At 38.8% G+C, this 115,343-nt stretch carries 117 protein-coding genes, 1 tRNA gene, 1 pseudogene and 1 riboswitch (2 of these 120 cut by a window edge); of the genes and pseudogenes, 15 read left to right on the forward strand and 104 right to left on the reverse strand.

Features of this window, described 5'->3' with window-relative positions; translation table 11 throughout:
- The 7 genes from NSQ14_RS10670 to NSQ14_RS10700 all read right to left on the reverse strand — a co-directional run.
- On the reverse strand, positions 1-1,122 hold the 5' portion of the coding sequence (locus NSQ14_RS10670; RefSeq protein ID WP_034770697.1) for a Glu/Leu/Phe/Val family dehydrogenase. It extends 156 nt beyond the left edge of the window; 1,122 of the gene's 1,278 nt are visible here — the first part of the coding sequence; its start codon is at positions 1,120-1,122; its stop codon lies off the left edge, out of view.
- A 140-nt stretch (positions 1,123-1,262) separates the two neighbouring features.
- Positions 1,263-1,850: an adaptor protein MecA gene (locus tag NSQ14_RS10675; protein WP_034770699.1), complete on the reverse strand. Its 588-nt coding sequence runs from the start codon at positions 1,848-1,850 to the stop codon at positions 1,263-1,265.
- A gap of 95 nt (positions 1,851-1,945) precedes the next feature.
- Positions 1,946-2,401 (reverse strand): YpbF family protein, encoded by a 456-nt coding sequence (locus NSQ14_RS10680; protein ID WP_346216319.1) that lies wholly within the window; start codon positions 2,399-2,401, stop codon positions 1,946-1,948.
- Between the two features lie 123 nt (positions 2,402-2,524).
- Positions 2,525-2,818: a hypothetical protein gene (locus NSQ14_RS10685; protein ID WP_346216320.1), complete on the reverse strand. Its 294-nt coding sequence runs from the start codon at positions 2,816-2,818 to the stop codon at positions 2,525-2,527.
- A gap of 36 nt (positions 2,819-2,854) precedes the next feature.
- Entirely contained in the window at positions 2,855-3,445 is a 591-nt protein-coding gene (locus NSQ14_RS10690; RefSeq protein WP_346216321.1) for a CPBP family intramembrane glutamic endopeptidase, read from the reverse strand.
- Position 3,446: 1 nt separating this feature from the next.
- Positions 3,447-4,937, reverse strand: a complete 1,491-nt coding sequence (locus NSQ14_RS10695) for a RecQ family ATP-dependent DNA helicase (RefSeq protein WP_034770705.1) — start codon at positions 4,935-4,937, stop codon at positions 3,447-3,449.
- A 28-nt stretch (positions 4,938-4,965) separates the two neighbouring features.
- Positions 4,966-6,033 (reverse strand): helix-turn-helix domain-containing protein, encoded by a 1,068-nt coding sequence (locus NSQ14_RS10700; protein ID WP_346216322.1) that lies wholly within the window; start codon positions 6,031-6,033, stop codon positions 4,966-4,968.
- A 213-nt stretch (positions 6,034-6,246) separates the two neighbouring features.
- On the opposite strand from NSQ14_RS10700, the gene NSQ14_RS10705 reads away from it, so the two are divergent.
- Positions 6,247-6,495 (forward strand): ferredoxin, encoded by a 249-nt coding sequence (locus NSQ14_RS10705; RefSeq protein ID WP_034770710.1) that lies wholly within the window; start codon positions 6,247-6,249, stop codon positions 6,493-6,495.
- Positions 6,496-6,550: 55 nt separating this feature from the next.
- Here NSQ14_RS10705 and NSQ14_RS10710 read toward each other — a convergent pair whose 3' ends face one another.
- The 30 genes from NSQ14_RS10710 to NSQ14_RS10855 all read right to left on the reverse strand — a co-directional run bounded on the left by NSQ14_RS10710 (position 6,551) and on the right by NSQ14_RS10855 (position 35,741).
- Positions 6,551-7,120, reverse strand: a complete 570-nt coding sequence (locus NSQ14_RS10710) for an ECF transporter S component (RefSeq protein WP_251240812.1) — start codon at positions 7,118-7,120, stop codon at positions 6,551-6,553.
- 157 nt (positions 7,121-7,277) lie between these two features.
- Positions 7,278-7,413: riboswitch (FMN riboswitch) on the reverse strand.
- Between the two features lie 128 nt (positions 7,414-7,541).
- On the reverse strand, positions 7,542-8,243 hold the full coding sequence (locus NSQ14_RS10715) for a peptidoglycan DD-metalloendopeptidase family protein (protein WP_343127859.1): 702 nt from the start codon (positions 8,241-8,243) through the stop codon (positions 7,542-7,544).
- A gap of 669 nt (positions 8,244-8,912) precedes the next feature.
- Positions 8,913-10,676, reverse strand: coding sequence for an ATP-binding protein (locus tag NSQ14_RS10720; RefSeq protein ID WP_346216324.1), 1,764 nt, complete (start codon positions 10,674-10,676; stop codon positions 8,913-8,915).
- The gene (locus NSQ14_RS10725; RefSeq protein ID WP_034770721.1) at positions 10,673-11,389 is read right to left on the reverse strand and encodes a response regulator transcription factor; all 717 of its coding nucleotides are present in this window, start codon (positions 11,387-11,389) and stop codon (positions 10,673-10,675) included. The genes NSQ14_RS10720 and NSQ14_RS10725 overlap by 4 nt, the downstream gene beginning before the upstream one ends.
- Positions 11,390-11,642: 253 nt before the next feature.
- Positions 11,643-12,833: a c-type cytochrome biogenesis protein CcsB gene (ccsB, locus tag NSQ14_RS10730; protein ID WP_034770723.1), complete on the reverse strand. Its 1,191-nt coding sequence runs from the start codon at positions 12,831-12,833 to the stop codon at positions 11,643-11,645.
- Positions 12,826-14,475 carry a cytochrome c biogenesis protein ResB gene (gene resB, locus NSQ14_RS10735; protein WP_341288101.1) on the reverse strand — a complete coding sequence of 550 codons (1,650 nt, stop codon included), beginning with the start codon at positions 14,473-14,475 and terminating at the stop codon, positions 12,826-12,828. Before resB ends, ccsB begins: the two co-directional genes overlap by 8 nt.
- Before the next feature lie 18 nt (positions 14,476-14,493).
- Positions 14,494-15,021, reverse strand: a complete 528-nt coding sequence (gene resA / locus NSQ14_RS10740) for a thiol-disulfide oxidoreductase ResA (protein WP_041846346.1) — start codon at positions 15,019-15,021, stop codon at positions 14,494-14,496.
- 213 nt (positions 15,022-15,234) lie between these two features.
- Positions 15,235-15,966 carry a 23S rRNA pseudouridine(2605) synthase RluB gene (gene rluB / locus NSQ14_RS10745; RefSeq protein WP_041846345.1) on the reverse strand — a complete coding sequence of 244 codons (732 nt, stop codon included), beginning with the start codon at positions 15,964-15,966 and terminating at the stop codon, positions 15,235-15,237.
- Positions 15,967-16,176: 210 nt separating this feature from the next.
- A complete protein-coding gene (locus NSQ14_RS10750; protein ID WP_034770733.1) occupies positions 16,177-16,713 on the reverse strand; it encodes a spore maturation protein in 537 nt (178 codons plus the stop codon).
- Positions 16,713-17,306, reverse strand: coding sequence for a nucleoside recognition domain-containing protein (locus NSQ14_RS10755; protein ID WP_034770735.1), 594 nt, complete (start codon positions 17,304-17,306; stop codon positions 16,713-16,715). The genes NSQ14_RS10750 and NSQ14_RS10755 overlap by 1 nt, the downstream gene beginning before the upstream one ends.
- Positions 17,303-18,460: a D-alanyl-D-alanine carboxypeptidase family protein gene (locus NSQ14_RS10760; protein WP_428831576.1), complete on the reverse strand. Its 1,158-nt coding sequence runs from the start codon at positions 18,458-18,460 to the stop codon at positions 17,303-17,305. The genes NSQ14_RS10755 and NSQ14_RS10760 overlap by 4 nt, the downstream gene beginning before the upstream one ends.
- Before the next feature lie 152 nt (positions 18,461-18,612).
- The gene (gene scpB, locus NSQ14_RS10765; RefSeq protein ID WP_095141215.1) at positions 18,613-19,191 is read right to left on the reverse strand and encodes an SMC-Scp complex subunit ScpB; all 579 of its coding nucleotides are present in this window, start codon (positions 19,189-19,191) and stop codon (positions 18,613-18,615) included.
- Between the two features lie 14 nt (positions 19,192-19,205).
- Positions 19,206-19,961 (reverse strand): segregation/condensation protein A, encoded by a 756-nt coding sequence (locus NSQ14_RS10770; RefSeq protein ID WP_034770833.1) that lies wholly within the window; start codon positions 19,959-19,961, stop codon positions 19,206-19,208.
- Positions 19,962-20,093: 132 nt separating this feature from the next.
- Positions 20,094-20,441 (reverse strand): GNAT family N-acetyltransferase, encoded by a 348-nt coding sequence (locus NSQ14_RS10775; RefSeq protein WP_034770742.1) that lies wholly within the window; start codon positions 20,439-20,441, stop codon positions 20,094-20,096.
- A 404-nt stretch (positions 20,442-20,845) separates the two neighbouring features.
- The gene (lysA, locus tag NSQ14_RS10780; RefSeq protein ID WP_034770745.1) at positions 20,846-22,159 is read right to left on the reverse strand and encodes a diaminopimelate decarboxylase; all 1,314 of its coding nucleotides are present in this window, start codon (positions 22,157-22,159) and stop codon (positions 20,846-20,848) included.
- Between the two features lie 154 nt (positions 22,160-22,313).
- Positions 22,314-23,792 (reverse strand): spore germination protein, encoded by a 1,479-nt coding sequence (locus NSQ14_RS10785; RefSeq protein WP_346216325.1) that lies wholly within the window; start codon positions 23,790-23,792, stop codon positions 22,314-22,316.
- Between the two features lie 68 nt (positions 23,793-23,860).
- Positions 23,861-24,283, reverse strand: coding sequence for a stage V sporulation protein AB (locus NSQ14_RS10790; RefSeq protein WP_034770751.1), 423 nt, complete (start codon positions 24,281-24,283; stop codon positions 23,861-23,863).
- Positions 24,283-24,900: a stage V sporulation protein AA gene (locus NSQ14_RS10795; RefSeq protein ID WP_041847811.1), complete on the reverse strand. Its 618-nt coding sequence runs from the start codon at positions 24,898-24,900 to the stop codon at positions 24,283-24,285. The genes NSQ14_RS10790 and NSQ14_RS10795 overlap by 1 nt, the downstream gene beginning before the upstream one ends.
- An 86-nt stretch (positions 24,901-24,986) precedes the next feature.
- A complete protein-coding gene (sigF, locus tag NSQ14_RS10800; RefSeq protein WP_034770753.1) occupies positions 24,987-25,745 on the reverse strand; it encodes an RNA polymerase sporulation sigma factor SigF in 759 nt (252 codons plus the stop codon).
- Positions 25,746-25,757: 12 nt separating this feature from the next.
- Positions 25,758-26,198, reverse strand: a complete 441-nt coding sequence (gene spoIIAB / locus NSQ14_RS10805) for an anti-sigma F factor (RefSeq protein WP_216405807.1) — start codon at positions 26,196-26,198, stop codon at positions 25,758-25,760.
- Position 26,199: 1 nt separating this feature from the next.
- Positions 26,200-26,553 carry an anti-sigma F factor antagonist gene (gene spoIIAA, locus NSQ14_RS10810; protein WP_034770760.1) on the reverse strand — a complete coding sequence of 118 codons (354 nt, stop codon included), beginning with the start codon at positions 26,551-26,553 and terminating at the stop codon, positions 26,200-26,202.
- 135 nt (positions 26,554-26,688) lie between these two features.
- A complete protein-coding gene (locus NSQ14_RS10815; RefSeq protein ID WP_041846338.1) occupies positions 26,689-27,855 on the reverse strand; it encodes a D-alanyl-D-alanine carboxypeptidase family protein in 1,167 nt (388 codons plus the stop codon).
- A gap of 177 nt (positions 27,856-28,032) precedes the next feature.
- On the reverse strand, positions 28,033-29,337 hold the full coding sequence (locus tag NSQ14_RS10820) for a pyrimidine-nucleoside phosphorylase (RefSeq protein WP_326973335.1): 1,305 nt from the start codon (positions 29,335-29,337) through the stop codon (positions 28,033-28,035).
- Positions 29,338-29,541: 204 nt separating this feature from the next.
- On the reverse strand, positions 29,542-30,726 hold the full coding sequence (gene deoB / locus NSQ14_RS10825) for a phosphopentomutase (protein ID WP_095141200.1): 1,185 nt from the start codon (positions 30,724-30,726) through the stop codon (positions 29,542-29,544).
- A gap of 489 nt (positions 30,727-31,215) precedes the next feature.
- Positions 31,216-32,109 carry a site-specific tyrosine recombinase XerD gene (gene xerD, locus NSQ14_RS10830; RefSeq protein WP_034770767.1) on the reverse strand — a complete coding sequence of 298 codons (894 nt, stop codon included), beginning with the start codon at positions 32,107-32,109 and terminating at the stop codon, positions 31,216-31,218.
- 5 nt (positions 32,110-32,114) lie between these two features.
- The gene (locus NSQ14_RS10835; RefSeq protein ID WP_034770771.1) at positions 32,115-32,339 is read right to left on the reverse strand and encodes a YqzK family protein; all 225 of its coding nucleotides are present in this window, start codon (positions 32,337-32,339) and stop codon (positions 32,115-32,117) included.
- Positions 32,340-32,518: 179 nt separating this feature from the next.
- The gene (locus tag NSQ14_RS10840; protein ID WP_034770774.1) at positions 32,519-32,968 is read right to left on the reverse strand and encodes a Fur family transcriptional regulator; all 450 of its coding nucleotides are present in this window, start codon (positions 32,966-32,968) and stop codon (positions 32,519-32,521) included.
- A 140-nt stretch (positions 32,969-33,108) separates the two neighbouring features.
- Complete coding sequence (gene spoIIM, locus NSQ14_RS10845; RefSeq protein ID WP_095141201.1) at positions 33,109-33,744, reverse strand: stage II sporulation protein M; 636 nt, start codon at positions 33,742-33,744, stop codon at positions 33,109-33,111.
- 279 nt (positions 33,745-34,023) lie between these two features.
- A complete protein-coding gene (locus NSQ14_RS10850; RefSeq protein WP_251245878.1) occupies positions 34,024-35,190 on the reverse strand; it encodes an endonuclease Q family protein in 1,167 nt (388 codons plus the stop codon).
- Between the two features lie 2 nt (positions 35,191-35,192).
- Entirely contained in the window at positions 35,193-35,741 is a 549-nt protein-coding gene (locus NSQ14_RS10855; protein ID WP_041846332.1) for an NUDIX hydrolase, read from the reverse strand.
- A gap of 103 nt (positions 35,742-35,844) precedes the next feature.
- Between NSQ14_RS10855 and mciZ the strand changes: the two genes are divergently transcribed.
- Entirely contained in the window at positions 35,845-36,039 is a 195-nt protein-coding gene (gene mciZ / locus NSQ14_RS18910) for a Z-ring formation inhibitor MciZ (RefSeq protein ID WP_041847775.1), read from the forward strand.
- A gap of 237 nt (positions 36,040-36,276) precedes the next feature.
- On the forward strand, positions 36,277-37,218 hold the full coding sequence (locus NSQ14_RS10865) for an aldo/keto reductase (protein WP_346199816.1): 942 nt from the start codon (positions 36,277-36,279) through the stop codon (positions 37,216-37,218).
- A gap of 27 nt (positions 37,219-37,245) precedes the next feature.
- Here the strand turns inward: NSQ14_RS10865 and NSQ14_RS10870 are convergent, their stop codons facing one another.
- Positions 37,246-37,473 carry a YqkE family protein gene (locus tag NSQ14_RS10870; protein ID WP_108898230.1) on the reverse strand — a complete coding sequence of 76 codons (228 nt, stop codon included), beginning with the start codon at positions 37,471-37,473 and terminating at the stop codon, positions 37,246-37,248.
- A 152-nt stretch (positions 37,474-37,625) separates the two neighbouring features.
- Between NSQ14_RS10870 and NSQ14_RS10875 the strand changes: the two genes are divergently transcribed.
- Both NSQ14_RS10875 and NSQ14_RS10880 read left to right on the forward strand, forming a co-directional pair.
- Complete coding sequence (locus NSQ14_RS10875; RefSeq protein ID WP_255601993.1) at positions 37,626-37,757, forward strand: hypothetical protein; 132 nt, start codon at positions 37,626-37,628, stop codon at positions 37,755-37,757.
- Between the two features lie 255 nt (positions 37,758-38,012).
- A complete protein-coding gene (locus tag NSQ14_RS10880; protein WP_235369843.1) occupies positions 38,013-38,930 on the forward strand; it encodes an alpha/beta hydrolase in 918 nt (305 codons plus the stop codon).
- Positions 38,931-38,990: 60 nt separating this feature from the next.
- Here the strand turns inward: NSQ14_RS10880 and NSQ14_RS10885 are convergent, their stop codons facing one another.
- On the reverse strand, positions 38,991-39,146 hold the full coding sequence (locus tag NSQ14_RS10885) for a CPCC family cysteine-rich protein (RefSeq protein ID WP_346216326.1): 156 nt from the start codon (positions 39,144-39,146) through the stop codon (positions 38,991-38,993).
- A 97-nt stretch (positions 39,147-39,243) separates the two neighbouring features.
- A tRNA-Ser gene (locus NSQ14_RS10890) sits at positions 39,244-39,332 on the reverse strand.
- A 184-nt stretch (positions 39,333-39,516) separates the two neighbouring features.
- Between NSQ14_RS10890 and NSQ14_RS10895 the strand changes: the two genes are divergently transcribed.
- On the forward strand, positions 39,517-39,669 hold the full coding sequence (locus tag NSQ14_RS10895; RefSeq protein ID WP_160289665.1) for a hypothetical protein: 153 nt from the start codon (positions 39,517-39,519) through the stop codon (positions 39,667-39,669).
- An 84-nt stretch (positions 39,670-39,753) separates the two neighbouring features.
- Here NSQ14_RS10895 and NSQ14_RS10900 read toward each other — a convergent pair whose 3' ends face one another.
- The 4 genes from NSQ14_RS10900 to NSQ14_RS10915 form a co-directional block, all read right to left on the reverse strand.
- Positions 39,754-40,095, reverse strand: coding sequence for a YolD-like family protein (locus NSQ14_RS10900; RefSeq protein WP_311316077.1), 342 nt, complete (start codon positions 40,093-40,095; stop codon positions 39,754-39,756).
- 93 nt (positions 40,096-40,188) lie between these two features.
- Positions 40,189-41,448, reverse strand: coding sequence for a DNA polymerase thumb domain-containing protein (locus NSQ14_RS10905; RefSeq protein ID WP_227090971.1), 1,260 nt, complete (start codon positions 41,446-41,448; stop codon positions 40,189-40,191).
- Between the two features lie 395 nt (positions 41,449-41,843).
- Positions 41,844-42,818, reverse strand: coding sequence for a tRNA dihydrouridine synthase (locus NSQ14_RS10910; RefSeq protein WP_043988220.1), 975 nt, complete (start codon positions 42,816-42,818; stop codon positions 41,844-41,846).
- A 357-nt stretch (positions 42,819-43,175) separates the two neighbouring features.
- Positions 43,176-43,613 carry an Rrf2 family transcriptional regulator gene (locus NSQ14_RS10915; RefSeq protein ID WP_034770851.1) on the reverse strand — a complete coding sequence of 146 codons (438 nt, stop codon included), beginning with the start codon at positions 43,611-43,613 and terminating at the stop codon, positions 43,176-43,178.
- Between the two features lie 145 nt (positions 43,614-43,758).
- Between NSQ14_RS10915 and NSQ14_RS10920 the strand changes: the two genes are divergently transcribed.
- The gene (locus NSQ14_RS10920) at positions 43,759-44,400 is read left to right on the forward strand and encodes an NAD(P)-dependent oxidoreductase (protein WP_034770853.1); all 642 of its coding nucleotides are present in this window, start codon (positions 43,759-43,761) and stop codon (positions 44,398-44,400) included.
- 83 nt (positions 44,401-44,483) lie between these two features.
- On the opposite strand, the pseudogene NSQ14_RS10925 reads toward NSQ14_RS10920, so the two are convergent.
- The 10 genes and pseudogenes from NSQ14_RS10925 to hisZ form a co-directional block, all read right to left on the reverse strand.
- Positions 44,484-44,654: pseudogene (locus tag NSQ14_RS10925) on the reverse strand (phenolic acid decarboxylase); the annotation flags it as partial.
- Between the two features lie 130 nt (positions 44,655-44,784).
- Positions 44,785-45,846: a histidinol-phosphate transaminase gene (hisC, locus tag NSQ14_RS10930; RefSeq protein ID WP_034770856.1), complete on the reverse strand. Its 1,062-nt coding sequence runs from the start codon at positions 45,844-45,846 to the stop codon at positions 44,785-44,787.
- Between the two features lie 17 nt (positions 45,847-45,863).
- Positions 45,864-46,529, reverse strand: coding sequence for a bifunctional phosphoribosyl-AMP cyclohydrolase/phosphoribosyl-ATP diphosphatase HisIE (gene hisIE, locus NSQ14_RS10935; protein ID WP_041848797.1), 666 nt, complete (start codon positions 46,527-46,529; stop codon positions 45,864-45,866).
- 1 nt (position 46,530) lies between these two features.
- Complete coding sequence (hisF, locus tag NSQ14_RS10940; protein ID WP_095141205.1) at positions 46,531-47,292, reverse strand: imidazole glycerol phosphate synthase subunit HisF; 762 nt, start codon at positions 47,290-47,292, stop codon at positions 46,531-46,533.
- Positions 47,286-48,002, reverse strand: coding sequence for a 1-(5-phosphoribosyl)-5-[(5-phosphoribosylamino)methylideneamino]imidazole-4-carboxamide isomerase (gene hisA, locus NSQ14_RS10945; protein ID WP_095141206.1), 717 nt, complete (start codon positions 48,000-48,002; stop codon positions 47,286-47,288). Before hisA ends, hisF begins: the two co-directional genes overlap by 7 nt.
- Positions 47,999-48,604 (reverse strand): imidazole glycerol phosphate synthase subunit HisH, encoded by a 606-nt coding sequence (hisH, locus tag NSQ14_RS10950; RefSeq protein ID WP_095141216.1) that lies wholly within the window; start codon positions 48,602-48,604, stop codon positions 47,999-48,001. Before hisH ends, hisA begins: the two co-directional genes overlap by 4 nt.
- Before the next feature lie 189 nt (positions 48,605-48,793).
- Positions 48,794-49,378 carry an imidazoleglycerol-phosphate dehydratase HisB gene (gene hisB / locus NSQ14_RS10955; RefSeq protein WP_034770865.1) on the reverse strand — a complete coding sequence of 195 codons (585 nt, stop codon included), beginning with the start codon at positions 49,376-49,378 and terminating at the stop codon, positions 48,794-48,796.
- A 12-nt stretch (positions 49,379-49,390) separates the two neighbouring features.
- Positions 49,391-50,671, reverse strand: coding sequence for a histidinol dehydrogenase (gene hisD, locus NSQ14_RS10960; protein WP_428831594.1), 1,281 nt, complete (start codon positions 50,669-50,671; stop codon positions 49,391-49,393).
- A complete protein-coding gene (gene hisG, locus NSQ14_RS10965; RefSeq protein ID WP_346216327.1) occupies positions 50,671-51,315 on the reverse strand; it encodes an ATP phosphoribosyltransferase in 645 nt (214 codons plus the stop codon). The genes hisD and hisG overlap by 1 nt, the downstream gene beginning before the upstream one ends.
- A complete protein-coding gene (gene hisZ, locus NSQ14_RS10970) occupies positions 51,303-52,328 on the reverse strand; it encodes an ATP phosphoribosyltransferase regulatory subunit (protein WP_346216328.1) in 1,026 nt (341 codons plus the stop codon). Before hisZ ends, hisG begins: the two co-directional genes overlap by 13 nt.
- Before the next feature lie 128 nt (positions 52,329-52,456).
- Here hisZ and NSQ14_RS10975 point away from each other — a divergent pair, with 128 nt between their 5' ends.
- Positions 52,457-53,242, forward strand: coding sequence for a histidinol-phosphatase HisJ family protein (locus NSQ14_RS10975; RefSeq protein ID WP_346216329.1), 786 nt, complete (start codon positions 52,457-52,459; stop codon positions 53,240-53,242).
- A 63-nt stretch (positions 53,243-53,305) separates the two neighbouring features.
- Here the strand turns inward: NSQ14_RS10975 and NSQ14_RS10980 are convergent, their stop codons facing one another.
- Together NSQ14_RS10980 and rnz are read right to left on the reverse strand one after the other, a co-directional pair.
- A complete protein-coding gene (locus NSQ14_RS10980; RefSeq protein WP_346216330.1) occupies positions 53,306-54,097 on the reverse strand; it encodes an SDR family oxidoreductase in 792 nt (263 codons plus the stop codon).
- Between the two features lie 62 nt (positions 54,098-54,159).
- A complete protein-coding gene (rnz, locus tag NSQ14_RS10985) occupies positions 54,160-55,077 on the reverse strand; it encodes a ribonuclease Z (RefSeq protein ID WP_346216331.1) in 918 nt (305 codons plus the stop codon).
- Positions 55,078-55,393: 316 nt separating this feature from the next.
- Between rnz and zwf the strand changes: the two genes are divergently transcribed.
- On the forward strand, positions 55,394-56,875 hold the full coding sequence (gene zwf, locus NSQ14_RS10990) for a glucose-6-phosphate dehydrogenase (RefSeq protein ID WP_041846314.1): 1,482 nt from the start codon (positions 55,394-55,396) through the stop codon (positions 56,873-56,875).
- A gap of 48 nt (positions 56,876-56,923) precedes the next feature.
- Here zwf and gndA read toward each other — a convergent pair whose 3' ends face one another.
- From gndA to mce, 6 genes are all read right to left on the reverse strand, one after another.
- Positions 56,924-58,330, reverse strand: a complete 1,407-nt coding sequence (gene gndA, locus NSQ14_RS10995) for an NADP-dependent phosphogluconate dehydrogenase (RefSeq protein ID WP_346216332.1) — start codon at positions 58,328-58,330, stop codon at positions 56,924-56,926.
- A gap of 22 nt (positions 58,331-58,352) precedes the next feature.
- A complete protein-coding gene (locus tag NSQ14_RS11000) occupies positions 58,353-59,600 on the reverse strand; it encodes a DNA polymerase IV (protein WP_340500051.1) in 1,248 nt (415 codons plus the stop codon).
- Between the two features lie 145 nt (positions 59,601-59,745).
- Positions 59,746-60,225, reverse strand: a complete 480-nt coding sequence (locus NSQ14_RS11005; protein WP_231553329.1) for a chemotaxis protein CheW — start codon at positions 60,223-60,225, stop codon at positions 59,746-59,748.
- 45 nt (positions 60,226-60,270) lie between these two features.
- Positions 60,271-61,395, reverse strand: coding sequence for a M20/M25/M40 family metallo-hydrolase (locus NSQ14_RS11010; protein ID WP_034770883.1), 1,125 nt, complete (start codon positions 61,393-61,395; stop codon positions 60,271-60,273).
- Positions 61,396-61,724: 329 nt separating this feature from the next.
- A complete protein-coding gene (locus NSQ14_RS11015; RefSeq protein ID WP_346216333.1) occupies positions 61,725-63,278 on the reverse strand; it encodes an acyl-CoA carboxylase subunit beta in 1,554 nt (517 codons plus the stop codon).
- 42 nt (positions 63,279-63,320) lie between these two features.
- Entirely contained in the window at positions 63,321-63,728 is a 408-nt protein-coding gene (gene mce, locus NSQ14_RS11020) for a methylmalonyl-CoA epimerase (RefSeq protein WP_034770886.1), read from the reverse strand.
- A 221-nt stretch (positions 63,729-63,949) separates the two neighbouring features.
- Here mce and prli42 point away from each other — a divergent pair, with 221 nt between their 5' ends.
- Positions 63,950-64,045, forward strand: a complete 96-nt coding sequence (gene prli42, locus NSQ14_RS11025; RefSeq protein WP_152032400.1) for a stressosome-associated protein Prli42 — start codon at positions 63,950-63,952, stop codon at positions 64,043-64,045.
- Positions 64,046-64,086: 41 nt separating this feature from the next.
- Here prli42 and NSQ14_RS11030 read toward each other — a convergent pair whose 3' ends face one another.
- From NSQ14_RS11030 to NSQ14_RS11080, 11 genes are all read right to left on the reverse strand, one after another.
- Positions 64,087-64,599, reverse strand: a complete 513-nt coding sequence (locus NSQ14_RS11030; RefSeq protein ID WP_034770889.1) for a L,D-transpeptidase — start codon at positions 64,597-64,599, stop codon at positions 64,087-64,089.
- 337 nt (positions 64,600-64,936) lie between these two features.
- Complete coding sequence (locus NSQ14_RS11035) at positions 64,937-65,374, reverse strand: BrxA/BrxB family bacilliredoxin (RefSeq protein ID WP_041846308.1); 438 nt, start codon at positions 65,372-65,374, stop codon at positions 64,937-64,939.
- A gap of 19 nt (positions 65,375-65,393) precedes the next feature.
- Positions 65,394-66,416 (reverse strand): methylmalonyl Co-A mutase-associated GTPase MeaB, encoded by a 1,023-nt coding sequence (gene meaB / locus NSQ14_RS11040; RefSeq protein WP_051989099.1) that lies wholly within the window; start codon positions 66,414-66,416, stop codon positions 65,394-65,396.
- Positions 66,416-68,539 (reverse strand): methylmalonyl-CoA mutase, encoded by a 2,124-nt coding sequence (gene scpA, locus NSQ14_RS11045; protein ID WP_428831595.1) that lies wholly within the window; start codon positions 68,537-68,539, stop codon positions 66,416-66,418. Before scpA ends, meaB begins: the two co-directional genes overlap by 1 nt.
- Positions 68,540-68,568: 29 nt before the next feature.
- Positions 68,569-70,506 (reverse strand): methylmalonyl-CoA mutase family protein, encoded by a 1,938-nt coding sequence (locus tag NSQ14_RS11050; RefSeq protein WP_346216334.1) that lies wholly within the window; start codon positions 70,504-70,506, stop codon positions 68,569-68,571.
- A gap of 652 nt (positions 70,507-71,158) precedes the next feature.
- Positions 71,159-72,412, reverse strand: a complete 1,254-nt coding sequence (locus NSQ14_RS11055; protein ID WP_346216335.1) for a dihydrolipoamide acetyltransferase family protein — start codon at positions 72,410-72,412, stop codon at positions 71,159-71,161.
- 20 nt (positions 72,413-72,432) lie between these two features.
- The gene (locus NSQ14_RS11060) at positions 72,433-73,416 is read right to left on the reverse strand and encodes an alpha-ketoacid dehydrogenase subunit beta (protein ID WP_034770896.1); all 984 of its coding nucleotides are present in this window, start codon (positions 73,414-73,416) and stop codon (positions 72,433-72,435) included.
- A gap of 11 nt (positions 73,417-73,427) precedes the next feature.
- Complete coding sequence (locus NSQ14_RS11065) at positions 73,428-74,420, reverse strand: thiamine pyrophosphate-dependent dehydrogenase E1 component subunit alpha (RefSeq protein WP_034770897.1); 993 nt, start codon at positions 74,418-74,420, stop codon at positions 73,428-73,430.
- A 350-nt stretch (positions 74,421-74,770) separates the two neighbouring features.
- Positions 74,771-76,189: a dihydrolipoyl dehydrogenase gene (gene lpdA / locus NSQ14_RS11070; protein WP_034770899.1), complete on the reverse strand. Its 1,419-nt coding sequence runs from the start codon at positions 76,187-76,189 to the stop codon at positions 74,771-74,773.
- Positions 76,190-76,262: 73 nt separating this feature from the next.
- On the reverse strand, positions 76,263-77,363 hold the full coding sequence (locus NSQ14_RS11075) for a Glu/Leu/Phe/Val dehydrogenase (RefSeq protein WP_346216336.1): 1,101 nt from the start codon (positions 77,361-77,363) through the stop codon (positions 76,263-76,265).
- A gap of 262 nt (positions 77,364-77,625) precedes the next feature.
- Positions 77,626-79,311: a sigma-54-dependent Fis family transcriptional regulator gene (locus NSQ14_RS11080; protein WP_346217120.1), complete on the reverse strand. Its 1,686-nt coding sequence runs from the start codon at positions 79,309-79,311 to the stop codon at positions 77,626-77,628.
- A 343-nt stretch (positions 79,312-79,654) separates the two neighbouring features.
- Between NSQ14_RS11080 and NSQ14_RS11085 the strand changes: the two genes are divergently transcribed.
- Positions 79,655-79,894, forward strand: a complete 240-nt coding sequence (locus NSQ14_RS11085; RefSeq protein WP_034770904.1) for a DUF2627 domain-containing protein — start codon at positions 79,655-79,657, stop codon at positions 79,892-79,894.
- A gap of 22 nt (positions 79,895-79,916) precedes the next feature.
- On the opposite strand, the gene NSQ14_RS11090 is transcribed toward NSQ14_RS11085, so the two are convergent.
- From NSQ14_RS11090 to NSQ14_RS11215, 26 genes are all read right to left on the reverse strand, one after another.
- Positions 79,917-80,639, reverse strand: a complete 723-nt coding sequence (locus NSQ14_RS11090; protein ID WP_251245886.1) for a glycerophosphodiester phosphodiesterase — start codon at positions 80,637-80,639, stop codon at positions 79,917-79,919.
- Positions 80,640-80,716: 77 nt separating this feature from the next.
- Positions 80,717-81,508, reverse strand: a complete 792-nt coding sequence (gene spo0A / locus NSQ14_RS11095; RefSeq protein WP_034770908.1) for a sporulation transcription factor Spo0A — start codon at positions 81,506-81,508, stop codon at positions 80,717-80,719.
- Between the two features lie 229 nt (positions 81,509-81,737).
- Entirely contained in the window at positions 81,738-83,015 is a 1,278-nt protein-coding gene (gene spoIVB / locus NSQ14_RS11100; RefSeq protein ID WP_346216337.1) for a SpoIVB peptidase, read from the reverse strand.
- A gap of 159 nt (positions 83,016-83,174) precedes the next feature.
- Positions 83,175-84,866 (reverse strand): DNA repair protein RecN, encoded by a 1,692-nt coding sequence (gene recN / locus NSQ14_RS11105; RefSeq protein WP_034770910.1) that lies wholly within the window; start codon positions 84,864-84,866, stop codon positions 83,175-83,177.
- 53 nt (positions 84,867-84,919) lie between these two features.
- Positions 84,920-85,372: a transcriptional regulator AhrC/ArgR gene (ahrC, locus tag NSQ14_RS11110; protein ID WP_034770912.1), complete on the reverse strand. Its 453-nt coding sequence runs from the start codon at positions 85,370-85,372 to the stop codon at positions 84,920-84,922.
- Positions 85,373-85,672: 300 nt separating this feature from the next.
- Positions 85,673-86,521, reverse strand: a complete 849-nt coding sequence (locus NSQ14_RS11115; RefSeq protein ID WP_034770914.1) for a TlyA family RNA methyltransferase — start codon at positions 86,519-86,521, stop codon at positions 85,673-85,675.
- On the reverse strand, positions 86,478-88,406 hold the full coding sequence (gene dxs, locus NSQ14_RS11120) for a 1-deoxy-D-xylulose-5-phosphate synthase (protein WP_346216338.1): 1,929 nt from the start codon (positions 88,404-88,406) through the stop codon (positions 86,478-86,480). Before dxs ends, NSQ14_RS11115 begins: the two co-directional genes overlap by 44 nt.
- A gap of 115 nt (positions 88,407-88,521) precedes the next feature.
- Complete coding sequence (locus NSQ14_RS11125; protein WP_043988530.1) at positions 88,522-89,382, reverse strand: polyprenyl synthetase family protein; 861 nt, start codon at positions 89,380-89,382, stop codon at positions 88,522-88,524.
- A 23-nt stretch (positions 89,383-89,405) separates the two neighbouring features.
- Positions 89,406-89,657, reverse strand: a complete 252-nt coding sequence (gene xseB, locus NSQ14_RS11130) for an exodeoxyribonuclease VII small subunit (RefSeq protein ID WP_034770917.1) — start codon at positions 89,655-89,657, stop codon at positions 89,406-89,408.
- On the reverse strand, positions 89,654-91,003 hold the full coding sequence (xseA, locus tag NSQ14_RS11135; RefSeq protein WP_034770920.1) for an exodeoxyribonuclease VII large subunit: 1,350 nt from the start codon (positions 91,001-91,003) through the stop codon (positions 89,654-89,656). Before xseA ends, xseB begins: the two co-directional genes overlap by 4 nt.
- A gap of 118 nt (positions 91,004-91,121) precedes the next feature.
- The gene (gene folD / locus NSQ14_RS11140; protein ID WP_034770921.1) at positions 91,122-91,976 is read right to left on the reverse strand and encodes a bifunctional methylenetetrahydrofolate dehydrogenase/methenyltetrahydrofolate cyclohydrolase FolD; all 855 of its coding nucleotides are present in this window, start codon (positions 91,974-91,976) and stop codon (positions 91,122-91,124) included.
- Between the two features lie 23 nt (positions 91,977-91,999).
- Positions 92,000-92,392 carry a transcription antitermination factor NusB gene (gene nusB, locus NSQ14_RS11145; protein ID WP_034770923.1) on the reverse strand — a complete coding sequence of 131 codons (393 nt, stop codon included), beginning with the start codon at positions 92,390-92,392 and terminating at the stop codon, positions 92,000-92,002.
- A gap of 237 nt (positions 92,393-92,629) precedes the next feature.
- Positions 92,630-93,031: an Asp23/Gls24 family envelope stress response protein gene (locus tag NSQ14_RS11150; RefSeq protein WP_034770924.1), complete on the reverse strand. Its 402-nt coding sequence runs from the start codon at positions 93,029-93,031 to the stop codon at positions 92,630-92,632.
- 14 nt (positions 93,032-93,045) lie between these two features.
- The gene (gene accC, locus NSQ14_RS11155) at positions 93,046-94,404 is read right to left on the reverse strand and encodes an acetyl-CoA carboxylase biotin carboxylase subunit (RefSeq protein WP_034770926.1); all 1,359 of its coding nucleotides are present in this window, start codon (positions 94,402-94,404) and stop codon (positions 93,046-93,048) included.
- A gap of 12 nt (positions 94,405-94,416) precedes the next feature.
- A complete protein-coding gene (accB, locus tag NSQ14_RS11160; protein ID WP_034770927.1) occupies positions 94,417-94,935 on the reverse strand; it encodes an acetyl-CoA carboxylase biotin carboxyl carrier protein in 519 nt (172 codons plus the stop codon).
- Between the two features lie 203 nt (positions 94,936-95,138).
- Positions 95,139-95,705, reverse strand: coding sequence for a SpoIIIAH-like family protein (locus NSQ14_RS11165; protein WP_034770928.1), 567 nt, complete (start codon positions 95,703-95,705; stop codon positions 95,139-95,141).
- 44 nt (positions 95,706-95,749) lie between these two features.
- A complete protein-coding gene (gene spoIIIAG, locus NSQ14_RS11170; RefSeq protein WP_346216339.1) occupies positions 95,750-96,397 on the reverse strand; it encodes a stage III sporulation protein AG in 648 nt (215 codons plus the stop codon).
- Positions 96,394-97,029, reverse strand: coding sequence for a stage III sporulation protein AF (gene spoIIIAF, locus NSQ14_RS11175; protein ID WP_034770933.1), 636 nt, complete (start codon positions 97,027-97,029; stop codon positions 96,394-96,396). Before spoIIIAF ends, spoIIIAG begins: the two co-directional genes overlap by 4 nt.
- A 12-nt stretch (positions 97,030-97,041) precedes the next feature.
- The gene (spoIIIAE, locus tag NSQ14_RS11180; RefSeq protein WP_034770935.1) at positions 97,042-98,250 is read right to left on the reverse strand and encodes a stage III sporulation protein AE; all 1,209 of its coding nucleotides are present in this window, start codon (positions 98,248-98,250) and stop codon (positions 97,042-97,044) included.
- 128 nt (positions 98,251-98,378) lie between these two features.
- Positions 98,379-98,762 carry a stage III sporulation protein AD gene (gene spoIIIAD / locus NSQ14_RS11185; protein ID WP_041848779.1) on the reverse strand — a complete coding sequence of 128 codons (384 nt, stop codon included), beginning with the start codon at positions 98,760-98,762 and terminating at the stop codon, positions 98,379-98,381.
- A 20-nt stretch (positions 98,763-98,782) separates the two neighbouring features.
- Positions 98,783-98,989, reverse strand: a complete 207-nt coding sequence (gene spoIIIAC / locus NSQ14_RS11190; RefSeq protein ID WP_034770939.1) for a stage III sporulation protein AC — start codon at positions 98,987-98,989, stop codon at positions 98,783-98,785.
- Positions 98,990-99,009: 20 nt separating this feature from the next.
- Complete coding sequence (gene spoIIIAB / locus NSQ14_RS11195) at positions 99,010-99,525, reverse strand: stage III sporulation protein SpoIIIAB (RefSeq protein WP_034770942.1); 516 nt, start codon at positions 99,523-99,525, stop codon at positions 99,010-99,012.
- Positions 99,519-100,448: a stage III sporulation protein AA gene (gene spoIIIAA / locus NSQ14_RS11200; RefSeq protein ID WP_034770943.1), complete on the reverse strand. Its 930-nt coding sequence runs from the start codon at positions 100,446-100,448 to the stop codon at positions 99,519-99,521. Before spoIIIAA ends, spoIIIAB begins: the two co-directional genes overlap by 7 nt.
- A gap of 495 nt (positions 100,449-100,943) precedes the next feature.
- The gene (efp, locus tag NSQ14_RS11205; RefSeq protein WP_034770965.1) at positions 100,944-101,501 is read right to left on the reverse strand and encodes an elongation factor P; all 558 of its coding nucleotides are present in this window, start codon (positions 101,499-101,501) and stop codon (positions 100,944-100,946) included.
- A gap of 18 nt (positions 101,502-101,519) precedes the next feature.
- Complete coding sequence (locus tag NSQ14_RS11210) at positions 101,520-102,581, reverse strand: M24 family metallopeptidase (RefSeq protein ID WP_034770968.1); 1,062 nt, start codon at positions 102,579-102,581, stop codon at positions 101,520-101,522.
- Between the two features lie 106 nt (positions 102,582-102,687).
- Positions 102,688-103,191: a YqhR family membrane protein gene (locus NSQ14_RS11215; RefSeq protein ID WP_034770970.1), complete on the reverse strand. Its 504-nt coding sequence runs from the start codon at positions 103,189-103,191 to the stop codon at positions 102,688-102,690.
- Between the two features lie 277 nt (positions 103,192-103,468).
- Here NSQ14_RS11215 and NSQ14_RS11220 point away from each other — a divergent pair, with 277 nt between their 5' ends.
- Entirely contained in the window at positions 103,469-103,828 is a 360-nt protein-coding gene (locus NSQ14_RS11220; protein WP_034770973.1) for an SA1362 family protein, read from the forward strand.
- An 18-nt stretch (positions 103,829-103,846) separates the two neighbouring features.
- Here NSQ14_RS11220 and NSQ14_RS11225 read toward each other — a convergent pair whose 3' ends face one another.
- The gene (locus NSQ14_RS11225; protein WP_034770975.1) at positions 103,847-104,731 is read right to left on the reverse strand and encodes a patatin-like phospholipase family protein; all 885 of its coding nucleotides are present in this window, start codon (positions 104,729-104,731) and stop codon (positions 103,847-103,849) included.
- Positions 104,732-105,184: 453 nt separating this feature from the next.
- Positions 105,185-107,737 (reverse strand): vitamin B12-dependent ribonucleotide reductase, encoded by a 2,553-nt coding sequence (locus NSQ14_RS11230; RefSeq protein WP_034770977.1) that lies wholly within the window; start codon positions 107,735-107,737, stop codon positions 105,185-105,187.
- A gap of 458 nt (positions 107,738-108,195) precedes the next feature.
- Here NSQ14_RS11230 and NSQ14_RS11235 point away from each other — a divergent pair, with 458 nt between their 5' ends.
- Complete coding sequence (locus tag NSQ14_RS11235) at positions 108,196-108,582, forward strand: rhodanese-like domain-containing protein (protein ID WP_034770983.1); 387 nt, start codon at positions 108,196-108,198, stop codon at positions 108,580-108,582.
- Between the two features lie 472 nt (positions 108,583-109,054).
- Here NSQ14_RS11235 and gcvPB read toward each other — a convergent pair whose 3' ends face one another.
- Genes gcvPB through gcvT form a run of 3 tightly spaced genes read right to left on the reverse strand, consistent with a single transcriptional unit; the run spans position 109,055 to position 112,997 of the window.
- Positions 109,055-110,515 carry an aminomethyl-transferring glycine dehydrogenase subunit GcvPB gene (gene gcvPB, locus NSQ14_RS11240; protein ID WP_034770986.1) on the reverse strand — a complete coding sequence of 487 codons (1,461 nt, stop codon included), beginning with the start codon at positions 110,513-110,515 and terminating at the stop codon, positions 109,055-109,057.
- Positions 110,508-111,857, reverse strand: a complete 1,350-nt coding sequence (gene gcvPA / locus NSQ14_RS11245; RefSeq protein ID WP_034770989.1) for an aminomethyl-transferring glycine dehydrogenase subunit GcvPA — start codon at positions 111,855-111,857, stop codon at positions 110,508-110,510. Before gcvPA ends, gcvPB begins: the two co-directional genes overlap by 8 nt.
- Positions 111,858-111,884: 27 nt before the next feature.
- Positions 111,885-112,997 carry a glycine cleavage system aminomethyltransferase GcvT gene (gene gcvT, locus NSQ14_RS11250; protein ID WP_034770991.1) on the reverse strand — a complete coding sequence of 371 codons (1,113 nt, stop codon included), beginning with the start codon at positions 112,995-112,997 and terminating at the stop codon, positions 111,885-111,887.
- A gap of 178 nt (positions 112,998-113,175) precedes the next feature.
- On the opposite strand from gcvT, the gene NSQ14_RS11255 reads away from it, so the two are divergent.
- Together NSQ14_RS11255 and NSQ14_RS11260 are read left to right on the forward strand one after the other, a co-directional pair.
- On the forward strand, positions 113,176-114,870 hold the full coding sequence (locus tag NSQ14_RS11255) for a DEAD/DEAH box helicase (RefSeq protein WP_034770994.1): 1,695 nt from the start codon (positions 113,176-113,178) through the stop codon (positions 114,868-114,870).
- Positions 114,839-115,343, forward strand: the 5' portion of a protein-coding gene (locus NSQ14_RS11260) for a YqhG family protein (protein ID WP_034770996.1). It continues 299 nt past the right edge of the window; the window shows 505 of its 804 coding nt (coding positions 1-505); it begins with the start codon at positions 114,839-114,841; its stop codon lies beyond the right edge, outside the window. The genes NSQ14_RS11255 and NSQ14_RS11260 overlap by 32 nt, the downstream gene beginning before the upstream one ends.

Genomic DNA, 115,343 nt, shown 5'->3' on the forward strand with positions numbered 1-115,343 from the left:
TTCTGACCAGTAATATCCTTGATTATTTTGTACCCACTCAAAATAGGAAACGGTCACGCCCCCCGCTGAAGCTAACACATCAGGGACGATTAATTTTCCGCGTTCCGTTAAAATTTTTGTTGCTTCTAAAGTTGTCGGACCATTTGCGGCCTCAACAATAATATTTGCTTTAATACGATGTGCATTTTCTTCGGTGATCTGATTTTCGATTGCAGCCGGAATAAGTATATCGCAATCTAATTCCAGTAATTCCTGATTGGAAATCGTATTTTTAAATAAATTCGTTACCGTTCCAAAACTGTCTCTTTTATCCAGTAAATAATCTATATCCAAACCATCCGGATCATACAACGCACCGTAAGCATCAGAAATCCCGATTACTTTGGCACCGGCGTCATGCATGAATTTTGATAAAAAGCCGCCAGCATTACCGAAACCTTGAACGACAACACGGGCTCCTTCTAAATGAAATCCCTGCTTTTTGGCTGCTTCACGGATACAAATCGTAACACCTTTAGCCGTTGCAGAATCTCGTCCATGTGAACCGCCTAAAACTAACGGTTTCCCGGTAATAAAACCCGGTGAGTTAAATTCATCAATCCGGCTATATTCATCCATCATCCACGCCATGATTTGCGAATTAGTAAAAACATCCGGTGCCGGAATATCTTTTGTCGGACCGACCAACTGACTGATCGCTCTTACATAGCCGCGACTTAAAGCTTCCAACTCTCGAAATGACATTGTCCGTGGATCACAAACAATCCCGCCCTTTCCTCCACCATAAGGCAGGTCGACAATCCCACATTTTAAACTCATCCAAATGGACAGTGCCTTGACTTCCCGCTCAGTAACATTAGGATGAAAGCGGATTCCTCCCTTTGTCGGACCGACCGCATCATTATGTTGTGCCCGATAACCGGTAAAAACTTTCGTTGTACCGTTATCCATCCGAACCGGAATCTTTACTGTAATCATCCGGAGAGGTTCTTTTAACAATTCATATACGTCTTCTGAGTAACCTAATTTATCAAGTGCTTCACGTATTATCGTTTGCGTTGATGCTAATACATCATTTTTTTCTTCAGTATCGAAATGCTCTGAACCCTTTTGGGTGGTCATTTGTAAACCTCCTAATACACCGACAAATATTTGTTATTCAAAACTAAGTATACACAGAATTTAATATAATGCAAGAAAAATGACAGGGTTTGCAGGACTAAAGCAACATGAATCGATATGAGTCTCTTTTCATAAGAGACTCATAGATTTTGGAAATGTTTCATCAAGATTTGAATGGCAGATTCATTGATTAAACATCGTCCGTATTCTTCAAGAAATGCATATGTGATGGGGGAATTGTCCCCGTATTCAGAGAGGATTGAGGAGATTTGGTCAATTTTTGTTTCATCGTTAATCAGTAAATATAAATAGTAATGATTTTTATAGGTAAAAAGCGAGCCTCCCTGCCAAACCGGATAAATCCGGTGGGCAAATTGGAGCAAATTTTCTATATCTGTAAAAAGATATAAGAACTCTGCATTTACTTGAGTTGAGTCATTCCAATCTTGAGATTGAAATAGATCATTTTCAAAACTAAAATCATCATCCTCTTTTAACGTGAACGAAATAACCAACCCTTGAGTTTGAAGAGAATATACCTCTATAATAATTGTCCCTTCCATAAATTGTTCAAATTCCTCATAGGCTTCGTTTATCATATTGAAAAAGAGTTGATGCCATTTTAAAGAATTTTTATCCACATCATCCTCTGAAAGTCCAAGTTCCACCAATTCATCATATGTCAAAAAAATTTTTATTTGGTTTCCATCAATTCGCTCTAACCGCATAAGTTCGGCCTCCTGACTGTTGCAACTCCTATTGTATCGTATGAAAAATTTAATTATTTGTTCTTGGTACAGTCATAATTTCAGGAAACCGCTCCTCATTTATTTTCATGATACAAATTTATATCATATTTATTTTTCATCATTTCAAATACAAGATGGCGTTTTTCCCATCCTTCACCTTTCCATAAATCCGCACTTTTATCAATAATTTCGCAACGCAGCGCATGATATTCCTTTTCATATTTATCCATCTGCTTTTTCAAGACATTCATATATCCAAATAATCCAAACAAGGCGAATAAATAATACCCATTCTGTGAATTTGATACAAAAGCATTGAACATCTCAGCAGCCGAGTATGAATTTGGTTGGTAAACCGATATATATAAATAAATTCCGTACATAATAAATCCAAACACTGTTAACCAAACAACAATCAGATGACGTTTTTCATATTTATCAAACTTTCTTTTTCGCTTAACAACATTTTGCAACATTTCTTTTGTTGCTTCATCGGTCCAATCTTCCAAATTTTTAATAACATCTTCCACAACACCCCAGCTCCCCCATACATAATATCTATATATTAAAAATATGGGTAAGCTGTACAACATATTCCTTGAGTTTTCCATTAAAAATCAGAGGGATGGAAAAATTCCCTCTGATTGAACTCTCTATTCAAATTCAACTTGTTCAAAATGATCATCGTCTTTAACCGGATCTTCCTCTGAATGAAGAACATGATAATAGTAGATAAGACCTATCGTAATCGGTAATAGCAAAAAAATAAACGCTAAAATTTTTATTAAAGGATTTTGGATTTTCCTTTTTTTCTTTTTCTTCTTTTTGGCAGCTTCCCGTTTTTTCTTATGATACTCGCTCCGTGCCGGCAAATGGGAAGCCATGATCGTCTCTTCTTGTTGTTGAGACAATTCTCTTAATCGTTCTGCCTGATCCTGTTGCACCATTATCAGCCACTCCCTTAATTAAACATCCCAACCTTCTTATTTCTGTTTGGGGAGGTTTTTAAAATAAATAAATAGCCCTAATAAACAATCGATAACAAAGTGCATAAAAAACGAAACGGCCAGATTTCCTGTCCACTCATATATGAAACCGATAAAAAAACTTAATACAATGACATCAAAAAATAAAAATTTATTGAATAAATAACGGAAATGAACGAGTGCAAAAATAACACTTGCCGTGACAAGACCAAATTTCGTTTGCAAGACACCGCGAAACAATAATTCTTCACAAAACGCAACGAGCAGAGTCATGAAAATAATCGGAACAACACCACGATTTGTAAATAATCGTTCATTAATTCCCCCATCATCAAAATACGCTAAGGGTAAAAATTTCATTAATAAAAAATCAATGAAGACAACAAGCGTCCCTGCTCCTCCGCCAATTTTGAGGATGGATTTGATGTTACTGAAATCGAATAATTGAAAGACGTCTAGGAAATCCGGAAAAAGGAAAAAGGCAAGGAGGACCGCAATAAAAAAAATTAGTGCTTGAGAAATGTAAAAATTTAATAAAAGTTCCTGATCGGACAATTGGTCAATCATTTGTTTTTGTCGATTTTTCACTTCATATCTCCATTTCTATCGAAAATAGTTCCGCCAGTCTATGTCGCCAATTAATCGGAAGAACCTGTTTCTTTAGTGCATTTGCTTGTTGATAACATGATAAATCGAGTCCACAATTATCGCAACAATTATCGTGTCTTTCTCTTTTTGTTTCCTGGAAGCTCATCAGCAATCGCTCTCGCCGACAACCTTCATATTCAATCCAATCTGTTATTTCTTGCAGTTTCACCTTTTTAATTGCCAGCCTTTCGTCAATAAATGAACGCAATTTCCTTTTAAAATCATTTTCGTCTTTACTATTTATATAAAACTTCCATAACAGTCGCCATTGTACTTCGGTATAACCTTCAGGGACTGCTGTTTTCTCCGGGACATTCCCGTCTATATTGTTGAGAAAATTTTTCAATCGTTGAATCCGTGAAAAATGGTCGATTTGAATATCGCTTGGATATTCGGATTCTAACAATTGTTGTTGGAGAAAGATATCGTCGTCCGCATAAAGCATAACAGCAATACTTTTTTCTCCATCTCGTCCGGCACGACCAATTTCCTGTAAATAAGATTCGAGATTGATCGGTGGATGAAAATGAATAATATAACGGACATTTTCTTTATTTACACCCATGCCAAATGCACTTGTTGCACACATTATTTTTAATTCATCATATAGAAATTGTTGTTGAAGTAATATCCGCATTTCTTGATCGATCCCGGAATGGTAAGCTGCCGCCGGGCCAAGAGAACGTTCATTCAACTCTTTTGCAACTTCATTTGCCAATTTTTTACTGGAAAAATATAAAATACCGGGGCCTGTTAATTGCTTGACCAGTTCAAACAAATGTTGTTTTTTTGTCTGATAATCTCGGACTTTGATTACTTGTAAAGCGATATTTGGCCGATCTACAGAATTAATATATTCCTCGGCATTTTCCATATGTAAGAACTTTTTAATATCATTTTGAACATCTTCCCGGGCAGTCGCTGTTAGTGCTAAGGTAACAGGATTTCCCAACTCGCGGCGAATCCGTCCCAGTTCAAGGTAATCAGGACGAAAATCATATCCCCACTGGGAAATACAGTGAGCTTCGTCAATAACTAATAAAGAAACTGGAACGGACTTTATTTTTTTAAAAATAAAATCGTTTTGGATTAATTCAGGCGAAATATATATAAATTTGTACTTGTGAACGTTCTGCAAAACCGATCGCCTTTCCTCCCTTGTTAAAAACGAATTGATGGCAACAACCCGTTTTTCACCGCGTATTTTCATCTGCTCAACTTGATCCTGCATGAGTGAAAGCAACGGGGAAATAATTAAGACCATCCCTTTCATTAAGTAACCCGGCAGTTGGTAGCATAATGATTTCCCTGTTCCGGTTGGTAAAAGCGCCAACGTATCCTTTTCGTTCAAAATGGATTGAATAATTTCCTTTTGTCCTTTTCGAAACTGAGTATAAGAAAATTTTTCATATAAAATCTTTTCTAACTCCATTTTCCCACCTATTTTTTCCTAATCATAATTAAACATCATTTTTGTCATTCATTTTGGATAAGACTAAGCGAATTGAAAAATAATCAATATCCGTCAAATAGTCTTTAATCGTTTTTAATTTTCTCGTTTGTAAAAGGTTTACCGCTTCGGTTATTCGTTTTTGTGTTTCTGGTTTTACATAAGTTTCAATTGAAAATGTCGGATCCAGTAAAGCAATTTCAATGATATGGTCTTCAATGGTACTTTTCTTTAGTTTACGAAATTTTGCGATTTCCTCAACGTTCTTTCCATATTTTAAAAATTTATATGTTTCCCAACTTGAACTGGTTAAAGTCCACGGTGACTTTCGATCAGCGAGCAATGAAGAAAGGATTGGAAATTCACCTCTTTCATGCCAAATGGTTTTGATCATAAAATGAAGGCAGCTGCGAAATGCTAATAGGTAATATGTCTCGTCTACAGCAGCTTGTTTGGCAATTTGCGTTGAGGTGTAGCCCGGTTTTTGATAGCCGGTAAATCTCGCTACGATATAATCAGGATTTTCTCGGTTCTGTTCACAAATTTCAAAAATTGTAAAAAGTTCATGATATAAACGTAGTGATAATTGTTTTTTGTTATAAATTTGCCGCTTCTCTCCAAGCCAACGTTTCACCCAGTTTTGGATCGGATAGTCTCTAACAACCGGAATAAATTTCGTTTCACTATAGGCCCAATTAGTAAGTATTTGAACGAGTAAGGTTAGCCTTTGCCAAAAAAGTTGTTCAATTTGGTGAAATTGCCAACCATTTAAGTGTTCCGGTACCGGAGATCCCGACATCAACTCGGAAAGTGCTTTTTTACCTGAATCAGTCAGCGTGACTGTTTTATTGGAAATAACTATTGACCCGGTTTTTTCTAATTTTTTCACTGTATCAATAAAAGCATCAGCGTCCATTTCCGGGTATACTGAGTAAAGATGTTGTAATGAATACCAAACTGCATCTTGTAATGTTTGTGTCGATTTTTTTCCGGTTAACAAATATTGGACAGCTTTAATTGATCGCTCACCTTTAAATTGGTATATACAGTACAAAATTAACGCATAAAAGTAGTTCACAGGTATCACCATCTTTATTTTACCATGAATTCGTTGGAAGGAATGGTTTTCTTTTCTCCAGGTAGATTTTCAACTAATTGTCAATAATCAACATGGTTGGATCATTTCCAGCTACAAATCTATTGAAAAGTCTTTGCCCGAGTTTTACAATGAAAGATGTCTTCCTTTCGTTCATGTAAAGAGAGACGAATAAATAAAGGAGGCTATAATGGAATGGGCAAATATACAATCGTTGATAAAGAAACATGTATCGCATGTGGTGCCTGTGGTGCTGCTGCTCCAGATATTTATGATTATGATGATGAAGGTATTGCATATGTAATACTTGACGATAATACCGGTACGAGTGAAGTACCTGAAATATTAGAAGACGATATGATGGATGCTTTCGAAGGCTGTCCGACTGATTCCATTCGTGTCAGTGATGAACCTTTTGATGGGGACCCGGACAAATTTGAGTAATGTATAAAAAGACCGATACTATTCGTATCGGTCCTTTTATGCTAATGTTTAATATCTATACCTGATTAAATGCAGACTGTTGTTTTTGAATCCAACTTTGCATCCTGATATATAATCCAAAGAAAACAGCGGATATTAATATTCCTTTTAGTAAATTAAACGGCAAAATCGCTTGAACAACTACTTCATTCGGCAAGTGGAAATTTAAAAAGTAGCCATACATCGGGATAAATACAAAATAATTCAGTACACTCATCACAAGTGCCGTAATCACACTGGCAGTTGCTAAAGCAATGGTTAAGCCTTTTGTCGTTTTAATTTTTAGATAAACAAAATACGTTGGCAAAATAAAACAGATTCCGGTAACAAAATTGGCAATATGACCAACCGGGACACCTGTTTCACTGCCGGTTGAAATTAAGTCCAATAAATTTTTAATTAACTCGATTAGTATTCCTGCTGCCGGTCCCATAATCATGGCCCCTATCAACGCAGGAATATCACTAAAATCAATTTTTAACCACGTTGGGAAACCCGGGAGCGGAAAGTTCAGGAGCATTAAAACATACGCGACTCCACTAAGCATTCCAATGATTACAAAAGCTTTGACATTAAATTTTTTCATTTCTACCTCTCCTTTTTTGTGATTCATCACAAAAGAAAGAAGAAGAATTGGTTTCGATTTCTTCCTCACAATAAAACCCCGAGAAAAATTCCTCGGGGAGATTGTTTAATGGCAGGTTAAATAAACGTCCTGAAATGAAAACAGAACAAACCGAAACCTCCATCTTCTCCCATCCAGACTATACTGTCGGCTTTGGAATCTCACCAAATCCTGTCTAAAAATTAGACTCGCGGGCTTAAAGGATACACCTTATTACCGCCGGTCGGGAATTTCACCCAGCCCCGAAGATGAACCATATTTTTTATTTAATATACTATATAAAAACAAAATTGTAAAGTAGAAAAACCTACATCCTGCGCATTTTTAGTAAAAAGATAAAATGGAATGGATCTAAAACCTCCGAATGGCCGGGCAAACTTTTCTACTGTTCCACCACTAATTGTTGGCCGGGTACAATGATTTCACTCTGTAAATCATTTAATTGTTTTATATCATGAACTGTTGTTTCGTACTTATTGGCAATTCCCCAAAGCGTATCACCGGATTTAACTGTGTACTTATCGGATAGCGTTTTACCCACTTCTACAGCTTTGGTAGGCATTAAACCGGCACTAACATGCTGGCCGATTTCCCCGATCCCGAAAATTTTTGTCGGGTCTATGGAGTTCTCTTTCGTTTCTGTCCATTCATTTTGATGTATTTCAAAATGCAAATGGGGGCCGGATGATTCACCGGTACTGCCCATCAATCCGATCTTCTGCCCTTTAGCAACCATTTGTCCTTCTTGAACTTCTCTTTTAGACAAATGAGCATAGACCGTTTCATAACCTGTTTCATGTTTAATAAACACAACATGACCATATGTATCAGAATAATATGATTTACTTACACGACCGACATCGACAGATAATACCGGAGTCCCTGTTACATCGGCAATATCAATTCCTTTATGTTGACCATTCCTTGTGCCAAATACATCGGTAATAACACCGTCTGCAGGCCAAATCCATGACAGTTCCATCCCCTCAGCCCTTGCGATTGATTGCTTACTTCCGATAATAAGAATGGTGATAATTACCATCATAATTATGCCAAGCAGCAGTCTTTTTATATATTCAACCATTATTTTCCTCCTAAAGTTAGTCATACTTTCGAACATTTTCAAATAGTGCTTGTCCAAAAAATGACAATAAAACCACATTACATTATTATGATTATTTCACCTAAGTTTATTCGGAAAAAATGAAAAAAATGTGAATGTCGATGGAAAAAATTGTTTTTGAATCATTTAACAATGATTAATATGGCAACTCATTTATGGTGTCACTGCATGTAAATCAATTAAATTTGGCGCAACAGGAACATCAGGCGTGCCATCAACAGAAAGCATCACGGTCTTGAAACGGTGAAAAACGTTTTTTCGGATTATTTTTCGACGATCCTTCACGACCTAATGACCCGGCTTTTTCGGTTGCCATCTCCATCTTTGAATTTGCCTAGTCATCTAGATAATCTGGATTAAATAATTTTCCAGCGAAAAAAATGACGAAAAGCAGACCGACGACCTTTGAGGTGGGGGTCTTACTTCCCGTTAAGGTAATAAAGTGAAACTTCCCGGAAATTTATACCCAAAACGTATAAAAAAAGGGCTCCCATACATTCTAACTACTTTTATGATGGGAAAGCCCTTGTATTTGAGTGTAATGCATAAAAACTGGCTGCTAACTGGCCGCCGCCGCTTTTCTATGTTCCGTATGAAACAAGATTTATCGGCAAATATTTACAACTTTCTTTAATTTTCTTGTGGTAAAACGAAAACAAATGTCGTACCTTGGCCGATTTTACTTTTTACATAAATCGTTCCTTGATGGGCATCAATAATGTTTTTAACAATGGCCAGCCCAAGACCGGTTCCGGATCTGCCTCTCGTTCTCGCTTTATCGGCTTTATAAAATCGTTCAAAGACAAACGGAAGATCTTCTTCAGGAATGCCGGACCCATTATCGGACACTTCAACTTGCAGCCCTTTTTCACTATCTTTTACAATGATTCGGACCAGACCGTCTTCATGTGTATGGCGAATTGCATTATCCACTAAATTCGTCAGTACTTGCTCGATACGATCCGGATCAAACGTATAAACTTTTTTCATTGTTTCTACTTGTATTTCTAATCGGACATTACTAACCTTTGCAACCCCCATAAACTTTTTAGAGATTCGCTCAATGAATGGTTTTATTTCAACATTTTCTTTGTACAGGCGCATTTGACCCGATTCTAACCTCGCCAAGTCGAGCAACTCATTAACTAGCCGCCCCATACGCTGAGATTCCTCATTAATAACCGTGGTAATTTCTTTTCGCTCTTGTTCACTGGCGGCAATATCATCCATCAGCGCCTCACTGTACCCTTGCAACATGGCAATAGGGGTTCTTAATTCATGAGAGACATTTGCAATAAAATCTTTCCTGAGTTTATCCAGTTTTCTTTCTTCAGTCATATCACGCAATACTGCAACTGCACCACGAATCGATTGTTCATCAAATTGAGGCGTAACAATAACTGTCCAATATTTCCCTTGAAAAGAAATTTCTCCTGTTTGTTCTGTTTCATTCGCAACCGCATCGTTAATCAGGTTGATTAATTTTTGCGGTATTTTGGAAGTATCATTATTAATTTCTTGTTCTTTTTCCCATGCTTTAATAAATTGTTGTGCCGGCGGATTCGTAACGATGATTTCCCCTGCTTTATTAAAGGTAATCACTCCGTCAGCCATACTGCTTAAAATACTTGATAATTGCTCTTTTTCCTGTTTTAATGCGGTCACATTAATCTTCAATTGTTTCCGCATTTGATTAAATGTTTTCGCCAATTCACCGATCTCATCACGTGTTAAAATCGGTACTTTTACATCAAATTTTCCTTTCGCGACTTCGGCAGCAGATTCACGCATTTTCCGAAGCGGGGCAGTAATTCTCGTTGACAAGAAAAACGCAAAAACGGTTGTTAAGATAAAGGCAATTAAAGCAGACCACATAATAATTTTATTAGTGGCTTTCATTGTATCATTCATGACATCTAATGACTGGTATATAAATACAGCACCTTTTTGATTGGAAAATTTATCCAGCGGTACGCCAATCATTAATGCTTGATCGACATTGCCCGTTTCCGAGGATAATTGTATTTCTTTTTTGACTGTTTTGTTACCAGTGAAAACTTTTTTAAATACAGGATCATTGTAAAAATAGTTTAAAGTAAATTTTTCAGCATCATCTTGTTGTGAATAGTAAATATGATCCTCATCGGTAATAATAATTGCGTTTGTTACATCATCCAACAATTCCCAGGCAACTTCCAAACCAAATTCCAAATCGTCATGCCTCTCAAGATTAACCGCAATCCTGTAAGCCGTATTCGTCAAAGAATCTGTTGCTCGTTCACCAACAAAATCATTGAAAAATTGAATGATTAAAACTAATAACACAAATAAAACAACGAAAACGAGCAATAATATCGTTGCCCAAAGTTTTAAGACAACACTATTCCATTTCATTCATGAACGACCTCGAACTTATATCCCACGCCCCAAACCGTTACAATCATTTTTGCCGCTTCTTCCGACACTTTACTTAATTTTTCCCGTAAACGCTTGACATGGGTGTCGACGGTGCGCAAGTCCCCGAAAAATTCATAATGCCAAACTTCCTTTAATAATTGCTCTCGGTCAAATACTTTATCAGGGGTTTTGGCCAAAAAATACAGCAAATCATATTCCTTAGGAGTTAAACTTACTTCTTTTCCGTTTGCCAATACACGATGCGCATCATGATCTATTGTTAAATGTGGGAATACCAGGACATTCTTTGCTGTTGTATCTGTTTGTAAAAAGCCTGTTACAGACGATCTTCTTAAAAGTGCCTTTACGCGAAGAACAACTTCTCGCGGACTAAACGGTTTGACAATGTAATCATCTGTACCGACTTCAAAGCCTTGAACCCGGTTTGCCTCCTCACCTTTTGCCGTCAACATAATGATTGGTGTTGCTTTCTTATCTCGGATTTCCCGACAAACGTCTATGCCGTCTCTTCCGGGTAGCATTAGATCAAGTATGATCAAATCATAATCATTTGCCAGTGCTTTTTCTAAAGCTTCGTTTCCTTCTTGTGCTTCATCGATCAAATAATTTTCCCGCTCTAAATACATTTTCAATAATCTTCTAATCCGTTCTTCATCATCAACAATTAAAATTTTCACTTCTTGTTCCATAAGGTGAACCCTCCTTACCAACATTGTACAAAAATCGACAACTTTTTTCTATATGTATTTCACGATTACAAAAGTGACCAAAAAACTTTTTGTCACTACTAGTATAAATGTTCCCATAAAAAAAGTCTCCAATAATGAATAATGGAGACCGCCAAAATGTGACAAATACGTCACATTTCACTTATTTCATTCAAAAAACTTTTACATATAGAATCAAAATTCACTGTTCTTATCAATAATTTTTATAGGACGATCACACATAGGCATGTAATCCGGCAATAATCAGGTTGACAAAAACAAGATTAAACATAATGATGCCAAATCCGATGACCGCAAGCCAGGCTGATTTTTCACCATGCCAACCTTTAGAAAGGCGTAAATGAAGAAAAGCAGCGTAGAAGAGCCAAGTGATCAATGCCCATACTTCTTTTGGATCCCATGCCCAAAACCTGGTCCACGCAATTTGGGCCCAAATCATCGCAAAAACGAGTCCGCCGAGTGTAAATACAGGAAATCCGATCAATACTGATCGATAGCTGATTTCATCGAGAAAATCGGCATTAATTTTTTTCACAAACGGATGAAATAGCCGGGCTGCCTTTTTCCTTGTTATTAAGCGAATCAATATATAAAGAACCGTGCCTGCAATAAAGGACCAAATAACTGTATTAAATTTTTGTGCTTCAAGGATTGCAGGCATTTCCAAGATTGGTTCCATTCTTCCTGCTGTTAACAAGTTCCATTCATTGGGTCCCAAAATTGCAGGTAAAGTATATTTTAATGTGGAGGTATTTCCTTCTTTATCCACCCATTCAAAAACAGCTTGATAGTTCATTATTGAAAAAACCAATTTAATCATGATAAATCCAATAACGGCATTGATACAGTATAAGATCATTTCCAAAAAAAATTGTTTCTTTGGAGGTGCTGATGCGTCAATCGTTTTGATTAAATAAATTAATCCGGCAATAAAACTAATCGACAAAATTGCTTGTCCGGCTGCGGTTGTCATCACATGAATGGGCAGCCAATAACTTTGTAATGCCGGGATAAGCGGCGTTACATCTTTCGTAAACATGCTGCCATAAGCGATGATGATTAAAACAATCGGCAGGGTAAACAAACCGAGAACGGTGGATCGATAAATTGAATAAATGATAATAAAGGCTCCCACCATCATAATGCTAAAAAACGTAATAAATTCAAACATATTGCTAACAGGTGCATGTCCTGCCGCAATCCACCTTGTAATAAAATAACCGAGTTGAGAAATAAATCCCAAAATCGTGAGCGTCATAGCGATTTTTCCGCTTCGAACCGGTTTATTCTGATAAGGACTGCCTTCTAACCCTTTTTTCTGTCTAATCGCTCCCCCAAAAAATAAAATTGCTACCAAATAGAAAACAAAAGCTGCAAATAATAAATTGCCGCTCAGTTCAACCAACTGACTTCCCCCCTTGTCCTTCCATGGCTTTCTTTTCTTTTAACAAAGTTTGATCAACGGGAACTGGAATTTTTGTTCCGTGAACGATCGTTTCAATCTCCTTTGCAAAACCGTACCAATTTTTATTTGTATGACCGGCTAACAAAATGACTCCGTTTTCTTGTTTCAACCAGATCCTGCGATGGTACCAGAACGAACCCTGCGCAACACCAATCAAAAATATTACGCCGCCCAACGCAATAATCGGCAAAGTTAAATCTTTTCTGACCGTCAATCCACTATAATTCACAGTATCTACTGATTTGAAAGTCATTTTATATTTATTTTCACCCATCGGTTCGATCGTCTGTTGAATGGCAGCAAAACTAACTTCTCCTTGTGGTTTGTCCGGTGTAACCATTTTAAAAGCAAAAGCCGGATTTACCGGTTTACTCGATTTTGTTGAAGGTTCACCATCTACTATTTGAAAATCAGGAAAATAGCTCATTAACTCAACCTGATAACCGTTACCTAAATCATAGTTTTCCTCAGGATTTGTTAAATCAATCGTAATGTCCCCAAATGTTTGTCCGCTTTCTTTATCGGTTAATGAAAATGTCATTTTTGCAATTTCGTTCAAGCGATAACTTGATTGATAGATAGCATATTGATCAAATTTTAATGGTTTATTCACTTGAATCTGGTAATCTTCCAATTTATGTAATTTCGGTTTCTCCCCGGGTAATGACGCTTCTGCTTTATACAACGTAATATTAGACTGGTAGTTTTTGACAACCCCACCTTTTTGGTTAAGCGCTTCCTTATATACTTCACCATCGGATTCATCATATAGTTCCAAAATAAATTGGTGATTCGTAAGATAGTATTCTTTATTTGTACCGGGGATTGCTAACGTATCGCCTTCTTTAATCCATAGCGCTTCATTCACATAAAATCCCGGTGCAAAACGAAGCATAGCTCCAATGAGAAAAATAATTAATCCAATATGATTAATATAAGGACCCCATCTGGAAAACCTGCCCTTTTCCGCCAGCAAATTCCCGTTTTCTTCCATCACGTTATAACGTTTTTTCGTTAATCTTTCTTTTACGATCGTAATATCTCCACCGGTATTATCAATCTGTTTTTCACTATATAGTCGTTGCCGTTTTAAAAACCCGGAATTGCGAGTGACTTTTTGATTTTTCAATGCTTTGTACAGAGGGATGACCCGGTCCAGACTACAAATGACTAACGAAACACCAATGGAAGCAATCAGTAATAAGTACCACCAAGATCCGTATAAATCATGGAAACCAAGCGTATAATAAATTTTCCCAAACCAGCCATATCTTTCCTCATAATATTGATTCACCGGTATTTGGATCGACAAATTTCCTTCCTGCGGTAAAACGGTTCCGATAATTGAAGCAATTAGCGTAACGACGATTAAGGTTACTCCGACTTTCACTGATGAAAAAAAATTCCACACTTTATCAATAATCGTTTTGTTATACGTTTGGGATCTTCTTGCACTCCCTTCATATCTCATATCCAGCAAGTCATTTTGATTCACCTTTTCGTCTAATATTTTTCCGCATGCTTCACAAAGAATGGTTCCATGGGGGTTGATATGACCGCATTCACACTTTACTTTTCCCATGAACTTCCCCCCCTCATTTTACGGTTTAATCCGCTCCATATAGTTTTTTATCATGTCTTCTGTTAAGGATTGTTCAATATAATCGACTATTTTACCATCAGGACTAATTAGAAAAGTCGCCGGTAAAGGATAGATGCCGTATGCTTTTTGAACTTCACCCGTGTCATCAACGACAATTGGAAATGATAATTGATATTGTTTGGCAAATGTTTCAATCGCTAAATTCGTTTCTCCTGCATTAACAGCGATAATCTCTACCCCTTGGTTCTTATATTGCTGATATTGATTTTCCATGTAGGGCATTTCTGTTTTACACGGCTTACACCAAGTTCCCCAAAAATTTAAAAATACACCTTTGCCACGATAATCAGACAAACGATGTTCATTTCCCTCTAAATCTTTTAACACAAAATCCGGTGCCTCTTCTCCTACAGCTGCCGTTTTTCGTGTATCTTTCGTTAAATTGGCATACAATGTATAAAAAATAGCTACCAATAGCACCGTTAGGATGATTGTTCTGAGAGCGAGTCTTCGCTTTTTTTTCATTTGAAACCCCTCCCATTTTTTGTATGATTATACCATTTTTGCAGAATAATATTATCCTATAAATATGAACTTTTTGTGACATGGCTAAAATAAATATTCAAAGACTATTCAACATTTCTGCCGTTTTTTACATTTTTTTGACAGGAAGACATCCTACAGGTTGGCTTCAACTTTCAGATGTCCCAATTTCGCTGGAAAATGATTCCTTCATGATTAAAAAGACGGTCCGCTTTTCGCTAAGGCAATTAATTGTTTTACTTCATGGGGCGTCAGCGGTCGATATTCGCCGGCTGTTAATCCGTGTAAAGTTAAAAAGGCGAAACTTTCCCGCTTTAACTTTAATACCGGATAGCCAATTTGCTCAAACATTCTTCTGACTTGGCGATTTCTTCCTTCATGAATGGTGATTTCAATGATTGCACTGTTCTTTTTCCGATCCCCGGATAAAAATTTTACTTTTGCTGGACGAGTTAATCCATCTTCCAACCGAACCCCTTTTTGCAGTTTTTTTAAATCTTCCCGGCTCGGTATGCCTTTTACTTTGGCAATATATGTTTTATCAATTTCGTATTTTGGATGTGTCAAAAGATTTGCAAACTCGCCATCATTGGTCAACAGTAATAAACCGGAAGTATCGTAATCAAGTCTGCCAACCGGATAAATTCGTTTATTTATCTCCGGAAAAAAATCGAGTACAGTTTTTCGGTTTTTATCGTCACTAACTGCCGAAATAACCCCTCTAGGTTTATAAAGTAAAAAGTAAACGGGTTCCTCTTGTTCAATTTTAATTCCATTTACTTCAATATAATCTTTTGAACTAACCTTTAAACCCAATTCCGTTACCACTTTCCCATTAACAGTTACTTTCCCTTGTTTTATGAGTTCTTCAGCTTTTCTTCTTGATGCAACACCTGCGTGGGCAATAACTTTTTGTAGTCTTTCCAAATAGTGGACACTCCTTTAATTTATTGTAAACATTTTGGTTTATATGGTAAAAGATAATGCATATCCATTATACCTATATATGTACAAATACGATAATATTATCCTGCCAGAATTATGCCATAAATATAATTGAAAAACAAAGAAAATACATATGGGGCCAAAAATAGAAATAAGACCGGATAATCATGATCCGGTCTCGTTCGCATCTTTTTATTGCATTCCGAAAAAAATAGTAACGACAATTATGCTGGCAATATATCCGATTAAATCTGCCATCAGTCCGATTTTTAAAGCATCGCCCATTTTCTTGATTCCCACGGCACCGAAATAAACGGTTAAAATATAAATAGTCGTATCTGTACTGCCTTGCATAACTGATGCAAGTCTGCCAATAAAAGAGTCCGGCCCATAGGTAGCAATTAAGTCACTCGTTACACCGAGAGCAGCATTTCCGGAGATCGGACGCAAAATAGCCAGCGGGATGATTTCCGGCGGGACTCCGATTCGCTCGAGAACCGGACGGAGAAGCCCGACAAAAAATTCCAATGCACCGGAGGCACGAAAAATGGAAATAGCGACCAACATGCCGACTAAAAAAGGAATGATGGAAATTGCTATTTTAATCCCTTCTTTGCCGCCTTCAACAAATGTTTCATATGTTGGCACTTTTTTCCATGTGCCGTGTATTAAAATAAAGCCAATCAAGATTGGTATCATCCATAATGAGATCGTGGAAATGATTGCCATTATTTCACCCGATTTCTCTTTTTTCGATTATACATAAACCGGTCAATAAAAATTGCACAAACTGTTGCGAAAACAGATGCAATAATAGTGGGAAGAACAATTTCTGCCGGTGATGCGGAGTCATAATTCATTCGAATCGATAATACGGTTGTCGGAATAATTGTAATACTTGCCGTATTAATGACTAAAAAAGTAATCATGGAACGGGATGCCTCGCTTTTCCCGCCATTCAATTCTTTTAGCTCCTCCATTGCTTTAATTCCCAGTGGAGTTGCGGCATTCCCCAGTCCGAACATATTCGCTATCATATTTGATAAAATATAGCCCATGACCGGGTGATCATCCGGTATATCAGGAAAAATTTTTTTAATGATTGGGCGAAAAACATTAGCAAGCTTGTCTAGTAATCCGGACGCTTGGGCAATGCGCATCAAACCGAGCCAAAATACAAGAATACTAATAAAACCAATACATAATGTTACTGCCTCCCCGGCCCCTTGAAAAATCGCTTTATTCACCTCATCCATAGTCCCGTTAAACATGGCAAAAACAATGCCAATGACAATCATCAACACCCAAATTAAGTTAATCATAATTTTACTCCTACCACAGAACTGAATAATTGTTTAAAAGAGTCAAAGAAAGACGGCTCTTGTTTGTTTTCATGTTCATAATAAATTGGCATTGTATGAATGAGTTCATCATGGAAATAAATTTCGGTTTTCCCAATAACTTCCGGAATTTTATCTGTATTCTTTTTCCATTCTTTTTTCGGTTTTATAAGACGGTAATGAACGTGAAACGACTCCTTTTCGTCCTCGTTAATCGGATAAACATATTCATGTGCGATATATGCATGTTTTTTATAGATTTTTTTTGTTATCTTATCAATCGTTCCATCCGGTACAATGACTTGATAATCATAATGATCAAATACATATTCAAACATTTGAATATGCTCGGTCCAATCCGTTTGTGATGGAGTATTTAATGTGACAGCAATCAGATCCATTCCATTTTTTGAAGCAGTGGATACTAGTGTTCTATGTGCTTTTTTTGTATACCCGGTTTTCCCGCCTGTCGAATATTTGTACAATTCAGTTAATAATCGATTTTTATTTGTCCATTTTCGCTTCCATTCACTATCCGGGTTCGGTGCGTAGTGGACTTTTGTACCGGATATTTTCCGGAATTCTTTATTTTCCATGGCATATTTTGTTAAAATAGCCATATCATAGGCACTTGAATAATGGTCTTGATCTTCTAGACCATGAGGATTGGCAAAATGCGTGTTCTCCATTCCGATTTGGGCCGCTTTTTCATTCATCATAAAAACAAATCCGTCCACACTTCCCCCCACATGTTCAGCAATTGCAACTGCAGCATCATTCCCGGAACGCAACATTAAGCCATAAACGAGGTCTCTTAATTTGATTTTTTCACCCGGTTTTAAGTAGACGGAGGATCCTTCCGCTCTTGTCGCTTTTTTACTGACAGTTACTGTTTCTCCCATTTTATTAGATTCAATTGCCAGAATAGCCGTCATGATTTTTGTAATACTGGCGATTCTCCTTTTTTCATGAGCATTCTTTTCAAAAAAGACGCGACCTGTTTTCTGGTCCATCACAATCGCACTATATGAACTGACATTTATTTCATTCGCATACGTATGTATAGGAGGAGTTACATTTACGATCATCGTGATGAAAATTACCAAAATTAGGAACCGTCTGCAGCGTACCCACATACTTGTCCATCGACTCCTTTTACGTTTTGTACAAGTTTATGGCCGAATGGTACAAGTTATGATAAAAAGTTAAAAAATGGACAAATGCTACTTTTTCTTTAAAATATAAAAGGCCGGAGCTCTTTATGCGTTCGTCCGGCCATTTACTGTTTTTAATCTTTACTCAATTTTTCAAAAAACAAATCCGCTTCCTCCTGTGTTATATCGTTTTCTTCCGTCTCAGGGAGCGGTGGAAGTTCCTTCAAGTCTTTTAAACCGAAATAATCTAAAAACTCCTTTGTCGTTCCATAGAGAATGGCTCTGCCTGTTCCTTCCGCACGTCCCACTTCTTGAATCAACCCTTTTGCCACTAATGTTTGAATAGGCCTTTCTGTTTTTACACCACGAATTTCCTCGATTTCTGCACGGGTAATCGGCTGTTTATAGGCGATAATTGTTAACGTCTCCAGTGCCGCTTGGGATAAGGTGGAAGCGTTTGGAACTTCCACTAATCGCTTTAAGTAAATGGCATATTCCTTCTTAGTTGCCAATTGATATGTACCGGCAATTTGGATAAGTGATATCCCACGATTTTCATTATGATCATAATCATTTTTTAATAACCGGATCATCTCTTCAACTTCAAATTCCGGAAGTTCCATTACTTTGGCAATTTGTTTCAAAGTTAATCCTTCGTCACCTGCTGCAAACAATAGACTTTCCAAGATTCCAAGCCAATTTTCACTGCTCAACATCGTCACCTTCTTCATACATTGCCTTTTGTAGTCAACCAAATATCGGCAAAATTATCGCGCTGCTCGATTAAAATCTGATTCCGTTTCATCAATTCGAGAATGGCCAAAAAGGTTGTCACAATATAATTTTTATCCGGGTAAGGAAACAGGTCATTAAAATTTACCCAACTAACTGAGTGCTCTAACACCTGGTAAACTTCTTCCATTCGTTTCTCAATGGAGATCTCTTCACGAGTAATTTTGGTGTGGAGCGGTTTCTGCAATCTTCTTCTGCGCATTAATTTATGGAAGGCACCCAACATATCATAGACAGTCACCGCTTTTTCGCCAGCGGTAACCGGAATCCCGGAAGAATACTCCGAGAGATCACTGGGCGGTTTCGTATAAATTAACAATCGGTCTGCCTCTTTTTCTTTTAATTTAGCCGAGGCCTCTTTATATTTTCGATATTCAATAAGTCTTAAAACCAGTTCATCCCTTGGGTCCTCACCAAAACCTTCTTCATATGGCATGTCTTCATCGATGGAGTCATTATATTTTGGCAGTAACATCTGACTTTTTATCGCCAATAATGTAGCCGCCATGACCAAGTACTCACTGGCAACATCGAGTTCCAATTCCTGCATGGTATGAATATATAACAAATATTGTTCAGTGATTTCCTGCATCGGGATATCATATATATCGACTTCCATCGTTTTGATTAAATGCAAAAGCAGGTCGAGAGGGCCCTCAAATACAGCCGTTTTAAAATTCATCAACATCATCGTATTACCCCAATAGTTTTTTTTCAATTTTATTGGCAACATAAAAGGGCTGTCCAAAAACCTGTGAGAATTCATGTCACTATCACCATTTGTGAGTTGGGACAGTTATTGGTTGGACAGCCCTAAATACTATTATTGATCACAATGTTCAAAAAAGCCGGCCAATTCTTCGTTAGGGACGATTTCCTTATCCGGAAACATGTCTTTTAAGGCCTTAACCATCCCCTTGCCAATTCCTTGACCACGATGGGAAGGGTTAACGGAGAGATGTTGTACTTCCATAATCTGATTTTCTCTCTCTAAAACTCCAATAATGGCAACAAAGTCATCATCTAACTTCCATAGAAATAAATGCCATTTGTCATTTGTTTCATACTCTTTAATGGTTTGTTGTAATTTCTTCAAATCTTTTTCCGTGGGCATAAATGATAATAAGCCCATTGCAATTTTTTCAAATGCTTTTTTATATCGAATTAACATTTTGATCCCTCATTATATTAAACTATTCCATTGTTATTTTTTCCATAATGAGATTAAGTTATACAACGACAATAAAATTGCAATTGCAGATACAGTCGGTTCAGGCAGTTTGAATATAAACGATTGATTTAGTAAAACTTTCGTCAGTACGGGTTTTCCCCGCTAATGGTAGTTGAACCAATCAGGCGCACTTGCGGTCACTGAGCTTCCACCTTTAGGAGGAGCCTTAGGGCCGGTTAATTCCGGAAAAACTCATCAATCCCTCCTATACGAATACCAAGTTTAGTATACGCGGTATTATTTTACAACATTTTAAGCTATTTTTCTATTATCTCTTTTCAAGTGCCTTTCCACGACAAAAGGAAAATCATTTAACATATTGATAAAAATTACAACAGGCTTCTCTATTTTTTTACGACTTCATATAAGGGGCGATCAAGCTTTATTATGTCTTGATAGCTTTCTCTTTCAACAACAAGTGTTGCCTGCCCGTTTTCGACAAATACAACAGCAGGTCGCGGCAGCCGATTATAATTGCTTGCCATCGAATACCCGTAAGCACCGGTACAAAAAACAGCTAAAATATCTCCCGGTTGTGTTTTTGCCAAAGGGATATTCCAGATCAACATATCACCTGATTCACAGGCTTTACCGGCAATGGAAACAACTTCTTTATCAGAATGGATTGCTTTATTGGCAACAAGGGCTTCATATTTTGCCTGATATAAAGCCGGACGAATATTGTCGCTCATCCCACCGTCGACAGCTACATATTTTCTTACACCAATGACCTCTTTTGTAGAACCAATTGAATATAATGTCGTTCCTGCATCGCCAACTAATGATCTTCCCGGCTCAATCCATACTTCGGGTAAAGTAATATGATTTTCAGCAGCCTGCTTTTTAACTTCTGTCAGTATTGCAGAAACGTAATCTTCCGGTTCAAGCGGTGCATCCGTTTCAGTATAGCGAATGCCAAATCCCCCGCCGACATTCACGACAGTCGGTTCATACTGAAATTCTTCTTTCCATTGTGTAATATGAGTAAATAATTTGTCAATAGCTAATAAGAAACCGGTTGTTTCGAATATTTGTGATCCGATATGGCAATGAATGCCCAACACGTTAAAAGAGGAGGACAATGCTGTATCCAACGCATGTTTTGCTTGACCGCTATTTAAATCAAATCCGAATTTTGAATCTTCCTGACCGGTTAAAATATAATCATGTGTATGAGCTTCAATACCCGGTGTGACCCGAAGCAAAATATTCACTTTTACATTTTTTTCCCGACAAAGCTGATCAAGGATATCCAATTCATAAAAATTATCAACAACAAAACAGCCGACCCGATAATCTAATGCCATCTCAATTTCTGCCGGGCTTTTATTATTCCCGTGAAAATGAATTTTTTCCGGGGGGAAACCGGCCATCATTGCTGTATATAATTCTCCACCGGATACAACATCCAGTGCAAGTCCTTCTTCATTTATCACTTGTAAAATTGCTAAAGACGAAAAAGCTTTACTTGCATAAGCTACTTGGCCCGGCATACCAGCTTTTTGAAAAGCACCGACAAAGCTTCTCGCCCGCTTCCGAATCAATTCTACATCATATACATAAAGCGGTGTTCCAAATTGGTTTGCCAACTCCACTGTGTCACAACCACCAATTTCCAAATGACCGTACTGATTCACACACATTGTCCCGTGTAACATTCCAACTCACCTCAGCTACATTTTGAACTCCCATTGATCCGAACTGAATCTAATCTATAATAGGAAAACTTTATCATATTCGTATTTGCATTGCAATGGATACTGTTTCATCTCAAAACATATTTTTCCGATAAATAGAAAACAGCCGTATCTATTATGACGGCTGCTTTACCCGATTTCTCGGATGGACGATACTCGGTCTGATTTTCGACCCGGGTGTGGACCTTCTTAATAAAATTTGCATGAATGCTTTCGGTTGAAACGGGATAAACGGCCATAAGTACGGGGTATTTAATGAACGAATTTGTGCTAAATATAAGATAAAAAAGGTTGTTCCTATCACAAATCCCGGTACTTTAAAAATAGCAACCAAAATTAAAATAACTAATCTGGCAATTTTATTGGCCACACTTAATTCATAACTTGGTGTAGCAAAGGTGCCAATTGCAGAAACGGCAACGTATAAAATCACTTCGGAAATAAATAATCCGACGTCCACGGCAATTTCCCCAATTAAAACAGCGGCGATAATGCCCATTGCTGTGGATAATGGTGTCGGCGTGTGAATGGCTGCCAACCTAAGAAATTCAATCCCCAAATCACAAATAAACAACTGCAAAATGACGGGAACATGTGATTTTTTATTTGGTCCAATATAATTAATAGTTTCAGGTAGTAAATCCGGTTGGATAACAAAAAGTAACCAAAGAGGCAAAAGAAATAAAGATGCAAAAATACCGATAAATCGCGTCCAGCGTATAAAGGTGCCGACTGCAGCGGATTGACGATATTCTTCGGCATGTTGGACATGATGGAAATAGGTTGTTGGCGTGATTATAACACTTGGTGAAGTATCTGCAATAATCAAAACGTGCCCCTCTAATAAGTGGGTTGCTGCAACATCCGCCCGTTCTGTGTAGCGGACAAGCGGAAAAGGATTATACCCTTGTTTGACTAAAAATTCTTCAATCGCTTTATCTGCCATTGTTAAACCGTCAATTTTAATCTGTTCAATTTCTTTTTTAATGGTTTTGACTAAACCCGGGTTCGTTACATCTTTCAAATAGACGATGGCGATATCGGTTTTTGATCGTTCCCCTACCTTAATCAGTTCCGTTCTCAGCCGTTCATCGCGAATTCGCCTTCTAATTAATGCCGTATTCATAATAATATTTTCTACAAAACCATCTCTTGAGCCACGAACAACCTTCTCGGTATCCGGTTCTTCCGGTTGTCTTCCGGGATAATCACGAGTATCAACAATAAATGCTTTGGGAAAACCTTCTACCAGAATGGCAATTAACCCTGAGAGCACTTGGTCAACAACTTCATCTAATGTTGTCACTTTTTCTACGGAATTATTATTAATCCGATTATCAACTAAGTCTCCTAATTGTTCAGAAGTGATATCCTGACGATTGTCATTCAAGTGAACCAACTCTTGCAGCGTTCGCAAAATCAATAAAGTATCCGTTAAGCCGTTTACATAATAAAGATGAATTTCTTTATCTAAAACCTTGAATTTCCTTAATCCTAAATCAAAACTGGTCCCTAAACCGACGTTATCTTTCATATACTGTTCAACTTCGGCTAATGATTTCGGAATCGGCTTCTTATTTTGTTTATTCGCCATATTTCCAACACCTTTCTTAGATGTATACAATCGGTTTTGATAAAATTTTGTTACCGGGCTCGCTATGATTATAAATTGACAAAGTAGAGCCAATGAAACAGCGAACCCAGTATTTTCCCAAGCACAAGCGCAGCCAGTAAGTATAGTAACCGATCGTCTAAATGAATTCGTTTAAAAATTAACGGTAAAACATTTATAGCCTCATAAAGAGCTGCCGCCAACATACCGACAAAGACACCGTGAAAGAGCCCGATAATCATTACGAAAAACATTGGCAATTCGAGATAAATCTTTTGTAAACCAAAAACGGTTCCAACCAAAACACCTAACGTCACAGCCCATTCATAGAATAAAATCATTTTCATTGATTTCGTTAACTGCATTAATCTCGGAATAATGCCTAAAACAGTGATAAATGCGACAAACCCTGCCCCTACCGCAAAGCCGCAAGCAAGTCCGACTCCGATCACAAAGATAATTTTAATGGCCATTACTCATCCATTCTTTTAATGCTTTCTTTATTTTCATTCATAATGACATATTGATCGAGACTTTGCTGGTAGTTAAACATTTCTACTTCCAGTGGACTAGGCTCATCGTTAATCCGCTTTTTAAAAAAATGGTTAAAAAATAAAGTCATCCCTAACCCTAAACCGATCGAATAAGGAATTTGAATGGTTAAAGGTTTTTGATCTTCTATGCCCGTTAATAAGTGAAATAACTTTTGGTGTACTGTTTGCATGCTTACATCTTCATGGAAATTCATGATTGAAACGGCGGATCCGATAAATAATAACAACCAAACAATTACAAATATCGGAATCGACATTTTTACCTTCTTCAAAATGACTTCAACAATCGTTTGTTGAGGACCCACGAGCTGTATATTAGTATCGTTTAATTGTTCTGTAATTACTTGAATTACTTTCATTCCGTCGATGATAATAATATTATTATCTTCTTTCTTCACTTGATGAACGATTAAATTTCCCAATGTATTCATCACGGTTTTGGGTCCAGTGATCAATGCAATATCTTTCAAATAAACGGTCGCACCGGTTTTTACTTGAACCCGGTGACGGAGACGGATATAGATTGTTGTATCCAATTCCATCACTTCCAATTCGATTTTCTCGTACGTTTAGTATTCGTCAAGTGAGAACATTTCATGAAAACCAAAAAAAACCAAATGGATCAAACATCCATTTGGTTCTTTATTTGCTTCAATATTTTCTTTTCCAATCTCGACACTTGCACTTGAGAAATTCCTAATCGGCCGGCAACTTCCGCCTGTGTTTGATCATTATAATACCGCAAAAAGACGATAAGTTTCTCCCGATCATCCAAACCTTCAATGGCCTCTTTTAATGCGATTTTATCAAACCATTTTCCTTCTTCTTGATCCGAGATTTGATCGAGGAGCGTGATCGGGTCTCCGTCGTTTTCATAGACGATTTCATGTATGGATGTCGGAGCCATGACAGCTTCTTGGGCCAATAATATTTCATCTACCGGAATTTCAAGATAGTCGCTTACTTCATAAATAGTCGGGGCACGTCCCAACTCTTTAGCCAGGTCATCTTTCGCCCGGCGGATTTTATTACCGACTTCCTTCAAGGATCGACTCACTTTAATTGTGCCATCGTCCCTAATGAAACGTTGGATTTCTCCAATAATCATCGGAACAGCATAGGTTGAAAATTTCACATCATAAGATAAATCAAATTTATCTACCGACTTTAACAAACCGATACATCCTATTTGGAAAAGATCATCAGGATCATAGCCCCGGTTGAGAAACCGTTGCACAACCGACCAGACGAGACGCATATTCCGTTCAACGATCTCATTCCTTGCTTCTTGATCTCCCGCCTGACTTTTCTTAATTAGTTCCTTGATTTCTCCATCCTTTGTAAAAGATTGATCGGAATCTTTTTTAACCTCCACATCCATTGGCACTACCCCTTAATTGAACACTGCTTTTGCATTGGACAATTTTTTTTTCAAACGGACAACCGTTCCGTGATTTGGATCGGATTCAATTGTCATTTCATCAACAAAATTTTCCATAATGGTAAATCCCATACCGGAACGTTCTAATTCCGGTTTTGTTGTAAACAATGGTTGTTTTGCTTCCTCAATATTCGAAATACCAATACCTTCGTCACGGATTTCAAGTTCTACCGTGTCACCATCGAGCCAGGCGGAAATATAAACATAACCTTCCCCTTTATTTTCATAGCCATGGATAATGGCATTCGTGACCGCTTCCGAGACGGCCGTTTTAATTTCCGTCAATTCATCCATGGTCGGATCCAGTTGAGCAACAAATGCTGAAACGGTTACCCGTGCAAACGATTCGTTTTGACTTATGGCACGGAACTTTAAGTGCATTTCATTATTCATATTAGGCTACCCCCAATCTATGTAAAGCTTGTTCTTCTGACGGATCAATGCGGATAATTTTATATAATCCGGACATATCCAACAGTCTTTCGATTGAAGGGGGAACAGAACAAATAATCATTTCACCATTTGCCTGTTTCATTTGTTTGTATCTGCCCAATATGACACCAAGTCCCGAGCTATCCATAAATGATAGGTTTTCAAGATTTAAAATTAAATGTCGAACTTGTTTTTCTTCTATGGCTTGAGAAACTTGTTCACGAACTTGATCAGCCGTATGATGGTCCAGTTCGCCGCTTAATCTCACTACTAAAATATACTTCTCTTTCCATTCAAAATGTACTTGCAGACTCACTATACATGCCTCCTTCTTTCGTATAGTGAGTCAATTCGATATGGATCAATGAAATTCCTTCTTGTTGACAAAACTAGTAAAAATTCGAGTTTTTCTCGTATTTTTATACAAATTTCTCCAATGCCGCTATAGCTGTTATTGCAGTTTTGTAAACATACTGAATGAACGTTTGTACAAAGTCCACCAGCTTGCCGGCTTCACATTCTCAGCAGCGATAGCAGAATTTTCAGAAAGGACTTTGCCGTTTTTTATCAAAACAATTTTACCGATTTCATCCCCTTTTTTAATAGGTGCTTGAATATGTTTATTTAACTTCAAGCTCGTTTTCACATCATCCATCTTTTCACCTTTTTTGGTTAGTAGGGAAATACTTTCACCGGCAGCTATTTTTATGTTTCGCTGCTGACCTTTTTCAACTGTAACTTTACCCAATTCATCGCCCTTTGCATAAAACTGCTTCGTTTCATATTGACTAAATGCATAATCGAACATTTCGGTAATCAGTTTATTTCTCTCTTTAGATGTCGGTGCTCCGAAAACAACAGCAATCACACGCATATCGCCTTTTTTAGCGGTAGCTGTTAAGCAATATTTCGCTTCTTTGGTGAAACCGGTTTTTAGGCCGTCAACCCCGGGATAAAATTTCACTAACCGATTGGTATTGACAAGCCAAAATTTTTTATCCGTACCTTCACGTAAATAGGATTCATATTGACTTGTATAATTTGTAATTTTTTCATGTTTTAATAATTCTTTGGCTAAAATGGCCATATCTCTCGCACTGCTGTAATGATTTTTCGCAGGCAGACCGGTGGCATTTTGAAATTTCGTGTCTTTTAAGCCCAGTTCTTTCGCCTTTTGATTCATCATTTTTACAAATTGCTTTTCTGAACCAGCGATTCTCTCAGCCATCGCAACCGAAGCATCGTTAGCGGAACTGATGGAAATTGCCCGGAGTAGCTCATCGACTGTCATTTCTTCACCTTCTTCAAGGAATACTTGTGAGCCCCCCATAGATGCTGCATATTCACTGGTTCTGACTTTCTCGTTCCATTGAATTTTCCCATCTTCCAATGCTTCCATAATTAAAAGCATCGTCATGATTTTTGTCATACTTGCAGGTGACAGTCTTTCATCGCTATTTTTTTCAAATAATACCGTTCCTGTATCTCTCTCAATAAGAATGGCCGATTTTGCGTTCTCCGCTAAATCTACTTTTACTTCTGAAGCAAAACTTGGAGTGGGAATAATAGTTGCGGATATAATTAGGGCAGTGATTATCATAACTATTGACCGTTTCATGACTTTCCCTCACTTTTAGTTATAAATACGAATCTTTTTCCCATTATTTCCAAGTTAAGGGATTTTATACAAATTTTTCTAAAAAGAAACACGAAATTGTCTTAGTTTTAAAGTTGCCGGAAGGATATACTTTCGCATATAAAGAAAACTCGGCGATTGCCGAGTTTTCTTTAAACTTTATTTTGATATGATTTCATGAATTAAAGGCGGTGGTGATATTTTGGAATGAGAGATTTTGATGCTATGATATAAAAGATTTTTTACTTCCTCGATATTTTCCGAATTCGAGTAGATTGTTAAGATTGATTCACCTTGTTCAATTGGGTCACCAACTTTTTTATTTAGAACAATTCCGACGGCTAAATCAATCTTGGATTCTTTTGTTTCTCGTCCTGCCCCTAATTGCATGGCAGCAAGTCCGATTTTATCCGCCATCATTTTTTCAATCCAGCCGGACGCCTTTGCCGGTAGTTCTATTTTATATTTTGCTTGCGGCAGTTTTTCCAGATCATCAATACATGTTGCATCCCCGCCTTGAGAAGTAATAAATGATTTCATCTTCTCTAATGCTTTTCCTGATTGAATAGCAGAGATAAGCATTTGCCTTGCTTCATCAACGGATTCCGCTTTTTTAGCTAAATAGACCATTTGACTGCCCAAAGTTAAACAGAGCTCTGTCAAATCTTGGGGCCCTATTCCTTTTAACGTCGAAATTGCCTCTTTCACTTCCAGCGCATTCCCGATTGCAAAGCCGAGCGGTTGATCCATATCTGAAATAACAGCCATTGTTTTTCTGCCTACACTGTTACCAATCTCAACCATCGTCTCAGCAAGCTCTTTTGCATCTGCGACATTTTTCATAAACGCACCGGAGCCAACTTTTACATCCAGTACGATACAATCCGCTCCGGCTGCAATTTTTTTACTCATTATCGAGCTGGCAATTAATGGAATACTATTGACGGTCCCCGTTACATCCCGCAGTGCATACAGTTTTTTATCTGCCGGTGTTAAATTTCCGCTTTGACCAACTACTGCAATTTTTTGCTCGTTAACAAGTTGAATAAATTCATCCTTCGTTAGCTCTACATGAAATCCCAGAAACGATTCCAGTTTATCAATGGTTCCGCCGGTATGACCGAGACCGCGACCGCTCATTTTCGCAACCGGGACACCGACGGAAGCGACAAGCGGCCCTAATACTAAAGTTGTTGTATCTCCTACACCGCCGGTAGAATGTTTATCTACTTTGATTCCTTCAATTTTTGACAGATCGACTTGATCACCTGAATGGACCATTGACATTGTTAAATCTTTTCGTTCACGATGATTCATCCCTTGAAAATAAATAGCCATTAATAAAGCGCTCGCTTGATAATCGGGAATTGTTCCGTCTGTGTAGCCTTTAATGAAAAACTGAATCTCTTCCGTTGTCAGTTCATAACCATCCCGCTTTTTTTCAATAATATCAATCATTCTCATCAATTTTCACCGTCCTGGCATCTTTTTTCAGCTAATAGGAAAGTATAAATTTTTCAATTTCTACTTTCCTAACGCATAAGTGCACTGAAAGACTTCGGTAGCATTACCTCGCAAGCGAAAATGTTTTTTCGCTGAACTACGGCTCTGCTCTTGCCTAAAGGCTCGGCAATCGCCGAGTTTTCTTTAAACTTACTAATAAAAAATCTAAGCTTGAACTTCTTTAAGAAAACTTTTTCCATACTCGGGTGCTTTTACTGAAAAGTTTTCGGCAATCGAAGCACCAATATCAGCAAATGTTTCCCGGACCGGTAAAGCTTTGCCTCCGTTCATTCGCGGTGAGTAAATTAATAATGGTACATATTCACGAGTATGGTCGGTCCCCGGGTGGATTGGGTCATTTCCATGATCCGCTGTTATAATTAAAAGGTCGTCATCCGTTAATTTTTCCAATACTTCCGGTAACCGAGCATCGTATTCTTCCAATGCTTTTCCGTAACCAAGCGGATCTCTGCGATGACCATAGAGCGCATCAAAATCGACTAAATTCAAGAAGCTAAGACCGGTAAAGTCCATTTCAAGGGAATCGAGTAATTTATCCATTCCGTCCATATTCGATTTTGTCCGGATGGCTTTTGTTACACCTTCTCCGGCATAAATATCCGAAATCTTTCCAAGAGCGATTACATCAAAGCCGCTGTCCTTCAATTCATTCATGACTGTCCGTCCAAACGGTTTTAATGCATAGTCGTGTCGGTTCGCTGTCCGTGTGAAATTTCCCGGTGTTCCGATAAATGGCCGGGCAATGATTCGTCCCACTTTATACTCATCAGACAAAGTGAGTTCGCGACAAATTTCACATATTTGATAAAGTTCATCTAAAGGAACAATTTCCTCATGAGCGGCGATTTGGAGTACCGGGTCTGCAGAAGTATATACAATCAATGCTCCTGTTTCCATATGTTCCTTTCCTAATTCTTTTATAATTTCGGTACCGCTTGCCGGCTTATTCCCAATGACTTTTCTTCCCGTTCGTTTTTCTATCTCATCAATTAATTCTTTAGGGAATCCATTTGGAAAAACTTTAAATGGTGTTTGAATGTTAAGGCCCATAATTTCCCAATGGCCTGTCATCGTGTCTTTTCCACGTGAAGCCTCTTTCATTTTTGTATAAAAACCTAATGGATTTTCTTGTTTGGGAACTCCTTTAATTTCCCGTATGTTACTTAAACCGAGTTTGGCCATATTCGGCATATTTAAACCGTTCATCTTTTCAGCAATATGTCCTAATGTATCCGCACCTTTATCTCCAAATTGCTCGGCATCCGGTGCTTCCCCAATCCCGACAGAATCCATGACAATAAGAAATATGCGTTTGTAGTTTTTTCCCATTTCGTTTCCTCCTTATTTGACAATACATTATTTATTCAGAAGGTAGTATATGTATTTTTAAACACTACTAATTATTATAGAACATTTTTACCGACATTAATATAATTCTCATAAAGAAAACTCGGGCGTCCGAGCCTTTAGGCGAGAGCAGAGCCGTAGTTCACCGAAAAAATATAAAATTTTTTCGGCTGCGATGTATTCCAGTGAAGTTTTCCTTATGCACTTATACTTAATTCTTAAAATTTTCAACTACGTCGAAGTCGCTTCTTTGCTGGAAATTTATACTTTCTTAACGTACAAAAAATAAGGCGCCACGTAAAAGGCATTTGAATATCAGCTTAGCCAAAAAAAGGCGCCACCTTATAACACCATTGCTCAATCGTCCCTCAAAAAAATAAGCAGCTCCTCACCGAAATTTTGCTCGATATTAATATCATCTTCAAAAAAAATAAGCCGCCTCCTTTAGCAGCTTTTCACGTTTCACATCACTTATGCACGGGGGTGAAATTGGTTATATACATCCTTTAACCTAGTTTTTGTTACATGTGTATAGATTTGTGTTGTAGATATATCGGAATGACCTAATAACTCTTGAACAGAGCGTAAATCCGCACCATTTTCTAATAAATGAGTAGCAAAAGAATGTCGTAACGTATGAGGTGTCAATTCCTTTTCAATGCCGGCTTTAACCGCCATTTGTTTTAAAATTTTCCAAAATCCTTGTCTCGATAAACGTTGACCATGGTGATTCATAAAAAGCGAATCCGTTTTATTCTTTTGATTAATTAACTTTGGTCTTGCTTTTTCTAAATATTCCTTTAAAGCCTCTGTTGCCATTTTCCCAATTGGAATAATCCGCTCCTTATTCCCTTTTCCGAGACAGCGAACAAAGCCAAGTGACAAATGGACATCGTTTATATTTAAGTTGACTAATTCACTGACGCGCATACCGGTTGCATACATTAGTTCCAACATCGCCTTATCCCGTAAGCCAAGTGTCGTTGTCAAATCCGGTGTATTTAAAAGCGTGTCAACCTCATCGGTATTCAGTACTTTCGGCAACTTTAATTCGGGATGAGGTGTCTCAATATGCACTGTCGGATCATGATCAACGATTTTATCAAGAATCAGAAAATGATGGAATGACCGGATCGAAGCAATATGTCTGGCAATTGTTCGTGCCGATTTTCCCTCGTCTTTTAAACAGCTTAAAAACTGCATAATATGTACCCGTGTCACATGATTTATATCGGTTATTTGTAATTTTGTTTCTATAAAAATAAGATAGGCTGATATATCCCGTCGGTAAGATTGAATGGTATTTTCCGCTAATCCTTTCTCAACGATTAGATAATGCAAAAAATCCTTTAAATAGTCTTTCACATACATTACTCCCCGCTCAAATAAAACATAATCAATCTGTCATACCATGAATGCTCGCTTTCAATCCCATCGGAAGCCACTTTTACCGCTTTTCCCTCCGGCTCTTCGTATCGTTGGTGATTTTGATACTCCTCACTTATCCACATAATAGCATAATAAAATAAAATCGTACATCCCGTGAATAAAATAAACACTTTTAATGTTTGAATAAATAATTTAACATATTTCATCGTTCCTCGCACCTTTATCTCCAATGTTTGTCCACTAGTACAACTTATGCCAGGAATGATGAATTTTATACACAAAAATTAATGGCGGTATGATTTTCGTCGCCAGGTTGGTTTCTTATACGAAAAAGAAAGAAAAAAACAATGAGTACATTCCCATTGTTCGACTTTATAAATATAAATTAACTTTTCCCCTTTTTTTGGCAATTTTTACATATACCGTGAAAGGTGAGACGATGATCTTTTACAATAAAATTCCACTTTTCCTCTACAATCGCTTCAACATCATCAAGTAAATCTTCCTGTATCTCTTCTACTGAACCACATTCAATACATACAAGATGATGATGGAAATGGGCTGCCCCTTCTTTTCGTAAATCATAACGGGAAACGCCATCGCCGAAATTAATCTTATCAACTACCTTTAATTCCGTTAATAATTCTAACGTACGATAAACTGTCGCAAGTCCGATCTCAGGTGACTTTTCTTTAACGAGGAGGTAAACGTCTTCTGCACTTAAGTGATCCTCTTCATTTTCCAGCAATACCCGGACAGTTGCTTCTCTTTGTGGAGTTAATTTATAGCTTGATGTGTGCAACATCTTTTTTATTTTCTCAAGGCGATTTTCCATACATATTGCCCCTCCCTCGCCAATGTATACTCATTATATCAAAAGATGAGAGAGTTGCAAACTAAAATAATTATAAATTGTAATTTATAATCATTATTAATTGATAATCAATTGATGACACCTGTTTCACTAAAAACATATTACAGGGATAATAGGCTTCTCATTAAATACGGCGTAAAATAACCCTCTACAAAAGCAGCCAAACCTAAAAGGAGAATTGCTGCGCCAAAGAACATGCAGTATTTGACTAACATTGGGGCAATCGGCTGGTAAATGGATTTTACAAATAATTTTTTTATTAATTGTAAAGCAAACGAAACGGAAATAACCGCAACAACGATAAATACCGGGATAATAATTAAATTTTGCGGCAATACGGAAACAAATGATAACAAAAATCCTTTCCAACCCATTTGCTGGACAAAAAATCCGATTGTAAAACCGATGACCATGCCTTTAAGAAATAACAGCAAAAGAATAATTGGCAGACCAATCATCGTAATACCTAAAATCCACATCAGCCCGACATATTTGCTGTTATAGCTTAATGAATGTAAAAAAATTTCTTTTGGTGCTAAAACTTCTCCTGATTTCAGCTGGGAGAAAAATTCATTGATAAAGTAAAATAAATCATCTTTTTGAGTCGTGCTCAAACTATTAACAACAATTGCACCAAAAATAACGCCCATAATGAGTAACACGGTATGAAAAATATAAAACGAGGAATATTGTTCAATATGATTTGTTATAAAATTGGACCGCCACCGCTTCTTCATTCTTCTTCCTCCTTCAAAACACTTACTAGATTGTATGAAGGAGGCAAAGGAAGTATTCAAAATTTGATAGAGTATTTTTTTCAAGTAAAATGGTGGAATATTATGAAGACCGTGACGCGGCGATGTTCGAAATATTTCAGCCGCATATTAAACGACAACTCCGGGTTCGTTAACAAATAATTTTTTCGAAACTCGGCTATTAACGGTTGAAAAAATATTTCCCCTTACTCTACTTTTATTTTTACCGTAACGAACAATCATCGGTTGAAAAAGAAGTCCTTACTCCACCTTTATTTTCCCGTAACGACCTCCGCCACCGGCATGTAAAGACAATGTTCCTTCTCTGGCTTTTAATATCAATTGAGCCGTTTTTTCCGGAAGTATTTCTCGTAATTCTTCTAAAGTTGCATCGTGAATGATAACCATTTCGGTACCAAATTTTTTCAGTAATTTTTTTAACGTTTTGGGACCAATTCCGGGTAAAAACTCCAATGGTACTTGATGTATGTACGGCGGCCGGTCGGGATAGCTCTCTGCATCAGATAATTCTTTAATCCGATCGGCCACCCCTTTTGTCACATTTTTGGAGCCGCAATTCGGGCACTGATCGATGCCGGGTTTTACCGGGGTCAGACATTTGGGGCAAGTTGTCTCATGATATTTTCCTAAGAGCGGATCCAGACCGTAATTTGCTAATATTTTTCGTCCGTCTCTAGCAGTTAATGCCTTCTCAAACTCAGAAAAACTCGGATGATCCAATAACAAGGCTTGATACTCCCTTGCGATTTTCGGCAAGGAATGTGCATCGGAATTCGTCACATATGAATAACGATGCAATTGACTTAAGTGATCGGCCATTTCCGTATCACTGCTTAATCCCAGTTCAATCGCATCGATAAGCTCAGGGTCAAATACTTGATCCAGTCGTTGTTTTACACCCTTGCCAAATAAACTTTTAAACGGTGTAAAAACATGTGCGGGAATGAACAAGCCGCCGAGTTCTTTTACTTTTTTTTGCAATTCCCGGCCCTGTGTATAAACCCGCTGTGAACTGAGATGGATATTTTTTAATTGTGTCGTTAACCAACTTGAGAAATCTTTCAATTTTTCTATACTTGGCAAAAAACAGAGCACATGGATCGGGCCATCACATGACAGATCATAGATTTCCAACTCACTGCCGGGAATTAACGTCGTTTTCCCTTGAAATAGCAGACCACCGTCTTCCATCGGTTGCAAATCCCCGATTTCAATGAGAGCTTCCATTTCTTCTATCACTTCGGGGGAGTGGCAGTCAATAACGCCGACCATATCAATTCCCTTTAAATTTTTTGCCACATATAAAATATTCGATAATGTTAAAGTTTTAGACCCGGTAATTTTGACGGCACGACCGGTTTCCGTCCTTCCGATATGAATATGCATATCAGCAAAATAACGCTTCATTCTTATCTCTCCATTGTTTTTATAAGTTGCCAATACTGAACGGCATAAATCGATTTCGCATCATAAATTTTTTGTTCCTTGATTAATTGCTGCACTTCTTCATAAGATACTTCAAGCAGGTTGACAAATTCATCATCATCTAAGTGAAGATGACTATTTTTTTTCAATCCTTTTGCCAGGAAAATATGCAGCAGTTCATCGCTGAAACCCGGTGATGTATAAAATGACGTGACATGTTCAATTTGCTCACATGTGTAGCCGGTTTCTTCTCCCAATTCTCTCTTGGCACACTCGATCGGATCTTCACCTTTTTCCAATTTCCCGGCAGGAATCTCGATAAGTGAACGTTCTAAAGGTTTCCGAAATTGCTCAACCATTATCATTTTATCTTCATCCGTAATGGCGATGACAGCTACCGCCCCCGGGTGTTCGACGATTTCCCTTGTACTTGTATTCCCATTCGGCAATTTCACTTCATCGACATGCAGGGAAATAATTTTCCCTTCAAATATCGTTTCCCGTTTTATCGTTTTTTCTTCATATGTATTCATCTTTTTTCCTCCAGTTCTTTTCAAACAGTATCTTTCATATAGTTTAGCATAGTTTTATTTCTGTGGAAGAAAAATAAACAGACAAAACTAAGAGGTGGTGCAGATGAAAAGAGTAGTTTTATCAGGAAAAATATGGGAAGTTCGTAATTTGCTAAAAGTATATGGTAAAAGATACACATATGTTACTGAATGGATTGACGGAATGGAAAGCAATGGGGAACGCCGGGATTCGGAAGTAACTTATGCGACCATTTATCCGTTTCCAAAAAAACCGATGATGGAAGGTGAAAGAATATAAGATGAACCTTCCATCCGTGGGGGTTTTCTTATCCCCGGATCGTTAGTTGAACCAATCGGATACATACGGGCAGTTCATCCCTACCTTTCTTTTTTGAAAAATTAATAAGGTGGGATAAGGTGAAACTTCCATTTCTTTTTTCACTTTTATTTGTCCTTCCGGTGGTAAAACTCTTTGGCTGTTCTTTTTTTCTCAATCATATTAAAATGGAAAAAAAGAATAGAAAGGTTGATGGGATTGGAAAAATGTTTACTAGGTAAATCTGATTTGGCTGTTTCAAGAATTGCACTTGGCTGCATGTCTTTAGGTACAGATCAAACAAAAGCTCAAGAGATTATTCAAACTGCACTTGATGCCGGCATTAATTATTTTGATACGGCCGATTTATATGATTACGGGGTAAATGAACAAATTATCGGAAAAGCACTTGCACCGGTTCGTGATCAAGTAATTATTGCAACAAAGGTTGGTAACCGGTGGAATGATGACAAAAACGGCTGGTATTGGGATGCGTCGAAAACATACATAAAAGAGGCAGTAAAACAAAGTTTACAGAGACTTGGCACCGATTATATCGATTTGTATCAATTACATGGCGGGACAATGGAAGACCGAATCGACGAAACGATTGAGGCCTTTGAAGAATTAGTAGAAGAAGGAATTATCCGTTATTACGGTATTTCTTCCATCCGGCCAACCGTGATTAAAGCGTACGCTGAACGTTCGAATATTGTCTCTTGTATGATGCAATACAGCATATTGGACCGGCGTCCGGAAGAAGAGGCATTCCCGTTATTGGAAAAGCACGGCATAAGTGTTGTAGCCCGCGGACCATTGGCACGAGGTCTGTTAAGCGATGCACTTCTTAATAAAGCTTCCGAATCAGTAAAACAAAACGGGTATGTAAATTATCGTTACCAAGAATTAAAAGAGTTGCTCCCTCTATTGAAAGAGAAATTGACGACTGGACGGGGAATGACTGCGGCAAGCTTACAATTCGTGTTAGCTCAACCGGTTGTTGCAGCCTGTGTCGTCGGGGCGAGCTCTGTCGGGCAATTGGTAGAAAACGTACGAGCTCTCGAACAACCGGCTTTGACCGAGGAAGAACTACACTTTATTAGAAAACTTACCAAATCGAACGGCTATGAACAGCATCGGTTAAGTGAGAAAACTCGGTGAGTGCCGAGTTTTCTTATTAGAAGTTCTTTATTTAAACTTCCGCCAGTCAAGATCACTTTCTTTTAGCAATTCCTCAAAGGATTTATTTTTCTCGCGTTTTTTTCTTTCTTCCCGTTTTTTCTGTTCTGCTTCTGCTTTTTGTTTTTGCTCTTGTTCCTCTAACTCTTTCTTTGTTTCTTTCAATTTTTTCAGCAAGTCTTCACCAAGCGCATCTTTTATGGTCAGTGCTTTATCTTCTTGTTGTTTCTTTTTCATCGTTTGGAACTCCCCCTGCAATTTATTTTCATTCGAAACTATTTTTTGCGTAAATTATTTACTTTGATTTTACCAAAAAATTGTCACGTTGAATAAATTTTTCGGTTTTTCCTTAAAATACGGATGAGTCTTTTTCGGAAAGGAGAATTTTGATGAGTAAGAAAAAGGATAAAGGATACAGCCAAAAAGGAAAGCCCAATGCAGATACCGTAAAACAGCAAATGGCAGCTGAAGATTTAGAAAACGCCATTCACCCGACAAAACGACAAAATACACCGCAATAATGTCTTTTACGGAGACCATCAAACAGATTCTTTTCCGGTCTCCGTTATTATTTTCGCAAAACCATCACCAAGTCCCCCCCATAATCGTCACTCATACATTCGCATAATTGAATTGAAAAATCACTTAATTTTCACTGAAAATTCCTTTTAAAATTAAAAAATGAGGCTTAAAATAGAGGGGATAATAATTTTGCCAATGAAATTGACATACGCAACTTTAAGGCGATGATGTTTACTTTCCATGGAGGGGTTAGTGTGAAAAAAAGACATATTTTAGGCCTTAGCGCCATACTAGGAACAACGGTTGCTTCTGTAGGGACCTACTTTTCGGAACGGGTACTACATATTAAGAAAAAAGACGAGCAAGCGATTATTGACCGAGATACGAAACTAAAACATATTGATCCGGACAAATTTTCATCTTTGCCGAAACAGGAAGTGAGCATTCCTTCCCCAAATGGTTATGAAATTAGTGCAATGGTGATTCGGCCGTATGATTCAAAGCGATTCGTCATTTTCAGCCACGGGGTTACGGAAAGCAAAATGAGTTCTCTCAAATATGTGAATCTTTTTCTGAACCGGGGATTTAATGCTGTGATTTATGATCAACGACGGCATGGAAAAACCGGTGGAGACACGACCAGTTACGGATACTATGAAAAATTCGATTTACAAGCAGTGGTCGATTGGCTTTTTATTGAGGAAGGGGAAGACCTTCTTTTAGGAATTCACGGAGAATCCATGGGTGCCGCAACTACTTTATTGTATGCCGGGGAACTGAACGGCCGGGCGCATTTTTATATTGTTGACTGTCCATTTTCTGACTTAGAGGAACTCCTTACCTATCAAACAAAATGTGAATTTAAGTACATGCCTTCAAAATTGATTCTTCCTATTGGAAATATGTTTGTCAAGGTTCGCGGTGGATTTTCACTGAATGATGTTTCACCGATTGCTGTCGTTAATCGTATTAAACAGCCGGTCCTTTTTATTCATAGTGAAAAAGATGACTATATTTTGCCGTATATGACGAAGGATTTATATGAGCAGAAAAAAGGAGAGAAAATGTTGTTTATGGCGAAAAACGGCGGTCATGCCCAGTCGCTCAATGAAAACCGGGAAGACTATGAAAAAGCAATCGACCAGTTTTTAGAGAAATATGTAAATTTGTAGTCTATAAAGAAAAGCACCTAACTTTTAAATAAGTTACGTGCTTTTACCAATTATTTTTTTTTATGCCTCTTTTGCCGCTTTTAATGTTATCTTATTCGGTCCTTGTGGATCAGATTCTTTCTCTCCAGGTCCACTATTTTGCCATCCGCAATGGTCACAGATATCGAAAATTTCAACCTTTTGACCACATACCGGGCAGTCAATTATCTTAATCATCCTATTTCACCTTATTTCTTAACATAGAACAAAAACGACCACAAAAGCAGTCGTATCAATTGTTTCTTTCATATTAAAAGATTTCAGGATACAAAAACGGAGAAGGTGGGATTCGAACCCACGCGACGGTCACCCGCCCTAACGCATTTCGAGTGCGTCCCCTTATAACCACTTGGGTACTTCTCCAAATAATTAACAACATATGATATTATATAGGAAAATCACTTGCTTGTCACTATTTTTCAAAAAAAAATTTTGCCAGCCGTTGTCAAAAAATAAAACAATTCATCGCAATAAAAGGGAAACAATGTTAAACTATAGTTAGATATGCTTCTTATCATATTTCTTTCTATTTACGGGAGGACTTTAGATGAAATTACTAAAATTAATACTTCTATTTTTCCTAGCCATTTTCCTTATTAAAATTATGTTTAAACTTGTTTTTGGCATGATTTCTTTTCTATTTACAGCAGTGATATTCATCGTTTTCTTATATATTGGCTGGCGGATTTTAAAAAGCTAAACGATATCTATTCAATGGTTGCCTAGCATTAAGGAGAATCGAGCACTTCCTTTGGCTCTTATCTCCTTTTTTTTGATTAACAAGTCATTCCATATATTCGATGGCAGTAATCGCCGCCAGTGGGATGGAATGGATATCTCCTTCTTCATTTACCACTTGTATATCGTTTTGGAGGGTGTCAAACGAGCGGATATTTCCGTTGATTGTCTTGTAATGATGTCCGACATAATATTGAATGGTCACCTTTCTATTCATTGCTTTGGCCACTTGTACCTTTTCATTAAATTCTTCCAATTGTTGTTCATCCAATTCCTTTGGTGATTCCCACAAATCCTCTTCTGCCCAATCACGCAACATTTTGACATGCTCCGGCAGCATCATTGCCGTCCATTTGATTCGTCCGCGATCGCGAATCATCTTCATCATCCCTTTCCCGCTTAATGATACAGTAAATACTATAAAGCAGGTCTATCCGATCTTTATAATCAGGTGTCTCGTCGGTACATTTTCCAAAAATGATTACGCTTTATGCCCGCCGACAAGTTTCGCCCTTCTCCGTGCTGTTCCCCCTTCCGTATAGGAAACTGCTCTAAGCAGGGAGGCAGAACCAAACCGTTGACGAATTCTGTCCACGGTATAACCTAATTTCTTTTTCTTCCATAAATTTGGATCAAATAAATCGAGCTGAATGCTTTCATCCGGGACAATATTGGACAAAGCAATGGAAATTTGCCGTACCGTTCGCCCGTCATAATGCTTGTTAAAAAGCTCCAAACAAACCCGGTACAGATCCATTGTAATATTCGTCGGTGTTTCAACCGTTTTCGACCGATAAAATCCGCCGCCTAATTCTTCATGACTGTAACCAATACCAAGGCTGATTGTCCGTCCCGCATATTTTCCTGTCCGCGCCCGCCTTGCTACTTCTTCGCACATTTCTAAGATGACATGCTTGATTTCGGTTATGTTTTTATAATCGCGCAACAAAATTTGACTTTTGCCGAAACTGACTTGACCGTCCATGATCGGCGCCCCGATTTCTGATAGATCGACTCCCCAGGCGTGGTAATAAAGCTGATTCCCCATAATGCCAAATTTCTTTTCTAATTTTTCCAAGTCATAATGAGCCAATTGCCCGACTGAAAAAATCCCCATATTATTTAATGTTTTTTCGAGACGGCTGCCAATTCCCCACATTTTTTTCAAGGGTGAGACAGGCCATAACTTTTTTGGTATATCTTCATATGTCCAGTGGGCAATCCCGGATGTTTTCGCATCCAAATCCAGGGCCAGTTTTGCCATGAGCATATTGGGGCCGATTCCAATCGCACAAGTCAGCTGGAATTCTCGCATCAAATCGTCTTTTATCTTTTCGGCAATCTGTCTGACTCCACCCCATAAATGTGCCGTTCCATCAACCTTAATAAAACTCTCATCGACACTGTAAACATGAATAGCTTCTTTTGGCACATAACGATTGAACAGTCGAGTGATTTCCGTTGATACCCGCAAATAAGTCGCCATTTGCGGCTCAACAATTTCTATCCGTGGATCATTTGGCACTTCAAACAAGCGGGATCCTGTTTGAATCCCAAACTCTTTTTTCATCTGCGGGGAGGCAGCCAACACAACACTTCCTTCCCGTTGTTTATCACCGACAACGACCAAATAGCATTCGAGCGGATCAAGCCCATACATCACTGCTGAACAACTGGCATAAAAACTCTTAATATCAACACACAAAATATGTTGATCCGGCAAACGGCTATAATCCACCATTTTACCATCTCCTTCAAAACCCGGGGCACAATTACAAACGTATGTTTGAAATAAGTATATGCATCATTTTATAAGAATATAAGTTCGTTTTCAATAACAATTTTTTCCAATATCCTCATTGGCAAACTAATATTAAGACAAGCGTTTGCAGGGTATTGTATGGACGAGCAGGTTCGTGAAAAGATAGAAAAAAGAGTGTACATAACAAGAGAAATCTACCCTGACTTTTGCCAAACAAATGGCCAAGAAAAGTAAAAAAAAGCCGGACCCATTCATGGACCCAGCCTTAGTTTGTACTTCTATTAAATTAGGGCGGATAGTAATCCGGATGCAGCATTTTTTTCCTGATCTGCCCCGGGCTACTGTCGGCTCGTCTTTGCCCCCCACGTCACGTTTTACTGAAACAATGGAACTCTTTCTTCCCAGGCATTAAGCAATGCGCGGACTTCCTCGGTAGATTTTGTGTTCATCAATTGATTTCTCAATTCACCGGCACCATTAAACCCTTTGACATAAATCTTAAAAAAGCGATGAAGAGGTTTGAAAGAACGCGGTTCTAATTCCGAGTATTTATCAAAGAGATCCAAATGCAACCTTAACAGATCCAACAATTCCTTACTGCTATGTTCTTTCGGCTCTTTTTCAAAAGCAAATGGGTTTTTAAAAACACCGCGGCCAATCATAACTCCGTCAACACCATATTGACCGGCAAGCTTCAAACCGGTTTGCCGGTCGGGAATATCCCCGTTGATTGTCAAAAGTGTGTCTGGTGCCACCTCATCACGAAGTTTCTTAATCTCCGGAATCAGTTCCCAATGGGCATCTACTTTGCTCATTTCCTTTCTTGTACGCAGATGAATAGAAAGATTCACAATGTCTTGTTTCAATACATGTGTCAGCCAGTCCCGCCACTCGTCCACATCAGTGTAGCCAAGCCTTGTCTTTACACTTACAGGTAATCCTCCTGCTTTTGCGGCTTGGATGATATCACTAGCGACTTCCGGACGACGAATCAGACCGCTTCCTTTCCCTTTGGATGCCACATTCGGTACCGGACAGCCCATATTAATATCCACACCACTAAACCCAAGCTTTGCCACACCGATACTCGTTTGCCGAAAATATTCCGGCTTATCCCCCCATATATGGGCCACAATCGGCTGTTCATCTTCTGTAAATGTCAAGCGCCCGCGCACACTCATGTTTCCCTCAGGGTGACAAAAACTTTCCGTGTTGGTAAACTCTGTAAAAAACACATCCGGTCTGGCGGCATTACTTATGACATGACGAAAAACAACATCCGTCACATCTTCCATTGGTGCAAGTATAAAAAATGGCCGTGGTAGTTCACGCCAAAAGTTATTTTTCATTTTTCATTTCACATCCTATCATATGAAATAACAGGTCAAACATTTATTTCAAATAAAAAACAAAAATATGCCTTTTACACTTATATCATGCTTCTGCCCTTTTTATCAAACGATAGTATATTTTGAACATTCCCATTTAAAATTGAGTTTATCTTGAATGCGAGTATACGGCTTTCTGCTTCGATTTTTGCATCACCGAGAGTATTCTATAGATAAGACAAACTTGAAAAGTATGACTAACAGGTTAATCTTCTCAATATGGCATTAAACCATTATAAATTCTTTTAATGAGAAATATCGGATACTTACAGAGCACGATGAAGAATGAAAAAAGACATTCGATTTGGAATGTCTTTTTTAACAAATAATGTTCTCTTTTTTGGAAATATCTTTTACCACATCTTCCAATGTCACGTTCTCTAAAACTTTCTCCATTGCGATCTGGGATGCTTCAAATATCGGTTCAATTGTATCTTGAATATTTCTTCCCACAGGACATTTCGGATTAGGATTCTGATGGATGCTAAATAACGCCCTGTCCTGGACAACATTCACCGCCTTATAGACATCAAGCAGTGTAATGTCGGACAGGTCTTTTGCCAGTTTTGCCCCCGCTTTTCCCGGATGCACTTCTACTAAACCGGATTTTTTCAACATTCCCATGATTTTCCGGATGACAACAGGATTTGTATTGACACTCTCGGCTAAAAATTCGGAAGAACTCACGCCATCTTTATTCATTTCAATTAAAACCAATATATGAATCCCGACAGCAAAACGGCTGCTGATTGACATTTTAGTCACTCTCCTCATGTAATTCATATGATTACAAGTATAGTATAACTTAAATCAAAAATAAATAGCATTGACATTTTCATCACTTGTAATTATAATGATTACATGTAACAAAACAAATTACATATCTTAGGAGGAATGCCATATGAAAATTGGAATCATTGGTGCCAGCGGAAAAGCAGGCAGCCTTATTCTTCAGGAGGCTGTTGAAAGAGGCCATGAAGTGACAGCAATTGTCCGGGATGCCTCGAAAATTCAAAACAAACAGGTTCATGTGGTTGAAAAAAATATTTTCGATATCAAATCCGAAGATCTTCAAAAATATGATGTTGTCGTTAATGCATTTGGTGCTGCTCCCGGTCAGGAACATCAACATGTGGAAGCCGGCCGGGTTTTAATCGAAGCTTTAAAGGCAGCTCCCAACACACGCCTTATCGTTGTTGGCGGTGCCGGCAGCCTATTTACGGATGAATCAAAAACCGTTCGTGTCATGGATACACCTGATTTTCCCGCTGCATTCCTGCCAACTGCGAAAAACCAGGGGCAGAATTTAGAAGATCTGCAGCATTCCACCGGTATCCAATGGACATTTGTAAGTCCAGCCGGGTTCTTTGATCCGGCAGGTAAACGAACCGGCTCCTACAAAAAAGGCGGAGATGTACTTACTTTGAATTCAAAAGGGGAGAGTTACATCAGCTATGCAGATTTCGCGATTGCGATCCTAGATGAAATTGAAAATCCACAGCACAAAAACGAACGTTTTTCTGTTGTCGGCGAAGCGGAATAACAGCAGCAGTCAGAAGAAAACCAACCTTTCAAAGCGAAAGGCTGGTTTTTTCCAACTTTTTTCGTGTAATTTGTTTATGTTGCTTATGAAAATTTTAGTTTTCCTGAGCGGATGTCATCGACCATTGTTGAATACGGTGCCTCTAAAATGACTTTTTCGTTATTCATCCCTTCATTCTGGATATAAGTTATATCCGCGAATTCAGGAACCACATATTTCGGGTAAGTTTCCTATTTTTCGCGGGATTCTTCCATTGGTAATGATAAACAGGCAGTAGCGGGAGCTTATAAGTCGAATTTAAAGCACTCACGGACAGCCTCTTTTACCAACAAAAAATTTGAGTTCAGTTAGCTTGGTGAACACTTAATCCCTTTGCACCATCCGTTAGGACAATATACCTGTCGCCAATTCCTCCATCAGACGATTCATCTCTTCATCCGTGCCAATCGTCACACGCAAAAACTGATCAATTCGCGATTTATTGAAGTAACGTACATAAATCCCTTTCTCTTTCAACGTTTCAAAGATTTGTTTCGCATCTACCCGTCCATGTTTCATAAAAAGGAAGTTCGCCTGTGAATCCAATACCGTGAAATTCAATTGCCTCAGCTCGCCGATTACACGATGACGAGTTTCTATAATTTTTGACCGCGTTTCTTCAAAATATGCTGTATCTTCAATGGCCGCTTTCGCCCCGACCAATGCCAGGCGATCCAATGTATAAGAATTAAATGAATTTTTAATCCGGTTCAGTCCCTCAATTAATTGCTCGTTACCGAATGCAAAGCCGACACGGAGGCCCGCAAGTGATCGGGATTTCGATAATGTTTGGATAACAAGCAAATTTTCATAACGTCGGGTTAAAGGCACAGCAGACTCTCCGCCAAAATCAATATACGCTTCATCAACCATAACCACTTTGTCAGGATTGTTTTGCAAGATTTTTTCTATTTGTTCCAACCCTAAACCAATACTTGTCGGCGCATTCGGATTGGGAAAAATGACGCCGCCTTCCGCATGAAAAAATTGCTCAACCGGAATCGTGAAATCTTCATTCAATGGTACTTCTTTATAGTCAAGACGATACAAATTTGCATAGACCGGATAAAAACTGTATGTGATATCCGGAAACAAAATTTGCTCGCCCTGATTGAAGAAAGCCAAAAAGGAAAAGGCAAGCACTTCATCGGAGCCGTTACCGATAAACACCTGACTTTTTGCCACGTCGTATGCCTTTGCAATTGCCTCACATAACTCATCAGCAGTCGGATCGGGATACAAGCGCAGATTTCCATCGACCGCTCCTTTTAACGCTGCCAGAACTTTCGGCGACGGGGGATACGGATTTTCGTTTGTATTTAATTTAATCATATTTTTCACTTTTGGTTGTTCACCCGGCACATAAGGTTCCGTCAGCCGGGTTACCTCGCTCCAAAATTTACTCAACACAAGTCCCCCTTCCCTTACATCGGCAAAATTTTGTCTTTACCCTTTTGTTGCTTTTTCGTCATCCGTTTCATTAGTTCCTTTTTCAATTCTTCTATTCGAATATCCTTTTCAATCATTAACACTAACGAATGATAGATGAGGTCGGCTAATTCAAAAATCAATTCTTCACGGTCCGGATTTTTCGCGCCTATAATCACTTCGGTTGTCTCCTCACCGATTTTCTTTAAAATCTTATCCAACCCTTTTTCAAATAAGTAGTTCGTATAAGAACCTTCAACCGGATTTAATTTACGGTCTTGCAAAAATTGGTATAGCTCCGTAACGATTTCCCGGTTGTAGTCTGCAAATGGATCTTGTGAGTAAACTTCATTATGAAAACAGCTGGCCTCTCCGGTATGACAGGCAACACCAAGTTGTTCTACTTCTACTAAAACCGCATCTCCATCACAATCATAGGACATTCTTTTAACCTGTTGAAAATGACCGGATGTTGCACCTTTATTCCAAAGTTCGTTTCGACTGCGGCTATAAAACCAAGTGGTCCCTGTCTCCAATGTTTTTTCCAATGATTGTTTATTCATATAAGCAAGCATAAGTACTTTTCCGCTGTAGCAATCTTGAACAATCGCGGGAACAAACCCTTTTTCATCAAATTTGATTTGATCGGTATTAAATTCCATCTTAAACGCTCCTAACTTCGACGTTATTTTCACGTAAATAACGTTTCAATTGTTTTATATCAATTTCACCAAAATGAAACACGGAGGCAGCCAAAGCGGCATCTGCCTTTCCCTTTGTAAATACTTCGAGGAAATGTTCCATCGTACCTGCCCCGCCGGAAGCCACGACCGGAATGTTTACCCGACCGGCAATTTCAGCGGTTATGTCCAAACTGTAACCGGTCTTAACGCCATCTGTATCAATGGCATTCAGCACAATTTCCCCGGCGCCGAGCCGCTCACCTTCTAAAGCCCATTCAACCGCATCCATTCCGGTGTCGATGCGACCTCCATTGATAAAGACTGTCCATTTTCCGTCGTCACGTTTTTTTGCATCAATCGAAAGCACGACACATTGGCTGCCAAACTTTTCAGCCGCTTCACGAATCAAATCCGGATTTTTTACCGCCGCACTGTTGACCGATACTTTATCGGCCCCGGCTTTCAATACTTTACGGAAATCCTCAATCGTCCGAATCCCGCCGCCAACGGTAAACGGGATATGCACTTGTTCAGCCGTTTTTTCAACGACATCGATAAAAATATCCCGTTCTTCATTGGACGCCGTAATATCATAGAATACTAGTTCATCGGCGCCGAGCTCACTATACTTTTCGGCAAGCAAAACCGGATCATCGACATCCATAATATTTTGGAATTTTGCCCCTTTCACGACACGACCGGCCCGGACATCTAAACAAGGGATAATTCGTTTTGCTAACATATCATCACTTCCTTTAATGCCTGTTCAAGATTGATTTTACCCGTATAAATCGCCTTTCCGATAATCGCACCATACATATTCAATGCTTTTAATTTTCGCAAGTCTTCCAAGGAACTTACCCCGCCGGATGCAATGACATCCATCGTTGTTTCCCAATTTATTTTTTCAAGTTCGGAAAAATTGGGGCCGGAAAGCATGCCGTCCTTGGCAATATCTGTATAAACAATCGTTTGACATCCTTTTTCTTCTAATTTTTTTGCAAATGCAAGGGCTTCAACTTCACTCGTCTTTGTCCATCCGTCCGTGGCGACAAAACCGTTTTTCGCATCAATCGACACAGCAATTGCCGGACCGTATGTTTCGAGGGCTTCATCTAAAAATTGTTCATCACGTAAAGCGGCACTGCCTAAAATGACGCGGCTGACCCCCATCTCCATCAGTCGTTCGACCTTTTCAAGCGAACGGATTCCCCCGCCTAATTGGATCGGAATATGGATCGTATCCAAAATTAATTGAATAGCAGACAAATTTTTTGTTTCACCAACTAAAGCACCGTCTAAATCAACGATATGTAAAAATTTGGCCCCCGCCTCTTCCCATTTTTTGGCCATTTCGACCGGATCACCAAAGGTTTGTTGCTTGCCATAATCCCCTTGAATAAGGCGGACACATTTTCCGTCACGAATATCGATTGCAGGAAATAAAATCATTTGATCATCGCTCCAAACGCTTGTAATAATGTTATCCCGGTCTCCGCACTTTTTTCCGGGTGGAATTGCATGCCGATCAGATTGCCTTTTTGAACCATAGCGGGGAATTTCACGCCGTAATCCGTCCAAAAGACAACTTCTTCCGGATGTTTTGGTACAACATAATACGAATGAACAAAGTATACATACTCATTCTCACCTAAATTATCGGTAAGCGCGCTATCCGTTCCTTTCATTAATTGATTCCAGCCCATATGCGGTACTTTGAAATCATGGTTGAAGCGGACAACTTCTCCTTCCAGTAAACCGAGACCTTCCCATTGACCATGTTCATAACTTTTTTCATAAAATAACTGCATTCCTAAGCAAATCCCTAAAATCGGTTTGCCGTTCCGCACATTTTCTTTTATCGCTTCAACTAAGTTTAATCTTTCTAATTCAATCATGGCATCACGGAAAGCACCAACCCCCGGCAAAATTAAGGCATCGGCTGAATACAACCGTTCCGGGTTACTTGTTATATCCGTTTCTAAACCAAGTCCCTTTAATGCATGATTGACGCTCTTCAAATTGCCTGCACCATAATCAATGATTGCAATCAAGCCCATCGCTCCCTTCCGTTATGGAATCGTTCATTCATTCTGGTATATAAATAATCCGTCGTTATTATCCGTTCATCGTTCCCTTGCGTTGTGCAGCCATTCATTCGATTCTTGACATACAAATGATCCGTCTTTAATATCCGCACATCGCTCCTTTATGTTGTGTCATTGGTAATTGTGCCCGAAACGCTACAGCATTCCTTTTGTCGACCGAACACCTTTAATTCTTTCGTCAATGGCGGTCGCTTCATCCAACACCCGGCCAAATCCTTTAAAAATGGATTCAATGATATGGTGGCTGTTTTTCCCGTGCAACAATTGGATATGGAGTGTAACCCCCGATTGATTAACAAAAGCCCGGAAAAATTCTTCCACTAACTCCGTATCGAATGTACCCACTTTTTCTGTTGGAATTTCGACATCAAAATATAGGAATGGACGACCGGAAATATCAATCGACACTTGGGAAAGCGACTCATCCATCGGGGTAAAGACAGAAGCATAGCGACGAATCCCTGCTTTATCACCCAATGCTTGTAAAAATGCCTGCCCGAGAACAATCCCGACATCTTCCACTGAATGATGGTCATCCACATCGGAATCACCGTCACATTTGACTGCCAAATCCATAAATCCGTGTTTCGTCATGAGTGTCAACATATGGTTAAAAAAACCAACACCGGTATCAATCGAGCTATTTCCATTTCCATCGATATTCAACTGCAATTCAACCTTTGTTTCTGCTGTTTTTCTGACTACTTCCGCACTACGCATACTATCACCTCATTATTCAAATCGGACGCGAATCGAATTGGCGTGGGCAGTTAACCCTTCTTCATTCGCAAATTGGATGATTTGATCCTTTACATTTTTTAATTCTTGTTCACTATAATAAATGACACTGGACCGTTTCAAAAAGTCATAGGTTCCAAGCGGTGACGAAAATTTCGCGGTTCCGCTCGTCGGCAAGGTATGGTTTGGACCGGCAAAATAATCCCCGAGTGGTTCCGGTGAGTAGGCACCTAAGAAAATAGCTCCGGCATTGCGCACTTTTGGCAATTGATCAAACGGATTATCGAGGAGCAACTCTAAATGTTCCGGAGCAATTTCATTTACCACTTCAAATGCGTCATCAAGTGTATCCACTACAAAAATATGGCCAAAGTTTTCAATTGACGCTCGGGTGATTTTATTTCTTTCCAGTACTTTTAACTGTTTTTCCAATTCTACTTGTACATCAACGGCCAGTTGCTCGGAATCGGTGACAAGAATCGATGCCGCCATTTCATCATGTTCCGCCTGTGATAATAAATCAGCGGCGATATACGCTGGATTCTGGGTACCGTCCGCAATTATACAAACCTCGCTTGGACCGGCAATCATATCGATATCCACTGTGCCGAACACATATTTTTTTGCGCGGGCTACATAAATATTGCCAGGACCGACAATCTTATCGACCGGACGGATTGATTTTGTTCCATAAGCAAGGGCAGCAATTGATTGAGCACCCCCGACTTTATAAATTTCGGTCACCCCGGCTATTGACGCGGCAGCGAGAACAGCCGGATTCACTTTTCCTTCTTTATTTGGCGGTGAAACGATAACAATTTCTTCCACACCTGCCACAATTGCCGGGATCACGTCCATTAAAACCGTTGACGGGTAAGCAGCCTTCCCGCCCGGCACATAAACACCAACCCGTTTCAGCGGGGTAATTTTTTGCCCAAGGATAATGCCGTTTCCTTTTTTGACAAACCATGATTTTTCAAGCTGATGTTGGTGAAATTCCCGAATATTGTCTTTAGCGTTTTTTAAAATGGTCAAAAAGCTTGGTTCAATGGTTTCAAGTGCCTCTGTTATTTCTTCTTCAGACACTTTCAAAGACGCGAGCGAGACACCATCAAAGGTTTTTGTATACGCAAGGAGCGCCTCGTCCCCATTTTGCCTGACATTTGCAATAATTGCTTTTACCGTTGCATCAATTTCTTCAAATGAATCATCACCCCGAGCCATTTTCTCATCAATGACAGCCAATTCATTTTTACTGATTTTTGTCAAGTTGATCATTGCCCAACCGCTCCTTTTTCATTTACTACGGATTGAATGTGATTAATAAAATCATCTATCCGACTATGTTTTGTTTTAAAACTTGCTTTATTGGCAATGAGACGAGCACTGATTTCAAAAATTTCCGCAAGCACCTTTAACCCGTTGTCTTGCAAAGTTCTGCCTGTTTCGACAATATCAACAATACAATCGGAAAGGCCGACAAGCGGAGCCAATTCCACCGATCCGTTTAAATGAATGGTTTCCACGGTTTGCCCTCTTTCGGTAAAAAATTGGTTGGTCACTTTCGGGTATTTTGTGGCAACAATAAATTTATGCTTTTGTAAAACGGTTGCTTCAAGCCCGGCGACAACAAAACGGCAGCGGCCAAAACCTAAATCGACGACTTCAAATACATTGGCACCGGATTCAATCAAGGAATCTTTGCCGATCACGCCTAAATCGGTTGCTCCCCGTTCGACATAGGTAGCGACATCGCTTGCTTTTACGAGAACGATGCGAATTTTTGTCACCGGGTCCTCAAAAATTAATTTCCGACTTTTTTCATGATAGTCCGGAAAATTAATGCCAATTGCATGTAATATGTCTATCGTGTGATCTACAAGCCTTCCTTTTGCTATGGCAATATTTAAATATTCCACGAACGGGTTCCTCCCTCTTGTGCTTTTAAAGCGGTAATTAAATGATCGGCATAAATGGCAAAACCAATCGCTTTTGTGTCATAACCGAATTGTTTTGTTAACCCGTCATACCGCCCGCCTAATAAAACCGGTTGCCCGTATCCGGCAATATATCCATGGAAAACAATACCGGAATAATAGTTCAAGTGGTTAATCAGCCCTAAGTCAACGGTTAAAAAGTTGCCAAAACCAGCCGCTTCCAATTCGCGGACAACCTTTTCTAAATGTTCAATTTCCATTTTCATTTCATCATTGACGGCAATCTGATTCGCCCGGGCAAATACCTTTTCCGGTTCCCCGTAAAGCGTCGGAATGGCGGCAAGGGCTTCTTTATAAGGGGCAGGTATCATCAATTCTTTAACATAGGACTCCAATTCAGGGAAATTTTTATTTTCAATTAATCGTTGAATAAATTGTATTTCGTATTCCGCTAACTCAATTTGTTCAATTAATTTTTTGTAAAAATTGGCCTTCCCGATATCGATCGTAAAGGCATCAACCCCTGCCTCGATTAAAGAAAGAATCGCCAAGGTAATAATTTCTGCATCCGCCTGTACACCATCACTGCCGAACCATTCAATCCCTGCCTGAGTAAATTCTCTGGATTGAATATTTTGCGGATCATTGTTCATTCGGAATATACTGGTAACATAGGAATATTTTTGAACCGGTTTTCCATCCTTGGTTTCCTTGGCTTCTGCGACCATCCTCGCAATGGGAATGGTGGCATCCGGTCGTAAAACTAAAATTTTTCCATCGGTGTCAATAAGTTTAATCATTCGATCCTTATCGATCGTTCCTTTAATTTCGTTAAAAAGGTCATAATATTCAAATATCGGTGTTTGAACTTGGTGGAACCCTTTTTTCTTGAAAAGTTGTTTTATTCGTGACAGGACTTCCTCTTTAACTTCAAACTCACTTGGTTCCATACCGGTCACACCTTTCGGAACAAATTGGGTAAGTTTTTGCATCATATCCATTCCCTTTTCTTTATCATATTATTAATTTAATTAATTAGTTATTTAGTAGTTTATCACTTTATTAAAATAAAGTCATGTAGTAATATTAAATTATTAAAAAATTTTTTAGTAGGTGACGCGAGATGTTTGATTTTCATGTACATAGTTCGTTCAGTGAAGATTGTGAAGTAGCAATGGAAGATATGGTCAAAGCAGCCATTGAAAAAGGAATTCAAGAGCTTTGTTTTACAGAGCATATTGATAAAGATTATCCCGATCGTGACTGGACATTTGACCTAGATTTGAATAAGTATCGTTTAAAAATACGGGAGATGCAGTCGGCTTTTGGGCATAAAATCAAAGTTCGCAAAGGGGTGGAACTCGGGGTTCAACCACATGTGCTGGATGATTATCGAAGGATTGTCGATGAAGAACCGTTTGATTTTATCATTTGTTCCATGCATGCGACAAAGGGATTCGACCTTCATTCCGGCAAATTTTTTGAAGGGAAAAGTTTGGATCAAGCTTATGAAGAATATTATTCAGAGTTACTGGCATGTATTCGTGATTTTGATCGGTTTAGCATCCTTGGTCACCTTGATTTAGTGACTCGATATAAATATGAACCCGGCGTAAAATCGCTTTTGGATATTATTGAAGAAATTTTTAAATTGATTATTCCAAACGGGCAAGGAATTGAAATCAATACATCGGGATTTTATTACGGTCTTGGACGGGTGTTGCCGAGTGTCGATATTTTGAAGTTGTATAAGGAGATGGGCGGAGAAATTTTGACGATCGGCTCGGATGCGCATAAACCCGAACGCCTCGGAGAATATTACGATCACGCTGTTGATGTATTGAAAACCATTGGCTTCCATTATGTAGCAACTTTTGAAAATCGAAAACCGATTTTTCATAAAATTTAGTATAAACATGCCGGCTTTCATTGGGAAGCCGGCATTGTTATTTTAATAAATATATATGTAAATCTACTTTTTAAAGAACGCATTTTTCCCGACTTTTTCAGCAAGACCGGGAAAAAGATTGTAAATGGTACTGCCGGCATTCATGAGCCGCGGCAAATTAATTTCACGGGTTGACGTAAACATTTTCTTAACAATTTGAGCGGCAACTTCTTCCGGTTTCAATACCCATCTGCCGACATTTTTTAAATATTCTCCTGTTTCATCGGCAATATGAAAGAAATTCGTTTCAATCGGTCCGGGATTAACAGCAGTGACAAATATACCTTCATCACGAACTTCCATTCTCAGGGCGTCAGTAAAGCCCAATACGGCCTTTTTTGTCGCTGAATAAATGCTTGATTTCGGGGTGGCAATTTTCCCTGCTTGAGAAGCGATATTGATAATATGACCGGAATTTTGCGCAACCATTTTCGGTAACACCATTTTTGTCATCGCAATTAATCCAAGGACATTGACACGAAGCATGTTTTCGGCCTCATCCATCGTTGCATCCAGCACGGTTTTAAAGATGCCGAACCCTGCATTATTAATTAACACATCAATTCTTTGCTTATCGCCGAGTTGCTCAAAAAAATTTAAAATTTCATCCGTATTTCCAACATCAAGTTTATAGACAGAGACGGAAGTGCGGTGTTTTTTTCTGATTTCTTCTTGAATCTTTGCTAATTTATCGTAGCTGCGGGCAACGAGGATGAGATGGGCACCACTTTCTGCACATTGATAGGCCAATTGTTCCCCTAACCCCCCGGAAGCACCGGTAATCAAGATGGTTTTGCCATGTAAACGTGGATTCATATTTCTGCCTCCAATATTGTTTTAACGATTCGTATGATGATCACTTACCTGTCTCTCTTAATTTAATGTTTCACTTCAATCTTTTTAAAATCCTCAGCAATAACTGTGTTTGGGAATATTTCTTGCGCCTGTTTTTCTAAAAACGGTAAATCTCCTTTTTCAAAACGCGAACTAATATGGGTAATACATAATTTTTTTACATTGGCCTGTACCGCTATTCGTGCCGCCTGATGGGTCGTTGAATGGAAATATTGGTGAGCGATATCTTCCGCATCCTTATCAAATGTTGCTTCATGAATAAGCAAGTCCGCATTCCTTGCCAACGCTACACTCACTTGGGTCGGTCTTGTGTCCCCTAAAATAGTAACGACCCTTCCCTTTTTGGCCGGTCCTAAAAAATCCGCTCCGTTAATAATCGTTCCATCCTCCAGCTGGATCGTTGCCCCGGTTTTCAATTGTTTAAAAATAGGTCCCGGTTTTACGCCGATTTTTTTTAATTCATCGGCCATTAATGAACCCGGCTTATCTTTTTCAACAATTCGGTAACCATAGGACGGGATGCCATGGTCAAGCAATTTTGCTTCAATTATAAAATCGTCTTCATCTAAATAAAGTTCATCCTCAAACTCAACATAATGAATGTCATATTTCAAATGAGACTGACTGATTGACAGGCTCATTTCAACAAAATCGCGAATGCCTTTGGGACCATAAATAGTAACCGGCTCTATCCCACCTAAAAAGGAACGACTCCCGAGTAAGCCGGGTAAGCCGAAAATATGATCACCGTGAAGATGGGTAATAAAAATCTTTTCTATCTTTCGCGGTTTTAATGATGTATGTAAAATCTGATGCTGTGTAGCTTCACCGCAGTCAAACAGCCAGATCGCTCCATCTTGTAAATGTTTCAAGGTAATCGCCGTCACATTTCTATATTTTGCAGGCATTCCTGCACCGGTTCCGAGAAAAGTAATTTCCAAAATAATTCCTCCAATATCAACAACGCTTAATCTATATATTTATTATCAGGTTTTACCAACTTTTTTTCAATATCAAACGTTTTGATAAAGAAAATGCAGGCGGCCGGGGTTAATCAATCAACCTTATCTAAAAGCTGTTTATCATTATTTTTATACTAAATGAAAGACCATTAACAAAAACTAAATAAGGTAATCAACAAATGAAAACAAGATTATGGAATTTATCGAATCAGCCGTTTTCAAAATTTGCCATTTTTTCTTGTTACGAGTAAAATTTTAATATATGTTAATAAGTACACATAAAGCGAGGGTAAAAATGAAAACAAGAGAAAATCCTTCATCATTAATTTTACTTTTTGGTGCAACCGGTGATTTGGCGAAAAGAAAATTATATCCTTCACTATATAACCTTTTTCGTAAAGGGAATTTATCGAATCGTTTTGCCGTCGTAGGTGTAGCGAGACGTTTAAAGGATGACGGCGAATTTCGTAATTGGGTGAGAGATTCCGTCACTACTTTTGGCGAAAAGGCGGACAATTTGGAAGAGTTTATCTCCCACTTCTATTATCAATCGCATGATGTCAATGATTCAGAATCGTACAAGCAATTAAAAGAACTGGTGGACCGGCTTGATCATACTTATCAACTGGAAGGAAATCGAATTTTTTATTTAGCGATGTCGCCTGAGTTCTTTGGTACGGTTGCTGAGCATTTAAGGGAAGACGGGTTGACTAATACGAACGGTTTTAAACGATTGGTCATTGAAAAACCATTTGGGCATGACTTAGCTTCAGCGATTGAACTTAATAAACGGATACGCTCGGCTTTTAAAGAAGATGAAGTTTATCGGATCGACCATTATTTAGGAAAAGAAATGGTACAAAATATCGAAGTCATCCGATTTGCCAATGCTATTTTTGAACCTTTATGGAACAATCGTTATATATCTAATATTCAAGTGACTTCCAGCGAAACTCTCGGCGTGGAAGAACGGGCAAGATACTATGATAAAAGCGGGGCCATTCGGGATATGGTACAAAACCATATGTTACAAATCGTCTCTCTTCTTGCCATGGAACCGCCAATCCGGTTGACCACCGATGAAATCCGCAGTGAAAAGGTGAAAGTGTTACGGGCATTGCGACCAGTGGAAGGAGAAGCAGTCCATGACTATTTTGTCAGGGGACAATATGGAGAAGGGATCATGAATGGCACAAAGGTTCCGGCTTATCGTGATGAACCGAATGTACCGAAAGATTCGAATACAGAAACTTTTGTTGCCGGTAAATTTCTCATTGATAATTTTCGCTGGGCAGGTGTTCCATTTTATATCCGAACCGGCAAACGGATGGCTACGAAATCCACCAACATCATCGTTCAATTTAAAGATATACCGATGAATTTATATTATAAAAACGGTTCGACTTTAAATCCAAATTTACTTGTCATCCACGTACAACCTGATGAAGGTATTACATTACATTTAAATGTGAAAAAGACCGGAGAAGTACTGGGAACTACGCCGGTGAAGCTGAATTTTTCAACCAAAAGCATTGATGGTATTAATACACCGGAAGCTTACGAAAAATTGTTGTATGACTGCTTGCGCGGAGATGCGACGAATTTTACCCATTGGGATGAAGTTGCTTTATCATGGCGGTTTGTTGATAATATTTCAGAAGTTTGGACAAATGAACAAGCTGATTTTCCAAATTATGCTGCTGGCTCCATGGGTCCAAAAGCGGCAGAGGAGCTATTAGAAAAAGACGGATTCTTCTGGTGGCCGGTTAACTTTTGAAAAACGAAAAAAGGGGTGCGAACCGAATAGGTCCGTTCCCCCTTTTCTTTATATCCATTTTGTATGGAAAATGCCTTCTTTGTCTACCCGTTCATAGGTGTGGGCACCAAAGTAGTCGCGTTGGGCTTGCAAAAGATTGGCCGGTAAGTTTTTCGTCCGGTAGCTATCATAATAAGATAATGCAGCCGAAAAGCCCGGAACCGGAATACCATTCATAACCGCCGTGGCAATCACGTTTCGTAAAGAATCTTGATAACGATCAGCAATATCTTTAAAGTATGGATCCAATAGCAAGTTTTTCAACTGTGAATCACGATCATAGGCATCTTTTATTTTTTGTAAAAATTGGGCACGGATGATGCAACCGCCACGCCAGATCATTGCAATTTCACCAAATTTTAAATCCCATCCGTATTCCTCGGAAGCCACCCGCATTTGCGCAAATCCTTGGGCATAGGAGCAAATTTTACTGAAATATAAAGCTTGACGCACTTGTTCAATAAACTTTTTACGATTTCCACTAAATGCCCCAGATGTTGGGCCTGTTAAAATCTTACTTGCTTGAACACGTTCGTCCTTCATTGCCGAAATAAAACGGGCAAATACCGATTCTGTAATAATTGGCAGTGGAACACCTAAATCTAACGCATTTTGACTGGTCCATTTTCCTGTTCCTTTTTGACCGGCTTTATCTAAAATCATATCAACCAATGGTTTTCCTGTTTCTTCATCTATTTTTGTAAAAATATCTCTTGTAATTTCAATTAAATAACTGTCCAATTCGCCTTGGTTCCAATCGGAAAATACTTGATGTAATTCATCATTGGAGAGACCTAAAATATTTTTTAATAGAAAATAGGATTCCCCAATCAATTGCATATCTCCATATTCGATGCCGTTATGAACCATTTTAACAAAATGTCCGGCACCATCCGGACCGATATATGTACAGCAAGGATCCCCGTTAACTTTCGCGGAAATAGCTTGCAAAATCGGTGCGACTAAATCATATGCTTCTTTTTGTCCCCCCGGCATAATCGACGGGCCTTTTAACGCACCTTCTTCCCCGCCGGAAACACCGGTACCGATAAAGTGAAAACCTAAATCACTCAATTCTTTATTTCGACGGATGGTATCTTGAAAAAATGTATTACCGCCGTCAATTAAAATATCACCTTTTTCCAAATGCGGCTTTAACTGTTCAATGGTCGCATCTGTTGCCGGACCGGCTTTAACCATTAACAAAATTTTACGTGGAGTTTCTAAAGATTGAACAAATTCTTCAATACTATATGTTGGCACAATATTTTTTCCAGTTGCTTCTTGCATCATGGCATCCGTTTTTTCCCGTGAACGGTTAAAAACAGAAACCGTATATCCTCTTGATTCAATATTAAATGCTAAATTTTTTCCCATAACGGCAAGGCCGACAACGCCGATTTGTTGTTTTGCCATGTTGATACACCCTTTCCTGTTATTATTCATCATCTTCTAAAAGAAAATCTTTATTAAAACTTGTATCCGTGTGTCCTTCTTTGTGAGAAGTTTTCAAACCTTTTTTAATAATATCTTCCCCAAATTTTTTGCGTAAATGATCAATCGCCTCTAGTAACAGTTCTTCTTTTGCATCCTTTTCATATGTAAATAGATCCAATTGTTTATACGCATGTTTTTCGTCAACTAGATCATTTCCTGTAATTCCTAACAGTCGAACAGGCGTCCCGTTCCAATTTTTTAAAAAAATCGATTTTGCTTGCTGATAGATGTCCATCTCTTCTTGAATAGGATTTCCCAATTTTTTGCTCCTAGTCAATGTCGTTCGGTCTTTGTAGCGAATCGTCACGGCAATATTGGTCGTATAAACTTCTTTATTTTTCAAACGGGCGGATACCGTTTTAGCCAGCTTTTGTAAAACAGTGAGCAAATTATTTTGCGAACTAATATCCCTGGGCAATGTTGTTGAATTCCCGATGCTTTTAAAGTCATAAATACTTTCGGGGTCGACACGTCTATGATCGATTCCATTGGCTCGCTCTTTTAAACGAATCCCATTAATCCCCAATAATTTTTGAAGTTGGTGTTCATCTCCTTGAGCTAAATCTCCAATCGTCTCCATACCTATCGTATGTAATTTTTCGGCCGTTTTGGCTCCGACCCCATGCATTTCACTTACCGGCATCGGCCATAAAATGTTTTGAACATCCCGCTTGCGTAAGATTGTAATACCGAGTGGCTTTTTCATATCAGAAGCCATTTTTGCCAAAAATTTATTAGGTGCAATCCCAATGCTGCACGGTAAATTCATTTCTTGTAAAAGGCGGTTTTGAATCGATTGGGCAATTTTTAGCGGGTGATCCGTGACATATTCAGTGATGTCTAAATACCCTTCGTCAATGGAGACCGGCTCAACAATACTGGTATATTCCCGCAATATTTGAAACATCCTTGTTGAAGCTTTCCGATACTGGTCAAAGTTCGGTGCTTTCACAATGAGCTCAGGACAAAGTTTTTTAGCTTGCCACAAAGGCATCGTTGTCTTGACGCCAAGCTTTCTCGCTTCATAACTGCATGTAACAATAATCCCACGCCGCTCTTTTGGGTTTCCGGCAATGGCGAGCGGCTTCCCTTTTAATGATGGATTTAAAGATATTTCAACCGAGGCGTAGAAACTGTTCATATCGACATGGAAAATAATTCTGCCTTTCTGACCTTTTTTTTCGCTCATGCTCGAAATCACCTTTTTCCACCTGCATTCAGGCCGGATATTGATATTTCGCCGTGCCGCTTGTCGCTTCAATAATCAGGAATCAATTATTTTGCCTTCGCAGCTACTCGATTTTCCAAAGCTGACATAAATGTGAAATAACCTATTAGGAATCGGTTATTTTTGCCTGTTCCTCCATATACGCTTGAATTTCTCTAATTCCGTCTAAACTGTTGATCATTCGGTTCGGATCAATTAGCGTAATGAGGCGATTATCTAAGTTGATTACACCGGTAAAATAAGAAGTTTTTTGATAGGCAAACAAGCCGACTTGTTTAATCGAATCGGTACTTACTTCCATTAATTCTTTTGCCTCACCTACAAGCAAAGCTAACTTTAATATTCCGGTTTTTAAAACAATCAATCTTGTCATTTCATGTAAAGCTTCATCGGTTCCATATAAAACATGATGCAAGTCAACAACCGGTACAAGTTCTCCTCTTACCTTTACCAAACCTTTAATAAAATTCGGCAGTTGTGGCACCGGCGTTATTTTTTCCGGTTTTTCAATGGAAATAACATGGTCGACATCAATCGCATACTCTTCATGCTTCTCTTTAAAAATAACGACTTTGACTGTGTCCAAATAACTCACCACCTTCATGATAAATCCGCTAAAACTCACTTGCTCCTAAGACTGTTTGTTTACTGTATCGACAATGGCAACAACCAGTTCAGCCAACTTATTAAGTTCTGCAATCGGCATTCTTTCTTTTGTCGTATGAATTTCTTCATAACCTACCCCAAGAACAACAGTAGGTATTCCCATGCCTGCGATTACATTGGCATCACTACCGCCGCCGCTTTTTATGAGTTTGCTGTTACGACCAATCTTTTCTGCCGCCTTACTTGCTATTTTGACAACGACATCGTCCGGTCCGTATTTGAAAGACGGATACATCACTTTTATTTCTACATCGGCTGTTGCTCCCATTTCACGAGCTGCCTCCGTAAAGGCATGTTTCATTTTGTCAAGCTGGATATTTAATTTTTCATTTGAAAGAGAGCGAGCCTCTGCAAAGACATACGCTTTTTCACAGACAATATTGGTTGCTTGCCCGCCTTCAAAACGACCGATATTTGCCGTCGTTTCTTCATCGATGCGACCCAGCGGCATTTTGGAAATTGCTTTTGCTGCAACCGTTATCGCGGAAACCCCTTTTTCCGGGGCAACACCGGCATGAGCACTCTTCCCGGTAATTGTCGCATTGATTTTTGCTTGCGTAGGTGCTGCTATTACAATTGTACCTACTTCTCCGTCACTATCAAGAGCAAATCCGTATTTTGCATGAATTTTAGAAGAATCCAGTGCTTTTGCTCCTACTAATCCGGACTCTTCACCAACTGTAATAATGAATTGAAGATCACCGTGTTCGATATTATCTTCTTTTAAAACACGGATGGCTTCAAACATTGCGGCAATGCCCGCTTTGTCATCTGCCCCGAGAATCGTTGTTCCGTCCGTGACCACATAGCCGTTTTCAATAGTAGGTTTCACTCCTTTTCCCGGAACAACGGTATCCATATGGGAAGTAAAGTAAATTGGATCGCTTGCACGGTTTGTCCCTTTTAATGTGCAAATTAAATTTCCTGCACCATGCCCGGTTTGTTCCATTGTTTGATCTTCAAAAACTTCCAAACCAAGTTTTGCAAATTTTTGTTTTAAAATCTTGGCAATTTCGCCTTCATGCTTGGTTTCAGAATCGATCCGGACAAGTTCGAGAAACTCTTCCAGCAATCTATTTTTATTGATCATTTTCAACCCTCCAGTCTACATATTTATAAGTATACTCCTATTTAACCGGTTCCTTCAATTTTTTCTTTTTCAGTTTTTTAGACTAGGAGGGACAAGTCCCGGCTTCAATGAATCTTGTCAAATAATTCTTTCCAGTCATTTTGTACTTCTAAAGAAAACTCGGCGATTGCCGAGCTTTTGGCGAGAGCAGAGCCGCAAGAGCACTTATGCGTTAGGAAAGTAGAAATTGGAAAATTTATACTTTCCTATTAGCTAAAGAAAGGACAATATTTCCGACAAGGATGAAAGCCCACTTGTCATAAATATCGTCCACTTCTATAACGGATTAATTATAATGGAATATTTCCATGTTTCTTTTTCGGTCGTTCTTCTTTTTTCGTTTGCAGCATGTCCAATGCTTGAATGAGTTTGATTCTCGTTTCACGGGGATCAATGACATCATCGACCATTCCCATTTTTGCCGCTACATATGGATTGGCGAATTTGTCTTTATATTCCTGAATTTTTTGGCTGCGAACCGCTTCCGGATCGGCACTGTTCTGAATTTCTTTGGCAAAAATAATATTTGCTGCACCCTCGGGACCCATAACAGCAATTTCCGCATTTGGCCAGGCAAAAACAAGATCGGCTCCAATCGATTTACTGTTTAAAGCAACATAAGCACCGCCATATGCTTTGCGGGTAATTATCGTTATTTTTGGTACCGTTGCTTCCGAATACGCATATAAAATTTTTGCCCCATGGCGAATAATTCCGCCGTGCTCTTGTTTGACGCCCGGGAAAAATCCGGTCACATCTTCAAAGGTGATGAGCGGTATATTGAAAGAATCACAAAAGCGGATAAAGCGGGCGGCCTTGTCGGATGAATCAATATCAAGTCCGCCAGCCATAAATTTTGGCTGATTGCATATCAGACCGACAACTTCCCCTTTAATCCGGCCAAAACCGATCACGATATTTTTAGCAAAATCTTTCTGAACTTCAAAAAATGAATCTTCATCTACCACTTGTTCAACCACTTTTTTCATATCATACGGACGAACTGTATCAAAAGGAACAATTTCCGCCAAATCCGGTCGATAGTCGTCATCCTTTTTCAATTCTCGCCGCGGCGGTTTTTCAGTATTGTTGGCCGGCAAATACGAAAGCAGTTCCCTTACCATATAAAGAGCTTCTTCCTCTGTCTTTGCCTGAAAATGGCTATTGCCGCTAATCGAACTATGTACATGTGCGCCGCCTAAATTTTCCGCAGTTATTTGCTCACCGGTTACCGTTTCAATGACTTTTGGACCGGTAATAAACATTTGACTCGTTTTTTCGACCATAATAACAAAATCCGTAATTGCCGGCGAATACACAGCACCACCTGCACATGGCCCCATAATAACCGAAATTTGCGGGATGACACCGGAGTAAATGGCATTACGATAAAAAACATGTCCATATCCGTCAAGGGAAATAACCCCTTCTTGTATTCTCGCACCACCCGAATCATTGAGTCCAATAATCGGAACACCGTTTTTGGCAGCTAAATCCATAACATTGGCAATTTTCTTGGCGTGCATCTCACCCAAAGCCCCGCCGAATACGGTAAAATCTTGGGAAAATAAATAAACCGGTCGACCGTGAATTTTTGCAAACCCGGTAACCACCCCATCTCCGGGCCCTTTCGGTAAATCCGGTGAACGATGTTCCATGAAGGGATTTATTTCAACAAAAGACCCTTCATCCACTAATATATCAATCCGCTCCCGGGCAGTCATTTTTCCTTTCTCGTGTTGCCGATCAATTTTATCTTCTCCGCCCCCAAGTTCAACTTCCCGTCTTTTATCATACAATTCATGGATCTTATCATAAATATCCAATTTTTTTGTGTCTATCATTCGTTTCTCCCCTTTGTCCACAGTTGATAGATTATAGAAATTTTACTTTTGCTTTTGCTTTTGACATAATTCATATAAAACACCAAAAGTTGTCTTTGGATGAATAAATGCAACCAGTGCTCCCCCGGCACCGATTCGCGGCGTTTCATCGATGAGCCGTACCCCTTGTGATGCCAAATTTTCCAGTTCTTGATAAATATCGTCGGTTTTAAAAGCAATATGATGAATACCTTCCCCTTTTTTATCAAGAAATTTTTTAATCGTACTGTCATCACTGGTCGGTTCGAGTAATTCAATTTTACTGTTATTCACATCAATGAATGCGACTTTCACTTTTTGTGATTCGACAACCTCTGTTTTTATATGGCTTAATTGAAATGTACCCGTATATAGCGGAAGTGCCTTCTCCAATGAATGAACCGCAATCCCGATATGGTCAATACCTTTCAAACCGTTTCCTCCCCTCAAACGTAACATATCATTGATAATGCAAACAGACCAATTTATACAGTGCAAACCGTTCAATCCCCATCGTTCAACCTTCGACTCATTGACTTTTTATAACTATGAATCTCTAATTTTTTTAACAGGAAAAAGATAGGACTTGTTTGAAAGCCATTCTCGCGATAAAATAATGTCAATGAAAATAGAGTGGAGGTTGAATGACTCCGATGGGAAATAAAAAAGTCCGGAAAATTATCGTTTACTTAATGATTATCGCCATGGTTTTGACTACGTTATTTACAGGACTTTCCATACTATTCTGATTCGATTTTAAAAAAACATTAATGGAAAAGGGAATTCCCGGTTATGGAATTGCCCTTTTTTCTTTAGCAATCTGTTCAAAGCTGGACGACTGATTAGTAATAAAAACCTTTGTACCGATTGGAACGTTATCAAATAACTTTTCGACATCCTCATTATTTAACCGGATACATCCTTCCGAAATATAAAGTCCGATCGACCACGGTTGGTTTGTACCATGAATTCCATATGTTCTCCCGTCTGTATCCAAGGCATCAAATCCAATCCAACGGGTACCGAGCGGATTATTGGGTGCTCCGCCTTGAATATCTTTTTTTCGATAATATGGATTTATTGCTTTCACTGTAACCGTAAACATTCCTTCCGGGGTTAATTCCGCATTTTTACCGGTTGCCGCCTTATACACTTCTTGGACAATCCCATCGTCAATAAAGGCAACTTCATTGGTTTGTTTATTGACGATCACAAATGGGTCACCCGGTAAAGGGTTCGGACCAATCGGCCAAACCGGTGAAATGGTTGTAAAAGCAATAAGGAAGCTTACCAATAGGTTCATCAAAACCACCCGCCTTTTCCATTAGTTTGAACAAAGTCAGGTGGTTTTATCCCCTTAACAGGTAGTCCATCCCTTATCAAAGTTTTTCGAGTTTATAAAGAAAACTCGGCGATTGCCGAGCCTTTAGGCGATGGCAAAGCCGCAAGAGCACTTATACTTAATTCTTAAAATTTCCAACTACGTCGAATTCGCTTCTTTGCTGGAAATTTATACTTTCTTAACGTACAAAAAAGTCAGGGCTGCCCGCATGCGTTAGATTGGATTAACTAACCATCAGCCCCTGATGGAAGTTTCATTTTATAATCACAAGTCTTAAACATATGAAACGCGGAAAAATTTATACTTCATCGCAATGCTGTTCAAATAATTCTTGTAATCGTTCGATGACCGAAACAGGTGAATGACCTTCAATTTCATGCCGTTCCACCATGCCGACAAGTTTGCCATCCTTTAACAAGGCAAATGATGGTGAAGAAGGCGGGTAATCATCGAAATAACTTCTTGCCTGGAGAGTGGCTTCCTTATCTTGACCGGCAAATACAGTGACTAAATAATCAGGACGTTTATCATAATCAATGGCGTATTTTGCGGCCGGACGGGCAATCCCCCCGGCACAACCGCATGTTGAATTGATCATAACCAGTGTTGTCCCTTTCCGTTGTAATGCTTCATCCACTTCTTCCGGCGTTCTTAATTCCTCATAACCGGCTGCGACAATTTCTTTCCGGGCTTGCTCAATATAATCATTCATTAAAATATTAAAATCCATACTCATGGTCAAATGTCCCTCCCATTTATTTTTCATTAAGATAAAGCTTCATCAACTGTTCAACGGCTGCGGAAACAGGCAACCGCCCATGTTCAACATCTTGTTGGATAACCGGCAGCATTTCTTTAATCACTTCATTTTGGAAAAAAGATTGCTGTAATTTCTCAACAATTGACGTCATTAACCAGTCATTTGTTTGTTTCCTTCTTCTTTCAAAAAAGATACCGGATTGTTTTGTTATCTTAACAAATTGCTGAACGACATGCCAAATATCGATAATCCCTTCTCCGGTAATTGAAGAACAAGTGTAGGCTTTCGTCTGCCATCCTTCTGTTGCCGGCCTTAAAAAGCGTAAAATTTGACTGTATTCGTTTCTCGTCCGAATGGCATTTTCCTTATTGGCACCATCAGCCTTTGTAATAATAATCCCGTCAACAAGCTCCATCATCCCTTTTTTCATCCCTTGGAGATCATCGCCGGCGCCGGTAATCGTCAGCATGAAAAACATATCAACCATCGTTCGGACAACGACTTCACTTTGTCCGACACCGATTGTTTCAACTAGTATAACATCAAACCCTGCTGCTTCACAAAGCATTATGCTCTCCCTTGTTTTTCGGTGAACACCTCCAAGCGTTCCCGAAGATGGAGAAGGTCTGATAAAGGCATTTTCTTCCCTTGACAGTGACTCCATTCGGGTTTTATCCCCCAATATACTTCCGCCCGTCATGGTTGATGAAGGATCAATAGCAAGAACGGCAACCTTTTTCCCCATTTTGCATAGTTCCGTTCCAAAGCGATCAATAAATGTACTTTTTCCTGCACCCGGAACACCGGTAATGCCGAGCCGGACGGACTTGCCGGAAAGAGGAATAATATCCTTCAATAATTGTTGCCCTGCCCGGAAGTGATCCGGATGATTGCTTTCAATTAGTGTAATGGCTTTTGCTAAAACCGTACGATCGCCTTTTTTAATTCCTTCCAAATAGTTGGAAATTGGAACGGTGCTGTTCTTTCTTCTAAACCGCCCGGAATATTCTTGTGCCATTACGATGACACTTCCTCATAGCCTAATCTTTTATAAATTTCTTCCAAAACAATTTTTGCCGCATGGGGAATAATGGTTCCAGGTCCAAATATTGCAGTTGCTCCTTGCTCTTTTAAAAATGGATAATCTTTTGGTGGAATCACGCCCCCGACGATAACAATAATATCTTCACGCCCTAATTTTTTCAATTCAGCAATTAGTTGCGGTAAAAATGTTTTATGTCCACCTGCCAATGAACTCATTCCGATAACATGAACATCATTTTCAACGGCTTGCCTGGCTGTTTCATCCGGTGTTTGAAAAAGCGGACCAATATCCACATCGAAGCCCATATCGGCAAATGCTGTTGAAATGACTTTTGCCCCGCGATCATGACCGTCTTGACCAATTTTTGCCATTAATAATCTTGGTCTTCTTCCTTCCAGCTCGTAAAATTCATCGGTCATTCTCCTGATTTCTTCTATGGTTTCATTGTCCTTAAATGCATGGCGATAAACACCGCTAATCGTACGGATTGTTGCTTGATGTCTGCCGGATGCGGCTTCGATGGCATCCGATATTTCACCTAATGTTGCCCGTTGTCTTGCCGCCGCAACAGATAATTCAAGGAGATTGCCTGTTCCTGTCTTTGCCGCCTCACGAATGGCTTCCAATGCTGTTTGTACCGCCGCTTCATCCCGATTTTCCTTTAATTCTTTTAATCTTGCAATTTGTTTTTCTCGAACTGCAGTGTTATCAATATCAAGAACTTCAATATTGGTTTCGTCATCCGTTTGGTAACAGTTCACTCCAATAATTTTTTCTTGGCCGGAGTCAATCATTGCCTGGCGTTTTGCAGCAGCTTCCTCAATTTTCAGCTTTGGTAATCCGGCTTCAATCGCCTTGGTCATACCGCCTAAGTTCTCGATTTCTTCAATATGTTGCCAAGCTTTTTCAATTAGTTGTTTCGTTAACGATTCGACATAATAAGAACCACCCCAAGGATCAATTGTATGTGTAATCCCTGTTTCTTCCTGTAAATAAATTTGTGTGTTGCGGGCAATTCGTGCTGAAAAATCGGTTGGCAGTGCAATTGCTTCATCGAGCGCATTCGTATGCAACGATTGCGTATGACCCATGGCCGCTGCATGTGCTTCAATTAGCGTACGAATAACATTGTTAAACGGGTCTTGTTCTGTCAAACTCCAACCGGAAGTTTGTGAATGGGTTCTAAGTGCCAGTGATTTCGGATTTTTCGGATTGAATTGTTTCATTAATTTTGCCCAAATGAGACGAGCTGCTCTGAGTTTAGCCACTTCCATAAAATAATTCATGCCAATTCCCCAGAAAAAGCTGAGTCGCGGAGCAAAAGAATCAATATCAATTCCTGCCGCAAGCCCCGTCCGTACATATTCCAAACCGTCAGCTAGCGTATAGGCTAATTCAATATCTGCCGGTGCTCCCGCCTCTTGAATATGGTAGCCGGATATACTAATGCTGTTGAATTTCGGCATATGTTTCGCCGTATAAGCAAAAATATCAGAAATAATACGCATGGACATACTCGGTGGATAAATATACGTATTGCGGACCATATATTCTTTTAAAATATCATTTTGAATTGTTCCTGATAATTGATCTTGAGAAACCCCCTGTTCTTCCGCTGTCACGATATAAAAAGCCATAATCGGAAGGACGGCTCCGTTCATCGTCATCGACACCGACATTTTATCAAGCGGGATCTGATCGAATAAAATTTTCATGTCAAGAACCGAATCAATTGCCACACCGGCTTTTCCGACATCACCGACAACTCTGGGATTATCTGAGTCATAGCCGCGGTGGGTGGGAAGATCAAAAGCAACAGATAACCCTTTTTGCCCCATTTTCAAGTTTCTTAAATAAAAAGCATTACTTTCTTCTGCAGTCGAAAACCCCGCGTATTGGCGAATAGTCCAGGGCCTGTTAATATACATGGTCGGATACGGTCCTCTTGTATAAGGTGGAAGACCCGGGTACGATTGAAGAGCTTCCATTCCTTGCAGATCCTCTTCTGTATAAATTGATTGAATCGGTATATTCTCATAAGTTTGAAAGATGTGCTCTTTTTGCTGCGGCTGGTTGGCCCTCTCGTCATGAAATATATTTACTTCTCTAAAATTCGGCCTCACACCTATTCCCCCTTCACGAAAAAGCGGACAATTCTCTCTAAACATTGAACTTGCTCTTCCTGCGTATTTAAGATCAATTGAACGCCAGTTTGTTTAAACTTATTGTGAATGTCCGCTTCCTTTGAACCGGCAATGATGAATCCTTTATCCGGATACTTTTGGACAATGAACTGAATATCAGAAAATGCCGCTGTTAATTCCTGGTCATTGCCGCAAAAACAATACAGTTTTTTTCCGGATTCTTTTATTATTTTGTCAAAATCATTATCTTGGCTTATTTCCGTGGCGATCCCCGCAGTATGTAACCATTCTGAAACCTCGTCAAAAATCAACTTTTTATCTTTCAAATCACCGCAGTTTATTAAAATGGCAGTCGGTTTTTCACCGGTTTCGTTCTCATATTTCGCTATCTCAAAACGGATTTTTTCATACGGCTCACTTAATCGGAAACATTGAAGCGATTGAATCCCCTCGCTCGCTTGATCTACCTTAGTGAAAAATTGATCGAGTCGTGTTCCTGCTTTTACTTTTTCAATGACTTGATAAAAATCGCTGACGGCAAGGTAACCGGAATGCGCTTGATTCTTTGCTGTTTCAAACGGGTCATGCAACTTTTCAGTCAAGTCCACATATTGGTTTGTCCCGATCAGTTTCGTTTTCCGCTGATTAACATCAGACTGTTTTACCGCTTTCATTTCAGCTACTTGGTTTTGAACTTTACCTTCAATAATCGACGAAAGCATGCCCCCTGAATCTTCAATAGTTAAAAACAACGTCCATGCTTTTTCAATCAATTGTTGCGTTAATGATTCAACAAAATACGAACCGCCGGCAGGATCACTGACAAGTGAAAGTTTTGCTTCTTCTCGGAACAGATGGTGTATGTTGCGGCTAATCCTTTGTCCCAGTGCACTAACTTCCCCAAACACTTCATCATACGGAGAAACTCGTAAAATTTGCACCTGCCCGATGGTTGCGGCAAATGCCTCCCCGCCAATTCGAAGCATATTCGTATACGGATCCAATTTTGATTTATTTCCGTTTGTCGTTTCAGCATAAATATCCATCGCTACATTCGGTACATGATAAGATTCAGCTATTTTTTTCCATAAATACCGTGCCGCCCTAAGTTTGGCAATTTCCATAAAAAAATGGGAACTAATTGAGAAACCAAAGAAAATTTTCGAAAATATTTGTTCAACATTCCATCCGGATTTTTTTATCTGCTCAATATGTTCCACAGCGGTTGCCAGTGCAAAAGCGATTTGTTGAACTGCATTACCACCGGATTTTTCATAGATGGTCCCATCGACATATATCGTTTTCAGGTTCGGAAATTGCTGGTCCATATAATGAAGACTATCTTGCCAGATTGAATAAAACGTTTTCATCATTTGCGACGAATAACGATTGCGGCAAAAAACGGCGACCGGGTCCGTTCCAATCCAACCTGTGATTTTTTCTCGCTCGGCACTACCCTTTATCCCTTCTGTCAAAAACGCATAAAACGGAATAACTTCTTCTTCCCCTTCAATGAAGAAAGGAATATTAGCAACATCAATATGATGAAATAATTTAGCAAAAGCGGTAGCATCCAAACAATCAGGTATCGTTAATGAAATACTGTTTTGACCATTCCGGATGGCGTTCAATAAGTTTGTATGTAGTTCTTCTATCGTCTTTCCCGTCACACCTTGGGCAATATACCAGCTATTGTCACTAGTTATTGCCGGGTACATTCTTTCATGTCCAACAGGCAAATCATCCTTCGTGTACAGCGGTTTAATCGTAATATTTTCATATGTTTTCCGGTAATATTCACCGATTGTTTTCCCCTTTAAGGCACGATCTGCGGCTTCAACCCATTGTTCATAGGTAACACCCGGAAATGTCGATTGAATCGCGGCCGATAATTGTTTGACCCCATTACCCTCCTTCAAAATTGTTCCCCCTTATCGGAAAATTTTTTTATTATATTTGTTATTTTATCGAAAAAAAGGGTAATTGCAAAACGAAAGAACTCATTATAGTAAATTTGATAATAAATAACGAAAACATTGGAATAATACAGAACAAATAAATCGTTATTTATTTTCCTAATAAGAAAAGCGCAGAGCGCCCGCTTAGCGACGTACAAACTGGAGCGCCCCGCAATGAGAACAGATTTGCTTCCTCGAATAGACATCGCACGAAGAAAAAGCGATTAGCTTTTTCGAGGAAAAGGAAACACGGTGAGGGACGAGCCGATGTTGACTTATCGTAGTGAAGCTACTCCTAGAGTGAACTTCATGAGTAATCTTCCTTGATATACTTCATGAAGCTTTGCGACGAGCTGAACATCCGCTTCCTCGAATAGGCTATGGCGCAGGAGCACATTAAAGGGGAGTGAAGTTTGCTAGTCGCTGGCGCTCGGAGCTAGACAATAAAACTGATCCCGAGTTATTTACCTGTATTTTTATACTTTCTTATACTACGAAAAAGGGACAGTTTTTACATGTCCCTTTACGAAAGTGAATTTCTACTCTCATTTACATCATCGGTCCGTTCCGATCTGTCAGTCTCTTTGAAGATTGGCATCACGTACTTATGAATTTAGTAAATACTAATATGATCTTTATCTATAGCTTCAAGCCGCTCTTTTACTTTTTTCATAAACTTTCCGCAAATATAACCGTCCAATATCCGATGATCGAGGGATAAGCATAAATTTACTCTGTCCCGTACAGCGATCATCCCGTTATCCATCACAACCAATTTTTTAACGATTGATTCTACTTGCAAAATCGCAGCTTGCGGGTAATTAATAATACCCATAGACTGGATAGAGCCGAAAGCACCGGTGTTATTTACCGTAAATGTTCCACCCTGTAAATCATCTGCCGTTAAAGTTCCCGTTCGGGCTTTGTTTGCCAGTTCATAAATTTCCTTGGCAATTCTCTTAATGGATTTTTCATCGGCATGTTTAATTACCGGAACAAATAGTGCATCATCCGCTGCCACCGCAATAGAAAGATGAATATCTTTTTTCCGAATAATTTTATCCCCGGCCCAGGTGGCATTCAATTCCGGAAATTCCTTTAATGTTTGAGCAACCACCTTGACGAAAAAGGCAAAATAGGTGAGCGGAAAGCCTTCCTTCGCTTCAAATTCTTTTTTAATTGCATTTCGGTAATTAACAAGATCAGTTACGTCGGCTTCGATCATCATCCAGGCATGAGGGATTTCTTGTTTCGATTTTGTTAAATTAGCTGCAATGACTTTACGTATTCCCGTAACCGGAATTTCCATATCTCCGGCAGCTGACTGGAGGGGAGAAACCGACTCCGGTTCCGCAAAAACAACCTCTCTTTTTTCGATATTTTCTTTATCTGGATTCGCATCCGATTTAGGCATGTTTGCAGTTGCAATCAGTTGTTGCAAATCTTTTCGTGTGATGCGCCCTCCTCTTCCCGTACCTTTCACCTGACTCAAGTCGATATGATGCTCTTGGGCCAGTTTCAAAACAGCCGGTGAATAACGTTGCTTTAACGGCATCTCTTGATTATGTTCAACAATCGGCGTGGATTCAACAGGTTCCGCTTGTTCTTGAACAGTTCCGGCTTGATCTTCCGTTTCAATTACACAAATAACTTCACCGACAGCATAAGTTTCTTCTTCTTTGGCAATGACTTCTTTAATCACCCCTGTAAAAGAGGAAGGAATTTCAGCAGTGACCTTATCCGTCAACACTTCGGCAAGGGGATCATATTTATTCACATGATCTCCGACAGCAACAAGCCATTTCGTGATTGTTCCTTCTGTTACACTTTCGCCTAATTTCGGCATCGTTATTTTTTCCAACCCCATGACTTTCACCTACCTGCTTTTTAAAATTCAGCCAAATCACGCATTGCTTTTTCAATTTTATCTTGATTGATTAAAAAGAACTTTTCCATTGTTGGAGAAAATGGCATTGCCGGTATATCCGGTCCGGCTAATCGCATAATCGGCGCGTCTAATTCAAACAAACAATGTTCAGCTATGATTGCGGCCACTTCACTAATAATGCTGCCTTCTTTATTATCTTCAGTAACAAGCAATACTTTTCCCGTTTTTGCCGCCGCTTGGCAAATCGCTTCCTTATCTAATGGATAAACGGTTTGCAAATCAAGAATATGGGCAGAAATCCCTTCATTTGCTAATTTTTCCGCTGCTTGCAGGGCAAAGTGCACACATAAACCATACGTAATTACCGTGATGTCGTCTCCCTCTCTTTTCACATCTGCTTTTCCAATCGGCAGGACATAATCATCGAGCGGCACTTCCCCTTTTAGGAAACGGTAGGCCCGCTTATGTTCGAAAAATAATACCGGATCATCATCACGAATCGCAGCTTTCAAAAGTCCTTTTACATCATAAGGGGTAGAAGGCATGACAATTTTCAAACCCGGTTGATTGGCAAAAATGGCTTCGACCGATTGAGAATGATACAAACCACCATGAACACCACCACCATAAGGAGCACGAATAACAAGCGGACAGTTCCAATCATTATTCGATCGGTAGCGGATTCTTGCCGCTTCGGAAATGATCTGGTTAACGGCCGGCAGGATAAAATCGGCAAACTGCATTTCTGCAATCGGGCGCATACCGTACATGGCACTACCAATCGCCACACCCGCTATAGCTGATTCGGCAAGCGGGGTATCGATTACCCTTTCTTCTCCAAATTGCTCATATAAACCTTGAGTTGCTTTAAACACGCCACCCTTTTTTCCAACATCCTCACCCAGGATAAAAACATTCTCATCCCGTTCCATCTCTTCACGGATGGCCATTGTTACCGCATCAATGTAAGATATGATTGGCATATTCTTCCCCCCTATTCCTTATAAACATATTTCAATGCATCTTCCGGTTTCGAATAAGCGGCTGCTTCGGCATAATCGGTTGCATCATTGACGATGTTTTTTACCTTGTCTTGAATTTCTCTTTCCACTTGGTCATTCAGTAAACCAACTTCTCTTAAATATGTTCCAAAAAATTGAAGCGGATCATTGTCTTTGAGATTATCTAATTCTGTGTGATCACGGTATGCCCTGTCATCATCATCACTTGAGTGAGCGGTAAAGCGATACGTAATCGTTTCAATCAACGTCGGACCACCACCGCTTCTCGCGCGATTGACTGCCTCTTTGACCACCTCATAGACCGCCAGCGGATCTTTCCCGTCTACCGTAACCCCCGGCATCCCATATCCCGCTGCTCGACTTGATACATGTTCACAACTCAGCTGCTTCGATACCGGTACAGATATAGCATATTGATTGTTTTCACACATAAATATGACCGGGAGTTTATGAACACCGGCAAAATTTAATCCTTCATGGAAATCTCCTTGGTTGGAAGAGCCTTCACCAAATGTAACGAAAGAGATAAAGTCTTGCCGTTTCATCTTTGCCGCCAGCGCAAAACCGACTGCATGCGGTACTTGCGTTGTAACCGGTGAAGAACCGGTAACGATTCGATTTTTCTTTTTCCCAAAATGACTTGGCATCTGTCTTCCACCGGAATTTGGATCCTCAGCCTTTGCAAAAGCTGATAACATAATTTCTCTTGGTGTCATGCCAAAAGAAAGCACAACTCCCAAATCACGATAATAGGGCAATATATAATCCTTTGTCCGGTCAAGCGCATAAGCAGCACCGATTTGAGCACCTTCATGCCCCTGACCGGAAATAACAAATGGAATTTTTCCGGACCGATTTAATAGCCACATGCGTTCGTCCAATTTTCTTGTCAGGACGATGGTTTCATACATTTCCAAAACGGTGTCATCGGATAAACCGAGAGAGCGATGGCGAAATTCTGCCACAAGTCAAAACCTCCTTTTGAAATCGTTTTACATATAGCAATTTTTAAGAAAAGCGCAGAGCGCCCGCTTAGCGACGTACAAACTGGAGCGCCCCGCAATGAGAACAGATTTGCTTCCTCGAATAAGCATCGCACGAAGAAAAAGCGACGGGCTTTTTCGAGGAAAAGGAAACACGGCGAGGGACGAGCCGATGTTGACTTATCGTAGTGGAGGGGAGTGAAGTTTGCTAGTCGCTGGCGCTCGTAGCTAGACAATAAAACTAATCCCAAGTTAATTGCTTGTATTTTTATACTTTCTTATACTATTAAAAAAGCAGTAGCTTATTATAAAAGACATGAAAAAATCGAAATTTATAGATGAATTGGTCTACCTTCTGCCATTAAACTTGCTTCCGAAAATATTTCAGAAAGAGTCGGGTGCGGATGAATGGTATAAGCCATTTCATCCGGAGTTGCATCAAGAACAAAAGCAAGGGAAGCTTCAGATATTAAATCGGTAACATGAGGACCGATCATATGAATCCCGAGTAAATCATTCGTTTTTGCATCAGCAATCAGTTTTACAAAGCCGGATGGATGGCCTGTAATTAGAGCTTTACCAATGGCTTTAAACGGAAATCGGCCAATTTTTAATTCAAAATTTTTGTTCTTTGCTTCTTTTTCGGTCATGCCGATACTGGCAATTTCGGGAAAGGAATACGTACATTTGGGAACATGATGATAATTTAACGGCTCCGGATCTTGATTTGCCATATGTTCGACTGCAATTGTACCTTCTCTTGCAGCAACATGAGCCAATTGCATGCCCCCGATACAGTCACCGATTGCATAAATATGCGATTCCTTTGTTTGGTAAAATTCGTTAACTTGAATAAAACCATTGTTTATGTCAATATCGGTATTTTCCAAACCAATTCCCTCAGTATTAGCTGCTCTTCCGACAGAAACAAGCATTTTTTCGGCAGTGAACTCCGTTTTCTTTCCGTTTTGCTTTACTGTTACGGTTATTTGGTTATCCTTTTCCAAACTATCAGTAATCATTGCCTTTGTTAAAATTTGTATCCCCTTCTTGCGGAAAACTTGGGTAATCTCCTTACTAATCTCATCATCCTCATGAGGGGCCAAGCGATTGGAAGCTTCTACAATGGTTACTTGAACATCAAAATCCGCTAACATTGAAGCCCACTCCAAACCAATCACTCCGCCGCCGACAATAATGATTGATTCCGGCAAATAGTCTAATTGCAACATATCATCAGAAGATAAGATATTGTTTTTGTTGAACGGCAGGCTCGGCAGTTCTCTTGGTTTTGATCCGGTCGCAAGCAAGACAAACTTTGGAATTAACATTTCGTTCTCTTGATTTGTATCAGATTCTACCGAAACCGTACCCGGTAACGGAGAAAAAATCGATGGACCCATGATTCGGCCAATTCCATTGTACACATCGATTTTATTTTTTTTGATTAACATTTGCACACCTTGATACAATTGCTCGGTAATTTCTGATTTTCGTTTTTGAACTTTGGCAAAATCCAATTTTTCCACTTTTGTTAATACGCCGTAATCACTGCTTTCTTTCATCGTCCGATAAACTTCTGCACTTTTTAATAATGTTTTTGTCGGAATGCACCCTTGATGGAGACATGTGCCACCTAACTTGTTTTTTTCAACAATTGCTGTTTTTAAACCGAGTTGGCTGGCCCGAATCGCGGCTACATATCCGCCTGTCCCGCCTCCAATAATCACTAAGTCATACTCTTTTGCCATTCATTTCACCTCTAATTATCGGATCTAAAACCAAATCATCAATATAAGAAATATGGGTAACCCTTTGTATCGTTTATTTCAGCCGCTTTTTCAAAATATGTTTTTCATTTGTCAAAAACGATTTTCTTGAACGGCTCACTTTATTGATCCGTTCTTCGGCCATTCGGTCCGCTGCCAAATATGAAGGAATCTGCTCACGCTTGGAAATTTCGAATATTTTTTTTATGTTGTTATATATTTGTTCAATTTTTTTATAAGCTCTTTCTTTATTGTAGCCGTATAATTCATCGGCCACATTGATTACACCGCCTGCATTAATAACATAATCCGGGGCATAAATAATTCCTAATTCATGCAAAAGATCACCATGCCGGTTTTCCTTTAATTGATTATTAGCTGAGCCGGCGATTACTTTCGCCTTTAACTGAAGAATTGTTTCGTCATTTAAAATGGCGCCTAAAGCACAAGGAGAAAACACATCACATTCGACAGCATAAATATCGGCAGGATCTACAGCTTCTGCCCCAAATTCATCTTGAACTCTTTTCACAGCTTCTTTATTAATATCTGTTACAATCAATCTTGCCCCTTCTTCAGAAAGAAAACGGCAAAGATGATAAGCAACATTGCCTGCTCCTTGAACAGCAACCACTTTTCCTTCCAATGAATCATTTCCAAAGTATTCTGATACAGCTGCTTTCATCCCTTTGTAAATGCCGTAAGCCGTCGCCGGTGAAGGATTTCCCGATGATCCAAAAGCAGGAGAAACACCTGTTACGAATTCCGTTTCTTGGTAAATAATATCCATATCTTCTACTGTTGTACCCACATCTTCCGCCGTTATATACCTGCCATTTAATCCTTGAATAAATCGACCGTAAGCACGGAACTTTTCTTCACTTTTATCGCTTTTCGGATCACCGATAATAACTGCTTTTCCGCCTCCTAAATTTAAACCGCTGGCGGCATTTTTGTAAGTCATTCCCTTGGCAAGTCTTAAGGCATCAATAATAGCTGCTTCTTCTGAGACGTATGTCCACATTCTTGTTCCCCCAAGAGCAGGTCCTAAGGTTGTATCATGTATGGCAATAATCGCTTTTAGACCTGAATTTTTATCTTGAACAAAATGCAATTCCTCATAATCAAACTCTTCCATATACCGAAAAATATCCATTGCTGCAACTCTCCTCCTGTTTGTAAAATTGAACTCATAGAATATACTGCAAAAACAATGCCATTATAGGTGAAAATAATAATGATTCATACCAAAAACGTTTTTCACATAAAATTTTGTCTGAACTCCATTTTATACAACACAAAATCGGGGGCTTGGACAAAAATCCGGCCTTGGATTTCAACCGATAATGATGAAAACATCTGTTGATTCTTGCAAGTATTTGCAAACCATGCAAAATTCCGCTTGCAAGAAATTGCAATTATAAGCCGTATTTTTCCATTTTATAATATAAAGTTCGAATCGAAACTCCCAGCTCTTTGGCCGTTTTTGTTTTATTTCCACGATGTTTATGTAAAATATGGCTAATAATCCTTTTCTCAAAGTTCTCCACCAAAGTATACAACGGTAAAGACGCTTCATTCGGATGATCTTGCTCTTGATTTTTTTGAAAGTTATATCCGAGTTTTGACAGATGCTTTATATCTATCCTATTTTCACTATAGTTCATAAAAATAATTGCACGACCGAGTATATTTTCCAATTCACGAACATTTCCCGGCCAAGCATAGCGTTTTAACAGTTCAGCTGCTTCATTCGTAATGCCCTCGACGTTTCTGCCGTAGTCATGATTTATTTTTTTGATTAAATGATCACAGAGCAACGGGATATCCTCTAAACGGGACCTTAAAGGTGGTATGTATATTGGAATTCGGTTAAGTCGATAGAATAAATCCTCCCGAAAATTCCCCTTGCGTACTTCTTGTTCAAGATTTTTGTTCGTAGCCGCAATAATTCTCACTTGAATCGGAATCGGCTTCGTTCCACCGACACGAATAATTTCCCGTTCTTGTAACACCCTTAACAATTTTGCTTGTGTACTCAATGATAACTCGCCAATTTCGTCAAGGAAAATACTCCCATTATTAGCTTCTTCAAAATAACCCTTTTTGCCGCCACGTTTTGCACCGGAAAAGGCTCCTTCTTCATAGCCAAACAGTTCACTTTCTAATAATGATTCAGAAATTGCCGCACAATTTACCCGAATAAAATGGTTATATTTGCGACCACTTTCATTATGGATCGCATGGGCAAATAATTCCTTTCCAGTACCTGATTCACCTCTTAGCAAAACCGTTGCCGGGGTCTTGGCCGCGATTCTTGCCTGCTCAATGGCAATAAGCATCTCTTCAGATCGTCCGACAATATCGTCAAAGTTATATTTCGCCTCCAATGTCCGAATTCGTTCTTTTGCTCTTTGTAATTCGGTTGTCAGCTCCCGAATTTCCGACATATCATGAATGATTCCGACACTGCCTTTTAGCTGACCATCCACAATAATGGGGGCAACATTAACCGCAACCTCTTTTTTCTTAGGACCGACAAGCATTTTAACCCCTCGAACCGGTTTTTTTGTTTTTAGTACATGAAAATGCATGCTCTCCCCTTTATAAATATCTGTAGTTGCAGGCTTTCCAAGTACATCTTCTTCCGTCAATCCGGTTATCCGAGTATAGGCGGGGTTAATTAAAATCCCATTTCCGTTTTCATCAACAACGGATATTGCATCATTACTGGAATGGATAATCGCCTTAAGCATGACATCGCCTTTTATTGTTTCACTTTGTAATTCTCGAATCAATTGTTCTTTTTCTTTAAAAAGGTGAACGATCATTTCGGCGATTGACCCCGGAACGATGATAAAATCCTCCTTAAACTGTTGAAGTTCTTGGTATACTTGTTCATCACCCGTCACATCAATAATGATATCAATTTCTTTATCAATAAATGTACGCCAATCGTTCCCGTACGGAATCCCTTCTTTTTTCGCAATAAGAATCCCGGGTGCCTGCAAATTTTTATCAATGATCACCCTCGTTTTTAGCGTCTTCATTTCGCTTAAAAGGTTCAAAATTGCAGTACCGCCTTTTCCGGCTCCAATTACCATGACGCTTTGCAAAACCCCACCCCCACGCTCTAGCTCTACTATAAAATTGCGTAGTCCGCAATTCTTTGTTTCCTAACATGGTTTGCCTATAGGAGTAACAAAAAAATGCGATTACATAGCCCCTGCCCGTAACGGAAATGTCGATTGAAACAAAGATAAATCCATTATGGGTATTATACCACAACGGGTCTATTTGCAAGGGTAGAAATGAAAGAATTAGGAAAATAAACACGACTTTATCTTGCAATGGAGTAAATAGTGGATGAACAAAAAGTCAGTTTTCTTGACATTCCATTCGTTTTTTATCATATTGAATGCATAATATTATTAAAGGGGGATTTCAATGGGCCGTGTTTTCGCATTTTTTCTTGCAGCAATCCCCATTAGCTTATCAGTCATCGGTGTGAAATTAATCCGGGATAGCTTGTTTCAAATCATTTATTGGCCGTTTGCTTTTCCTTGGCTACAAACGATTGTCGGGATTGTCCTGTTTTTGTTGGGTCTTTCCTTTATCGGCGGATTTATTTACCACCGTGATAAAAAAAGAAATAAAGTGACAAAACGCCGCTTTACCCGTCGGTAAAATAGTCGGCGTTTTTGTTCACTTACACGGTTTTTAATTCCTTTGCTTTTTTCGGAAAATCAGTGATTATCGCATGTGTATTACAATTCAAAAACCTCTTTATATCTTCATCTTGATTGACTGTGTATGGACGGACTTTTATTCCATGATTTTGCGATAATGTGATCAATTCATCGGGGATGACCCGATAATTCGGGTGGATCCCCTTAGCACGAATCGATTGAGCATAAATCCAAGGCATAAACAGACCTTCAGCATATAAGGGAGCCGTTTCAATTTCAGGAGCAAGACGATAACAGTAAACAAGGGAATAATGATTAAAAGAAGAAAAAATGACGCGCTCTTCCAATTTATTTTTTTTGACCATAGCCACCGTTTTCTCTTCTAATTCATAATTGAACATTGATTTCGTTTTAAACTCTATGTTTACAAATAAATTAGTGCTTTTGAACCATTCAAAAAACTCGTTCAAGGTCGGGATTTCTGCTTTAAATTGACCATTTTGAAATTTCGCTCCCGCATTCAATTTTTTAATATCTTTCAGGAACATATTTCTTATAAACCCTTTACCGTCAGTCGTTCTATCTACTTTTTCATCATGAATAATGATGACTTCTCCATCTTTTGTTAATTGAACATCCAATTCAATACCGTCTGCACCGGCCCGTTCTGCCTCTTGAAAAGAAATCATTGTATTTTCAGGGTGCGTACCTGCTGAACCGCGATGCCCAAAAATATATGTCATGCTAACACCCGCTTTGCTTGTTTTAATTTTATTTTACACAGCTCTAATTTCCTCGTAAACTTTGTCCAATACATACTTTAGGAAGCTTGGTGTTCCAGCCGCAATTTGTCTGCAACCATCGCGATGAACTCTGAATTTGTCGGCTTTGCTTTTGACATACTTACGGTATATCCAAACAAATTTGATATCGATTCAATATTGCCGCGGGACCACGCTACTTCAATGGCATGACGGATGGCCCGTTCTACCCTGCTGGCTGTCGTATTGTATTTTTTAGCAATATCCGGATATAACACTTTTGTAATTGAACCTAATAATTCGATATCATTGTACACCATCGAGATCGCATCCCTTAAATACATATATCCTTTAATATGGGCTGGTACGCCGATTTCATGAATAATATTGGTAATACTGGCATCCAGACTTTTGTTGGCACGGGGTTGAATAACCGCTTGACTCAAATTATTGTTTGCCATATTATTTTTCGGTAAAAGACCGATTCTAAAAACATTTCGGATTTGTTCAACCAACTGGTCCATATTGAACGGTTTTAAAACAAAATATGATGCACCCAATTCAAGTGCTTTTTTTGTGACATCTTCTTGACCAAATGCGGTTAGCATAATAACTTTTGGCATGTATTCTTTTTCCTTTAATCGTTCTAAAACCGCAAGACCATCCAAATGAGGCATAATAATATCCAATAATAAAACATCCGGTTTTAATTGATCAATCATTTTTAAACAATCTTGCCCATTAAATGCTATATCAACAACTTCCATCCCTTCTTGACTATTTATGTAATTTTTTAATAAATTAGTTAGTTCTTTATTGTCATCAACAATACAAACTTTAATATTTTCCACAAGACATCCTCCCTATACAAAATCTCTTTATTCATTGTAAATAAAATTTTCGACACTTCCAATAAAAATCCCTTTAATTTTTTAAAAAAATGTCCTTTTTCCTATATTTCTTACTTTTTTCTACAACATGTGACATTTTTCTTTTTTTATCGGTAAAAATTTCAATTTGGCCCACTTCGAATTTTAGGTAAAAGCGAAAAAAAAAACGAGAAGCCCGTTTGGGTCTCGTTTAACTTGCTTTTTCTTCATTCTCATATATTTTTATGCCGGCTTCATTTAACATCCACTCAATATGAACGCCGTAGCCGCTTGTCGGATCATTGACAAAAACATGGGTTACCGCCCCGATCAATTTACCGTCCTGAATGATTGGACTACCACTCATTCCTTGGACAATTCCCCCCGTTTTTTCCAATAGCTTCGGATCCGTTATTTTTAATACCATTCCTTTTGTGGCCGGAAATTTTTGTGGAATGGAACTGATGATTTCAATATCAAACAATTCCACTTTGTCATTATCAACAACAGTCAATATTTTTGCCGGTCCTTTTTTTACTTCATGGGATAATGCAATTGGAATCGGCTCATTCATAACCGGATTCGATAAAGTTTTATGGATTGTTCCATATATGCCAAACTGATTATTTTTTTCGATATTCCCAATCGTATTCCTTTGATTTAAAAATTTGGCCAATTTTTCCCCCGGTACACCATTCGCACCTTTTTGAATGGAGGTTACGGTTGAAGGAACAATATATCCATCTTTTACAACGATCGGTAATTTTGTATCCATATCTGATATGACATGTCCCAGCGCCCCATATTTTTTCGACTTTGGATCATAAAATGTTAATGTTCCAATTCCGGCGGCTGAGTCACGAATATAGAGACCTAATTTGTAATTACTATCCCCTTTTTCTTGCTGTGGTGTTAATTGGGTTTCGAATTCTTTATCTTCTCTTTGAATGCCTAGTTGCAAAGGTTCCCCTTTTTCCCCCGCTTCTTGTACGAAGGAACCCACTTCATTGATGGATTCAATGGTTTTTCCGTTAATTTTTGTAATTAAGTCACCGATTTTAATCCCTGCTTCTTCACCAGGGGAAACCTTACCTGCATCGGTCTCTACTTGATGATAACCGACGACCAAAACCCCTTTTGAATTTATTTTTACACCAATGGATTGTCCGCCGGGGATGACCTTAAAATCCTTCAACACGTTTACATGTACTTTTTTGATTGGTAAACCTGCTATATGGTAAACGACTTCACTTTCACCTTTTTGTTTTGCTTGAAGCTGTATTTCATTTTCCTTTTGAAGTTGTAGATGATCCCGGTCACCATTCGCCTCTACAAAAGTTGCAGTGGGTAAAGTGAAAGTCTGCCCTTCAAAAAACGTGATCTCATTCGGTATTTTCAGTATTCTTCCGACTGGTGAAAAAAAAGTAAGTAAAACGAAAGAAACAAGGAGAATATACCCAAATCTTTTTCTAATTTTGTCTCTGTCCATTTCCATCCACTCTCCTCGCTTCATGTCCACACAAAGGTTACATTTATAATCTTGCCGATAAAGCAAGCAATTATAATGACAGAAATAAAAAAAATACTGTAGAGAATGGATATTTTTGGACGAACTCTTATTTATACTTTTAAAAATGAACTTATCAATTTAACTGAGCGTATTTTTTAATTCCGCAGCACTTTGTAACATCTCTTTCGCATGTTGTTCGGTTGCTGTCGTAATTTGTGCACCCGAAATCATCCGGGCCAGTTCACCGATCCGTCCCTCTTCAGTTAACTTGGACAGGATGGTTTTTGTCCGATTGCCCTTTACTTCTTTTTTAATTAAGATATGATGATCGGACATCGCCGCAACTTGCGGTAAATGGGTAATGGATAGCACTTGAGAACCAACTGATATTTGGTAAATCTTTTCGCCGATTGCTTGGGCAACACGACCGCTTACACCTGTATCCACTTCATCAAAAATGATCGAAGTAATTCCTTGATGTGAAGAAAAGATGGTTTTTAATGCCAGCATGATTCGGGACAATTCACCACCCGAAGCAATTTTTGTCAACGGTTTCGGCGGTTCACCCGGGTTTGTACTCATATAAAATTCAACCTGGTCCATTCCGTTCGGATAAAACTTTTGGGACTGTTCTAAGAAGTATACATGAAAAACCGTTTTTTCCATATAAAGACTTTTTAATTGTTGATGAATAGCATGGGCAAGTTTTTTGGCAGTTTTTTTCCGTAAATCCGTTAAATTTTTTCCTTCTACTGCTAAATCTTTTTCCACAGACTTTAGTTTTTTATTCAACGATTCAATATGATTTTCTTTATTGGAAATCATTTCAATTTCTTCTTCAATTTTTGAAGCATATTCAAGAATCATTTCAATTGTTTGACCGTATTTTCTCTTCAATTGGTTAATTTCATTTAAACGAGTCTCTATTTCATTCAACCGGTTTGGATCAAATTCCATTTCATCTAATTGTGATCGGAGTGAATGAACCACATCCTCTAACTGATAAAAACTGTTGGATATAATTTGTCGAGTATCATTGTAGGCTTCATCAATGCCGGCTGCTTCTTCAATATTGGAAAGAGCTAAACTGACCCAATCCAAACCTTTTTGCTCACCTTGTAAAGCTTCATATGCGGTAAGAATGGAATGATAAAGTTTTTCAAAATTATTCAGTTTCCTTTTTTCCGTTAATAATTCTTCATCTTCGCCAATGGTAAGTTCAGCATTGGTAATTTCCTCGAGCTGAAATGTTAATAAATCTAATCGTTGGGCCATCAGTTGTTCATTTTGGGTAAGGGCAGCAATATCCTTTTTGATTTTTTCATATTCGCGATAAAGCGTTTGATATTCAGTTAATGCTTTTTGAACAGCTTGTCCACCAAATTGATCAAGTAAAGTCAGATGGTTTTTTTCATCCATAAGTTCTTGATTTTCATGTTGTCCGTGAATGTCAACTAATGTGCGGCCGATTTCCCGGAGTGTTGCAATGGTAACTAGTTTTCCGTTTATTCGACAAACACTTTTACCGGAAGCGTACATGTCCCTTTTGAGAACAATCATACCATCTTCCATTTCGATTCCAAAAACGGCTAATTTTTCAATGGAAGGATGATCATCTTCAACTAAAAATAACCCTTCTATCTCCGCTTTTTCTTCCCCGTGCCGAACAAAATCAGACGAGCCTCTCCCACCGATCAAAAGATGAATTGCATCGATAATGATTGATTTTCCTGCACCGGTTTCTCCGGTTAATACAGTGAAACCTTTTTGAAATGAAATTGAAATTGATTCAATGATCGCAAAGTTTTTTATCGCAAGTTCTGCCAACAAGTTTTTCCCTCTCCTTTATTGACTACATTTTTTGAAGTTGGATGTATTGGCCGTTAAGCAAGCATATTGATTAATCTATCTTTAATTCGTTCCCCGTCTTCCGGTGTAGCAACAATAATCAAACAAGTATCATCTCCGCAAACAGTTCCTAAAATTTCATCCCAATCAAGTTGGTCAATCAAATTCCCTACCGCATTCGCATTACCCGGTATCGTTTTTAAAATGATAAAATGATCGACCATATTTATTTTTACAAAGGCATCGACTAAAAGTTTTTGCAATTTTTCCATTGGGTTATATCTTTGATCCGATGGGAGACTATACTTATAAAGTCCGTTTTTTGATGGTATTTTCACGAGATGAAGCTCTTTGATGTCACGGGAGATTGTGGCTTGCGTTACATTAAAGCCGGCGTTTTTTAATTGTTCAACAAGTTCATCCTGTGTTTCAATATCATATTTGGCTATGATTTCCCGTATTTTTAAATGACGTTGCAGTTTACTCATCATTTCACCCGCTTAAATAATCATTATTTTATTTTCTATATCTATTTTACATAAAAATTTTGTCGGTGGAAAAATATGAAGATGAAAATTAACTGTTTCTCTATGATGTTCGCGTTATTAGCGATCCGGTAGAGCTCATCTTATTTGTTGTTGCCTTTCATTTCCCCTTACCCTGCCCCCTGCTTATCCTTATTATAAGGGAAACAAAGACATTTAAAAATGGTCTTTTTGTAAGTGCAATAGGAAATAATCATGGCCGCCGTATTTATACAGGGATTTTTGAATTTAAAAAAAGAGAGGTTATTCCTCTCTTTTTCCATGTTTCAATTGATTGTGGGCGTCAATGACAAGCTCGGCTATTGGTGTCTGAAACTGATTCTTTCCTTTTACTCCCTCATTGTAACCCGGCCATTTTAAATGGAGTAAAAATTCGATATTCCCATCTCCGCCGGTAATTGGCGAATAATCGATATTCAGGCAATCAAATCCTTCATTTAAGGAAAATTGAAGAATATCCTCTATAACCATCTCATGTACTTTCCGATCCCTGACAATACCTTTTTTACCAACCAGTTCTTTGCCCGCTTCAAATTGAGGTTTAATCAGTGCCACAATGTCACTGTCCGGAACTAATATCTTTTTTAGCGGTGGCAAAATACGTTTTAAGGAGATAAAGGAAACATCAATACAAGCAAATTCAGGCATTTCCCTTGATAAATCTTCAGGTTTTAAATAACGGAAATTTGTTCGTTCCATGACGATAACCCGTTCATCTTGACGCAGTTTCCATGCCAGCTGATTATAGCCGACATCAACAGCATAACAATATTTTGCCCCGTTTTGGAGTGCACAATCGGTAAACCCACCGGTTGAAGCTCCGATATCGATGATAATTTTACCTTTAACGGTCAGATCAAATACCTTTAATGCTTTTTCGAGCTTATACCCGCCTCTTGAAACATATGGCATTTGTTTTCCTTTAATTGATATGTCAATATCTTTTGGCACCTTGACTCCGGGCTTATCCAATCTTTGTTCATTGGAATACACGATACCTGCCATAATTGCCCTTTTTGCTTTTTCTCTTGTTTCAAAAAAGCCACGTTCATTGAGCAAAATATCCAATCTTTCTTTTTCCAAATTCCTCAAGCCCTTTTTTCTGTTTTTGCAACATCGTTCTTATAGTTTGAACAATATGATCGGAAGTTAATCCGATTTCATTCAACAGTTCATGGACTTCCCCGTGATCAATAAACTGATCCGGGATGCCCAGCCTCATGATTTGATTCGAATAGCCGTTATCATGGGCAAATTCCAAGACTGAACTGCCGAAACCACCTTGTAATACGCCTTCTTCAACAGTAAGAACAGGTAGTCCTTTTTCAAAAATGCGATTTAACAATTTTTCATCCAGCGGCTTGATAAAACGGGCATTGACGACCATTGCTTGAATTCCGGTTTTTTCTAATTTTTTCCTTGCTTCCAGCGCCATCGGGATTGTTGTCCCAAACGTTAAAATTGCGGCATCCTTACCATCTTTTAAAACTTCCCATGAACCGATCGGAATCTCTTTTAGTTCATCGTCAAGAGTAACCCCGTAACCATTGCCTCTCGGGAACCGCATGGCAATAGGTCCGTCATCATATTTAACAGCCGTATACACCATATGTCTACCCTCATTTTCATCTTTAGGCATCATCAATACCATGTTTGGAACACTTCTTAAAAAGGCAATATCGAACACACCTTGATGGGTATCGCCGTCCGCACCAACGAGTCCTGCCCGATCGATGCCAAAAAATACATTTAAATTTTGCCGACAGATATCATGGACAATTTGGTCATAAGCCCGTTGCAGAAAAGTCGAATAGATCGTTAAATAAGGTTTCATATTTTGTGTTGCCAGTCCGGCAGCCAATGTTGTGGCATGTTGCTCGGCAATCCCGACATCAATCACCCGATCCGGAAATTCAGCTTGAAACCCTTCTAATTTTGATCCAACTGTCATTGCCGGTGTAATCGCAACAATCCTTTTATCATCTCTGGCCAATTCACGAACGGTTTCACTGACAACTTTACTCCAAGCAGGTGGACTATTAACCGGTTTTATAAAATCGCCAGTTTCAATTTTATATGGACCGGTCCCATGCCAAGTTCCCACTTTATCATTTTCGGCCGGATAATATCCTTTTCCTTTTTTTGTGACAACATGAAGCAATACCGGACCATTCGTTTTTTTCGCATAGGTCAGGTTTTCGAACAAATCTTCAAAATTATGTCCGTCAATTGGTCCCAGATAGGTAAAACCTAGCTCTTCAAAGAACATCCCGGGCACAAATAAATATTTGAAGCTATCTTTTAGACGTTCTGCTTTAGATGCCACTAATCCGCCAACTGCCGGGATTCTTTTCAAGAAAGCTTCGACTTCATCTTTCGCCCAATTGTATTTCCCTGCCGTTCGGAGTCTTCCAAGCATATTGTGCACGGCCCCGACATTTGGCGCAATGGACATTTCATTATCATTTAAGATAACAATGATATTCTTCTTTTCATGTCCGATATGATTTAATGCTTCCAGTGCCATACCACCGGTTAATGCTCCATCACCAATTACCGGTACGATAAAATACTTTTCACCTTTAAGATCACGGGCAATTGCCATTCCCATTGCGGCAGAAAGACTCGTTGAACTATGACCCGTTTCCCAGATGTCATGTTCACTTTCATTTCGTTTTGGAAAACCACTTAAGCCCTTATATTTCCTTAATGTGCCAAAATCTTTCGCCCTGCCTGTTAGAATTTTATGGACATAACTTTGATGACCAACATCCCAAATAATTTTATCACGCGGACTTTCGAAAACTTTATGCAAAGCAATCGTTAACTCAACAACACCTAAGTTGGGGCCAATGTGACCACCGGTTTTAGACAAGTTTTCAATTAAAAATTTACGAATTTCTTCACTTAATTGTTTCAACTCAGCAATAGACATGTCACGGAGAAAAGAAGGACTCGTTATGGATTTTAGATCCATATTGGATCACTCACTTTCATTTCAAATTCCGGAAAAAAGTTTTAATGCTATTCTCTATATTATAACAGTATCCATTCATTCTACAAGAAGTTAACTTTTGTTTTGGACAAAAGCGTTAGCGATCTCGTTTGGCGATCAATTCCGTAATAAAGGAAAGTTGTCCGGTATCAATCGGCAAGGATTCAAGGATTCCTTCCGCTTTAGCAATATGTTCTTTTAATTTATTTTTTGCACCATTAAGAGTAAGGATCTTCGGATACGTACTTTTCTGCTTTTCTCGGTCACTTCCAACGTCTTTTCCGATCTGTTCGATTGTTCCTTCAACATCTAATATATCGTCGCGAATTTGAAAGGCGAGTCCAATATGATAGCCGAATTGCTCCAATAAATCGATTGTGGCTTTATCAGCGTCTGCTAAAATGGCACCGACTTTGACACAAAAAGTAAGTAATTTTCCGGTTTTATGGGTATGAATATATTCCAGTTCAGTCAATTGTAAATTTTGATTTTCCCCTTCCATATCTGCTATCTGACCCGCTACCATTCCTTCCGGGCCACTCGCTTTTGCCAATTCGTTAATAATTGCCAATCTCTTTTCTGCAGAAAGCTGTTTTATTTCTGAAATAATTTGGAAACTATAGGTCAATAAACCATCTCCCGCCAAAATTGCTGTTGCCTCGCCATACATTTTATGATTTGTCGGTTTGCCTCTGCGAAAATCATCATTATCCATCGCAGGGAGATCATCATGAATAAGTGAGTACGTATGAACCATCTCAACGGCACAGGCAACAGGCAAGCCGATTGCTACATCTTTTTTGAAAGCAGCAAGCGTTGAAAAAATTAGCATTGGACGGATTCTTTTTCCTCCTGCTTGTAATGAATAATCCATAGCATTTTTTAAAGTTTCTGGTGTTTTTAAGCGTTGAATCATTATTTTTAGCTCTTTATTGACCGTTTCCAAATAGTTTGCCAAGTGATCAGGATATTTTTGCAACTTTAATCCACCTCATTGATTGAGAAATTGTCAATTTCCCCGTTATCCTTTAATATTTCCGTCAATTGTTCTTCCACGTTTTTTAATTTTTGATGGCAGATTTTTGCTAATTCCATACCTTCTTTATATTTGGCAATAGCCGTTTCTAAAGGGACATCTCCACCTTCTAAAATATCGACTATCCCTTCTAATTTTTCCATTGCTTCTTCAAATGTTAAATTTTCCTTTTCTGTTTTTCCCGGAATTTCACTCATCTTGTTTCTTCCTCTCTTTCAATGATTTTTGCTTTTAACGTTCCATCAGTCAATGTCACTTTGATCGAATCACCGACTTTTACATTATTAATTGATTTAATAATGTGATCTCCACTATCATAGGCGATTGAATAGCCCCGTTCCATCACTTTCAAAGGACTAAGAACATTTAATGTTGAAACTTGGTTGAGAAATTCCTTTTCTTTTAATTTAAAAATTGCTTCAAACGATCGGCTCATACGCTTTACTTGTTGTCCGAGTTTATTATTGGCAGCATCAAACTGTCCTTGAGGATGGTTTGATTTTAGCCGCTGTTCAAGATACTTCATTTTTTGATTGGTATCAGTAATTTTCTGTTTTAGCAGCCGATTTGCCTGTTCTACCGTTCTGTCCAGATGTTCCGTTTTTTGCTCGAACAATTTTTGTGGGTAGCGAAAGGCATATGATTTTGTTAGTCGGTCGAGACGTTTAGATTCGACATTCGTTCTTTCTTTTATTGCCCGGATTAACCGGATTTTTCGATTTAATATTCTTTCAATCAAATCATCAATATTCGGCACGGCCAGTTCAGCTGCCCCGGTTGGAGTCGGTGCTCGCAGATCTGCAACAAAATCAGCGATCGTTGTATCCGTCTCGTGTCCGACAGCAGAAATGACAGGAATCTCGGAAGCGAAAATGGCCCTTGCCACCGCCTCCTCATTAAATGCCCATAATTCTTCAATTGATCCTCCTCCGCGCCCAACAATAAGGAGATCTGCTTCCTTTCTTGAATTGGCCGTTTCAATGGCGGATACAATCGAGGCTGCAGCGGCATTTCCTTGTACAAGAGCCGGATAAATGATAATTTTGGCAATCGGATACCTTCTTTTTATCGTTGTAAGAATATCGCGAATGGCGGCACCGGTAGGAGAAGTAACGACGCCTACTGTTTTTGGATAAAGAGGGAGCGGTTTTTTTCGGTCTTTATTAAATAAACCTTCTTTGCTCAACTTTTCCTTCAGTTGTTCAAACGCTAAATATAAAGCACCAATTCCTTCCGGTTCCATTTCTTTAACATAAATTTGGTATTGTCCGCTCGGTTCATAGACAGTTACTTCACCGTGCAATAACACGGTCATGCCGTTTTCAGGTTCGAAGCGTAGTTTCTTAGCTTGGGATGAAAACATAACAGCTAAAATTCTTGCTTTATTATCTTTTAAAGTGAAATACAAATGTCCGCTCGTATGTTTTTTATAATTGGATATTTCACCTTTGACAAAAACGTCTTGAAGATGGGGATCAAAATCAAATTTTCGTTTAATATATCTCGTTAAGGCCTGAACAGTTAAATATTGAACTTTTTCCATATGTAAACCCCTCAATCACAAAAAAAAACAATGTGAAATCTGAATATCATAATAATAGTTTACTAAAAATAAGAGAAGCAGTCACCGATTTCTGGCACTGCTTTTCTATTTCTTATTTTCATTTAGCGGTATATTTCATAGCCGCTTTTACAGTGTTGGCCAAAAGCATTGTTATTGTCATCGGTCCAACCCCACCGGGAACCGGCGTTATATAAGAAGCTTTATTTTTTACCTCATCATATAAAACATCGCCGCATAGTTTTCCTTCCTCATTTCGATTCATACCAACATCAATAACGACGGCACCTTCTTTTACATAATCTGCAGTAATGCGGTTCGCTTGTCCAATCGCACTTACTAATACGTCAGCTTGTCTTGTAATTGAAGGTAGGTCAACTGTTTTGGAATGGCAATAGGTAACTGTTGCATTTTCCCCCAGCAATAATTGTCCCATCGGTTTCCCGACAATATTACTTCTTCCGATAACGACAGCATGCTTTCCTGTCAAATCTATATGTATTTCCTTCAACATTTCAATGATTCCAAGTGGCGTACATGGAACAAAAGTATCTTCGCCGGTTAACAGTTTACCGACATTAAGCGGATGAAAGCCATCGACATCTTTATCCGGATGAATTGCTTCAATAACCACCTTTGGATTTATTTGATTCGGTAAAGGCAATTGAACTAAAATTCCGTGAATCTCCTTATTTTCATTCAGTTCCTTGATCCTGGCCAGCAAAAATTCTTCAGTAATATTCTCTTCATATTTAAGTAATAGAGAATAAATGCCAACTTCTTTACATGCTCTTTGTTTGTTTCTGACATAGGTTTGACTGGCCGGATCGTCTCCAACCAAAATAACAGCTAAACCGGGTGTAATCCCTTTTGCTTTTAGTTCCTCGACCGCCTGTTTCAATTCTTCTCTCTTTTTACCGGCAATTGCTTTCCCGTCAATGATTTGACCAGCCATAATTTCCCCCTCCAAAAAATTGATTATTTTCCCAATGTTTCCATGACCTTTGCTAAAACTCCGTTAATAAAGCGACTCGATTTTTCATCACCAAATCTTTTCGCAATTTCAACGGCTTCATTAATTGATACGGTATATGGAACATCTTCCATATATTTCATCTCATAAACAGCAATCCGTAATAAATTTCTGTCGATATTCGCCAAACGGTCAAGTGACCAATTTTCTAAATGGTCGGTAATGATTTGATCTAACTCATGCAAATGTTCCACCGTACCGAAAAACAATTTTTTTAAAAACACATCATCACTATCTTTTCCGAGAACATGGCGATACGCATTTTCCGGATCGGATTTCCCGACATCCACTTGAAAAACTGCTTGTAACGCTTTTTCTCTTGATGTTCTCCTATTCATTTATAAAGTACTCCTTTTCAAACATAAGTTTTGATTTTGAACCATACATTTCTCACATTATACGAATGAAACTACTCAAAATCATAGCATAAATGATTGAAAAAAGGAAAGAGTTCACAGAGGAATTTTGCAAAATAGGAGAGGAGGTTTTATTCTGTAGAAGAGAAAATTGGAACTTCGGGAGTTAAAGTGACTTTAGCATACAAAAAGCAGGAACATAAGTTCCTGCTTTTTGTATTATTCAACGACCGGATTTTGTTGTTCTTCTTTTTGCGTTTCAAAATTGACGTTTACAATATGGATATTTACTTCATCTGTTTCCAACCCGGTCATATTGTACAAAGCTTGTCGAATATTTTCTTGAATACTTTGTGCTACTTTCGGAATGGAAACACCGAAGTTCAGAATACAATACACATCAATTTTAATTTGATTGTCAGACAAATCAACACGAATCCCTTTTCCATGGTTTTTCTTCCCTAATCGTTCAACAACACCTGCGGCAAAGTTACCGCGCATCGTCGCCACCCCATCAATTTCCGATGCGGCAATTCCGGCGATCACTTCAATCACTTCAGGTGCAATTTCAATTTTTCCTAAACCATCCAGATTCATTTCCAATGCATTATTTTCGGGCATCAGCTTACACCACCTTAGGCATTATTTTTCATTACGTCATACATTTCAAGGAATTTTGTATTGAAATCCCCTGATTTAAACGCTTGATGTTCGAGCACCTTTAAATGGAATGGAATTGTCGAATAAATTCCCTCGATAACAAATTCACCCAACGCCCGTTCCATTTTCTTAATCGCTTCTTCCCTTGTAGGCGCATGGACAATCAGTTTAGCGATCATTGAATCATAGTAAGGAGGAATGGCGTATCCGGGATATGCGGCCGAGTCAACCCGAACACCGGGACCACCCGGGGCAAGATACATGTTAATCTTTCCCGGAGACGGCATGAAATTTTTCTCGGGATTTTCTGCATTAATTCTGCACTCGATTGCCCATCCATTAAAGGTGACGTCTTCTTGTTTCAATGTGAGTTCTTTTCCACTGGCAACAAAAATTTGTCCTTTTATTAAATCGACACCGGTAATCAACTCTGTAACTGGATGTTCAACTTGAATCCGGGTATTCATCTCCATAAAGTAGAATTTTTTCTCCCGGTAATCATATATAAATTCTACCGTACCTGCACCTGTATAATCAACTGCTTTTGCTGCTTTAACTGCCGCTTCTCCCATTTTATTCCGAATTTCCGGGGTTAATGCCGGAGATGGTGCTTCTTCGATCAATTTTTGCAATCTTCTTTGTACAGAGCAATCCCGTTCCCCTAAGTGAATCACATTTCCGTAATTATCTGCTAAAACTTGAATTTCAACATGGCGAAAATCTTGAATATATTTTTCCAAATAAACGCCGGGATTCCCGAATGCTGTTAGTGCCTCTTGTCTTGTGATATTGATGCCTTTAACTAATTCCTCTTCATTCATGGCAACCCGGATTCCTTTACCACCACCGCCGGCTGTAGCTTTGATTATGACAGGATAACCAATTTCGGATGCCAGTTTCAGTGCGTCGTCCATATCTTCAACAATTCCATTGGATCCGGGAACAATTGGTACGCCGGCCTTTCTCATCGTTTCCCGGGCAACATCTTTTGTCCCCATCTTGGCAATTGCATCACCGCTTGGACCAATGAAAACAAGTCCGCATTCTTTAACTAAATTAGCAAAGTTCTCATTTTCAGCCAAAAATCCATAACCCGGATGGATTGCTTCACATCCCGTTAATTTAGCAACACTTATGATGTTCGCCATATTTAAGTAACTGTCTTTGGATGGATTTGGACCAATACAATAAGCTTCATCTGCCATTTGTACATGAAGAGCTTCTTGATCAGCTTGAGAGTAGACGGCTACTGTCCGAATATCAAGTTCCCTGCAGGCTCGAATAATGCGGACAGCGATTTCCCCCCGATTGGCAATTAAAATTTTTTTTAACACGTTAACCACCTCTTAATCTACCTTAACTAAAAACAGAGGTTGGCCAAATTCGACTAGTTGACCATTTTTGACAAGGATTTCGACAATTTCCCCATCTACATCTGCCTCAATTTCATTAAATAATTTCATGGCTTCGACAATGCATACAACCGAATCACTTTTTACTTTCGAACCGACTTTCACATATGGTTCTGCATCCGGAGATGGTGACGCATAAAAGGTCCCTACCATCGGAGATGTAATTTTATGAAGGTTTTCTTCAGGTGCATTTGTTTTTTCCAATTGGGCTGCCGGATTCGCTTTTGCCGATTCCACCACTTCTTGTACCGGTTGAGCGGCTTGCGGTTGATTGGTCGGTTGATCAATGAAAGTGTTTACAGGTTCAACTTTAATAGGTTCAACCGTTTTAACTTGAACAGGTTGGTTTTTTTTCATTACTAATTTTAATCCATCATATTCATATTTAAATTCATCAATATTTGATTGATCAACAAGCCTGATCAATTCACGAATTTCTTGAACTTTTAACATGTCTACACCCCTTAAATTATGACTAGCTACTAATAGTATACATTAAAATTTTACTGTAGTACATTGGGATTGACAAGCAAATCATCATTCAGGTATGAAAATTACTTTTTAAAAAGAGAAAAGTGTTCCGGATGTTGGAACACTTTATTAAAAAATAATCCTTTTGATTTGTTCGCTTATTCGACAAGCACCATGCTGTTTTTTTATTTCGTTTCATTTTCACTCTGGAATGCAACCGTAACAGATGAATTACCCATTTCCTTTTTTACAATTTTAATAATCTCATTCGCTTTTGCTTTTGAAGGCTCTTCCCCTTTGACAGTAACTAGCACTTCAGATTCATCTGCTTGAACAAGTGCATCTTCATAACCTAATGTTTGAATAATTAAGTTTTCGATAAACGCCTCTTTTTCGGCAATTTTTTGAAGGCGATTCATTTCATCTTTTGCTTCACTTCTTTCCTCTGCTGAAAGATCAGTAGAGCCGGCCACTTCCTCCAATTGTTCTAATTTTTTGCTCCGCTCATCTTGCATTTGCAAGCGAATTTCTTCAAACACTTCATTTTTTGCATCCGTAATCGTGGTATTTTTTGTGTCACTACTCTTTTCTTTTTCAGTCACTTTTTTACTATCTGCTTTTTCTTCCTTGCTAACATCAACATTGGCAAGATTATTATTATTAGTTGGTTCCGCTGTTATATAATAAACGGATAACACAACAACCAAACTTAACATCGTTAATAACCAAACGGTTTGCTTTTTCAACATCATTTCTTCTCCTCCTCATTGGTAGATTGATTTTTTCATGGTTTTTTTCATTTCTTAGACAGAACAGAGACACGATGACTTGGGACATCTAATGTTCTCATAACCGCTTCAATGATTGATTTTTTAACTTGAACATTTTCAGCGCCTTTTGCTACGATAAGGACCCCTCGAATATCCGGCTTTTTCGTTTCAGAAATAAGCGGGACTTCCTTATCACCTTCCCGAACAATGACAATTTGTTCTTCTGCAGAATTATCTTCTACTTCCCTTTTCCCTCCATTCGAATCAGTTTCACTCGTTATTTGCTTTTTATTGATCATATTTTTCTCATAAACTACTTTTTCTGTTGAATCCACGTTAACAACAATGGAAACGTCATCTACTCCAACAATTGATTCGATTGCCTCTTTTAATTGATTTTCATAATATTCCTCATAGTCCTTCATTGTGGAGGGCTGGTTTTTGCCACTATTTCCAAATACTTCAGCGTTTTCTGCTTCCTTTGAATCCGTTGTCACGGGTACTGGGTTTGAGGACTCGTTTCTCTGCGATGAGAAAAAATTGCTAAATAACATAATCGCTATCCCGATAACGAAAACTATGATGATATAATGTTTTTTATCAAATTTTTGTGTGTCATCGTTTTTTTGAAACAATTTTTTTAGTATGGAAAAGGGGCCTTTGTCATTACTCATCTTCCCACATTCCCCCTTTCAATCGTAATTTGAACAATGTCGCGATCTACCCCCCATTTTTTTGCAAGAAAACTGGCAATCGAATTCATATCCGCCTCATGAAAATCACTTTTTTGTTCACCTAATTGCACATTTACTTCCTCTACATTCATCACCGTTTGATCGGCTTCTTGTTTGTCTATTAATGTCACATGTATACTTTCAATGTTGTCAAGGATGTCCTCTATTGAATTTGTTAATCCGATTGTGTCTGATACGTTTAACTGAATATGAGCAAATTGATAATCAAATTGTTTCATCAACTCCTTTTCCGTCATTTCTTCTAATTGGACAGCCGTTTGTTCTAAAATATATGCATGTTGATCTTTTTGTATTTCTATTTTCTGTTTTTCTATTGAATTTTCCAGTGATATTTTTTCCTCGCCCAGTTTTCCGGTTGCTCTGTTTAACAGATTGTCGATATCTACTGAAAACAGTTTAAATACAGGTGTCAGAAAAATAATGATTAATAGTAATCCGAGTACCATTTTTACATATTTTTGCAACCCGGTTTGCGGCAATAACAATTCAACAATGACGGCAAGTAAAATAAATAAAATAATATTTGTAATCCAACTTGTTAAAAATTCCATACTTCCACCAGCCTATCGAACCATCATTGTAATATTTCCGGCAACAACGATAACGGTTAAACTTAAAAAGAACATGATTGAAACAATGGCCAGGGCGGCAAATAAATAAATAACACTTTTTGAAATGATATCTAAACAAGTAATAATCGGACCACCACCAAGCGGCTGTAAAAGTGCCGCAGAAAATTTATAGACAAATGCGATGATCAAAATTTTGACTGCAGGGAACAAGGTAAGTAATAGTAAAATACCAACACCGGCAAGTCCGACCGTATTTTTCAACAGAACCGAAGCACTTATAACTGTATCTGTTGCATCGGAAACCATTCTGCCAACAACAGGAATAAAATTACTCGTAACAAATTTGGTCGTTTTGATAGCAATTCCGTCCGCCACCGCTGTTGCCGAACCTTGAATGGATACAATGCTGAGAAAGACCGTCATAAATACGCCTAATAATCCGATGCTCCAATTGCGGAGGAGTCCGGCTAATTGAGTTGCCTTATATTGACTTGTTAATGTACTGACAATGCTTAACAAGACAGATAAAAATAATAACGGGAGGACGATCCTGTCAACAAAAAGACCACTTACATTCGTTAAGAACAGGATAACCGGATGAAAGAATCCCGCCGAAATCACACCACCGCCAGTCGCAATTAACGCTAAAAGAATGGGAATGAACGCTATTGTGAAATGAATCATATTTTGAATTGCACCGGATGCGTATTGAACGGCTAAATGAAAACTGTTTAATGCGATAATCATTAACACCATAAAAACAATGGAATAAGCAATTTTAGAGACGGTTGTTGTTTCAAATGCATTTTGTAATGATTGAAGCAACATGCTGAAAATCGTCAGCATAATTAATGTACCGATTAATTTGCCGTTAACGATCATCTCATGGAAGATAAATTTTAAAATGCCGATCGCCCACTCTTTAAAGGAAAATTCATTTACCTTATCTATGTAATCAGTAAAACTTTCCTTTTCTAACTCCGGTAAAAAGCCGCCATACTCATCAACAATTTGATTCCAAAATGTTTCAACCTCACTGAAATCCATTCTTTCTATTTGTTCATTGACAAGCTCATTGGGGGTAGTCGGTTCTTCTGACGATTCCTTTTCTGCATCCGTATTGGCAAAAGAAGTGCTTGTCCAAAGGAAAAATAATCCGATTCCAAATAGCAAGGATATCCATATCGATTTTTGCTTCATCTTTTCACCTCAATGTGTGAACAAACTGTATGCTTCATATGTTTGTACAGAAATAATTCTTTGGACTAATTTTCTGATTAAATCGAGCAACATAAGCAGTGAAACTTAGACATTGCCTTTTCAGTTCTTCACGATGGAATCATTTTTAAAATCATTTCAATTAAAACGGTAAGGATCGGTACAGCCATAGCCAAAATCACAATCTTCCCGGCCATTTCAATTTTGGAAGCAAGTGAACCTTGTCCGGCATCCTTTGTTATTTGAGCTGCAAATTCAACGATATAGGCAATGCCGATAATTTTCAAAATCGTTTCAACATATACCGAATTCACTTTTGCTTGGATGGCGATCCTTTCAATCATTTGAATGATATTGAAAATTTGGTCAATCAAAAATAAGAAGATGATACAACCGGTAAAGATGATTAATAAAAAAGCAAAATTGGCTTTCTGCTCCTTGATCACTAAGGCAAGAAAAGTGGCTACCAAGCCGATTCCAATAATTTGAAGGATATCAATCGACGATCCCCCCTTTAATTGTTAAACAAAAATACGGATTTAATTTTTTGAAACAACTCATTTACAATTGTGGCAACTTGAAACAATATATAAATAAAACCAAAAAGGGTCACCCATTGGGCATATTCTTTTTTTCCAACTTGATCTAAAATCGTGACTAAAAATGCGACAACAATTCCCACTCCTGCTATTTTGAAAATTATATCTACCTCGATGCCCATCGTTTTTCCTCCCTATTTCTTTACATCAGTAAAATAATGATGAATAATCCGGATAGGAAGCCTAAATTTTTAACCATATTTCCATAAGATGCTTGTCTTTCTCTCGCTTCCACTTCTTCTCTCTCCAAATGAACAAGGGCCAATTGAATATGTTTTTGCTGCTGAACGCGATCATGTTTTCCCAGTGTTTCACCAAATTGCAATAAAATTTCTAATTCATTTTTTTTCAAGTACGTTCGGTTCCAAATCGTCTTTAAACTTATTTCCCAAGCTTCTTTTGCTGTTATATCGCCTTGTAGTAATAGACTAGAAAAGTTCTCAAAAATCGTTTCAATCGGTTTACTCATTTGATTCGCAATTCTTCTTGAGGCATCATGAAGCGGTGCATGACCATACATAATTTCTGCTTCTAAACTTTGCAGGGCAGATTTTAACATTCGCAATTGCCTTGTCCGCTCGGTAAATGCCTTTGAAGCCTCAAAGCCGATCCAACTTGTGGCAATCAAAATACAAATCGCTCCGACAATTTTCAACATAGATGGCTCACTCGCCTAATGGGGATTTGATTTCCGCTTTCATCCTTGATGGCAGCCACATAACCCGGACCCTTTCCCCTCGTCAACTCAATATATCTTTCAAAGATTTTTTCCGATAAGATCGGTTTTAATGTCGGACGATTCAATAAATCTTGATATGAATCTCCATGGGTGGTCATAATTAAACAGATTCCGGCATGGACGGCTTCCAGAATTGCCTCGGTGTCTTCTTTTCTACCGATTTCATCAACAATAAGGACATCGGGACTCATAGAACGGATCATCATCATCATCCCCTCCGCTTTCGGGCATGCATCTAATACATCAATTCTCACGCCAAAAGTAAGTTGTGGAATACCACCGACACTTCCTGCAATTTCACTACGCTCGTCAACGATTCCAACTTTTTTTGGTTCGATGTTGGCATCAGGCGACCCCATTGAAATCATTCTTGCAAAATCACGAAGCAATGTTGTTTTTCCTGTTTGTGGCGGACCAATAATCATTGTGTTCTTCCAACCAGATCGATATATGTAAGGAATCCATCTTTCTGCAACGCCAATTTTTTCTTTGGCAATTCGAATATTGAATGAAGAGACATCGCGGATGGCTTTTACTTTCCCATTTTCAAGTATCACTCTGCCTGCGAGACCAATCCGGTGCCCGCCCTCTATCGTGATATACCCTCTTTTTAATTCCTCATCTAATGTATATAAGGAATGGTGACTAATATTATTAAGCAGTTGTTCTGCATCCCCCATTTGAGTGATATAAGGTAGGAAGATCGTATTTTGGTGAGCGGTTATCTCAATGGGGCGGTTAATTCGAATCCGTATCTCCTCGATATTTTCGAATATTTCATTTTGTAAGTTTTGAAATTGCTCCTGAATGATTTTAGGAAGATATGCCATGACTTTTTCCATAAAAATTACCTCTTTCAAAATTCTATTAGCTTCCTCTTATTAAAATGTATTGCACGTCCCTTTCAAGTATGACTAATTCCTAAGTTATTTAAGAAATCAGAGCGCCGGGGATTTTAGGTGAAGATCTTCGCTGGAATTTTATATATTCTTAACGGATGAAGAAATGGTTGAGGTAACGAGGATTCCTGAGCAAATATAAAGAAAAATCGGGCGTCCGAGCCTTTAGGCGAGAGCAGAGCCGTAGTCAGCGAAAATACATTTTCGCTTGCGAGGTAATGCTACCGAAGCTTCTCTAGTTCACCGAAAAAATATAAAATTTTTTCGGCTGCGATGTATTCCAGTGAAGCTTTCCTTATGCACTTATACTTAATTCTTAAAATTTCCAACTACGTCGAATTCGCTTCTTTGCTGGAAATTTATACTTTCCTATTAGCTAAAAAAAGAACCTTGACGTTTGCCAAGATTCTTTCTTATTCATATACAATTTTTCAAGTTTTAGGCTCTGGAAACATAAGACCCGTCTGTCGTATTGATAATTAATCGATCACCAACATTAATAAAGAACGGGACTTGAACGACAAGGCCGGTTTCAAGTGTTGCCGGTTTTGAACCTCCCGAAGCCGTATCCCCTTTAATTCCGGGTTCGGTTTCAGTCACGACCAATTCTACTGTATTTGGTAATTCGACTCCAAGTGTTTCCCCCTGGAACATAATAATTTGAACTTCCATATTTTCCTTCAAAAAGTTCAATTCATATTCGATTTGTTTTGCCGGAAGCTCCACTTGTTCATAGTTTTCGGTATCCATAAATACATGGGAATCGCCACTTGCATATAAATATTGCATTCTCCGGTTATCAATCTGTGCTTTTTCCACTTTTTCCCCGGCGCGGAATGTTTTCTCCTGAATAGCACCTGTGCGCAAGTTACGTAATTTGGAACGGACAAAAGCAGCACCTTTTCCCGGTTTTACATGTTGGAAATCAAGAACGCGCCAAATTTCTCCGTCAACCTCAATGGTGAGTCCTGTTCTAAAATCGTTTACTGAAATCATTCACTTTCCTCCTGCTCATTACAAAATAATTAGTTCTTTTGTTGAATGGGTTAGGGCTTCATTCCCGTGTTCGGTAATAACTAAGTCATCCTCAATTCTTACACCGCCTAATCCCGGTACATATATCCCCGGTTCACATGTAACGACCATGCCCGATTTAAGTAAAACTTCCGAATTTTTTGAAAGGGTTGGTCCCTCGTGGATTTCCAAGCCGATACCATGTCCGGTAGAATGACCAAAATCATCTCCATGACCATGTTCTGTTATGTAGTCCCTCGTGATTGCATCTGCCTCTTTTCCGGTCATTCCAGGTCGAATTTCTTCCATTCCTTTTAATTGTGCTTGGAGGACAATATCGTATATTTTTTTCAATTGTTCGCCAGGATCTCCAACGGCAACCGTCCTAGTTATATCTGATACATAACCATCATAATAGGCACCATAGTCAAGTGTTACCATATCGCCCTTTTCAATTACTTTATTGGATGCAACCCCGTGTGGAAGAGCAGAATTCAGACCGGAGGCGACGATCGTATCGAATGAAGATGAAGTTGCCCCACATTTTCTCATGAAAAATTCTAGTTCATTGGATACGTCCAATTCTGTGATCCCGGGGCGGATAAACTCAAGAATATGCTTAAAAGCGGCGTCAGCAATATCACAAGCCACCTTAATTATCTTAATCTCTTCTTCCGTCTTAATCAACCGTAATTTTTCAATGACACCACTTACCGGTACCAATGTTCCTTTAAACTCTGACACATACGCTTGGTATAATGCATAAGTGACATCATCTTCTTCAAAGCCAAGTTTGTTTATACCTTTTTCATTACATATCCGAACCACTTCTTTCGGTATTGACCCGCTATGTTGTATGATATCATATCCGACCGCTTGCCTTTTTGCTTGTTCAATATAGCGGAAATCTGTGATAAAATAAGCATCCTCTTCCGTAATCAAGACAACACCTGTCGTTCCGGTAAAATTCGCAATATAACGGCGATTATACGGACTCGTTATCAGCAAAGCTTGAATACCGAGCTGACCAAATTCGTTACGAATACGTTCCAATTTTTTCATCCATTTTCTCTCCCTATTTAGCATTAACATACTATATTTTACCATAATATACTTCTTTACTGGGAAAAGAATCGCTCAGATTCTCCCCATTTTTTACTAAGATCATTTATGTAGAATGATTTTTCCTTTTTTCCTCGATTTTTTCATTATATTCATAAGAAATCGAATATCCGACAAAAACACCGAATAATACATATAAACACAGCATTGTAATGATCGTATTTCTATCTAATTCAGTAATCGGATCTAAGTTTGGAAACAGCGGATTTAATAGGAAAAAGACAATAGCAAACAATACAATTCCATATCCGAAACTAACCCAGATGTTTTGAAATTTTTTCAATGTGAAATAATAAAGTAATGCCGCAACAATCCCTAAAACCCCGATTAACAATAAAGAGATAACCGTACCAATCCAACTTGTTTTCCAATCTCCAACTGCCCACGGTTCCAATATGGTATTCGGACGAATCTTCGTGAAATTGAAATAATATGCCATCAAACCGACCGCACCCCAGAATACGCCGCCAAAAAAACCGGTAATTATTGAAGTTGTTATGGGTGAGAGCGGTTTTGCGTGTTGGTTTTGTTCCAATTTTGCTTTCTCCATTGTAGCACCTCCAATTATAGTATGTCCTAAGCAATTCTGTTTTTTCATAAATTATTGCCAATAATGTAGAGGTTTTGCCTATTTTTTTGTAGAATATAAGTAGAATAAGATAATTTCATTTTGTTGCGAAGAAATGATTGGAATCCACCGTATCATGTTGAAGATCTTATTGTACTTGGGGCTTAAGTTTTAGAAAAGGAGTAATTTGGAATTAATTTTGGTAAATATGTTTATTTGATATAAATTTTGCTTAAAATGCTCTTAGGAGGTGGCCCTAATGAAAGCAAATTTGGCAAAGATTTTAACAAGTTTCATTCTTGTACTCGGCATTATCGGTTTAGCTGTTACGGTTATTTTCCAACCGTTCCGTCTGGTTCGTTTCTTATTAATCAGTGCAATTATAATCGGGATTTTCTTTCTCGTCATGAGAAATTTCGGCCTACCAAATCAATCCATGAGGAAAGAACAAAGGGCATTTATTAAAGCAGCACGACAATCGAAAAAAAGGATAAAGCGGGGGCAGAAAAAAGTCGATTCAAAAAAGAAACAGGCAGTTCGGAAAAGATATACATCAAGTACCCATTTAACGGTTATTGAAGGAAAAAAAGGGAAGAAGAAAAATCGGGCTATTCATTAAATATCCTTGATTAGATATTTAATATGCCCAATTTTTCAAAAATTTTAGTGTCTTTTCTTTGCCAATTTTTATTAAATCTTCTTTTCCTTCATTCGTTATCCCAAACTCGGTCGTTAACATCCCTTCTGTCGGAATAAAAATGATGTTTTTCTCGTGTTTCCGCGATATATATCGTGTATCATGAGCATCCTTCATTGTCGAAAATAACGCTTCAAACATTTGCAATGCATTTTTTATTTCCCTCGGTGGTTGCTCGTTTATGTTTGGACTTAATTTAATACCGAGAACGGGGCGCTCTTTCATAACATTTTCACGATCAAATAACCACATAGGAAAGTTGCTGAGAACACCGCCATCAACAATAACAATTTTGCGATGATTGATTTTTAATCGTACCGGTTCAAAAAAATAAGGTAAACTGCAACTCATCCTGACGGCTTTTGCAATCGGGAAATTTTCAAACGGAATATTGTATTTGTGCAGTTCGTTGGGGAGAATAAAGATCCTGCCATTTGACAAATCCGATGCAATGATTTGCAATACGCCAGGTGGCAGGTCACCAAATGTACGAACGCCTTTTTTTTGTAAAGTTTGATCAAGCCAATTTTCCAACGCTTGTCCTTTGTACATTCCTAATCTCCAGTAAATTGGTAACCATTTAAATACCTTATAAGGTAAAATACTTTTCGGCTCATCCAGTATTGTGCGTAATTCGAGATTGCCTAATTCATTATTCAACTCCTCACTGGTAAATCCCGCTGCAATAAATGCAGCAATAATTGCTCCGGCACTTGTACCGGCTACTCTTTTAAATTGGAAACCGTGCTCTTCTAAAGCCTGGTAAGCGCCAATATAGGCTAACCCCTTTATACCTCCTCCTGAAAACACCCCGTCAATATACAAAGGAAACCGCCTCCGTTGATTTTTTTCTAATTTTAAGAGATGATCCGTCCGCACGAGGCCACTGAAAAATGCAAAAAAATCCGTACGATTACTTACTTATCATTTTTGTGAAAAATCCTGCTATATATTGTAAAAGTGAGCTAAATTGAATTGTTTTTTTAACGTCCCATTCTGTACGGTAAGACGAAAAGGATCGTTTTCTTATGATTTTTATATATTTTAAGAGAACAAACGGCTCGGACACCCCGCGCTTTTCTTAATTACTTTATGTTTAATCAAAGGACAACGAAATTAGTACAGCAGGCAAGCTGTTTTTTTTCGGGATCATTCACATTTTTCTCACCTTTCTAGGGAATCTTTTGCTCGTAATAAAAAATAGCACGGTGAATTCTATTGAATCACCATGCTATTTTTTATGTTATTTACACTTATTTATTTACTTTTAAAAGGGTATTACAGACCGCATTTTAATTGGGCACCGCAGTTATCACAAGTATTGCAGCCGCCGATTTCTTTCACTTTCCCTTTACGGCAAACCGGGCATGTGTCGCCGATTTCCGAGCCGATTGTGACATCCGTTGAACGGAGATCTTGAATGGTTTCAACAAGAACAACTTTTGTCGGATGATGATGGTGTGCATCTTCTTTATGGCTATTTTCTTCTGCCTTTAAAGTTAATACTTGTGTATCACGGCTTCCGTCAACATACACTGTACCACCTTTGGCACCGCCTTTATATAGACGCTCATATACTTTTTGAACTTGTTCAACGCTATAGCCTTGTGGTGCATTTACCGTTTTACTGATAGACGAGTCTACCCAACGTTGGATCACACATTGAACATCTGCATGGGCTTCCGGTGCTAAATCCATTGCCGTTACAAACCAATGTGGCAAGTTGTCTGGAGAAACTTCCGGATGTTTATCCAAATATTCTTGAACAATCTCTGCCTTCACTTCCATGAATTTACCGAGTCGTCCGCTGCGGTAATAAGTAAAGGAGAAGTAAGGCTCAAGGCCTGTGGAAACTCCAACCATTGTCCCAGTAGATCCAGTTGGAGCAACAGTTAGCAAGTGGGAGTTACGAATTCCGCTTTCTAAAATGGATTCTCTAATATCTTCAGGCATTTTTTTCATAAAACCTGTTTCAATAAAGGCTTTCCGCAGACGGTTTGTTTCTTCTTCCGTTTCACCGACAAGGAACGGGAAGCTCCCTTTTTCTTTCGCTAACTCAATGGAAGCCCTGTAAGCTGTTGTCGCAATTGTTTCAAAAACTTTATCGACAAGTTCATTTCCTTCTTGGGATCCATATTCTTTTTCACAGTAAATTAGTAAGTCGGCTAGACCCATTACACCAAGTCCTACTCGGCGTTCACCAAGTGCTTGTTTTTTGTTTTCTTCCAAAAAGTAAGGAGTCGCATTGATAACATTATCTTGCATTCTTACACCGGTTCTGACCGTTTGTTTTAATTTTTCAAAGTCAACTTGTTTTGTTTCTTTATTGACCATGTTTGCTAAATTTACTGCAGCTAAATTACAAACAGAATATGGTGCGAGAGGCTGTTCGCCGCACGGATTGGTCGCTACAACCTTTTGCCCGTAAGCTTTGGCGTTTGTCATGTCATTGGCGTTATCAATGAAGAAAATGCCCGGTTCTGCCGAATAGGTTGCACAAATATTAATTAAGTTCCATAGTTCTTTTGCTTTGATCTTCCGATACGTACGGACGCGATAGCCCATCTTTTCCCATTCGCGAACATCGCCGACTTCATGCCATTTTTCGTTGTATTCTTTCATTTCTTCCGGATTGTATTTTTCAACATCCGGGAAGCGTAATTCATATTCACCGTCATTTTCAACAGCTTTCATAAACTCTTTTGTTAAACAAACGGAAATATTCGCCCCGGTTAAAAATTCCGGATTATTCACATCATAGGTTCCGCCGTCACGTAATTTTTCTTCGGCTTCCTTAATCACTTCTTCTGTAAAACCACCAAAACCCGGAATATTTTTATAACGGACAATTCCTTCATACATGATCCGTTCATTTTCTTTTAACGGAATAAATTTCAATTTTTCTTTAGCAAGCTTTTTAATTTGCTCGTCTTTGGTATTTTCAATCAAGAACCGTAAAATTCTTGGGTTTTGCATTTTGGAAATAATAAATTCAATAATATCCGGATGCCAGTCCGCAAGCATAATCATTTGAGCTCCACGACGGGACCCACCTTGCTCAACAAGATGTGTAAGTTTCGCTATGTCATCTAACCATGAAACCGAACCGCTTGATTTACCGTTTACGCCTCTTGCCAGTGTGTTACGCGGTCTTAAGGTTGAACCGTTCGTCCCTACTCCACCGCCGCGACTCATGATTTCCATTACTTTCTTACGGTGCTCAGAAATTCCTTCCCGTGAGTCCTGAACAAAAGGCATCACGTAACAATTAAAATAGGTTACTTCCTTACCTGAACCTGCCCCGTAAAGCACGCGACCTGCCGGGATAAAGTTCAATTGGACAAGTTCTTGATAGAATTTTTCTGTCCACTCCTGAATTTTTTCTTCAGACTCTTCTACTTCTGCAAGGCCAGTTGCATTCCGTTTGGCAATTTGCTCATAGAAAATTTCTAATGGTTTTTCAATGACATCAAGGGAGCGAACGATTATCCCTGACTCTCTTTCTTCTTGTTGCTCAAGGACACCGCGATATTCTTCTTCCACAAGGACGGATGCTTTCTTTAATTCCCAATCAATATTGACTATGTAACCTAATCCTCTCGCCGGGAATTTCGGATCCTCTTTTACCGTCAATACAACAAAATCGCCTTCAGATAAAGTCAGTTTTTCCGTGTCTTTAAATGAATAACGGTCAATCATAACGAGCCTGGATACACCTTTAAAAGTGATCTTCATATCCTCGGTTATCGGATGAACTTGTGGAAAAAGTCGAATCGCATCATTCAACTTTTTAATATTCAGTTTTGGTGTTTCTTTAAATGCAACAGCCATACATCCATCTCCTTTATATATAAATCATAACTGCTGACAAATCTAGCTGTCTTTTATACTTTTTACATTAACATAGAAAGCCCACTAATTCAATATATAGTGGTATAAAAAATTTTTTGCAACTATATATTGTGCTTGCAAGCATATTTGTCTATTTTTGTCAATACCTCCTTAAAAAAAAGTGACCAATTACCTACTTCGTCGATATTTGTTATGTTTCAACAAAAGTAAATTCTATCAAAGGAGAATGGAAAAATAAATACTCTTTTGTTGAATTATAACTAAATTATTGAAACCGAGTGTACTAATGTTGAAGTTTTTTTCTTTTGAAAGTATGCGCGGTACTGTGACGATCACTGTTTTTGTTCAACCTTTCATAATTTACTTTGCGTTCACGGCATTTCATTTATATAATATAAATTAGTGCACAAGTTTGAGTAAGTGAAAGGGGAACCATCATGAGTTATAGTAATATTGTTTTGATTATTATTTTATTTGCACTACTCAGCTATTCGCTATTCAATTATTTTCAGCGGAAAAGAATTATAAAAGTCTTAACCCAAGAAGAGTTTATCGAAGGATATCGAAAAGCTCAATTAATTGATGTACGTGAGCCGAATGAATTTGAATCCGGTCACATTTTAGGTGCAAGAAATATTCCGTTAACACAATTGAAAATGCGGATGAAAGAAATCCGTCCAGATAAACCAGTCTATTTATATTGCCAAGGGTCGAGCCGCAGTGGAAGAGCTGCTCAAATGCTTTATAAAAAAGGTTATAAACAACTCTATCAATTAAAGGGCGGATTTAAGAAATGGACAGGCAGGATTAAGGTTGGAAAATAGGTAAGTACAATCGGACAAGTTTTTTGTCCGGTTTTTTACGTAATAAGGTACCGTAGTCAAGTTGGATTGATCTATGTAGCCTTGATGAGGACCAATTTTTTGAGATTTCCGTGTGTTTCGGTTTTCGTTATTCAGATGAATGGAAAAAAACGGCCGAAATTGGAACAATAACGACTTTATGGCACAAATCCATTAGAGTAATTAGCGGAAGTGTCCCATAGTCCCCCATGTAGTGCCAAGATACACCACAGAGGATGAAAAATGTTGTCTCCATGGTAGGAATACTCTATGATTCCCATTATCTACTGCAAAGTTATATATGAACTTAAAAAAGTCCTGATACATTCTTAAAATAGAATTGTATCAGGACGGTAATCATGTTATCGAATGAAGACTGTGACAAAATCATCCTTGAACCTTTACATATTATAAATCGATGGCTTACATTTTAGCATCTACTACTTTGTTATCTTTATTCTCTCACATATTTTAAAATCGGTTTTCTTGCCGCTTTTGTTTCGTCAAGCCTTCCTACAACCGTTGTATGCGGAGCCTCTTGGACAATTTCCGGATTTTCTTCCGCTTCCTTGGCGATTTGAATCATTGTCTCGATAAAGGCGTCCAACGTTTCCTTCGATTCCGTTTCTGTCGGTTCAATCATCATACTCTCTTCCACATTCAACGGGAAATAGATGGTCGGTGGGTGAAAACCGAAATCAAGTAACCTCTTCGCAATATCGAGTGTACGAACACCTAATTTTTTCTGCCGCCTGCCGCTGATGACAAATTCATGCTTGCAATGGCGATCATAAGGTAAATCATAATACGGGGCTAACGAGCGCATCATATAATTCGCATTAATCACTGCATTTTCCGTCACTTGCCTTAATCCATCAGGCCCCATCGTTCGAATATATGTGTAAGCCCGGACATTAATTCCGAAATTGCCGTAAAATGGTTTTACCCGGCCGATAGATTGCGGACGGTCATAATCAAAGAAAAATTCATTATTCTTCTTCACCAGTACCGGTTTCGGTAAAAATGGAATTAACTCTTTTTTCACACCGACAGGACCACTCCCCGGGCCACCGCCGCCATGAGGACCGGTAAATGTTTTATGAAGATTCAAATGCACGACATCGAAGCCCATATCTCCGGGACGTGCTTTCCCCATGATTGCATTTAAATTTGCCCCATCATAGTATAATTTCCCGCCGACTGCATGGACAATCTCTGCCATTTCCACAATATTTTCTTCAAACAGACCCAGTGTATTCGGGTTCGTCAACATGAGCGCCGCCGTATCCGAACCAACGACACGCTTCAAATCGTCGATATCGACAAGACCAAACTCATTGGACTTAACTGTTATTGTTTCAAATCCGGCGACTGTGGCCGAAGCCGGATTCGTTCCGTGAGCAGAATCCGGGATGATCACTTTTGTTTTATGGAAATCACCGTTTGCTTCATGGTACGCACGAATGAGCATTAACCCTGTCCATTCGCCATGAGCTCCTGCAGCCGGTTGCAATGTCACTTCATCCATACCGGTTATTTCTTTCAAATGTTCCATTAAATCATACATAAGTTCAAGAGCACCTTGGACTGAACTTTCATCTTGAAGCGGATGTATATGAGCAAATCCGGGAAGTCTTGCCACATCTTCATTGATTTTTGGATTATACTTCATCGTACATGAACCAAGCGGATAAAAACCGGAATCGACCCCGTGGTTTCTTTTTGAAAGAGCGGTATAATGACGGATAATGTCAAGTTCCGAAACCTCAGGAAGTTCAGGTTCTTCCGTTCGAATATAATCTTCCGGCAGCAAACGATCAATATCCGTTTCTGGAACATCTATTTCCGGTAATGAATAACCAATTCTTCCCGGCTTACTAATTTCAAAAATTAACGGAAAATTGTCCTTAACCATGATGATACGCCCTCACTTTCTCAACGAATGTGTCAATTTCCTCTTTCGTGCGAATTTCGGTAACACAAACAAGCATCTGACCGGCATATTTAGGATCCACTTTTCCTAAATCATACCCGCCAATTACTCCGCTTTGTAATAAATAAGACGTGAGCCCTTCTACCGGTTTATCAAGTTTAACAACAAATTCATTGAAGGACGGACCATCATAGACAATCTCAAAACCATTTTGTTTAAACACATTTTTAGCATAATTTGCTTTTTGTATATTACCTATTGCCATTTCCCGAATACCCTTTTTTCCCAGCGCCGTCATCGTCACACTTGCAGCCAATGCGTTTAACGCTTGGTTAGAACAAATATTGGAGGTCGCCTTTTCTCTACGGATATGTTGCTCCCGTGCCTGCAGTGTTAAAACAAAGCCGCGGTTGCCATTTTCATCGGTTGTCTGCCCGACTAATCGGCCGGGGATTTTCCGCATGAACTTTTTCGATACAGCAAAGAATCCACAATGAGGACCACCAAAAGACTGGGGTATCCCAAAAGGTTGGGCATCACCGGTTACGATATCGGCTCCAAATTTTCCGGGCGGTGTCAAAATTCCGAGAGCAACCGGATTTGCGGAGACAATAAATAATGAATGATTTCCATGCACAACCGGTTCAATTTCACGTAAGCTCTCGATGCGGCCAAAAAAGTTCGGATATTGCACAAGAACACATGCGACATCATCGGTTAACTGATTTTTTAATGACTCTATATCGGTAACTCCATTGTTTAACGGTACTTCCTCTACTTGTAATTTTTGCCCTTTTGCATAGGTTTTTACTACCTCTTTATATTCCGGGTGGATCGCTTCCGATATGAGAATCGTTCTCCTTTTTGTTTGTCCGGTTGCAAGCATGGCCGCTTCCGCCAGAGCCGTACCGCCATCATACATGGAAGAATTGGCCACATCCATGCCGGTCAATTCACAAATCATTGTTTGAAACTCAAAAATTGCCTGAAGCTCACCTTGGGAAATTTCCGGTTGATACGGCGTATAAGCAGTGTAAAATTCTGAGCGTGAAATGACATGATCGACGATGGACGGAATATAATGATCATATACACCCGCTCCCAAAAAACTTGTGAAATTTTTTACATTTACATTTTTGGCAGCCAAATCAGATAATTCTTTATAAAGTGCCGGTTCGGATTTTGCTTCTTTTAAACGTAAGCGACCCTGATACCTTACGTTTTCCGGTATATCTGAAAAAAGCTCGTCTACCGTTTCTACCCCAATTTTTGCAAGCATGTCCGCTTTATCTTGTTCTGTCATCGGTAAATATCGAAAAGCCATGAAAAATCCCCCTCTCTTATGCTTCAATCATGATTGACCAATCTTTTTTCTTTTATAAAAAGGTGTCGGAATCACTTTCCCTAATATTTGTTTATTACGTATTTCCACAAATAGCTCCGTATCTATATCCACTTTATTGCTTTTGACAAGGGCAAGACCGATATTTTTCTTTAGTGTGGGAGATTGTGTACCGGTTGTAATTACCCCAATTTCTTCTCCATCTTGAAAGACTTTATAGCCGGTTCTCGGAATCCCTCTGTCAATCATTTCTATCCCGATTAATTTCCTAGTGGCACCATTTTCTATTTGTTTTTTTAGCACTGCCTTCCCGATAAAATCTTCTTTCTTCTCCGTCTTTACGGCAAACGTTAATCCCGCTTCAACCGGTGAAATGGTGGAAGATAGCTCTTGCCCGTACAATGGCAGGCAAGCTTCAAAACGCAATGTGTCTCTGGCTCCCAGGCCGCACGGTAAAACTCCTTCATTTTTTCCGGCTGCCAAAATCTCCTGCCATAACCGCCGGGCATCGGACGGGTGACAATAAATCTCAAAACCATCCTCTCCCGTATATCCGGTTCTGGATACGAGTGCTGTTGCCCCGTTTATTTTTATGTATTGTTTAAACCCAAAAACAGGAATAGTGGAAAGATCGTCATTGCTAAGTTTCTGCAGCACATTTTCAGCTAAAGGACCTTGTAAAGCCAACTGTGCATAATTGGCAGAAACATTTGTCACGTTTACTTGTCCCGTTCTGTGCGTCGATAACCATTGAAAATCTTTTTCCGTATTGGCTGCATTTACAACTAATAGATAAGAGTCATCATGAAACTGATAAACTAATAAATCATCTACTGTTCCCCCGGCTTCATTGCATAAGAACGTATACTGGGCTTTACCCGGTTTCAATTTAGCAAGATCATTCGTCAGCATCGTTTGTAAAAAGGAAAACGCATCCGGTCCTTTGACTTCAATCTCACCCATATGTGAAACATCGAACAGTCCTGCACGCATCCGGACCGCCTCATGTTCGGCTTTAATACTCGAAAACTGCACAGGTAAAGCCCAACCGCCAAAGTCAATCAACTTTGCCCCCATTTGTCGGTACATATCATACAGTGGTGTCCGCTTCAGCTCTTCCATCCAGCTCCCTCCTTTTGTTGTACATGGATTGACATCCCAAATTTTTCATAATTTTCGCCAACAGGGATATACTACACTTACAATCCGTTACTAAATTTCTTTAACAAAATTCCAACTTCATCGTATCATTGTTTTTTACATTTTTCCACCATTTCATCGTCGGAAAAGGAGTGTTTTTATGGATGTTGAAGTACATTTTGACTCTACATGGCAAGAAGGATTTTTCATGAAACTCAAAGACGATGGACCATGGGCGAATTGGCACTTATATAACTTGGCATTAGAAGCTGAGAAGCATTTACTGATTCCCGACTTTTACGGTTTGATGGCCCCTAAATTTTTACCGGAGTTAAAACCGTTACCTCACCAAATTGAGGCTGCCAGTCAAGTCATCGAGCAAATGAACGGAAAAGCAATCTTGGCAGACGAGGTTGGTCTCGGAAAAACAATTGAAGCCGGGTTAATTTTAAAAGAATATATGATTCGCGGTTTGGCTAAAAAAATCTTAATTCTTGTACCTGCTTCCCTTGTCTCGCAATGGGTATTCGAATTAAACAGCAAATTCCATATTCCCGCAATCGCTTATCGAAAAAATTACAGTTGGGAAACGGTGGACGTCATGGTCTCCTCCCTTGATACGGCCAAAAAAAGTCCTCATCGAGAAAAGATATTAGAACAAAACTATGATTTTGTCATTATCGACGAAGCCCATAAACTGAAAAACCATAAAACAAAAAACTATGAGTTTGTCCAAGGTTTAAAAAAGAAGTTTTGTTTACTTTTGACCGCCACCCCGATCCAAAATAAAATCGAGGAAATCTTTAATCTTGTTTCATTATTGAAGCCCGGACATTTAGGAACATATGATGACTTTTTAGAAACCTATAAAAATAACAAAGATAAATATAGCGACGAACAATTGAAAAAATTGATTAATAAAGTAATGATTCGAAACAGGAGACAAGATACAAAAATCGAGTGGACAAAACGGCATGTCAAAACGATATTAATCGATTTTACAGAAGAAGAACGGGAATTATATGATCATATCACAAGTCAACGAAATCAATTTGACAGTCTGTTGGCCAATGCCTTTTCCATTTTGACTCTCCAACGGGAAGCATGCAGCAGTAAAGAAGCTGTTTTTACCACGGTAAAAAATATGATAGAAAAAAACGAGGACCCCGTCGCTTCTTTCAAACAATTTATTCAGTCAATAATGGAAAAAATCCAGAAAATCCAAGTGAATTCAAAAGCAGAAAAAGCGTTGGAGTTAATTCATTCCATTAACGACAAAGTGATTATCTTCACTGAATATCGGGCAACGCAACTATATCTTCAGTGGTTTTTAAAACAGCACGGGATCTCATCCGTTCCGTTTCGCGGCGGTTTTAAGCGGGGGAAAAAAGACTGGATGAAGGAATTGTTTCAAAACCATGCGCAAGTATTTATTGCAACGGAAGCCGGTGGAGAAGGAATCAATCTTCAGTTTTGCAACCATATCATTAATTTTGATTTACCTTGGAATCCGATGCGCCTTGAACAGAGAATTGGACGGGTACACAGACTCGGGCAGGAAAAGGATGTCATGGTTTATAATTTTGCTACAAAGGGAACCGTTGAAGAACATATTTTGAAATTGTTATATGAGAAGATTCATCTGTTTGAACGCGTCATTGGTGAATTGGATGAAATTTTGACCAAGCTTGATTTCGGTCGCCTAGAGGATCATCTGGTTGATATTTTTGGTCAGTCGGAATCAGAAGGAGAGATGAAAATTAAAATGGACAATTTAACCGCCATGATCGAGTTTGCCGAGAAGTTTAAGGAGGATGAATATCATGAAGCAGCAGAAAATTCATTCTTATCTTAAACAATTTTTCTCGACAACCAATTGTCAAATCGAATCGCTCGATCATACCCACTTAACCGTTCAATTGACGGTTGATATGGATAAATTACTGATGAATCGCCCTTTTTATTGGCATTATATTGAAAAAACAGGAGGAACACCGAATCCGCAAAAACTTACTTTTATAACCGACTTTCACAGAGCAAAAGATTTGAAAGGCGAACTCATTCATTTCGGTTCACCTCGTTTGCATCAAATCTTTCATGTTTCGAAACAAATGGGCAGTTATATTCGTTTATTTGAAAATAGACCGGGAACTGAAAAAAATCATACCGCATTGGTACCTTGGTTTTGTTTAAATTTGAAAATCAGTTATCTTTGTGATCGGAGGAAAGATATGTTGCGTTCGATCGGAATGAATTTAATAAATGGGACGCTGCTGGAAGGCTTTCATGATGAACTGGTTGAGAAGGAAATTTCCTTGGCTACAAAAA

Origin of the sequence: Caldifermentibacillus hisashii (assembly GCF_039654145.1) — a bacterium.
Classification (GTDB): Bacteria; Bacillota; Bacilli; order Bacillales; family Caldibacillaceae; genus Caldifermentibacillus; species Caldifermentibacillus hisashii.

Bases quoted from the DNA above. Each gene is read 5' to 3' on its own strand.
- NSQ14_RS10675 (WP_034770699.1), bottom strand. From the start codon at position 1,850: ATGCGGTTAGAGCGAATTGATGGAAACCAAATAAAAATTTTTTTGACA.
- NSQ14_RS10685 (WP_346216320.1), bottom strand. From the start codon at position 2,818: ATGGTGCAACAGGATCAGGCAGAACGATTAAGAGAATTGTCTCAACAA.
- NSQ14_RS10695 (WP_034770705.1), bottom strand. From the start codon at position 4,937: ATGGAGTTAGAAAAGATTTTATATGAAAAATTTTCTTATACTCAGTTT.
- NSQ14_RS10705 (WP_034770710.1), top strand. From the start codon at position 6,247: ATGGGCAAATATACAATCGTTGATAAAGAAACATGTATCGCATGTGGT.
- NSQ14_RS10710 (WP_251240812.1), bottom strand. From the start codon at position 7,120: ATGAAAAAATTTAATGTCAAAGCTTTTGTAATCATTGGAATGCTTAGT.
- NSQ14_RS10715 (WP_343127859.1), bottom strand. From the start codon at position 8,243: ATGGTTGAATATATAAAAAGACTGCTGCTTGGCATAATTATGATGGTA.
- NSQ14_RS10720 (WP_346216324.1), bottom strand. From the start codon at position 10,676: ATGAAATGGAATAGTGTTGTCTTAAAACTTTGGGCAACGATATTATTG.
- NSQ14_RS10725 (WP_034770721.1), bottom strand. From the start codon at position 11,389: ATGGAACAAGAAGTGAAAATTTTAATTGTTGATGATGAAGAACGGATT.
- resB (WP_341288101.1), bottom strand. From the start codon at position 14,475: ATGGGAAAAGTAAAGTGTGAATGCGGTCATATCAACCCCCATGGAACC.
- resA (WP_041846346.1), bottom strand. From the start codon at position 15,021: ATGAAAAAAAAGCGAAGACTCGCTCTCAGAACAATCATCCTAACGGTG.
- NSQ14_RS10750 (WP_034770733.1), bottom strand. From the start codon at position 16,713: ATGGCAATCATTTCCACGATCTCATTATGGATGATACCAATCTTGATT.
- NSQ14_RS10755 (WP_034770735.1), bottom strand. From the start codon at position 17,306: ATGATTAACTTAATTTGGGTGTTGATGATTGTCATTGGCATTGTTTTT.
- NSQ14_RS10760 (WP_428831576.1), bottom strand. From the start codon at position 18,460: ATGTGGGTACGCTGCAGACGGTTCCTAATTTTGGTAATTTTCATCACG.
- NSQ14_RS10770 (WP_034770833.1), bottom strand. From the start codon at position 19,961: ATGATGTTGATGAATTTTAAAACGGCTGTATTTGAGGGCCCTCTCGAC.
- NSQ14_RS10775 (WP_034770742.1), bottom strand. From the start codon at position 20,441: ATGTTAATTCGATATAAAAAAGCATTTGAAAAAATTGCAATGGGCTTA.
- lysA (WP_034770745.1), bottom strand. From the start codon at position 22,159: ATGTTACACGGGACAATGTGTGTGAATCAGTACGGTCATTTGGAAATT.
- NSQ14_RS10785 (WP_346216325.1), bottom strand. From the start codon at position 23,792: ATGGCGAATAAACAAAATAAGAAGCCGATTCCGAAATCATTAGCCGAA.
- NSQ14_RS10790 (WP_034770751.1), bottom strand. From the start codon at position 24,283: ATGGCCATTAAAATTATCTTTGTGATCGGAGTCGGACTTGCTTGCGGC.
- sigF (WP_034770753.1), bottom strand. From the start codon at position 25,745: ATGGATGTGGAGGTTAAAAAAGATTCCGATCAATCTTTTACAAAGGAT.
- spoIIAB (WP_216405807.1), bottom strand. From the start codon at position 26,198: ATGAATAATGAAATGCACTTAAAGTTCCGTGCCATAAGTCAAAACGAA.
- NSQ14_RS10815 (WP_041846338.1), bottom strand. From the start codon at position 27,855: ATGAAACGGTCAATAGTTATGATAATCACTGCCCTAATTATATCCGCA.
- NSQ14_RS10820 (WP_326973335.1), bottom strand. From the start codon at position 29,337: ATGAGAATGATTGATATTATTGAAAAAAAGCGGGATGGTTATGAACTG.
- deoB (WP_095141200.1), bottom strand. From the start codon at position 30,726: ATGGGAAAAAACTACAAACGCATATTTCTTATTGTCATGGATTCTGTC.
- NSQ14_RS10835 (WP_034770771.1), bottom strand. From the start codon at position 32,339: ATGAAATATGTTAAATTATTTATTCAAACATTAAAAGTGTTTATTTTA.
- NSQ14_RS10840 (WP_034770774.1), bottom strand. From the start codon at position 32,968: ATGGAAAATCGCCTTGAGAAAATAAAAAAGATGTTGCACACATCAAGC.
- spoIIM (WP_095141201.1), bottom strand. From the start codon at position 33,744: ATGAAGAAGCGGTGGCGGTCCAATTTTATAACAAATCATATTGAACAA.
- NSQ14_RS10850 (WP_251245878.1), bottom strand. From the start codon at position 35,190: ATGAAGCGTTATTTTGCTGATATGCATATTCATATCGGAAGGACGGAA.
- NSQ14_RS10855 (WP_041846332.1), bottom strand. From the start codon at position 35,741: ATGAATACATATGAAGAAAAAACGATAAAACGGGAAACGATATTTGAA.
- mciZ (WP_041847775.1), top strand. From the start codon at position 35,845: ATGAAAAGAGTAGTTTTATCAGGAAAAATATGGGAAGTTCGTAATTTG.
- NSQ14_RS10870 (WP_108898230.1), bottom strand. From the start codon at position 37,473: ATGAAAAAGAAACAACAAGAAGATAAAGCACTGACCATAAAAGATGCG.
- NSQ14_RS10875 (WP_255601993.1), top strand. From the start codon at position 37,626: ATGAGTAAGAAAAAGGATAAAGGATACAGCCAAAAAGGAAAGCCCAAT.
- NSQ14_RS10885 (WP_346216326.1), bottom strand. From the start codon at position 39,146: ATGATTAAGATAATTGACTGCCCGGTATGTGGTCAAAAGGTTGAAATT.
- NSQ14_RS10895 (WP_160289665.1), top strand. From the start codon at position 39,517: ATGAAATTACTAAAATTAATACTTCTATTTTTCCTAGCCATTTTCCTT.
- NSQ14_RS10900 (WP_311316077.1), bottom strand. From the start codon at position 40,095: ATGATGAAGATGATTCGCGATCGCGGACGAATCAAATGGACGGCAATG.
- NSQ14_RS10905 (WP_227090971.1), bottom strand. From the start codon at position 41,448: ATGGTGGATTATAGCCGTTTGCCGGATCAACATATTTTGTGTGTTGAT.
- NSQ14_RS10910 (WP_043988220.1), bottom strand. From the start codon at position 42,818: ATGAAAAATAACTTTTGGCGTGAACTACCACGGCCATTTTTTATACTT.
- NSQ14_RS10915 (WP_034770851.1), bottom strand. From the start codon at position 43,613: ATGTCAATCAGCAGCCGTTTTGCTGTCGGGATTCATATATTGGTTTTA.
- NSQ14_RS10920 (WP_034770853.1), top strand. From the start codon at position 43,759: ATGAAAATTGGAATCATTGGTGCCAGCGGAAAAGCAGGCAGCCTTATT.
- hisIE (WP_041848797.1), bottom strand. From the start codon at position 46,529: ATGGAATTTAATACCGATCAAATCAAATTTGATGAAAAAGGGTTTGTT.
- hisF (WP_095141205.1), bottom strand. From the start codon at position 47,292: ATGTTAGCAAAACGAATTATCCCTTGTTTAGATGTCCGGGCCGGTCGT.
- hisA (WP_095141206.1), bottom strand. From the start codon at position 48,002: ATGATTTTATTTCCTGCAATCGATATTCGTGACGGAAAATGTGTCCGC.
- hisB (WP_034770865.1), bottom strand. From the start codon at position 49,378: ATGCGTAGTGCGGAAGTAGTCAGAAAAACAGCAGAAACAAAGGTTGAA.
- hisZ (WP_346216328.1), bottom strand. From the start codon at position 52,328: ATGATGCAAAAACTTACCCAATTTGTTCCGAAAGGTGTGACCGGTATG.
- NSQ14_RS10975 (WP_346216329.1), top strand. From the start codon at position 52,457: ATGTTTGATTTTCATGTACATAGTTCGTTCAGTGAAGATTGTGAAGTA.
- NSQ14_RS10980 (WP_346216330.1), bottom strand. From the start codon at position 54,097: ATGAATCCACGTTTACATGGCAAAACCATCTTGATTACCGGTGCTTCC.
- zwf (WP_041846314.1), top strand. From the start codon at position 55,394: ATGAAAACAAGAGAAAATCCTTCATCATTAATTTTACTTTTTGGTGCA.
- gndA (WP_346216332.1), bottom strand. From the start codon at position 58,330: ATGGCAAAACAACAAATCGGCGTTGTCGGCCTTGCCGTTATGGGAAAA.
- NSQ14_RS11000 (WP_340500051.1), bottom strand. From the start codon at position 59,600: ATGAGCGAAAAAAAAGGTCAGAAAGGCAGAATTATTTTCCATGTCGAT.
- NSQ14_RS11010 (WP_034770883.1), bottom strand. From the start codon at position 61,395: ATGATCAATAAAAATAGATTGCTGGAAGAGTTTCTCGAACTTGTCCGG.
- NSQ14_RS11015 (WP_346216333.1), bottom strand. From the start codon at position 63,278: ATGATAGACACAAAAAAATTGGATATTTATGATAAGATCCATGAATTG.
- prli42 (WP_152032400.1), top strand. From the start codon at position 63,950: ATGGGAAATAAAAAAGTCCGGAAAATTATCGTTTACTTAATGATTATC.
- NSQ14_RS11030 (WP_034770889.1), bottom strand. From the start codon at position 64,599: ATGAACCTATTGGTAAGCTTCCTTATTGCTTTTACAACCATTTCACCG.
- NSQ14_RS11035 (WP_041846308.1), bottom strand. From the start codon at position 65,374: ATGAGTATGGATTTTAATATTTTAATGAATGATTATATTGAGCAAGCC.
- meaB (WP_051989099.1), bottom strand. From the start codon at position 66,416: ATGGCACAAGAATATTCCGGGCGGTTTAGAAGAAAGAACAGCACCGTT.
- NSQ14_RS11055 (WP_346216335.1), bottom strand. From the start codon at position 72,412: ATGGGGTTGGAAAAAATAACGATGCCGAAATTAGGCGAAAGTGTAACA.
- NSQ14_RS11060 (WP_034770896.1), bottom strand. From the start codon at position 73,416: ATGCCAATCATATCTTACATTGATGCGGTAACAATGGCCATCCGTGAA.
- lpdA (WP_034770899.1), bottom strand. From the start codon at position 76,189: ATGGCAAAAGAGTATGACTTAGTGATTATTGGAGGCGGGACAGGCGGA.
- NSQ14_RS11075 (WP_346216336.1), bottom strand. From the start codon at position 77,363: ATGGATATTTTTCGGTATATGGAAGAGTTTGATTATGAGGAATTGCAT.
- NSQ14_RS11080 (WP_346217120.1), bottom strand. From the start codon at position 79,311: ATGGTAATTGGAGCCGGAAAAGGCGGTACTGCAATTTTGAACCTTTTA.
- NSQ14_RS11085 (WP_034770904.1), top strand. From the start codon at position 79,655: ATGGGCCGTGTTTTCGCATTTTTTCTTGCAGCAATCCCCATTAGCTTA.
- NSQ14_RS11090 (WP_251245886.1), bottom strand. From the start codon at position 80,639: ATGACATATATTTTTGGGCATCGCGGTTCAGCAGGTACGCACCCTGAA.
- spoIVB (WP_346216337.1), bottom strand. From the start codon at position 83,015: ATGGACAGAGACAAAATTAGAAAAAGATTTGGGTATATTCTCCTTGTT.
- ahrC (WP_034770912.1), bottom strand. From the start codon at position 85,372: ATGAGTAAACTGCAACGTCATTTAAAAATACGGGAAATCATAGCCAAA.
- dxs (WP_346216338.1), bottom strand. From the start codon at position 88,406: ATGGATCTAAAATCCATAACGAGTCCTTCTTTTCTCCGTGACATGTCT.
- xseB (WP_034770917.1), bottom strand. From the start codon at position 89,657: ATGAGTGAAATTCCGGGAAAAACAGAAAAGGAAAATTTAACATTTGAA.
- xseA (WP_034770920.1), bottom strand. From the start codon at position 91,003: ATGGAAAAAGTTCAATATTTAACTGTTCAGGCCTTAACGAGATATATT.
- folD (WP_034770921.1), bottom strand. From the start codon at position 91,976: ATGGCTGGTCAAATCATTGACGGGAAAGCAATTGCCGGTAAAAAGAGA.
- nusB (WP_034770923.1), bottom strand. From the start codon at position 92,392: ATGAATAGGAGAACATCAAGAGAAAAAGCGTTACAAGCAGTTTTTCAA.
- NSQ14_RS11150 (WP_034770924.1), bottom strand. From the start codon at position 93,031: ATGCCCGAAAATAATGCATTGGAAATGAATCTGGATGGTTTAGGAAAA.
- accB (WP_034770927.1), bottom strand. From the start codon at position 94,935: ATGTTAAAAGTTCAAGAAATTCGTGAATTGATCAGGCTTGTTGATCAA.
- NSQ14_RS11165 (WP_034770928.1), bottom strand. From the start codon at position 95,705: ATGATGTTGAAAAAGCAAACCGTTTGGTTATTAACGATGTTAAGTTTG.
- spoIIIAG (WP_346216339.1), bottom strand. From the start codon at position 96,397: ATGAGTAATGACAAAGGCCCCTTTTCCATACTAAAAAAATTGTTTCAA.
- spoIIIAF (WP_034770933.1), bottom strand. From the start codon at position 97,029: ATGGAATTTTTAACAAGTTGGATTACAAATATTATTTTATTTATTTTA.
- spoIIIAE (WP_034770935.1), bottom strand. From the start codon at position 98,250: ATGAAGCAAAAATCGATATGGATATCCTTGCTATTTGGAATCGGATTA.
- spoIIIAC (WP_034770939.1), bottom strand. From the start codon at position 98,989: ATGGGCATCGAGGTAGATATAATTTTCAAAATAGCAGGAGTGGGAATT.
- spoIIIAB (WP_034770942.1), bottom strand. From the start codon at position 99,525: ATGTTGAAAATTGTCGGAGCGATTTGTATTTTGATTGCCACAAGTTGG.
- spoIIIAA (WP_034770943.1), bottom strand. From the start codon at position 100,448: ATGGAAAAAGTCATGGCATATCTTCCTAAAATCATTCAGGAGCAATTT.
- efp (WP_034770965.1), bottom strand. From the start codon at position 101,501: ATGATTTCAGTAAACGATTTTAGAACAGGACTCACCATTGAGGTTGAC.
- NSQ14_RS11210 (WP_034770968.1), bottom strand. From the start codon at position 102,581: ATGAAAAAATTGGAACGTATTCGTAACGAATTTGGTCAGCTCGGTATT.
- NSQ14_RS11215 (WP_034770970.1), bottom strand. From the start codon at position 103,191: ATGGAGAAAGCAAAATTGGAACAAAACCAACACGCAAAACCGCTCTCA.
- NSQ14_RS11220 (WP_034770973.1), top strand. From the start codon at position 103,469: ATGAAAGCAAATTTGGCAAAGATTTTAACAAGTTTCATTCTTGTACTC.
- NSQ14_RS11230 (WP_034770977.1), bottom strand. From the start codon at position 107,737: ATGGCTGTTGCATTTAAAGAAACACCAAAACTGAATATTAAAAAGTTG.
- NSQ14_RS11235 (WP_034770983.1), top strand. From the start codon at position 108,196: ATGAGTTATAGTAATATTGTTTTGATTATTATTTTATTTGCACTACTC.
- gcvPB (WP_034770986.1), bottom strand. From the start codon at position 110,515: ATGGTTAAGGACAATTTTCCGTTAATTTTTGAAATTAGTAAGCCGGGA.
- gcvPA (WP_034770989.1), bottom strand. From the start codon at position 111,857: ATGGCTTTTCGATATTTACCGATGACAGAACAAGATAAAGCGGACATG.
- gcvT (WP_034770991.1), bottom strand. From the start codon at position 112,997: ATGGAAGAGCTGAAGCGGACACCACTGTATGATATGTACCGACAAATG.
- NSQ14_RS11255 (WP_034770994.1), top strand. From the start codon at position 113,176: ATGGATGTTGAAGTACATTTTGACTCTACATGGCAAGAAGGATTTTTC.